This window comes from Streptomyces chlorus, assembly GCF_042655885.1.
GTDB classification, from domain to species: domain Bacteria; phylum Actinomycetota; class Actinomycetes; order Streptomycetales; family Streptomycetaceae; genus Streptomyces; species Streptomyces chlorus.
Map to the genome: position 1 here is coordinate 1 of NZ_JBHSOA010000015.1, position 115,343 is coordinate 115,343.

General features: G+C 72.0%; 86 protein-coding genes and 10 pseudogenes (1 of these 96 running past the window's edge). 34 read left to right on the forward strand and 62 right to left on the reverse strand.

From position 1 onward, the window contains the following. Nucleotides 1-37: 37 nt before the first annotated feature. Nucleotides 38-3,313 carry a LamG-like jellyroll fold domain-containing protein gene (locus ACFPZI_RS09125; protein ID WP_381360656.1) on the reverse strand — a complete coding sequence of 1,092 codons (3,276 nt, stop codon included), beginning with the start codon at nt 3,311-3,313 and terminating at the stop codon, nt 38-40. A 397-nt stretch (nt 3,314-3,710) separates the two neighbouring features. Further along, nucleotides 3,711-3,902 carry an SAM-dependent methyltransferase gene (locus ACFPZI_RS09130; protein WP_381360658.1) on the reverse strand — a complete coding sequence of 64 codons (192 nt, stop codon included), beginning with the start codon at nt 3,900-3,902 and terminating at the stop codon, nt 3,711-3,713. Nucleotides 3,903-3,963: 61 nt separating this feature from the next. On the opposite strand from ACFPZI_RS09130, the pseudogene ACFPZI_RS09135 reads away from it, so the two are divergent. Further along, nucleotides 3,964-4,218 (forward strand): annotated as a pseudogene (locus ACFPZI_RS09135) (ATP-binding protein); the annotation flags it as partial. Between the two features lie 223 nt (nt 4,219-4,441). Then, nucleotides 4,442-4,955: pseudogene (locus tag ACFPZI_RS09140) on the forward strand (TetR/AcrR family transcriptional regulator). Between the two features lie 142 nt (nt 4,956-5,097). Here ACFPZI_RS09140 and ACFPZI_RS09145 read toward each other — a convergent pair. From ACFPZI_RS09145 to ACFPZI_RS09195, 11 genes are all read right to left on the reverse strand, one after another. Next, nucleotides 5,098-6,585 carry an aldehyde dehydrogenase family protein gene (locus ACFPZI_RS09145; protein ID WP_381360661.1) on the reverse strand — a complete coding sequence of 496 codons (1,488 nt, stop codon included), beginning with the start codon at nt 6,583-6,585 and terminating at the stop codon, nt 5,098-5,100. Beyond that, nucleotides 6,582-7,253 carry an HD domain-containing protein gene (locus ACFPZI_RS09150; protein ID WP_381360664.1) on the reverse strand — a complete coding sequence of 224 codons (672 nt, stop codon included), beginning with the start codon at nt 7,251-7,253 and terminating at the stop codon, nt 6,582-6,584. Before ACFPZI_RS09150 ends, ACFPZI_RS09145 begins: the two co-directional genes overlap by 4 nt. 13 nt (nt 7,254-7,266) lie before the next feature. Further along, nucleotides 7,267-8,535 (reverse strand): NAD(P)/FAD-dependent oxidoreductase, encoded by a 1,269-nt coding sequence (locus ACFPZI_RS09155; RefSeq protein WP_381360667.1) that lies wholly within the window; start codon nt 8,533-8,535, stop codon nt 7,267-7,269. A gap of 6 nt (nt 8,536-8,541) precedes the next feature. After that, nucleotides 8,542-8,862, reverse strand: coding sequence for a 2Fe-2S iron-sulfur cluster-binding protein (locus tag ACFPZI_RS09160; protein WP_381360669.1), 321 nt, complete (start codon nt 8,860-8,862; stop codon nt 8,542-8,544). Nucleotides 8,863-8,883: 21 nt separating this feature from the next. Further along, nucleotides 8,884-9,648, reverse strand: a complete 765-nt coding sequence (locus ACFPZI_RS09165) for an SDR family NAD(P)-dependent oxidoreductase (protein WP_381360672.1) — start codon at nt 9,646-9,648, stop codon at nt 8,884-8,886. Between the two features lie 6 nt (nt 9,649-9,654). Then, the gene (locus tag ACFPZI_RS09170; protein WP_381360675.1) at nt 9,655-11,472 is read right to left on the reverse strand and encodes a PEP-utilizing enzyme; all 1,818 of its coding nucleotides are present in this window, start codon (nt 11,470-11,472) and stop codon (nt 9,655-9,657) included. Nucleotides 11,473-11,495: 23 nt separating this feature from the next. Then, nucleotides 11,496-12,566 carry a PEP/pyruvate-binding domain-containing protein gene (locus tag ACFPZI_RS09175; protein WP_381360677.1) on the reverse strand — a complete coding sequence of 357 codons (1,071 nt, stop codon included), beginning with the start codon at nt 12,564-12,566 and terminating at the stop codon, nt 11,496-11,498. A gap of 3 nt (nt 12,567-12,569) precedes the next feature. Next, complete coding sequence (locus tag ACFPZI_RS09180) at nt 12,570-13,829, reverse strand: cytochrome P450 (protein WP_381360680.1); 1,260 nt, start codon at nt 13,827-13,829, stop codon at nt 12,570-12,572. Between the two features lie 399 nt (nt 13,830-14,228). Then, nucleotides 14,229-15,044, reverse strand: a complete 816-nt coding sequence (locus tag ACFPZI_RS09185; protein ID WP_381360683.1) for an IclR family transcriptional regulator — start codon at nt 15,042-15,044, stop codon at nt 14,229-14,231. Between the two features lie 147 nt (nt 15,045-15,191). Next, nucleotides 15,192-15,881, reverse strand: a complete 690-nt coding sequence (locus tag ACFPZI_RS09190; protein WP_381360686.1) for an HD domain-containing protein — start codon at nt 15,879-15,881, stop codon at nt 15,192-15,194. Nucleotides 15,882-15,883: 2 nt separating this feature from the next. Then, a complete protein-coding gene (locus tag ACFPZI_RS09195) occupies nt 15,884-17,080 on the reverse strand; it encodes a 4-hydroxybenzoate 3-monooxygenase (protein ID WP_381360688.1) in 1,197 nt (398 codons plus the stop codon). A gap of 170 nt (nt 17,081-17,250) precedes the next feature. Between ACFPZI_RS09195 and ACFPZI_RS09200 the strand changes: the two genes are divergently transcribed. From ACFPZI_RS09200 to ACFPZI_RS09215, 4 genes are all read left to right on the forward strand, one after another. Further along, the gene (locus ACFPZI_RS09200; protein WP_381360691.1) at nt 17,251-17,628 is read left to right on the forward strand and encodes an ASCH domain-containing protein; all 378 of its coding nucleotides are present in this window, start codon (nt 17,251-17,253) and stop codon (nt 17,626-17,628) included. A 267-nt stretch (nt 17,629-17,895) separates the two neighbouring features. Further along, nucleotides 17,896-18,708: an SDR family NAD(P)-dependent oxidoreductase gene (locus tag ACFPZI_RS09205; RefSeq protein ID WP_381360694.1), complete on the forward strand. Its 813-nt coding sequence runs from the start codon at nt 17,896-17,898 to the stop codon at nt 18,706-18,708. A 43-nt stretch (nt 18,709-18,751) separates the two neighbouring features. Next, a complete protein-coding gene (locus ACFPZI_RS09210) occupies nt 18,752-19,966 on the forward strand; it encodes a serine hydrolase domain-containing protein (protein WP_381360697.1) in 1,215 nt (404 codons plus the stop codon). A 19-nt stretch (nt 19,967-19,985) separates the two neighbouring features. After that, nucleotides 19,986-22,256 carry a cytochrome P450 gene (locus ACFPZI_RS09215; RefSeq protein WP_381360700.1) on the forward strand — a complete coding sequence of 757 codons (2,271 nt, stop codon included), beginning with the start codon at nt 19,986-19,988 and terminating at the stop codon, nt 22,254-22,256. A 118-nt stretch (nt 22,257-22,374) separates the two neighbouring features. On the opposite strand, the gene ACFPZI_RS09220 is transcribed toward ACFPZI_RS09215, so the two are convergent. After that, a complete protein-coding gene (locus ACFPZI_RS09220) occupies nt 22,375-22,959 on the reverse strand; it encodes a TetR/AcrR family transcriptional regulator (protein WP_381360703.1) in 585 nt (194 codons plus the stop codon). Nucleotides 22,960-23,420: 461 nt separating this feature from the next. Here ACFPZI_RS09220 and ACFPZI_RS09225 point away from each other — a divergent pair, with 461 nt between their 5' ends. Next, a complete protein-coding gene (locus tag ACFPZI_RS09225; RefSeq protein ID WP_381360704.1) occupies nt 23,421-24,887 on the forward strand; it encodes a glucose/sorbosone family PQQ-dependent dehydrogenase in 1,467 nt (488 codons plus the stop codon). Nucleotides 24,888-25,049: 162 nt separating this feature from the next. Here the strand turns inward: ACFPZI_RS09225 and ACFPZI_RS09230 are convergent, their stop codons facing one another. Next, nucleotides 25,050-25,661, reverse strand: a complete 612-nt coding sequence (locus ACFPZI_RS09230; RefSeq protein WP_381360707.1) for a dihydrofolate reductase family protein — start codon at nt 25,659-25,661, stop codon at nt 25,050-25,052. Between the two features lie 454 nt (nt 25,662-26,115). On the opposite strand from ACFPZI_RS09230, the gene ACFPZI_RS09235 reads away from it, so the two are divergent. After that, nucleotides 26,116-27,030, forward strand: a complete 915-nt coding sequence (locus ACFPZI_RS09235) for a YceI family protein (protein ID WP_381360709.1) — start codon at nt 26,116-26,118, stop codon at nt 27,028-27,030. 47 nt (nt 27,031-27,077) lie between these two features. On the opposite strand, the gene ACFPZI_RS09240 is transcribed toward ACFPZI_RS09235, so the two are convergent. Further along, entirely contained in the window at nt 27,078-28,346 is a 1,269-nt protein-coding gene (locus tag ACFPZI_RS09240) for an NAD(P)/FAD-dependent oxidoreductase (RefSeq protein WP_381360712.1), read from the reverse strand. 181 nt (nt 28,347-28,527) lie between these two features. Between ACFPZI_RS09240 and ACFPZI_RS09245 the strand changes: the two genes are divergently transcribed. Further along, nucleotides 28,528-30,201 (forward strand): PucR family transcriptional regulator, encoded by a 1,674-nt coding sequence (locus ACFPZI_RS09245; RefSeq protein ID WP_381360714.1) that lies wholly within the window; start codon nt 28,528-28,530, stop codon nt 30,199-30,201. A gap of 103 nt (nt 30,202-30,304) precedes the next feature. Further along, a complete protein-coding gene (locus tag ACFPZI_RS09250; protein WP_381360716.1) occupies nt 30,305-30,802 on the forward strand; it encodes a carboxymuconolactone decarboxylase family protein in 498 nt (165 codons plus the stop codon). A 197-nt stretch (nt 30,803-30,999) separates the two neighbouring features. Here the strand turns inward: ACFPZI_RS09250 and ACFPZI_RS09255 are convergent, their stop codons facing one another. Together ACFPZI_RS09255 and ACFPZI_RS09260 are read right to left on the reverse strand one after the other, a co-directional pair. Beyond that, the gene (locus ACFPZI_RS09255; RefSeq protein ID WP_381360899.1) at nt 31,000-34,374 is read right to left on the reverse strand and encodes a pyruvate carboxylase; all 3,375 of its coding nucleotides are present in this window, start codon (nt 34,372-34,374) and stop codon (nt 31,000-31,002) included. Nucleotides 34,375-34,498: 124 nt separating this feature from the next. Next, the gene (locus ACFPZI_RS09260) at nt 34,499-34,735 is read right to left on the reverse strand and encodes a helix-turn-helix domain-containing protein (RefSeq protein WP_381360719.1); all 237 of its coding nucleotides are present in this window, start codon (nt 34,733-34,735) and stop codon (nt 34,499-34,501) included. A gap of 80 nt (nt 34,736-34,815) precedes the next feature. Here ACFPZI_RS09260 and ACFPZI_RS09265 point away from each other — a divergent pair, with 80 nt between their 5' ends. Next, nucleotides 34,816-36,294 carry a glutamate-cysteine ligase family protein gene (locus tag ACFPZI_RS09265; RefSeq protein ID WP_381360722.1) on the forward strand — a complete coding sequence of 493 codons (1,479 nt, stop codon included), beginning with the start codon at nt 34,816-34,818 and terminating at the stop codon, nt 36,292-36,294. A gap of 351 nt (nt 36,295-36,645) precedes the next feature. Here the strand turns inward: ACFPZI_RS09265 and ACFPZI_RS09270 are convergent, their stop codons facing one another. Then, on the reverse strand, nt 36,646-37,368 hold the full coding sequence (locus ACFPZI_RS09270; protein ID WP_381360901.1) for an FAD binding domain-containing protein: 723 nt from the start codon (nt 37,366-37,368) through the stop codon (nt 36,646-36,648). A gap of 210 nt (nt 37,369-37,578) precedes the next feature. After that, nucleotides 37,579-37,743, reverse strand: a pseudogene (locus ACFPZI_RS09275) (WGR domain-containing protein); the annotation flags it as partial. Between the two features lie 224 nt (nt 37,744-37,967). Between ACFPZI_RS09275 and ACFPZI_RS09280 the strand changes: the two are divergent. Beyond that, a complete protein-coding gene (locus tag ACFPZI_RS09280; protein WP_381360725.1) occupies nt 37,968-50,477 on the forward strand; it encodes an amino acid adenylation domain-containing protein in 12,510 nt (4,169 codons plus the stop codon). Between the two features lie 82 nt (nt 50,478-50,559). Here ACFPZI_RS09280 and ACFPZI_RS09285 read toward each other — a convergent pair whose 3' ends face one another. The 4 genes and pseudogenes from ACFPZI_RS09285 to ACFPZI_RS09300 all read right to left on the reverse strand — a co-directional run bounded on the left by ACFPZI_RS09285 (nt 50,560) and on the right by ACFPZI_RS09300 (nt 53,363). Beyond that, nucleotides 50,560-51,138 carry a tellurite resistance TerB family protein gene (locus tag ACFPZI_RS09285; RefSeq protein ID WP_381360728.1) on the reverse strand — a complete coding sequence of 193 codons (579 nt, stop codon included), beginning with the start codon at nt 51,136-51,138 and terminating at the stop codon, nt 50,560-50,562. 152 nt (nt 51,139-51,290) lie between these two features. After that, nucleotides 51,291-51,413 (reverse strand): annotated as a pseudogene (locus ACFPZI_RS09290) (DinB family protein); the annotation flags it as partial. Between the two features lie 160 nt (nt 51,414-51,573). Continuing rightward, nucleotides 51,574-52,038 (reverse strand): hypothetical protein, encoded by a 465-nt coding sequence (locus tag ACFPZI_RS09295; protein ID WP_381360730.1) that lies wholly within the window; start codon nt 52,036-52,038, stop codon nt 51,574-51,576. Nucleotides 52,039-52,103: 65 nt separating this feature from the next. Continuing rightward, nucleotides 52,104-53,363, reverse strand: a complete 1,260-nt coding sequence (locus ACFPZI_RS09300; RefSeq protein ID WP_381360733.1) for a ricin-type beta-trefoil lectin domain protein — start codon at nt 53,361-53,363, stop codon at nt 52,104-52,106. Between the two features lie 250 nt (nt 53,364-53,613). Here ACFPZI_RS09300 and ACFPZI_RS09305 point away from each other — a divergent pair, with 250 nt between their 5' ends. Next, nucleotides 53,614-54,036 carry a DUF350 domain-containing protein gene (locus ACFPZI_RS09305; protein WP_381360736.1) on the forward strand — a complete coding sequence of 141 codons (423 nt, stop codon included), beginning with the start codon at nt 53,614-53,616 and terminating at the stop codon, nt 54,034-54,036. A gap of 89 nt (nt 54,037-54,125) precedes the next feature. Here the strand turns inward: ACFPZI_RS09305 and ACFPZI_RS09310 are convergent, their stop codons facing one another. Beyond that, the gene (locus ACFPZI_RS09310; protein WP_381360739.1) at nt 54,126-54,365 is read right to left on the reverse strand and encodes a hypothetical protein; all 240 of its coding nucleotides are present in this window, start codon (nt 54,363-54,365) and stop codon (nt 54,126-54,128) included. Here ACFPZI_RS09310 and ACFPZI_RS09315 point away from each other — a divergent pair. After that, nucleotides 54,355-54,618 carry a hypothetical protein gene (locus ACFPZI_RS09315; RefSeq protein WP_381360742.1) on the forward strand — a complete coding sequence of 88 codons (264 nt, stop codon included), beginning with the start codon at nt 54,355-54,357 and terminating at the stop codon, nt 54,616-54,618. The two genes, ACFPZI_RS09310 and ACFPZI_RS09315, sit on opposite strands and share 11 nt — an antisense overlap. 181 nt (nt 54,619-54,799) lie before the next feature. Here the strand turns inward: ACFPZI_RS09315 and ACFPZI_RS09320 are convergent, their stop codons facing one another. Continuing rightward, entirely contained in the window at nt 54,800-55,237 is a 438-nt protein-coding gene (locus tag ACFPZI_RS09320) for a hypothetical protein (protein ID WP_381360745.1), read from the reverse strand. Between the two features lie 294 nt (nt 55,238-55,531). On the opposite strand from ACFPZI_RS09320, the gene ACFPZI_RS09325 reads away from it, so the two are divergent. The 4 genes from ACFPZI_RS09325 (at nt 55,532) to ACFPZI_RS09340 (ending at nt 61,989) form a co-directional block, all read left to right on the forward strand. Next, nucleotides 55,532-58,816, forward strand: coding sequence for a family 78 glycoside hydrolase catalytic domain (locus ACFPZI_RS09325; RefSeq protein WP_381360748.1), 3,285 nt, complete (start codon nt 55,532-55,534; stop codon nt 58,814-58,816). A 164-nt stretch (nt 58,817-58,980) separates the two neighbouring features. Beyond that, nucleotides 58,981-59,430, forward strand: a complete 450-nt coding sequence (locus tag ACFPZI_RS09330; protein WP_381360751.1) for a hypothetical protein — start codon at nt 58,981-58,983, stop codon at nt 59,428-59,430. Nucleotides 59,431-59,600: 170 nt separating this feature from the next. Continuing rightward, on the forward strand, nt 59,601-60,941 hold the full coding sequence (locus tag ACFPZI_RS09335) for a cytochrome P450 (RefSeq protein ID WP_381360754.1): 1,341 nt from the start codon (nt 59,601-59,603) through the stop codon (nt 60,939-60,941). A 205-nt stretch (nt 60,942-61,146) separates the two neighbouring features. Further along, nucleotides 61,147-61,989 carry an alpha/beta fold hydrolase gene (locus tag ACFPZI_RS09340; RefSeq protein WP_381360757.1) on the forward strand — a complete coding sequence of 281 codons (843 nt, stop codon included), beginning with the start codon at nt 61,147-61,149 and terminating at the stop codon, nt 61,987-61,989. Between the two features lie 162 nt (nt 61,990-62,151). Here ACFPZI_RS09340 and ACFPZI_RS09345 read toward each other — a convergent pair whose 3' ends face one another. Continuing rightward, complete coding sequence (locus tag ACFPZI_RS09345; RefSeq protein ID WP_381360759.1) at nt 62,152-63,033, reverse strand: YegS/Rv2252/BmrU family lipid kinase; 882 nt, start codon at nt 63,031-63,033, stop codon at nt 62,152-62,154. 140 nt (nt 63,034-63,173) lie between these two features. After that, nucleotides 63,174-64,805, reverse strand: coding sequence for an FAD-binding oxidoreductase (locus ACFPZI_RS09350; protein ID WP_381360904.1), 1,632 nt, complete (start codon nt 64,803-64,805; stop codon nt 63,174-63,176). Between the two features lie 72 nt (nt 64,806-64,877). On the opposite strand from ACFPZI_RS09350, the gene ACFPZI_RS09355 reads away from it, so the two are divergent. After that, on the forward strand, nt 64,878-65,477 hold the full coding sequence (locus ACFPZI_RS09355; protein ID WP_381360762.1) for a TetR/AcrR family transcriptional regulator: 600 nt from the start codon (nt 64,878-64,880) through the stop codon (nt 65,475-65,477). Next, nucleotides 65,474-67,066, forward strand: a complete 1,593-nt coding sequence (locus ACFPZI_RS09360) for a glycerol-3-phosphate dehydrogenase/oxidase (RefSeq protein WP_381360765.1) — start codon at nt 65,474-65,476, stop codon at nt 67,064-67,066. The genes ACFPZI_RS09355 and ACFPZI_RS09360 overlap by 4 nt, the downstream gene beginning before the upstream one ends. Nucleotides 67,067-67,135: 69 nt before the next feature. Here ACFPZI_RS09360 and ACFPZI_RS09365 read toward each other — a convergent pair whose 3' ends face one another. The 3 genes from ACFPZI_RS09365 to ACFPZI_RS09375 form a co-directional block, all read right to left on the reverse strand. After that, nucleotides 67,136-69,124: a discoidin domain-containing protein gene (locus ACFPZI_RS09365; RefSeq protein WP_381360906.1), complete on the reverse strand. Its 1,989-nt coding sequence runs from the start codon at nt 69,122-69,124 to the stop codon at nt 67,136-67,138. A 505-nt stretch (nt 69,125-69,629) separates the two neighbouring features. Continuing rightward, nucleotides 69,630-69,860 (reverse strand): NPCBM/NEW2 domain-containing protein, encoded by a 231-nt coding sequence (locus ACFPZI_RS09370; RefSeq protein WP_381360768.1) that lies wholly within the window; start codon nt 69,858-69,860, stop codon nt 69,630-69,632. A 233-nt stretch (nt 69,861-70,093) separates the two neighbouring features. After that, nucleotides 70,094-70,444, reverse strand: a complete 351-nt coding sequence (locus ACFPZI_RS09375) for a hypothetical protein (protein WP_381360770.1) — start codon at nt 70,442-70,444, stop codon at nt 70,094-70,096. A gap of 211 nt (nt 70,445-70,655) precedes the next feature. On the opposite strand from ACFPZI_RS09375, the gene ACFPZI_RS09380 reads away from it, so the two are divergent. Then, entirely contained in the window at nt 70,656-70,937 is a 282-nt protein-coding gene (locus tag ACFPZI_RS09380) for a SpoIIE family protein phosphatase (protein ID WP_381360773.1), read from the forward strand. A 224-nt stretch (nt 70,938-71,161) separates the two neighbouring features. Here the strand turns inward: ACFPZI_RS09380 and ACFPZI_RS09385 are convergent, their stop codons facing one another. From ACFPZI_RS09385 to ACFPZI_RS09445, 13 genes and pseudogenes are all read right to left on the reverse strand, one after another. Then, the gene (locus ACFPZI_RS09385; protein ID WP_381360776.1) at nt 71,162-72,097 is read right to left on the reverse strand and encodes a hypothetical protein; all 936 of its coding nucleotides are present in this window, start codon (nt 72,095-72,097) and stop codon (nt 71,162-71,164) included. A 119-nt stretch (nt 72,098-72,216) separates the two neighbouring features. Next, nucleotides 72,217-72,558 carry a hypothetical protein gene (locus ACFPZI_RS09390; protein ID WP_381360908.1) on the reverse strand — a complete coding sequence of 114 codons (342 nt, stop codon included), beginning with the start codon at nt 72,556-72,558 and terminating at the stop codon, nt 72,217-72,219. A 35-nt stretch (nt 72,559-72,593) separates the two neighbouring features. Next, nucleotides 72,594-74,318, reverse strand: a complete 1,725-nt coding sequence (ctaD, locus tag ACFPZI_RS09395) for an aa3-type cytochrome oxidase subunit I (RefSeq protein WP_381360779.1) — start codon at nt 74,316-74,318, stop codon at nt 72,594-72,596. 248 nt (nt 74,319-74,566) lie between these two features. Further along, nucleotides 74,567-77,950, reverse strand: coding sequence for a CARDB domain-containing protein (locus tag ACFPZI_RS09400; RefSeq protein WP_381360782.1), 3,384 nt, complete (start codon nt 77,948-77,950; stop codon nt 74,567-74,569). Nucleotides 77,951-78,331: 381 nt separating this feature from the next. Beyond that, nucleotides 78,332-80,233, reverse strand: a complete 1,902-nt coding sequence (locus tag ACFPZI_RS09405) for a DUF2264 domain-containing protein (RefSeq protein ID WP_381360783.1) — start codon at nt 80,231-80,233, stop codon at nt 78,332-78,334. Next, on the reverse strand, nt 80,230-81,261 hold the full coding sequence (locus ACFPZI_RS09410) for a hydroxyacid dehydrogenase (protein ID WP_381360910.1): 1,032 nt from the start codon (nt 81,259-81,261) through the stop codon (nt 80,230-80,232). The genes ACFPZI_RS09405 and ACFPZI_RS09410 overlap by 4 nt, the downstream gene beginning before the upstream one ends. A 110-nt stretch (nt 81,262-81,371) precedes the next feature. Continuing rightward, nucleotides 81,372-81,868, reverse strand: a pseudogene (gene ssuE / locus ACFPZI_RS09415) (NADPH-dependent FMN reductase). Between the two features lie 83 nt (nt 81,869-81,951). Further along, entirely contained in the window at nt 81,952-82,770 is an 819-nt protein-coding gene (locus tag ACFPZI_RS09420) for a transferase (RefSeq protein ID WP_381360786.1), read from the reverse strand. Continuing rightward, nucleotides 82,767-84,032 (reverse strand): glycosyltransferase family 4 protein, encoded by a 1,266-nt coding sequence (locus ACFPZI_RS09425; protein ID WP_381360789.1) that lies wholly within the window; start codon nt 84,030-84,032, stop codon nt 82,767-82,769. The genes ACFPZI_RS09420 and ACFPZI_RS09425 overlap by 4 nt, the downstream gene beginning before the upstream one ends. 98 nt (nt 84,033-84,130) lie before the next feature. Continuing rightward, nucleotides 84,131-84,562, reverse strand: coding sequence for a hypothetical protein (locus ACFPZI_RS09430; protein ID WP_381360791.1), 432 nt, complete (start codon nt 84,560-84,562; stop codon nt 84,131-84,133). Between the two features lie 64 nt (nt 84,563-84,626). Beyond that, nucleotides 84,627-84,802 (reverse strand): annotated as a pseudogene (locus ACFPZI_RS09435) (alpha/beta hydrolase); the annotation flags it as partial. 101 nt (nt 84,803-84,903) lie between these two features. After that, complete coding sequence (locus tag ACFPZI_RS09440; protein WP_381360793.1) at nt 84,904-85,461, reverse strand: MarR family winged helix-turn-helix transcriptional regulator; 558 nt, start codon at nt 85,459-85,461, stop codon at nt 84,904-84,906. 52 nt (nt 85,462-85,513) lie between these two features. After that, complete coding sequence (locus ACFPZI_RS09445; protein ID WP_381360795.1) at nt 85,514-86,605, reverse strand: PP2C family protein-serine/threonine phosphatase; 1,092 nt, start codon at nt 86,603-86,605, stop codon at nt 85,514-85,516. Between the two features lie 277 nt (nt 86,606-86,882). On the opposite strand from ACFPZI_RS09445, the gene ACFPZI_RS09450 reads away from it, so the two are divergent. After that, nucleotides 86,883-87,404 (forward strand): hypothetical protein, encoded by a 522-nt coding sequence (locus tag ACFPZI_RS09450; protein ID WP_381360798.1) that lies wholly within the window; start codon nt 86,883-86,885, stop codon nt 87,402-87,404. 110 nt (nt 87,405-87,514) lie between these two features. On the opposite strand, the gene pgm is transcribed toward ACFPZI_RS09450, so the two are convergent. The 3 genes and pseudogenes from pgm to ACFPZI_RS09465 all read right to left on the reverse strand — a co-directional run. Further along, a complete protein-coding gene (gene pgm, locus ACFPZI_RS09455) occupies nt 87,515-89,155 on the reverse strand; it encodes a phosphoglucomutase (alpha-D-glucose-1,6-bisphosphate-dependent) (protein WP_381360800.1) in 1,641 nt (546 codons plus the stop codon). Between the two features lie 105 nt (nt 89,156-89,260). Further along, nucleotides 89,261-89,710 carry a hypothetical protein gene (locus ACFPZI_RS09460; protein ID WP_381360803.1) on the reverse strand — a complete coding sequence of 150 codons (450 nt, stop codon included), beginning with the start codon at nt 89,708-89,710 and terminating at the stop codon, nt 89,261-89,263. Further along, nucleotides 89,707-89,997, reverse strand: a pseudogene (locus ACFPZI_RS09465) (hypothetical protein); the annotation flags it as partial. The gene ACFPZI_RS09460 and the pseudogene ACFPZI_RS09465, both read right to left, overlap by 4 nt. Nucleotides 89,998-90,004: 7 nt before the next feature. Here ACFPZI_RS09465 and ACFPZI_RS09470 point away from each other — a divergent pair. The 3 genes and pseudogenes from ACFPZI_RS09470 to ACFPZI_RS09480 all read left to right on the forward strand — a co-directional run. After that, nucleotides 90,005-90,625, forward strand: a pseudogene (locus ACFPZI_RS09470) (DUF6745 domain-containing protein); the annotation flags it as partial. Nucleotides 90,626-90,738: 113 nt separating this feature from the next. Further along, nucleotides 90,739-90,888: a hypothetical protein gene (locus ACFPZI_RS09475; protein ID WP_381360804.1), complete on the forward strand. Its 150-nt coding sequence runs from the start codon at nt 90,739-90,741 to the stop codon at nt 90,886-90,888. A gap of 82 nt (nt 90,889-90,970) precedes the next feature. Beyond that, a complete protein-coding gene (locus ACFPZI_RS09480; RefSeq protein ID WP_381360807.1) occupies nt 90,971-91,408 on the forward strand; it encodes an ATP-binding protein in 438 nt (145 codons plus the stop codon). Nucleotides 91,409-91,530: 122 nt separating this feature from the next. Here ACFPZI_RS09480 and ACFPZI_RS09485 read toward each other — a convergent pair whose 3' ends face one another. From ACFPZI_RS09485 to ACFPZI_RS09500, 4 genes are all read right to left on the reverse strand, one after another. Further along, on the reverse strand, nt 91,531-92,037 hold the full coding sequence (locus tag ACFPZI_RS09485) for an SRPBCC family protein (protein ID WP_381360809.1): 507 nt from the start codon (nt 92,035-92,037) through the stop codon (nt 91,531-91,533). A gap of 77 nt (nt 92,038-92,114) precedes the next feature. Further along, nucleotides 92,115-93,035: an oxygenase MpaB family protein gene (locus ACFPZI_RS09490; protein ID WP_381360812.1), complete on the reverse strand. Its 921-nt coding sequence runs from the start codon at nt 93,033-93,035 to the stop codon at nt 92,115-92,117. 154 nt (nt 93,036-93,189) lie between these two features. Continuing rightward, nucleotides 93,190-93,456, reverse strand: a complete 267-nt coding sequence (locus ACFPZI_RS09495) for a hypothetical protein (protein ID WP_381360815.1) — start codon at nt 93,454-93,456, stop codon at nt 93,190-93,192. A 105-nt stretch (nt 93,457-93,561) separates the two neighbouring features. Beyond that, the gene (locus ACFPZI_RS09500; protein WP_461111852.1) at nt 93,562-94,170 is read right to left on the reverse strand and encodes an AMIN-like domain-containing (lipo)protein; all 609 of its coding nucleotides are present in this window, start codon (nt 94,168-94,170) and stop codon (nt 93,562-93,564) included. Nucleotides 94,171-94,914: 744 nt separating this feature from the next. Here ACFPZI_RS09500 and ACFPZI_RS09505 point away from each other — a divergent pair. Next, on the forward strand, nt 94,915-95,895 hold the full coding sequence (locus ACFPZI_RS09505; protein WP_381360820.1) for a DUF4232 domain-containing protein: 981 nt from the start codon (nt 94,915-94,917) through the stop codon (nt 95,893-95,895). A gap of 197 nt (nt 95,896-96,092) precedes the next feature. Then, a pseudogene (locus ACFPZI_RS09510) lies at nt 96,093-96,923 on the forward strand (MMPL family transporter); the annotation flags it as partial. Between the two features lie 143 nt (nt 96,924-97,066). Here ACFPZI_RS09510 and ACFPZI_RS09515 read toward each other — a convergent pair. The 3 genes from ACFPZI_RS09515 to ACFPZI_RS09525 form a co-directional block, all read right to left on the reverse strand. Continuing rightward, entirely contained in the window at nt 97,067-99,019 is a 1,953-nt protein-coding gene (locus ACFPZI_RS09515; protein WP_381360823.1) for a DUF1996 domain-containing protein, read from the reverse strand. A gap of 291 nt (nt 99,020-99,310) precedes the next feature. After that, nucleotides 99,311-99,844 (reverse strand): lytic polysaccharide monooxygenase, encoded by a 534-nt coding sequence (locus tag ACFPZI_RS09520; RefSeq protein WP_381360826.1) that lies wholly within the window; start codon nt 99,842-99,844, stop codon nt 99,311-99,313. A gap of 95 nt (nt 99,845-99,939) precedes the next feature. Further along, entirely contained in the window at nt 99,940-100,392 is a 453-nt protein-coding gene (locus ACFPZI_RS09525) for a flavodoxin family protein (RefSeq protein ID WP_381360829.1), read from the reverse strand. Nucleotides 100,393-100,524: 132 nt separating this feature from the next. Here ACFPZI_RS09525 and ACFPZI_RS09530 point away from each other — a divergent pair, with 132 nt between their 5' ends. Then, nucleotides 100,525-101,178 carry a class I SAM-dependent methyltransferase gene (locus tag ACFPZI_RS09530; RefSeq protein WP_381360832.1) on the forward strand — a complete coding sequence of 218 codons (654 nt, stop codon included), beginning with the start codon at nt 100,525-100,527 and terminating at the stop codon, nt 101,176-101,178. Nucleotides 101,179-101,212: 34 nt separating this feature from the next. On the opposite strand, the gene ACFPZI_RS09535 is transcribed toward ACFPZI_RS09530, so the two are convergent. From ACFPZI_RS09535 to ACFPZI_RS09550, 4 genes are all read right to left on the reverse strand, one after another. Next, entirely contained in the window at nt 101,213-101,554 is a 342-nt protein-coding gene (locus ACFPZI_RS09535; protein WP_381360835.1) for an ArsR/SmtB family transcription factor, read from the reverse strand. A gap of 144 nt (nt 101,555-101,698) precedes the next feature. After that, on the reverse strand, nt 101,699-101,917 hold the full coding sequence (locus ACFPZI_RS09540; RefSeq protein WP_381360837.1) for a hypothetical protein: 219 nt from the start codon (nt 101,915-101,917) through the stop codon (nt 101,699-101,701). Nucleotides 101,918-102,005: 88 nt separating this feature from the next. Further along, nucleotides 102,006-103,736: a SulP family inorganic anion transporter gene (locus ACFPZI_RS09545; RefSeq protein ID WP_381360840.1), complete on the reverse strand. Its 1,731-nt coding sequence runs from the start codon at nt 103,734-103,736 to the stop codon at nt 102,006-102,008. 248 nt (nt 103,737-103,984) lie between these two features. Continuing rightward, nucleotides 103,985-104,590: an Rv1733c family protein gene (locus tag ACFPZI_RS09550; RefSeq protein ID WP_381360843.1), complete on the reverse strand. Its 606-nt coding sequence runs from the start codon at nt 104,588-104,590 to the stop codon at nt 103,985-103,987. Nucleotides 104,591-104,947: 357 nt separating this feature from the next. On the opposite strand from ACFPZI_RS09550, the gene ACFPZI_RS09555 reads away from it, so the two are divergent. Then, entirely contained in the window at nt 104,948-106,321 is a 1,374-nt protein-coding gene (locus ACFPZI_RS09555) for a trypsin-like serine protease (RefSeq protein ID WP_381360846.1), read from the forward strand. 30 nt (nt 106,322-106,351) lie between these two features. Here ACFPZI_RS09555 and ACFPZI_RS09560 read toward each other — a convergent pair whose 3' ends face one another. Both ACFPZI_RS09560 and ACFPZI_RS09565 read right to left on the reverse strand, forming a co-directional pair. Further along, nucleotides 106,352-106,675, reverse strand: coding sequence for a hypothetical protein (locus ACFPZI_RS09560; RefSeq protein ID WP_381360849.1), 324 nt, complete (start codon nt 106,673-106,675; stop codon nt 106,352-106,354). A 336-nt stretch (nt 106,676-107,011) separates the two neighbouring features. Continuing rightward, nucleotides 107,012-108,670 (reverse strand): catalase, encoded by a 1,659-nt coding sequence (locus ACFPZI_RS09565; RefSeq protein WP_381360851.1) that lies wholly within the window; start codon nt 108,668-108,670, stop codon nt 107,012-107,014. 306 nt (nt 108,671-108,976) lie between these two features. Between ACFPZI_RS09565 and ACFPZI_RS09570 the strand changes: the two are divergent. Further along, nucleotides 108,977-109,416, forward strand: a pseudogene (locus tag ACFPZI_RS09570) (MerR family transcriptional regulator). Nucleotides 109,417-109,621: 205 nt separating this feature from the next. Here the strand turns inward: ACFPZI_RS09570 and ACFPZI_RS09575 are convergent. Next, nucleotides 109,622-111,130: a helix-turn-helix domain-containing protein gene (locus ACFPZI_RS09575; protein ID WP_381360853.1), complete on the reverse strand. Its 1,509-nt coding sequence runs from the start codon at nt 111,128-111,130 to the stop codon at nt 109,622-109,624. 245 nt (nt 111,131-111,375) lie between these two features. Here ACFPZI_RS09575 and ACFPZI_RS09580 point away from each other — a divergent pair, with 245 nt between their 5' ends. The 3 genes from ACFPZI_RS09580 (at nt 111,376) to ACFPZI_RS09590 (ending at nt 113,840) form a co-directional block, all read left to right on the forward strand. Next, on the forward strand, nt 111,376-111,996 hold the full coding sequence (locus tag ACFPZI_RS09580; protein WP_381360856.1) for an L-threonylcarbamoyladenylate synthase: 621 nt from the start codon (nt 111,376-111,378) through the stop codon (nt 111,994-111,996). Between the two features lie 229 nt (nt 111,997-112,225). Next, nucleotides 112,226-112,981, forward strand: a complete 756-nt coding sequence (locus ACFPZI_RS09585; protein WP_381360859.1) for a dienelactone hydrolase family protein — start codon at nt 112,226-112,228, stop codon at nt 112,979-112,981. Between the two features lie 151 nt (nt 112,982-113,132). Continuing rightward, nucleotides 113,133-113,840, forward strand: a complete 708-nt coding sequence (locus ACFPZI_RS09590) for a hypothetical protein (protein WP_381360862.1) — start codon at nt 113,133-113,135, stop codon at nt 113,838-113,840. A 51-nt stretch (nt 113,841-113,891) separates the two neighbouring features. On the opposite strand, the gene ACFPZI_RS09595 is transcribed toward ACFPZI_RS09590, so the two are convergent. Continuing rightward, nucleotides 113,892-114,896 carry a TauD/TfdA dioxygenase family protein gene (locus ACFPZI_RS09595; RefSeq protein WP_381360912.1) on the reverse strand — a complete coding sequence of 335 codons (1,005 nt, stop codon included), beginning with the start codon at nt 114,894-114,896 and terminating at the stop codon, nt 113,892-113,894. 167 nt (nt 114,897-115,063) lie between these two features. Here ACFPZI_RS09595 and ACFPZI_RS09600 point away from each other — a divergent pair, with 167 nt between their 5' ends. Next, on the forward strand, nt 115,064-115,343 hold the 5' end (the start) of the coding sequence (locus tag ACFPZI_RS09600) for an aldo/keto reductase (protein WP_381360864.1). The gene runs 551 nt beyond the window's last position; the window shows 280 of its 831 coding nt (coding positions 1-280); the start codon lies at nt 115,064-115,066; its stop codon lies beyond the right edge, outside the window.

Sequence of the window (115,343 nt, forward strand, 5' to 3'; positions counted from 1 at the left end):
CGGCAGGCACGGTCGCCCGTGCCTGCCGACCGCCCGCCTAGGGCTTCTCCCGGTCGTGCAGGGCGCTCACCTCCTCGGCGGTGAGTGCCCTGTCGTATGCGTGGACCTCGTCCACCGCGCCGTCCCAGAAGTCGGTGTCGCCGCCGTTCCACTGGGCGCGGCCCACGGCAAGCGGTCCGGAGCCGACGTAGGCGGGGCCGGCGGTGGAGGTCGCTGCCGGTTTGCCGTCGACGTAGAGGTCGATCTCGCCCCGCGCGTCGTCACGGACACCGACGAGGTGGTACCAGCGGCCCGTGTCCGGTTTCGTCTCCAGCCGGGCGCGCTTCCCGTCGGGGGTGCTGAAGGCGAAGGCGCCCTGCCCGTACTGCAGGTAGAAGGGGCTGGCCTGGCGCCGCCCGTCCTGACTGATCGCGGTGGCGTAGTTGCCGGGGAGCGAGTCGAGCCTGACCCAGCCGGCGACGGAGTAGCTGCCGGTGGTGTCGAGCACGGGGCCGCCGGTCTCGGCGTGCTGCCCCTGTCCGTCGAACTCGAGCGCGCTGCCGCTGACGCCGGGGGTCCAGCCGGCGCCCTCGGTGAGCGTCAGGGGCTTGCCGTTGGGGCCGTCGTCCTTCGCGGTCGTGCCGGTGCCCTCGTCGAGTGTCCAGTGGCCGCCGCCCTTCAGCTGCTCCCGCTCGCCCGCGGCGGCGCCGGCCGCGATGACCTTGCGGTTGACCTCGTGCACCCGGGCCGGGTCGACCTTGATCTCCCGGCGGTCGTAGGTGTAGAGGCCGTTCAGCTCGTTCTCCAGGTCGGTGATCTGTGTGTACACCGAACCGGAGAGTTCGGCGGCGGCCTGGTCGAGGTAGAACCGCTCGGTGTTCTCCACGTACTTGCGGGTCAGCGCCTCCTTGTCGGCGACCCCGCTGTAGATCACCGTCGGCGTGCCCGGCCACATGTGGCCCGGGGTGCGCAGGGTGAAGCCGCCGTGCTCACCGTCCATGGCCGCCCGGTGGTCGGGGAACGGCGGGTCGTCGTTGTTGTAGTCGTGGTGGTCGATGATGTCGCCCTTGCCCGAGTCGCCCTTGGAGTTGCAGCAGTTGACACCGCTGTGGGCGTTGACGACGCGGGAGGGGTCGGCGGCCTTCACCGACTCGGCGATGCGACCGCTCTCCTCGCGGTTCCACTCGCCCCAGCCTTCGTTGAAGACGATCCAGCCGATGACCGAGGGCGAGTTGTGGTGCTGGCGCATCATCTCGCGGCCCTGGTCGACGAAGGCCTTCTGTCCGGTCCCGTTGGTGATGTTCCCGGAGACGAAGTCCTGCCAGACCAGCAGGCCGAGCTTGTCGGCGTGGTAGAACCAGCGCGCCGGCTCCACCTTGATGTGCTTGCGGACGGCGTTGAAGCCGAGCTTCTTGTGTGCCTCGAGGTCGAAGGCCAGCGCCTTGTCGCTGGGGGCGGTGTAGAGGCCGTCGGGCCAGAAGCCCTGGTCGAGGGTGGCGAGGGAGAAGACGGGCTTTCCGTTGAGCACCAGCTTCTGGTAGCCGCCGACCTCCTCGATCCCGATCTCGCGCATACCGAAGTAGCTGCCGACCCTGTCGGCCGACCTGCCGTCGGTCAGTCTGACGTCGAGGTCGTAGAGGTAGGGGTCGTCGGGGCTCCACAGGTGCTGTTTCGTCACGGGGAGTTGGAGCCGGCGGTTGGCAGGTCCGCTGATCTTGCCGACGACCTTCCCGCGGGCGTCGCGGGCGACGGCCTCCACGCGCGCCTTCGAGGAGGCGCCCTCGGACTCGACGGTCACCGCCAGGCTGCTGGTGTCGATGTCGGGCGTGGTGACGACGTTGTCAATGGCCGTGTCGGCGACGGGCTCCATCCAGACCGTCTGCCAGATCCCGGACGACTGGGTGTAGAAGATGCCGCTGGGACGGGTGTGCTGCTTGCCCGTCGGCTGGTCGGCGCCGCCGGTGTCGGTGACCGCGACCACGACCTCCTGCGCTCCCCTGCCCTTGAGCGCGTCGGTGATGTCGGCGCTGAACGCGGTGTAGCCACCGGTGTGTTCGGCGACTTTCTTGCCGTTGACCCAGACGCGGGCCTGGTAGTCCACGGCGCCGAAGTGGAGCTTCAGTCGCTTGCCCTGGCCGACCTTCCAGTTCTTCGGCACCTCGACGAGCTTGCGGTAGAACATGTGGTCCTCGTGTCGTTCGAGCCCGGACAGCTGGGACTCGACGGGGAACGGCACGGTGATCTTCTCGTCCAGGTTCCTGCCGAAGACCGGTTGCTCGCCCGCCTTCGCACCGCTGAACTGCCAGGTCCCGTTGAGGTTCTTCCACTGGGAGCGCACCTGCTGCGGGCGGGGGTGCTCCGGCAGCGGGTTCTTCCTGTCCAGCTTGTCGCCCCACGGTGTGGTGAGCCGGTGGCCGGAGGCGTTCGTGGCGTAGCGGACGATCCGGGGCACGGTCTTGCCCCCTGCCGTCAGCCCGCCTTCGCCGTCGTAGGTGAACCGGACCTGCTGGTTCTCCTGGATGGGCTTCGCGAGCGTGACGAGGAGGGAGGCGCGGTCGCCGGGGGCGGCCTTCACCGACGTGACCGGCATGGCGGTCGTGTCGGCCTCGATCTTCAGGTGCTCGGCGACCTCGTCGAGGTCGCCGACCCGTTCCTCGAAGCGGGCGCGCAGCCGCTTGCCGTCCTCGGTGACCGACAGGTCCACCGGAAAGACCTCGAAGCCGGCGGGCGGTGTGAACGCCGACTCGGGGACGAGCTGCTTGGGCGTCGTCGGGCTCGACCAGCGCAGGAACATGTTCGACCCGCCGAGGTCCTGGAACATCTCCAGCCGGAAGGTGTGCTTCTCACCGGCGGCCAGCCTGATCGGCTCGCTGGTCTGTTCCCTGTCCCAGTCCGGCTCCCAGTGGTCGATGACCGGCTTGTCGTCGATGAAGAGGCGGAATCCGTTGTCGCCGATGGCGTAGAACGTGTAGTCGCCGGTCGTCGGCGTCTCGATCTGCCCCGTCCAGCGGGCGGTCGTGTGCTCCGTCCTCCCGGTCAGTTCCTCGAAGGTGCTCGTCAGGCCGGAGAAGTTGATCTGCGGCTCCAGGAGGGTGCCGCCGAGCTCGGCGAAGTCCCTGGCTCCCGGCGCGGACATGCTGAAGTACTCGCCCTTCAGGCCGTGCTGCTCGACGGCGGCATCGGCTGCCGCACCGGCGGTACGCGCGGACGTGCTGCTGCTCGCGGGTTCCGCGGCCGCCGCGGCGGGAACCGCGGCGCTCGTGGGCAGGACCAGGGCCGCGGCGGTCAGCAGAGCCCACCATCGGGCTCTCGGGCGGGTGTGTTGTCTTGTCATCGAACCTTTCCTCGCGCAGGGGGCTTGGAGACAGGACGAAACGGACTGCATCAGGTGAACGGCCGGGCCGGTTGAGGGTGTTCACCGGCGGCAGACGCGGGCCCGCCGGTACGGCACGGCACCGGCACTGCGATGGCCAGAGAACCTTTCAACGTTGGAAATTCACTGTGCAGCGGAATGACAACACGTCGCCCGACGACTGTCCAGACCTCGCGCACAGCCGGCCGGCCGTCAGGAACCGGCACCGCCGGGGCGGGCCGACGGTCTTCGCGGGCGCGTGAGGGGGCATACAACAGGGGATGTTCACGGCGGGCTGCCGCTGTCGCACCGGCCCGGACGGGGGCGGGGTGCCGCGGCGGGCCACGGAGGACTGTGGCGTGCCGCGGCGGCGCAGGCCTCAGGGAATGCGGGCGACTCCGACGTACAACGGGATCTGCTCACTTCGGCTGTGCTGCTCCCCGGACTCCGGGTGCCAGCGCTCCGCGAGTTCTATGCCGAGGGCGATCAGCTCGAGTCCCGTGAAGAACCTGCGGCGTTGGTGGTGAGCGAGCTCCTTACCGGGACTCTTGCAGAAAGCCCCGGCGTTCACGCCGGGGATGAATGCATCTCAGGACTGCTCTGACGTGTACCTTTAGGCCAGGGAGCACGTCAACAACGCCGTCCTCCACACGAGCAGCCGGAGAATCGCCTGCACCCTGGGAGCCACACCGGACCTGGTGCTGATCCAGGTCACGGACGACGGCAGCGGCCCGTCCTCGCCCCGGACGCGGCGGGCCGGTTCCCGGGACGAGGCCGGACGCGGGCTGCTGCTGGTCAGGGCCCTGTCGGAGTGCTGGGGGGTGGGGGTCGCCGAGTACGGGGGCGGCCGGACCGTCTGGGCGACGCTGCGCACGACTCGCTCCTGAGCGTGCCACCGGTCCGCCCGCGCCTGCTGTCGGTCGCCGCCCGGCCCGTGCTCCGACATCATGGGCCAAACAGAACTCCGCTGCCGGACCTGCGGTACAGAACCACGTTCTGTACCGCAGGTCCGGCAGCGGAGGGAGCAACACCGGAAGCGGCAGCGGCAGCAACGGAGCGGGGCACGCGGGCCGGCCCAAGCGGACGGACGCCCGGCGCAACGAGAAGACACTGCTCGACGTGGCGGCCACCGTCTTCGTCACCTCGGGCGTGGATGCGCCGGTGCGCGCCGTCGCGGCCGAGGCCGGTGTCGGGGGGCACGATCTACCGCCACTTCCCGACCCGGGCCGATCTCATCATCGCCGTCTACCGGCACCAGGTCGAGGCCTGCGCCGAGGCCGGTCCGGCCCTGCTGGAGAGCAGCGCGACGCCGCACGCAGCGCTGCGGGAATGGATCAGTCTCTTCGTCGACTTCCTGGTCACCAAGCACGGAATCGCCGGTGTGCTGCAGTCCGACAACGCCGGCTTCGAAACCCCGCACGCCCATTTCCTCGACCGGCTCGTGCCCGTGTGCTCCCAGCTGCTCGCCGCCGCGACCGCATCCGGGAAGATCCGCTCCGGCGTGGAGGCATACGCGCTCATGCGCGGCGTAGGGAACCTCTGCATCGGCGCGGACAGCGATCCCCGCTACGACGCACGCCGGCTGGTCGACCTCCTCGTCACCGGGCTGCGGCAGCCGAGCTGACGCCCACGGGTGCCCCTTTTCGCCGTTGCGTTCCCGTGCCGGAAGGCCGCGGCCGTAAAGCGCTGACTGCGGCCTCCCCGTTACCCTTGTTACCGCTTCGCCGACCGGCTGGTGCCCCCTCGCGGGCCGCTGCGGCCGGGTGTCAGTCGGTACGACGGTGGATCGACTTGAAGGCGACGTACTGGGACAGGCCCTCGATCCCGTACTCGACGCCGAGACCCGAGTCGTGCCGGCCGCCGAAGGGCGCGTTGTGGTTGGAGCCGAAGAAGTTCACGCCGACGGATCCGGTGTCCATGCGTTCGGCGACCGCCTGCGCAGCCGCCCGGTCGGCGGAGAACACGACGCCGCCCAGCCCGAACGAGGTGTCGTTCGCTAGGGCGACGGCCTCGTCCACGTCGTCGTACCGCAGGACGCTCAGCACTGGTCCGAAGACCTCCTCGCGGGCGATCCGCATGTCCGGGGTGACGTCGGCGAAGACGGTCGGCTCGATGAACCAGCCCTGGTCCGTTTCCGCGGGACGTCCTCCGGTGGTGGCGCGGGCCCCTTCCGCGTGAGCGGCTTCGAGGTGGCCGCGCACCACGTCGTACTGCGCCTTCGAGGCCATCGGTCCGAACACGGTGCCCTCGTCGAAGGGGTCGCCCTGCGGGGCGGCCGCCACCGTGCGGGTGACCCTGTCGACCACCTCCTCGTAGCGCGCGGACGGGGCCAGGATGCGGGTGGAGATGTAGCAGGTCTGCCCGGTGTTGCGCAGGCAGGTGCGGATCAGTGCCGAGGCCATCTCTCCGAGGTCGGCGTCGGGGAGCACGATCGCCGAGGACTTGCCGCCGAGTTCGAGGGTGACCGGCCGGAGCAGGTCGCCGCACGCGGCCGCGATGCGGCGGCCGACCGGGGTCGATCCGGTGAAGGCCACCTTCGCAGTGAGTGGGTGCCGTACCAGCCGGTCGCCTGTGTCGCCGCCGCCGGTGACCAGGTTGACCACCCCGGGCGGGAGGCCGGCGGCCTCGCACGCCTCGACCACGCACCGGATCGACAGCGAGGTGACGGGCGCGGGTTTCATGACGACGGTGCAGCCGGCGAGCAGGGCGGGGGCCAGCTTGACCACCATGAGGTTGATCGGGAAGTTCCAGGGGGCGATCAGCACGCACGGTCCCACCGGGTCCTTGCGTACGACGGTTTCGGCGCCGCCCGCCGGGAACGGCCGGACGTCCTCGGTCTCCAGCCAGGACGCCAGCCCGGCGACGTGCCGCAGAATGCCGGCGGCATTCGCGGCGGCGCCGCGGGTCTCGCTGATCGGGGAGCCGTTCTCGAACGTGTTGACCGACGCGGTCTCCGCGGCGCGGGCCTCGACCTCGTCGGCGATGCGCAGCAGCAGCGCGGCCCGCTGCGACGGCGTGGTGCGTGACCACGGGCCGGTGCGGAAGGCCCGGTCGGCGGCGGTGAGCGCGGCGTCGACGTCGTCGGCCGAACCGTCCGGTACCGATCCCCAGGTGCGGCCGGTGGCCGGGTCGACCAGCGGGAGCCGCGCGGTGGCGGTCGAGCGGGTCCAGGCGCCGTCGACGTAGTGGTCGTCGACGTGAGTCCACCGGGGCTCGGGCCGTACGGCCGCCGGGCGGGCGTGGAGGGTGCTCATCGGATCACGGCCGTTTTGAGCAGGGCGCGCGAGCGGTTGAGGGTGGCGGTGGCCATGGCGACGGCGGGGGCGGTGAGCAGTTCCGGGATGATCTCCGCCTCGAGGCGGTCGCTGTAGACAGCGGGGTCCATGCGGAACCAGCCGGACGCCAGGGCGATCCCGGCGTGGTCGAAGCGCCACAGCCGGTCGGCGTCCCGGACCAGCGCGTCCTCCAGCGAATACGCCTCCTTGCGGGTGTCGTGCCCGTCGATGATCGCGCAGACCTCGTGCACGAACGCGTCGTCGTAGCCGAGCGGGGGCAGTACCTCGCGGGCGATAACACAGCCCTGCCGCTCGTGCTCGAACCGGATCTCGGCCTTGCGCCAGTCGCCGGAGAAGCCCTCGGCGAGGATGCGCTCCTCGTCGACCCTCCCCCACCCGGTGTCGTGCAGCTGGATCGCCACCCGCACCAGCTGCCGGTCGGCGCCGGGGAAGGCGTCGCACAGGCGTTCGGCGTAGGCCAGCGAGATGGGCAGGTGGATGTCGTTGCCGCGCGTGCGGGTCTCGGGGACGACCGCCTTCCAGATCGGGTCGAGGTCGTCACCGGTGGCCGGGGTCAGGGAGATCGGTGAGGTGTCGACCGTTCCGGGCGCTTGTATGGGGCGCTCGGTGGGCAGCGCGGTGGGCATGGTGTTCCCTTTCTCAGTCGGCCGCGACCAGGGCGGCCGGGTCGACGGTCACTGATGTGAGCTGGACGGACGGGTCCCCGGCGGCGTCGTACGGGATGGACTGGCCCTTGGACAGCGCGCTGCGGACGGCCATGAAGTCCAGCGGGCTGTTGACGCAGTCGGCGGCCAGGATGCGCTCGCCGCGGTAGTAGAGGACCGAGTGCTTGCCCCGCTCGGGGGCGGCGCGGACCAGGGTGCGGTCGTGGCCGGTGGACAGCCCGGCGATCTGGAGTTTGATCGTGCCCTGGTTGGACCAGAACCAGGGAATGCCGGCGTACTCCTCGCGGCGGCCGGTGATCGCGTAGGCGGCCACCTTGGCCTGCTCGATGGCGTTGTTGACGCTCTCGAAGCGGACGCGGTCGCCTTCGGGGGCGCCGGGGACGGGGTTGGGCAGGTTGGCGCAGTCGCCGACGGCGACGGTGACTTTGTCGCAGGCCAGGGCGGACTCGTCGACCCGTATGCCGTTGTCGCACACCAGGCCGATGGATTCGGCGAGTTCGGTGTTGGGGATGACGCCGACGCCGACCAGTACCAGGTCGGCGGAGATCACCCGGCCGTCGGCGAGTTCGACGCCGCCGACCCGGTCGCCGCGCGGGACGATCCGGCGGACCGAGGCCCCGAGGAGGATGTCCAGGCCGGCGGCCCGGTGGTGGTCGAGGAGGTATGCCGAGGTCTCTTCGCCGACGGCCCTCGGGACCAGCCTGGGCGCCGCCTCGATCAGGGTGACCGAGCGGCCCATCCTGGCCAGGGACGCGGCGGCCTCGAGGCCGATGAAGCCGCCGCCGATCACGACCGCCTCGCGCACGCCGGGTACCCGGGCCTTGAGTTCGAGGGCGTCGTCGGCGTTGCGGAGGTAGAGCACACCGGGCAGGCCGACGCCGTCGAGCAGCAGCCGGCGGGCGCGTGCGCCAACGGCCAGGGCAAGCCGGTCGAACGCGAAGTCGGCGCCCGACATGGAGTGGGCGACGCCCGAGCCGTCGTCGTTCTTGTCGATGCGGATGATGCGTTCGTTCTTCACCACGTCGATGCGGTGTTCGGCCCAGTACTCCTGGGTGCGGAACATCAGTTTCTCGTTGGTGATCTCGCCCTGCAGCCATTCCTTCGACAGGGCGGGCCTCTGATAGGGGCGGTGGTTCTCGTCGCCGAGCAGGGTGACCGGTTCCTCGTACCCGAGGGCCCGTAGGGAGGTGGCGAGCGAGACGCCTGCCTGTGAGGAGCCGATGATCAGCAGTCCGTCAGCCATGATCGCTCACACCTGGGTGGTCGGAGTGGTCACGTGCAGGTCGCAGCCCTCGGTGACCTTGAGCTGGCAGGAGAGGCGGGAGGTGTCCCGCCGTTCGTCGGCGGCGCCCCAGAGCATTTCGTCCTCCATCTCCTCCGGCGGCGGGAGCTGGTCGAGTCCTGCCCGGTCGACGTAGACGTGGCAGGTGGCGCAGGACAGGGAGCCGCCGCATTCGGCGACGATTCCGGGTACGCCGTTGCGGACCGCGGTCTCCATGACCGAGTCGCCGACGTTGGCCGCCACCGTGCGGGACGCGCCGGTGTGGTCGGTATAGGTGACCTGGGGCATGACTTTCCTCCTGGATCGAGGTCAGATGAACTGACGGCCGCCGTCGACGACCAGGGTCTGGCCGGTGACGAAGTCGCTGTCGGGGCCGGCGAGGTAGAGCGCGGCGCCGACGATGTCCTCGGGCCGGCTGGCCCGCCGCAGGGAGCCGCGGTCGACGCCGTAGGACTCGGCGTCCTCGAGCAGGCCGCGGCTCGCCTCGGTGAGCGTGAAGCCCGGCGCGATCGCGTTGACGGTGATCGAGCGGCGGCCGAGCTCCTTGGCCATCACGCGGGTGAGCGCGATGACGCCGCCCTTGGAGGCGACGTAGTGCGCCCAGTTCGCCGAGCCGCTGTAGACGGTGGCCGAGGAGAGGTTGACGACCCGGCCGCCTTCGGGCAGGTACGGGCTGACGGCGCGGGTCATCAGCCACGGACCCTTGAGGTTGACCGCCATCACGAGGTCCCATTCCGCGGGGTCGATGTCCTCCAGCGGCGAGCGGGTGACGGTGCCGTACACCGCCGCGTTGTTGACGAGGACGTCGATCCGGCCGCCACCGAAGTCCGCGACCCGCACGGCCAGTTCCTCGGTGGAGTCGGTGTCCGTGACGTCGACATGCCCGTGCCAGGCGTCGGCTCCGGCGTTCTGGACCTGGCGGGCCGTCTCCTTGACGCCGTCGGTGTCGAGGTCGGCGACGGCGACGCGGTAGCCACGGCCGGCGAAGCCGAGGGCGAAGGCCCGGCCCAGGCCGCCCGCGGCACCGGTCACGAGGACGGTGCGGGCGGGCGCCTGAGAGTTGGGGAGCGACATGGTGGCTCAGCTCTCCAGGATCTCGACACGGCCGGCGGTGCCGTCGACGCGGATGCGCTGGCCGGTGCGGATGGTGGTCGAAGCGGAGCCGGTGCCGGTCACGGCGGGCAGGCCGTACTCGCGGCAGACGATGGCGGCGTGGCTCATCATGCCGCCGATGTCGGTGACGGTCGCCTTGATCTTGCCGAAGATCGGGCCCCAGGACGGCGCGGTGATCGTGGCCACGAGGATCTCGCCGTCCTGGACCTCGCCGAGCTGGTCGGCGGAGGTGATCAGGCGGGCCACGCCCTCGACCACGCCCGGCGAGGCGGCCATGCCGGTGATGGCACCGTCGTCGCCCTCCTCCCCGGCCAGCCACTGCTGGACCTGGTCGGTGGTGATGCCGTAGAGCATCATCGTGAAGGGCTCGGTGATCTGGGCGGGCGGGGTGTTGAGCGCCGGCTGCGGGCGGCGGGTGGAGAGCGCGTCGATGATGCCGCGGCGCCGCTCGATCTCGGCCGGCCAGTAGTGCGGGCCGGTCGGCTCGGCGCCGACGGCCCAGCCGGTGACGAGGTCGAAGATCGCGTCGCGGACCTCGTTGCGGTTGAGGTAGAGCATGTCGGCGGGGTCGGCCCAGAAGCCGGCGTCGGTGAACACGTGGGCGAGCTCACGGACCTTGCGCCAGAAGACGCCCATGGTCCAGTGCTCGATGTAGAAGTTGTGGTTCTCGACGTAGGGGTAGGCGGTGGCCGCGAGGCCGCGCTTGGCGTCGAACTGCTCCCGCACGTCGTCCTGCAGCAGGTCGCTGTACTCCCCGACGATCCGCTCCTTCTCGGCGATCAGCTCGGCGACGGGCCGCATGATGTCCTGCCCCTCGTCGAGGCGGCGGATGTAGTCCTTGATGTAGCCGAGCGGGATCTCCTGGTGCTCCAACCAGTACTTGTCGTGGCCGTAGAAGCCGTTGCCGACGGTGAAGTTGAACCACGGGTCCTGCGCGGCCTGGTACACCGCGAGCCACTCCTCGCCGCCGGCGTCGCGGACCGCGCGCAAGGTGCCCTCGACGTCGTCCGGGTCGGCGAACGCCGACTGGAGCCTCATCTCCACCGCCTTGACGGCGAGCTTCTTCAACTCGTCGTCGGGCCGGAACAGTTCCATGTCGACGCCCTGCACCATCTTCGCGATGGCCTGGTCGGGGATGCCCGGGAACACCTCCTTGCAGAAGCCGAAGAAGTCGAGGTAGGCGAGGTATCCGAGGTTGAGGAACTCGAAGTGGTACTGCCAGTTGCGGTAGAGCAGGGCGATCAGGCGGTCGTAGTTCTCCATCAGCACCTGGGAGCCGTCCATGGCCTTGCCGGAGACGATGTCGTCGAACGGCACGACGTCGGGCAGCGCGGTGAACTCGAGCTCCTCCATCTCGTCGATCGTGGCGCGGACCTTGGAGTGCCAGGCCTCCAGCAGACTGTCCCAGTTCTGGAAGTAGTGGCCGGCGCGGCGCTCGAACTCCGGTACGCGGGCGGCGATCTCGCCTTCCGGCACCGGCACCGGGCTCATGTACAGATAACCGAGGTGGATCTTGAACTCGATGCCGTTCGCCGGCGGGATCAGCAGGTGGCGGGTGTTGTACTGGCCGAGGCACTTGACCGCGAACTCGCCGCCGATGGTCTCGAACGGTTTGAACACCGTGGGCCAGTGCTGGCTGTCGCAGAACCAGAACTTCTCGTCGCCGCCGGGGGCGTTGTCGAAGACGAGGTTGTAGGGGTAGAGCTTCTCCCACCCCTGCGCACCGGCGGGCACCTCGATCTCCGAGGGCTTCGGGAAGGACTTCATGGTCTGTTCGATGGTCATGCGGGTTCCTCTGCGGTTCGGGCTCAGCGGCCGGTGAGGGAGAAGGTGAGACCAGTCATGGAGAAGCCGGTCGGGCCCGAGGCCCTGGGGGCGGCCGGAGCGGCCGGAGCGGCGGAGTGCACCGTCTCCGGGCGGGACTGCAGGAGCAGGAGGTTCTCGCCGCCGGGCAGGTCGGCGTCGAATGCCCACTCGACGTCCTGCGGGCAGCCGTAGTGCTTCTCGGCCCGTTTGGCCAGGGTCGCGACGGCGAGCAGTTCGTCGTCGGTCAGGCAGCGGACCGCGCGGCGGTCCGGCTCGACCTCGCGTTCGACGAGTGAGCCGGTCCGCGGGTCGGGGACGAGTTCGGCGTGCTTGTCGCCGATGTGCTCGCCGACCACGGCGAGCATGACCTTGTCGAGCAGGATGTTGTCGGGAGTGACCTGCCCGGAGACCACCATCTCGCCGACTCCCCACGAGGCGTCGATCACGATCTTGGAGCGGTCGCCGTTGGCGGGGTCGAGGGTCATCGCGACGCCCGAGGAGCGGGCGTTGACCATCTTCTGCACCGCGACGGCCATCGACAGGTCCTGTTCGGGGATGTTGTTGCGCAGCCGGTAGATGATCGCCCTGCTGGTGTAGAGCGAGGCCCAGCACCGTCGTACGTGCTCACGCACCGCGGGGTAGCCGGTGAGCCAGAGGTAGGTGTCCTGCTGGCCGGCGAAGCTGGCGTCGGGGAGGTCCTCGGCGGTCGCGGACGAGCGGACCGCGACCGGCACCTCGTCGGGGAACCGCGACATCAGGGTGTCGTAGGCGTCCCGCAGCATGCCGTGCATGTCGTCGGGGACGTCCCGGGCCTCTATGGCGGCCCGGATCCTCGCCGACACCCGGTCGACGCACGCGACGTCGTCGGGGTCGATCTCGGCGAGTGCGGCCTGGATCTCCTCGCGCAGTCCGCTGCCGTCGACGAAGCGGTCGAAGGCGGCCGTGGTCACGGCGAATCCGGGCGGTACGGGCATGCCGGCGGTGGTCATGGAGACCAGTGAGGCGCACTTGCCGCCGAGCAGTTCGAGTGCCGGCGCGTGGCCGCTGTCGAAGAAGACGATGGAGTCGTTCACGGGTCAGTCCTCCCAAGTCACCCTGACCGCGGCGGGCGCGCGGAAGGAGAGGTTGTCACCGAAGTGGATGTCGGAGTCGCCGGCGAGGCGGAGGCCGGGCGCGAGGCGGGCGGTCTCCTCGAGCGTGATCTTCGCCTGGAGCTTGGCCAGCATGTTGCCGAGGCAATAGTGGATGCCGAATCCGAAGGACAGGTGCTCACGGGCGTTGGCCCGGCCGATGTCGAAGGACTCGCCGTCCTCGAAGCGGGACGCGTCGCGGTTGGCCGAACCCATCAGCAGCAGGATGTCGGCGCCCTTCGGGACCGCCACACCGCCGATCTCGGCGTCGCGCAGGGCCTTTCGGCGCCAGCCGACGATGGAGGGGCTGTAGCGCAGCACCTCGTCGACCGCGCCGGGAATACGGCGGGGGTCCTCGACGACCTGCCGCCACTGGTCGGGGTGGGACAGCAGTACCCGCAGGGCGTTGGAGATCAGTGTGGTGGTGGTCTCATGTCCGGCGAAGAGCAGTGAGTAGCAGACCGAGGCGATCTCGTGGTCGCTGATCGGGTCGCCCTCGGCCTGCATCCGGACCATGTCGCCGACCAGGCTGTCCCGCTCGGTCTCGTGGGCCTCGGCGACCAGCCGGCGGCATTCCGCCCAGTACTCGACGAGGTTGCGGGCGTGCGGCACCTGTTCCTCGTCGGAGAGGTCGCCCCACGTCATGGCCGAGCGGGAGTCCGACCAGCGCTTGAAGGTGTCGATCTGCGAGACGTCGGCGCCGATCAGGGTGAGGATGGTGATCGTCGGGACGTCGTAGGCCAGGTCTCGGACCAGGTCGCCGCGGCGCTCGGGGCGGGCCAGCATCGCTTCGAGCAACCGTACGACGTTGGCGCGGATGTCGGGTTCGAGCACCTTGAACCGGCGCGGGGTGAACGCCTTGGCGGCGACCTTGCGGATCCGGGTGTGCTCCGGGGGGACCCGGGCGGAGAGGCCGGAGTAGGCGGTGAAGCCGCCTTCCTCCATGATCTGCTTCGCCTGTGGACCGCGCTCGCGCACCGGCGCCTGGGCGTTCTCGGAGGAGAAGGTCTCCCAGTCCTCGAAGACGGCCTTGATGTCGTCGTACCGGCTCACCACCCAGCAGCCGATCCGCTCGTCGTACCTGACCGGCTCCTCCGCGCGGAGGGCGGCGTACGACGGGAACGGGTCGTCCTGGGCGAAGGGCTCGTAGCCGTGATGGAGCGGACAGCCCTGGGCCGTGCCGGCCGGGGTCTGGGTCGACGTCATCGTCGCGCCTCCTGTTCGTCTCGTCGCCGTACGACGACCGGCCCATCGTGACCCCGGCCACACCAGGAGGTCCACGCGCCACTTCCGTTGAGCGGAAGTGGGTCCGCCGGGAGGAAGCGGGTGGCGCAGGGTCGGGTGGCTTGGCGCCCAGCCGGGCAGCGGATTCGGCGGGCGGGACGGGTCAGGGGCTGGGTGGGACGCACGGGACGGGACACGACGTGAGGCCGGCGTCCAGGACAGGTCAGAAGGCTGGTAAGGGTGTTCCGGACGAGCCGGGAACCGGGTCCGGGAACCGGGTCCGGGGTCCGGGGTCCGGGGTCCGGGGTCCGGGGTCCGGGGTCCGGGGTCCGGGGTCCGGGGTCCGGGGTCCGGGGTCCGGGGTCCGGGGTCCGGGAAAGGTCAGGAGGTGGAGCCGGCGTCCGGGCCGGAGCGCGGATTCCGGCGGCCGGACCGTCGCGGGATGCGGACGAGGCTGGGCTGGGGACGGGCCGCGGCCACCTCGATACGGCGCGCGACGCCCCGCAGGGTCGGCAGGTGGCGGGTCATGGCGGCCGCGTTGCTGGACAGCATGACCAGGCCGATGGCGGCCGGATGGGGTTCGATGCGGACCGGGACGGCGATCGAGCACGAGCCCTCGCGGACCTCCTCCTGGGTGGTCGCGAAGCCCTCGTCGCGGACCTTGCGCAATTCCGCGGCCAGCCGTCCGGGATTGACGTGGGTGTACCGGGTGGCCGCCTGGAGCCGGTGGGCGAGGTACGCCTCGCGTACCCACTCCTCCTCGTGGGCCAGCAGCACCTTGCCGACCGCGGTGGCGTGCAGCGGCAGGCGCCCGCCGACGCGGGAGGCACGCGGGACCCGGGTGGAGCCGTAGATCCGGTCGATGTAGAGCGCCTCGTCGCCGTCCCGGATGGCGAGGTGCGCGGTCTCGTGGGTGAGTGAGAACAGGTCCTGCAGGTAGGGCCGCGCGGTGTCGCGCAGGTGTCGTCCCGCGTTCTGGGCGACCTCCCACAGGCGCAGGCCCACGGTGTAGCGGCCCTGTTCGTCGCGCTCCAGCGCGCCCCACTCGACGAGCTCCCCGACCAGGCGGTGCGCGGTGGGCAGGGGCAGGTCGGCGTGCTCGGCGAGGTCGCTGAGGGACAGCGCGGTGGGTCCGCTCTCGAAGGCGCCGAGGAGGGCGAGCGCCTTCGAGGTCACCGTGCGGCCGTCACCGCGCATGGCACCTCCAGAGATCGTCGGGGTGGCATCGTCGCGCACGGTGGGTGGCCCGTCGAGCGCGGAGCGGCCGCGCCGGGTGCGGACGTCGGCGGGGTGCGCGACGTCGGCGGGGTGCGCGACGTCGGCCGGCGGTGGCGTGGGCAGGACTCAGCCCAGTGCGGTGCGCTGGGGTGCGCTGTCGATCGTCACCACCGCGGCGAGGGCGCGGGCCATGGCGCGGGCGGCGTCGGTGAACAGGTGATCGTGGACCCGGCTGCCGATCAATGTGTGCGCCTGCTCGCGGGTCAGCCCGAACCAGTCCATCACGGTGTCCACGCCGTGCGGGGTGAGCCGCCAGAGTTTGTCGGCGTCCTTGACCAGCGAGTCGTTGAGCGAGAGCGCGGTGCGCCGGGAGTCGTGGCCGTCGACGATCTCGACGATCTCCGCCGCCCGTACGGGATCGTGGCCGAGCCGGTGGAGGATCTCCGCGGCGATCGCGGCGCCCTCCTTCTCGTGGTGGAGGACCAGGTCGGGGCGGCCACCGCCGGGGCGGATCGCGTCGAGCACCTCGTCCTCGGGCACCCTCGACCAGCCGGTGTCGTGGAGGATGATCGCGGGCAGCACGACGTCGCGGTCGGCCTCGAGGTGCAGGTCGCACAGCGCGGCGGCGAGGCCGTAGGAGTAGGCGGTGTGGCCGTCGTTGCCGCGCACGTGGAGGTGGTCGACGGCCAGTTGCCATACGGCGTCGTCCTCGGGCCGGAAGCCCGCGGTGCCGGGTACGCCCGCCCGGTCGGGGAGGAAGCCGGTGACGTCCTCGCCGAGCTGGTTGGCGGTCGGTTCCTGGCGGGGCAGTGCCATGGTCATCGCCCTTCCGACCAGCCGGTGTAGGCCTCCGCGAGGTAGGTCGAGCCCGCGGTCGAGCCGGTCACCGCGGCCAGTTCGCCCTCCTGGCGCCGTACGTCGAACGGGGTGGCCTCCGGCAGGGTGTGCAGCATCGTGGTCATCCAGTACGAGAAGTGCTGGGCCTTCCAGACCCTGCCGAGCGCCCGCTCGCTGTAAGTCTCCAGCGGGGCGGTGTCACCGCTCGCGACCGCTCGCTCGAGTTCCTCGGCCAGGACCCGCACATCGGCGAGCGCCAGGTTGAGGCCCTTGGCGCCGGTCGGCGGCACCGTGTGCGCGGCGTCACCGGCGAGCACCAGCCGCCCGTGGTGCATCGGCTCCTGGACGAAGCTGCGGAACGGAAGCACCGTCCTGGAGGTGATCGGCCCCTCCTTGAGCGTGTGCCCGTTGGCCCCGACGCGCGACTGGAGCTCGTCCCATATCCGGTCGTCGGACCAGGCGGCGGCGTCCTCCGCGGGGTCGCACTGGAAGTACATCCGCTGGACGGTCTCGGTGCGCCGGCTGATCAGCGCGAAGCCGCGCGGCGAGTGGTTGTAGATCAGTTCCGGAGCGCTGGGCGGCGCCTGGGCCAGGATGCCGAACCAGGCGAACGGATACTCGCGGAAGTACTGCGTACGCCGGGCCTGTGGCACCTCGCGGCGGCACAGGCTGCGTGACCCGTCGGCGCCCACCAGGAAGTCGGCGCGTATCTCGTGGGCGGTGCCGTCGGCGTCGGTGAACCGCATGGCCGGGGTGTCGGAGGTGAGGCCGTCGACCGACACGTCGGTGACGCCGAACCGGACGTCGCCGCCGTCGCGTTCGCGGGCGTCGGCGAGGTCGATGAAGACGTCCGTCTGGGGGTAGAGCTGGGTCGAGGCGCCGACCAGAGCCTGGAAGTCGATCCGGTGGGCGCCCCCGCCGAAGGCGAGTTGTATCCCGTCGTGGCGGTGGCCGTCGCGGTGCACCCGGTCACAGACGCCGGTGCCGGCCAGCAGGTCGACCGAGTCCTGCTCGAGGATCCCGGCGCGGTGGGTCTCCTCGATCTCGCGACGGCTGCGCAGATCGACCGCGACGGAGTCGATCCCGGCACGGGCGAGCAGATGGGAGAGCATGAGCCCGGCCGGGCCGGCACCGACGATGCCGATCTGCGTACGGCTGTGGACGCGCGAGGATGACATGGCCGTCATTCTGCGTCCGTCCGGGCCGCCGGGCCAGGGCCCTCTTCCGTCCAGTGGAAACGGATCGGCCGTCGCGGGCCCGGCCCACAATGGCCGGCCGAAGAGCGATCCGTGTTTCACACGGTTGATGGAGCAGGGCGGTAAGGAACATGTGGCCACGGGTCGGCGGTATGCGCGCACTGGAACTCGGCACCCCGGGCGGGCTGCGTGACGAGCTGAACTCTCTCGTCCTGGCCGGACGGAAGACCGCCACGACCGGCCTGCTGGCCGAGTACGTCGAGGAGAGCGAGGGACTGGAGTTCGCCGGTGAGCGGCTGGCCCTGCTGGACGACGAGGGCCGTTCCGTCGCCACGATCGAGATCACTGGTGTGGATCTGACGTCCTTCGCGGAGGTCACGTGGGAGCACGCCGCCGCCGAGGGTGAGGGCGACGCCTCCCTCGAGGACTGGCGGGCCGGCCATCGTCGCTTCTGGGAGCGCGAGGGCACACCGGTGAAGGACGGCACTCCCCTCGTGTGCCTGACCTTCCGGGTGGTGCGGGCCGCCTGACGCTCCCGGCGATCCCTCGCCTTCTCCTCCGACACCGCCGCCCCCGCTCACAGCGGGGGCGGCGGTGTCGGGCTGTGGGGCGGCTTTCGCACCCCTGCGGAGCAGGCCTTCGCTTCGGACCGGGGGGAGATCCGGCATCCGTCCGTCCCGGGAAACCAAACCTAGACAGGTGTCAAATTCTTGGCTAGGTTGGCCGGACTTCACCGCTGGAAGGCAGAACCTGCCATAACGCGGCAGGTCCACACCTCAACGACGAGGGGATCGTCTATGGAACTCGACGGCAGGATCGCGGTCGTGACCGGTGCGGCATCGGGCATGGGCCTGGCCGCCGTGAAGGCCCTGGCGGAAGCCGGTGCCACGGTCTACGGAATGGATCTGAGGCAGGAGAATCTCGACCGCGCCTTCGACGGCCTGGAGCGGGTCCGGGGCCATGCCGCGGACGTGTCCGACTCCGCCGCGGTGAACCGGGTCTTCGACCGGGTCCGGGAGGACCACGGCCGGCTGCACATCCTCGTGAACGCCGCCGGTGTCGCCACGCCGAACAAGGAGAAGCAGGCGTGGGTGGACGGGATCAACCACCGGATGACCGAGTCCTTCAAGACCGGTGAGACCTACCACCCGGAGTTCCTGGGCGGCATCTCCGACGAGGACTTCGACCGGGTCGTCGCGATCAACCTCAACGGCACCTTCTACGCGATCCGTGCCGCCGTACCGCTGCTGAAGGAGAGCGGCAGCGGGTCGATCATCAACTTCGCCTCCGTGGCAGGGCTCATCGGTCTGCCGATGCCCGCCTACTACCCGGCGTCCAAGGCCGCGGTCGTGGGCCTCACCAAGGCGGTCGCGGCCGAGCTCGCCCCGTTCGACATCCGGGTCAACGCCCTGGCCCCGGCCGGCATCAGGACCCCCATGCTCACGGCGTCCGGCGACGACCACGTCCAGGCGCTGCTCGCCCTCCAGCCGCTGAAGCGGCTGGCGGAGCCCGACGAGATCGGCCGCACGGTCCTCTTCCTCGCCTCGGACGCGGCAGGGCACTACACCGGCCAGACGCTGGCGCCCTCCGGTGGCGCCCTGATGCTCTGACCCACCTCGCCGACATCCTCAACACACCGGACGGAGAAGATCAGTGCAGCACACCGAGGCCCCTGACCCCACTGTCGCCCTCACCGAGACGCCCGGCGTCGAACGCCGCTTCCTCGAGGTCCTGGACGACACCATCCGCGCGGACATCGCGGACGGTGCCTACCACGGGGCGAACATCATCGTGGCCCGCCACGGCCGGGTCGCCCTGCGCGGCACCTACGGTCTGGCCGACGTCGACACCGGCCGCCCGACCCGGCGCGACGACGTCTACCGCATCCTGTCCATGTCCAAGGGCTTCACCAACGCCCTGGTCCTCCGGGCGCTCAGCGAGGGCAGGCTGATGCTCTCCACGCGCGTCGTCGACCTCATTCCCGAGTTCTTCGGCACCGAGCCGTTCCGTGCGGCGCGCAAGGACCGGATCAACCTCGCCCATCTGCTCACGCACCGGGCCGGCATGCCCGCCACGCCCAACCCGGGCCTCGGCCCGGAGGGCTTCGCCGTGCTCGCCGATGTCATCGAGGCGCTGGCCGACGTCGACGTCGTGCACGAGCCGGGCACGAACCTGAACTACTCGGCGGCCATCAACCACGCGCTCATGGGCGAGATGGCCCGGCGCGCCTACGGTGCCGACTCGTTCCGGGAGCTCGTGCGGGAGAAGGTCTTCGACCCCATCGGCATGGCGCACACCCGGTTCGGGATGCCCGAGAAGTGGCGTGACCTGGGCGTGCCGCTGAAGGTCATCGTCGCCAACGACTCCTGGCTCAAGCCCGAGGACATCGAGTGCCTCAACGACGTCATCGACCGCGAGGACGCCGAGATGCCGTGGGTCGGCGCGGTGTCCACCATCGACGACGTCTTCGCCTTCACCGAGATGCTGCGCACCAAGGGGCGGACCGCTTCCGGCGAGCAGCTCATCGGGGAGTCGGTGCTGGACTTCGCCGTGACCAACCAGACCGGCGACCAGATCAACGACCTGTACGGGATGGTCGCCGCCGCCCGCAAGTGGGACCTCCCGCCGGGGAACATGGGCCTGGGCATGGCCCTCGCCGGCACGGGAACGCACGCGCGTTTCTTCGGCCCGTTCGTCTCCCCGGGAACCTTCGGTTCCTACGGGGCCGGTTCGTCCCTGCTGTGGGTGGACCCCGTCTCGGGCATGTCCTTCTGTTTCCTCTCCTCCGGGGTGATGGACGAGGGCGACAACGTCGCCCGGTTCCAGAGGCTCTCGTCGATCGCCGCCTCCGCGGCAACCAGCGTCTGACCAGCGAAAGGAGCAGGCCATGACGTCACTGCAGGAAGAGGCCCGCCCCGTGGGCCGCTGCCCCGTCGCCCACGGTTTCGACGCGATGGGCGACGACTACTACCGGGACCCGGCCGGTCACCTGGCCACGGTCCGGGACACCTCGCCGGTGTTCTGGTACCCGCACCTCAACGCGTGGATCGTGACGCGGCGGGACGACTGCCTGACCGTTCTCTCGGACTGGCGGACCTACTCGTCGGCGGCCAACTCGGCCGCGGACGTGCCGGAGAAGCACCACGGGCTCTACCCGCCGGACCTCGTGTCGAAGATGATCGTGGGACAGGACCCGCCCGGCCACACCGAGACGCGTTCTGTGGCCCAGCGGGGCTTCGTCAAGGAGCGGATGGACCGGCTGCAGCCGGAGATCGAGGCCAGGGCGCACCGCATCATCGACCGGTTCGAGGACCGGGGTTCGGCGAATCTGCTCGAGGAGTACTCGCTGGAGCTGACGACCCAGACGATCATGGCGCTGCTGGGACTCGGCTACGAGCACGAGGCGATGCTGCGGCAGTTGCGCGACGACCTGTTCGCCGTGCTGTCGTCCGCGCACGAGCCGCTGCCCGAGCCGGGGCGCAGTGAGGTGTGGGACCGCTTCGTCGAGGCCAACCTGACGCTGCGTGCCATCGTGGACGAACGGCGCGACTCCGACGCCGACGACATCATCTCCGTGATGGCGTCGGCCAGGGCGAAGGACGGCTCGTACGCGCTGCCCACCCCTCAGATCGCCCTGCATGTCTCCGAGTTCGCCGCGGCCGGCACGGACACCACCGCCCAGGCGATGACCAACGCGGTGATCTTCCTGTCCCAGAACCCCCAGGCGTTGCAGGACGCACTCGCCGAACCGGAGCTGTGGCCCCGGGTCTTCGAGGAGACGGTGCGGCGCCGCCCGTCCTCGACGTTCACCTCCCGCCGGGTGACGCGCGACGTGGAACTGTCGGGCGTGAAGATCTCGGCCGGTGACATGGTGTGGGTCGCGCTGGCCTCGGCCAACACCGACCCCCGGCACGTCGACCGGCCCTTCGAGTTCGACATCCACCGCCCCGACCCCGAGGATCACCTGGCCTTCACCGCCGGACGGCACACCTGCCTGGGCAATCCGCTCGCCCGGGTCCAGGGGGCGACGGGGCTGCGGGTGCTCTTCGAACGGCTGCCGTCGCTGCGTCCCGACGACACCGACGAGCTGGACTTCCTGCGCATGGCCCTGCTCCCGGTGCGCCGTTCGCTGCACGTGCACTGGGACGTCGCGGACGTCGAGCGGTCGAGGACGCGCACGGTGCGCACGCTCGACCTGGAGGTGACGGAGCGCACCGAGGCGTCCGACGGCGTCGTCGCCCTGGCCCTGAGCCACCCGGACGGCGGGGACCTGCCGCCGTGGAAGGCCGGCGCCCACATCGACGTCCATGTGCCCCGGAGGGACAGTGGGGACGACGGGGAGGACGGGCCGTGGGTGCGCCAGTACTCGCTGGCCTCCGACCCCGAGGACCGCACCACGTACCGCATCGGTGTGCTGCGGGAGGAGGCCGGCCGGGGCGGGTCGGCGGCGGTGCACGAGGCGCTGACCGCCGGGTCCCGGGTCACCGTGTCCTGGCCGCGCAACAACTTCCGGCTCCTGCCCTCGCCCCGCTACCTCTTCGTCGCCGGGGGCATCGGCATCACCCCGGTCCTGCCCATGATCAGGGAGGCCCAGCGTGCCGGGGCCGAGTGGGACCTCGTCTACGGCGGGCGCACCCGCACGTCGATGGCCTTCTGCGACGAGCTGGCCGCCCACGGCGACCGGGTCACGCTGGTCCCGCAGGACCGGGACGGCCTGATCGACCTGGCCGGTCTGCTCGGTGAGGTGCGTGACGACACGCTCGTCTACGCGTGCGGGCCCGAGCCCCTGCTGCGCGCCGTCGAGGAAAACACCGCCCATTGGCCGAAGAACTCCCTGCGCATGGAGCGGTTCGCTCCCAAGCCCGTGGAACGCACCGTTCCCGACACACCGTTCCAGGTGGAGTTCGCCGAGTCGGGGACGGTCGTCGAGGTCGGCGCGGACGAGACGATCCTGGAGGCCGCGGAGAAGGCCGGGCTGCCGGTGGTGTCCTCGTGCAAGACCGGGACGTGCGGCACCTGCGAGACGCGCATCGTCTCCGGCCGCGCCGACCACCGGGACTCGATCCTCACCGCGTCGGAGCAGGAGACCAACGAGACCATGCTGATCTGCGTGTCCCGGGCCGAGGCCGGGTGCCCGCGGCTGGTGCTCGGCGGCTGACGCCGGCGCCGCCGCCCGCTCCTCCCACCACTCGGCGGGGAACCCGTGCCCCGGGTTCCCCGCCGAGTGGCGTCGGCCGCCCCGGCCCACTCCGGTCGCCCCGGCCCGGTCGGTCGTCTCAGTCGTCGAACAGCTGGGCCCATTGCCGGGCCAGCGAGGTGAGGATCAGTTCCTCCCGCTCCTTGTGGCCGCGGATGTACAGGAAGTAGAAGTTGCGCTCCAGGCTCATCATGAGCGTGGCCATGTGCACTTCGCGTTCCGTCCGCTCGTCCTCCGTCGCACCGTCGAGGTGGAGCGCGGCGTGGGCCGACGAGACGCGCCGGATCAGGCCCAGCCACTCCTCGAGCACGTCCTGGTCGATGGCCATGGCCTGGCTGACGGCCTCGAACTCCGTGGCGTAGCGCAGCCACATCCCGCGGGCGGTCCCCAGCCACTCCCGCAGGGCCCCGGGGGTGTGCTCCGGCATCCCGTCCAGCACTTCGTAGAGCTCGGCGACCTCGGCCTCGATCTCGGTCATGCGGGCCCTGATGATCTGGGACTTGCTGTTGAAGTACAGGTACAGGTTGGCCCGGCTGCTGCCGGCCGCGGCCGCGATCTGGGCCATGGACGTGTTCTCGTAGCCCCGTTCCTTGAAGAGACGCAGAGCCTCGTCGACGAAACGCTGACGCGTGGCGATGCTCTTGGCCGTGCGGTTGGCTGCCATGCGGAGTACCTGGCTCACAGGGAGAAGCTGACGGATCGACGACACCCGGGGGTGGCCGGGAACAGCGCCCGGTTCGTCCCGTCGGGAGGCGGGGCGGTGCGGCACTGCCGGTGAAGTGTAGCCATTCGGGTGAACCGCGAGGTGGGGGGCACTCCACGGTGCTACGCCGGTCGGGTGCAGTGGGCACCTGATCGCGGCGGCCCCGACCGGTCGCACCGTACAGAGGACCAGGGAACGGCGTGCCGCCCGTCGGCAGACGAGGATGCCCCAACTCATTCCCCGTCAGGGGTATTTGAAACTGCCCAGTCCGCCGCCGCCCGGGGCGGCGTCCGGGCTGGTCCGCGTCCCGGCCACAGCCTCCCCTTCACCCGAACGGCACAACGAAACAGTACTCGGAGCGCTGAAACGTAAGCGGAGAGCAATGCTTCGAATGCGGGGGGCAATTCACCGGAAGGAACCACATGGACCACATACTGCGCGGGCCGGTGACGACTGCGCTCGTCCTGGCCCTCGGCGTATCGCTGTCCGGCGCCGCTGTCACGGGCGGAGATCCCTCCGCCAACGGGAACACGGACGCCCCGCCCTCGTCGGGCACGTTCACCAAGCGGGTCGTGGCCACCGGGCTGAACGACCCCTACGAGATCGTGCGGGCTCCCGACGACTCTCTGTGGGCCACCGAGAAGAGCGGCAAGAAGGTCACCAGGGTCGACCCGAAGTCCGGCGCCAAGACCACACTCCTCAGCCTGCCGAAGGCCGTCCACAGCGAGGGCGGGCAGGACGGCGTGCTCGGCCTCGCCCTGGAGGAGCACGAGTCCGGCGCGCTGTACGCGTACGTCGCCTACAGCTACGACATCGACCCGACCCCGGCCGTCCAGGCCCGCACGAAGATCGAGCGCTACACCTACGACGCCGGCAAACAGCGGCTGCACAGCCCGAAGGCCGTCATCGCCGGCATGCCGTCCGGCAACGACCACCAGTCGGCGCGGCTGCGCCTGGGCCCGGACGGCAAGCTGTACTACACCATCGGCGACCAGGGCGTGAACCAGTTCGGCAACACCTGCAGGCCCAGCTACGCCATGCGGCTGCCCACCGCCCACGAGGTCGAGGGCCTGGACTGGATCGCCTACCAGGGCAAGACCCTGCGGCTGAACACCGACGGCTCCATCCCCTCGGACAACCCGGTCCTCGACGGCGTGCGCAGCCACGTCTACACCTACGGGCACCGCAACGCCCAGGGCCTGGCCTTCGGCCCCGACGGCACGCTCTACTCGAACGAGCAGGGCCCGAAGACCGACGACGAGATCAACATCCTGCAGAAGGGCGGCAACTACGGCTGGCCGAACGTCGCGGGCTACCGCGACGACAAGGCCTACGTCTACGCCAACTGGTCCGCCTCCTGGCCGACCCCCTGCGACGAGCTGACCTTCAGCAACTTCAAGATCCCCGAAACGGTCCCGGTGCTGCAGGAGACCGACTTCACCGAGCCCTTCGTGCGGCCGATCCACACCTTCGGCACCGTGAACTCGGACTTCAACTTCCAGAACCCCAAGTGCGCCCAGGGCGAGATGTGGTCGGTGTGCTGGCCCACCATCGCGCCCTCCAGCTTCGAGCACTACGGGACATCCAGGAAGTCCGCCGGGTCCATCGGAGAGGGCCTCCCCGGCTGGGACGACTCCCTGGTGATGACCACTCTCAAGGACGGCACCGTCTACCGCGTCGACCTCACGCCGGACGGCCGGGACGTCAGCAAGGTCACCAAGCTCATCACGGAGGAGAACCGCTTCCGTGACACGGAGTTCAGCGCCGACGGCAGGTCCCTCTTCGTCGCGACCGACTCCGCGGGCCCCGTCCGTGACATCCGGGGCGCCCCGTCGACCGAACCCCTGGCGAACCCGGGCGCGATCATCGAATACCGCTGGGAGCGCTGACCCGCCGCGCTCCGATCCCGCTCCAGCACGCCGAGGAGCACACGCAGTCGTCCTCGCCCCGCCCGGCCGGTGCCTCGCACAGGTCCGGCATCCCGGGGCGAGGGCCTCTGCCGTACCCGTACGGGCCGGGCCAGTCGCGCCAGGACTGCCGGCTCTCACCCCTTACGCCTCGGCGCCGTACGTCCCGTACCCGGGTTGTCCCGTCGTTTCGTAGGTGTGGACCGCCAGGCCGCGCGGTGTCGTCTCGTGACGGACCAGCCGGAGCCCGGTCGGGGTGACGCCGGCCGGGAAGAGGCGGCGGCCGGTTCCTACGAGCACGGGGGCGATCACCAGGCGCAGTTCGTCGATCAGGCCGGCGGCCAGCAGGGACTGGGACAGCCTGGCGCTGCCGTGGAGCTGCAACTCATGGCCGGGCCGCCGCTTCAGGTCGGCGATCTGGGCGGGGATGTCGCCGGAGAGGATCATGCTCGGGTTCCATTCGGCCTCGGTCAGGGTGTGGGAGGCCACGTACTTCGGCAGGCCGTTCATGAGGGGGCCGAAGGGCGGTTCGGTCATCTTCGGCCAGTCCCGCGCGAAGTTCACGTACGTACGGCGACCCAGCAGCAGGGCGTCCGCCTGGCCGAGCCAGGTGGCGGCCAGCTGTTCGAAGGCCTCGTCCAGGTACGGTACGAACCAGCCGCCCCGGGTGAATCCGTCGCTGGTGTCCTCGTCCGGGGACCCCGGGCCCTGGTAGACGCCGTCCAGCGTCAGGAACTGCGTCAGCGTCAGCTTCATCGCGCGCCACTCCTCTCCTCGACGGGGACGGCGCCCTGTCCGTGCCGTCCCTCACCGTCCCTCTCCTTCTTGGACGGTGAGGCGCGCGAGAACTCATCGGTCCGGGAGCCTCCGGCGACGTGTGCGCGGTTCGTGTGTAACGTGCACCGAAATCGCGAGTGATGCATGAACATCGCGATACGCCCCCTGTCATTTGCCGGAGCGGTGCTGCAAAGCAACGCCCCTACAAATCAGTACATCGCTCTTCATAACATCGCACTTCTGAGGGTCCATCCGGCGCCGCCCGACGCCCGCGCCGACGTCGGGAGCAGCCGCTCTCCCCTCCCAACGGCTTTAGGATCAATGACAGGCCGCCCCCCTCGTGCCGATGTCCTGTTCCCCGGGCTCTTGGCAGCCGCGAACGCGGTGTGCCGTACGGGCCAGGCGGAAACATGCGTGAAGAAAGGTGAACACCATGGTCCTCGGACTGCTGCGACGCCTGCGCCCGCACGGTGCCTCCGGCGCCGCGTCGGGCCTCTTGGTCCCCCTGCCGGCCGGGGCGGGGGCGTTCGGCTGCGAGGCCGTCGATGCCCTGGGGCAGCCGCTGGGAGCGGCCGAGGTCACGGTGACCGCGCTGGACAGCCACCGCGTCGCGGCCCGCGGCACCACCGACCCGTACGGCTACTTCATGGCGACCCTGCCCCCGGACAGGTACAGCGTGATGCTGACAGCGGAGGGCCTGTCGCCCGTCCGCGAGACCGTCGACATACCCGCCGGGATGGCTCTCGCTCCCCTCCGCATCGTGCTGGAACCCGGGCGTCAGCTGGAGCTGCCGCCCCCCGGCACCTGGTTGTTCGACCCTCCGCACACCGCGATCCGGTTCATCGCCAAGCACGTGGGCATGGCTCATGTCCACGGCCGCTTCACCCGGTTCAAGGGCGGCATCCGGGTCGCGGAGAACATGGGCGACTCCCAGGTCTCGGTGCGCATCGACGCCTCCAGCATCACCACGGGCAACCAGACCCGCGACAACCACCTGCGGTCCGGCGACTTCCTCGATGTCGAGAACTACCCGTACATCGACTTCGCGAGCACTCGGTTCTCCTACCGCGGCGGCTCCAAGTGGACCGTGCACGGCACCCTCACGATGCACGGCACCAGTCGCTCGGTGGGCCTGGACACCGAGTATCTCGGCACCGTGAACGGCGGCTACGAGCAGGAGCTGCGCTGCGCCGCCCTCGCGAAGGCCGAACTGCATCGCGAGGACTTCACCCTCAACTGGCGTTCCATGCTCGCCCGCGGCATCGCCGTCGTCGGGCCCACGGTCCAGCTGGCGCTCGACGTACAGGCCATGTACCGGACCCACGACACACCGACCCCGCCCAACTAGCGGACGGACCGGCGGGGCAGGCATCCCACCCCGCCGTCAGCGGCCGGTCAGCGCAGCGGGTCGAACGGCGCGAGCTGCGCGGGACGTTCGCCGGTGACGACCGTCTCGGCGAGCAGCAGTCCGGTGGCCGGGCCGAGGGTGATGCCCCACATGCCGTGGCCGCCCGCGGCGAAGACCCGGGGCGAGCGGGTGCGGCCGATCAGGGGAAGTCCGTCGGTCGTGCACGGGCGCGAGCCGACCCACTCGTCCTTACGGGCGTCCAGATCGGCCCCGCGCAGCAGCGGGCGGGCCGCCTCGGCGATGGCGTTGATCCGGCGGGCGTCCAAGGGCGCTTCCGGCTTGCGGAACTCCATCATTCCGGCGACGCGCAGCCGGTCGCCGAGCGGAGTGCAGGCGACGCGCTGTCCGGGGAAGTAGACCGGTCCGGACGGCACGTGCTCGACCGGGACGCTGAAGCTGTATCCCCGGCCGGCCTGCACGAGGGAGCGGACGCCGAACTTCCTGGCGTGCCGGCCGAGCCAGGCTCCGGTGGCCAGGACCACCGCGTCGAAGCGCCGGCTCTGGCCGTCACCGGTCAGGACGGTGACACCGCTGGCCGCGTCCCGTACATCGGTGACCTCCGTGCTCTCCCGGATCTCCCCGCCCCGGGCACGGACCGCGTCGGCCAGGGAGTGCACGAAGTGTCCCGGGTCGATGTAGCGCTGACCGTGCAGCCGGATCGCCGCGCCGATCTCGTCCGAGAGGGACGGCTCGATCCCCCGGGCCTCATCTCCGTCGAGGACGTCGAACTCCATGCTCTGGCCCGCGGCGTGGATCTGTTCGAGTTCCTCCAGCAGAACCCGGCGCTCCCCGGCCGTGCGGTAGGCCGCGAGGAAGGACTTGGCGTCGAGGGTGCGTGCTTCGACGCCTCCCTCGGCCAGCAGGTCGAAGGAGGCCAGCGACAGGCCGTTGATGGGGACGAGCGCGCGCATCGCGCGCAGCCACCGTGCCGCGGTGCTGTTCCGGGCGAATCCTGCCAGGAACCTGAGCAGGGCGGGGTTCGCGCTGGGTGGGACGTAGACCGGGGAGGACGGACTGAGCACCGCCCGCAGGCCGTAGCCGAGGACCGCGGGCTCGGGCAGCGGTGTCGCCAGTCCGGGGGTGAGCCACCCGGCGTTGCCCCAGGACGACCCGGCGGCCACTCCCGCACGGTCGTACACGGTGACGTCGATTCCCCGCTCCTGCAGGAACCAGGCAGTGGACAGTCCGACCATGCCGGCGCCGACGACGGCGACGGAGCGGGGGCCGGAGTGTGCGGGCGAGGAAGGGCGGGACATGCGAAACCTCTTCTCCAAGGCGGTGATGTCTTCGATGGTGGGCCCGGTCCGCCCGGTTGTCTTTGTGCTGTGCGGCCAATGACAACCGGATCGATGGTGCGCCGCGCACTGTGCACCGGAGTCACAATGGGGGCATGACCCTGCGCATGAGCTGTTCCTCTCCCCCTGCGGAGTGCCCGTGATGATCACGGTCACCGATCTCGTGGACTCCCTGGGCGCCGGGTTCCTCCGCACGGTCGTGGCGGCCGGGAACGCCGAGGTGCACGACGTCGCCCTGGCCGAGCCCGGCGACGCCGGGGGGCAGCCGGGGGAACTCGTCCTGGGGGTGGGCGTGACCGACCGGGCGGAGGCCCTTGCTCTGCTGGAGCGGGCCGCACGGGCGGCGGCCGGGGGCGTCGTCCTCAAGAGCCCCTTCGCCGGCGATCCCCAGGTGGCCCGCGCCACCCGCGAACTGGCGGGCCCCGCCCTGGTCGAACTGCAGCCGCACACCTCATGGGCGCATGTCGTCTGGCTGCTGCGAGGTGTCATCGACCGGGCCGCCGCGCCCGACACCAGTCGCCTCGGTACGCCCGGACCGCACGTCGACCTGTTCGCGCTGGCCGACGCGGCGGCCGAGATCATCGACGCGCCCGTGACGGTGGAGGACGCTCAGTCCCGGGTGCTCGCGTACTCCGCGCGCCAGGACACCACTGATCCGGCGAGGGTCTCCACCATCGTGGGACGGCGCGTCCCGCCGGAGACCCTCACCCATTTCCGGGCCGGCGGCGTCTTCCGCAGGCTCGCCCGTTCCAGCGACCCCATCTGGACCCCGGCGGGCCCCGACGGCACGCTGCCCCGGCTGATCATCCCGGTGCGGGCCGGCGGCGAGTGGCTCGGCTCGATCTGGGCGGTGGTCGGCCCTCCGGTCCCGGAGGAGCGCATCCGGGAGCTCCGCGACGTGGCCTCGGTCCTCGCCCTGCATCTGCTGCGGCTGCGCGCCGAGGCGGGTATCGCACGGCGGGTGTCGACCGGCCGACTGCGGGTGACCCTGCGCGAGGGAGCCGCGCCAGGTCCGGGCGCGCTTCCCGGACCCGGCGCGGCTCCCTCACTGCCGGCGGGTCCCTGGCGGGTAGTGGCCTTCGGGTCGCCCTACGAGGCCGGCGACGTACGCAGGCAGCTGGATCTATGGGAGTCCGTCGTGCGCCGCTTCGGCTGGCACGAGCCCTTGCTGACCGACCTCGACGGGCTGCTGTTCGGCCTGGTCACCGAGCGGCCGCGCGGCAGACGGCCGGTCACGGCCGGCGGTATGGCCGACGCCGGTGCGGGCACCCTCGGCTGGCTGCGCCATGTGCTCGGTGAGGTCCACGCGCGCGATGCGGGCCTGTACGCCGTCGCGGGGTGCCCTGCCCACTCCCCCGACCGGTTGCCCCGTTCCACCGCGGAGGCCGGGGAGCTCCACCGGCTGGTCGCCGCGGGCCTGCTCCCGCTCCACGGCACGACGGGGCTCCTCCTGATGGAGGACGCCTGGGACGCCGTGGTCGTGGAGCGTGCCACGGCGGCCATCGGGATCGACACGGGCCTGCTCGGCGGCCCGCTCGCCGTGCTGCGCGCGCACGACGAGGAGCACGGCACGCCCTACCGCGCGACGCTCGCGGCCTGGCTGGACCACTTCGGTGACCCGCAGAGCGCCGCGCGGCGGCTGCGGATCCACCCCAACACGCTGCGGTACCGGCTGCGCAAGCTCGACGAGGTGGCTCCGGTGGATCTGTCCTCTCCCCGCGTGCGGCTCGCTCTGCGGCTGCAGCTCACGGCGATGGGCACGTCGTCGACCCAGGGCGAGACGCCCGGTCCTCCCTCGCCGCCGCCCCGTCCGTGACCGCTCGCGGCCTTGTCCGGCCGACCGTTGAAAGTGCATTCATCAAAAATGAGTCGTTGATGATAAGACAGGAGGTCAGAGATCGCGCGTTGAGGGAGTTCACGTGACCGAGTCGGCAGCGGAGACCACCGGCAGGCGGGTCTTCGTCGACCAGCAGAGCCCGGACGCCTATCGCGCACTGTCGGCCACGGCCGAGGCGGTGCGCAAGGTCGCGGCCGACGCCGGGCTGGACCGCATCCTCGTCGAGCTGATCAACATCCGGGTCTCCCAGCTCAACGCGTGCGCGTTCTGCCTGAGTCTGCACACCACGAGGGCGCTGCGCGCCGGTGAGACCACGCAGCGTCTGGGTGTGCTGCCCGCCTGGCGCGACACCGGACTGTTCGATCCTCGCGAGCGTGCCGCGCTGGCGCTGGCCGAGGCGACCACACTTCCCACGGACGCGGACGCGCAGACCACCGCCTACGGCATCGCCCGCTCCGTACTGTCGGAGGAGGAGATATCCGCCGTGATCTGGGTGGCGATCACCATGAACGCCTTCAACCGGGTCTCGGTCCTGAGCAAACACCCGGTGCGCAGCCGCGCCGCGGCCCCGGCCAGCTGAACGCCCCCGCGGGCCTGCCGCCCCGGCCCCACCGTCCGCCGTGGATCCGCTGATTCCGCGGTCGTGGTCTGCCGTGCTGCCCGCCACCCCGCACAAGGCTCCGATGCGGCGGACGTTCCTGCTCCTGCCGCCGCCGGACGAGTTCCTCGGGTGAGCACCGGCGGCGGGGCCGGGCGGCGGGGCGGGCAGTGGCCGGCTCAGGCGAGTTCCACGAGGAGGTCGCCGCCCTCCACCTGCTGAATGCGGTTGATGGCCAGCCGGCTCACCGTGCCGGACTTCGGGGCGGTGATCGCGGCCTCCATCTTCATCGCCTCGATGGTGGCCACCGTGGCACCGGCCGCCACCTCCTCGCCCTCGGCGACCGCGAGGGTCACCACTCCGGCGAACGGCGCCGCGACATGGCCGGGGTCGCTGCGGTCGGCCTTCTCGGTGACCGGAACGTCGGAAGCGGCGGCCCGGTCGCGGACCTGGATCGGCCGCATCTGACCGTTCAGGGTGGACATCACGGTGCGCATGCCGCGCTCGTCGGCGTCGCCCACGGCCTGGAGTTCGATGAGCAGCCGCACCCCGGGGTCGAGGTCGACGGTGTACTCCGTGCCGGGGCGCAGTCCGTAGAAGAAGTCCTTGCTGTCCAGGACGCTGGTGTCGCCGAAGGTCTGCCGGTGCGTCTCGAACTCGCGGGCCGGACCGGCGAACAGCAGGCGGTTGAGCGTGGCCCGGCGGTCCTTCGCCAGCCCGGCACGGTCGTCCGCGGTCAGTTCCTGCACGGGCTTGGCCTCGGCGCGGCCACGCAGTGCCTTGGTCCGGAACGGCTCGGGCCAGCCGCCGGGCGGGGTGCCGAGTTCGCCGCGCAGGAAGCCGATGACGGAGTCGGGGATGTCGAACCGGTCCGGGTCCTGCTCGAAGTCCCGCGGGGACACCCCGGCGCCCACCAGGTGCAGGGCCAGGTCGCCGACCACCTTCGACGAGGGGGTCACCTTGACGAGGCGGCCGAGGATCCGGTCGGCGGCGGCGTACATCGCCTCTATGTCCTCGAAGCGGTCGCCCAGGCCGAGGGCGATGGCCTGGGTGCGCAGGTTGGAGAGCTGCCCGCCGGGGATCTCGTGGTGGTAGACGCGGCCGGTGGGTGAGGCCAGGCCCGCTTCGAAGGGGGCGTAGACCTTGCGGACGCTCTCCCAGTACGGCTCCAGGTCGCCGACGGCCTGGAGGTCGAGGCCGGTGGGCCGGTCCGAGTGGTCGGTCGCCGCGACGATCGCCGACAGGCTGGGCTGCGAGGTGGTGCCCGCCATGGACGCCACCGCTCCGTCGACGGCGTCCGCTCCGGCCTGGATGGCGGCGAGGTAGGTGGCGAGCTGCCCGCCGGAGGTGTCGTGGGTGTGCAGGTGGACCGGCAGGTCGAACTCCCGGCGCAGGGCGGACACCAGGGTCGCCGCCGCGGGCGCCCTCAGCAGGCCCGCCATGTCCTTGACGGCCAGGACGTGCGCGCCCGCGGCCACGATCTGCTCGGCCAGGCGCAGGTAGTAGTCCAGGGTGTAGAGCCGCTCGGACGGATCGGACAGGTCGGAGGTGTAGCACAGGGCGACCTCCGCGACGGCCGTCCCGGTCTCCCGTACGGCGTCGATGGCGGGCCGCATCTGAGCGACGTCGTTCAGCGCGTCGAAGATGCGGAAGACGTCGATGCCGGTGGCCGCCGCCTCCTGGACGAAGGCGTCGGTCACCTCGGTCGGGTACGGCGTGTAGCCCACGGTGTTGCGGCCGCGCAGCAGCATCTGCAGGCAGATGTTCGGTACGGCTTCGCGCAGGGCGGCCAGGCGTTCCCAGGGGTCCTCGGCGAGGAAGCGCAGGGCGACGTCGTAGGTGGCGCCGCCCCAGCACTCCAGGGAGAGCAGCTCGGGCAGGGTGCGCGCCACCACGGGGGCGACGGCGAGCAGGTCCTTGGTGCGGACCCGGGTGGCGAGCAGCGACTGGTGGGCGTCGCGGAAGGTGGTGTCGGTGACGCCGACGGTGGGCGAGGCGCGCAGCCGGCTCGCGAATCCCTCGGGGCCGAGTTCCGCGAGCAGTTGCCGGGAGCCGGGCGCCGGCTCGGCCGCGGTCGGCCGGGGCAGCTTGGTCGTCGGGTCGATCAGTTCGGGCCGCTCGCCGTGCGGCTTGTTGACCGTGACGTCGGCGAGGTAGGTCAGCAGCTTCGTGCCGCGGTCGGCGGAGTGGCGCGCGGTGAGCAGGTGCGGGCGCTGCTCGATGAACGACGTGGTGACCCGTCCGGCCTGGAACTCCGGGTCGTCGAGCACGGCCTGGAGGAAGGGGATGTTGGTGGAGACGCCGCGGATGCGGAACTCGGCCACGGCGCGCCGGGCCCGGCCCACGGCGGTGGCGAAGTCCCGGCCGCGGCAGGTCAGTTTCACCAGCATGGAGTCGAAGTGGGCGCTGATCTCCGTGCCGGCGTGGGTGGTGCCGCCGTCCAGACGGATGCCGGAGCCGCCGGGCGAGCGGTAGGCGCTGATCTGCCCGGTGTCGGGGCGGAAGCCGTTGGCCGGGTCCTCGGTGGTGATGCGGCACTGCAGCGCGGCGCCGCGCAGGGTGATGTTCTCCTGGGCGAGTCCGAGGTCGGCGAGTGTCTCACCGGCGGCGATGCGCAACTGAGCCTGCACGAGGTCGACGTCGGTGACCTCCTCGGTCACCGTGTGCTCGACCTGGATGCGGGGGTTCATCTCGATGAAGACGTGGTTCCCGTCGCGGTCGACGAGGAATTCCACGGTGCCGGCGTTGCGGTAGCCGATCTGGCGGGCGAAGCGCACGGCGTCGGCGCAGATCCGGTCCCGCAGCTCCGGGTCGAGGTTCGGCGCGGGCGCGAGTTCGATCACCTTCTGGTGGCGGCGCTGCACCGAGCAGTCGCGCTCGAACAGGTGGATGACGTTGCCCTCGCCGTCGGCGAGGATCTGCACCTCGATGTGACGGGGATCGATGACGGCCCGCTCCAGGAAGACCGTGGGGTCGCCGAACGCGGACGCGGCCTCCCGCGAGGCCGCCTCGATGGACTCCCGCAGCTGGGCGGGGTCCTCGACCCGGCGCATCCCGCGCCCGCCACCGCCGGCGACCGCCTTGACGAACACGGGGAAGCCGATGCCGTCGGCGGCGCGGACGAGTTCCTCCACGTCGGTGGAGGGCTCCGAGGAGCCCAGCACCGGCACGTCCGCCGCGCGGGCCGCGGCGACGGCGCGCGCCTTGTTCCCGGTCAGCTCCAGGATCCGGGCGCTCGGTCCGACGAAGGTGAGGCCCGCCTCTTCACACGCCAGGGCCAGCTCGGGGTTCTCGGACAGGAATCCGTAGCCCGGGTAGACGGCGTCGGCGCCCGCCCGGCGTGCCGCGCCGACGATCTCCTCGACCGAGAGGTAGGCTCGCACCGGATGCCCGACCTGGCCGATCTGGTACGCCTCGTCCGCCTTGAGTCGGTGGAGCGAGTTGCGGTCCTCGTGAGGGAAGACCGCGACCGTTCGGGCGCCCAGCTCGTAGCCCGCACGGAACGCCCTGATCGCGATCTCACCACGGTTGGCTACCAGCACCTTGCGGAACATGTTGATCCCTTCAGCCTGCCCGGTGACGAAGACCATCGTGTCGGTGGCAGGCCCGGTGCGCCATGTGAGCCGGGCCACTCGTCCCGTGCCGGGCGGGGTCTCCGCTTCGGCGCCGTGGGGCACGTCAGCGCGCGGGGGTGACGTTCCGACGGCCGGGGCGGCCGAGCCAGTAGCCGAAGTCCCGGCGGGTGCGGATCAGTGCGGGGTGTTCCTTGTCCACTTTGTGTCTCAGGCGGGAGACGAGCTTCTCGATGGCCGAGTTGGCGCGGTACTCGCCCCACACGTGCCGGGACCTCCGGGGCTCGCTGCCGTACCCCGTACCCCGCACGGGTACGGGGTACGGGGCGTCGCGGTGGGTCATGTCCCGCGTGGTCGGAGTCGGCCGGTGGTGCGACGCTGGGAGGGAGAGGTGTCCGGGGACCGAAGCCGGGAGGAAATCCGATGGGACGGGATGTCCCGGCGTTGGTGTTCACCCGTGAGGACCGCCGCCGGTACCGGATCAAGATGCAGGAGTGCCTCGACACGTTCGCGCAGCTGCTGCGGGAGGCACGGTTCGAGTCCGAGCGGCCCCAGGTGGGGCTGGAGATCGAGCTGAACCTGGTCGACGACCGGGCGGAGCCGGTGATGCGCAACAGCGACGCGCTCGAAGTGATCGCGGACCCCGCCTGGTCCACGGAGCTGGGCCGGTTCAACCTCGAGATCAACGTTCCGCCGCGGCGGCTGACGGCGGGCGGCCCCGACTCCTGGGAGTCCGAGATCCGTGCCGCGCTGAACCACGCCGAGGAGCGCGCGAAGTCGGTCGGTACGCATCTGATCATGACCGGGATCCTGCCGACGCTGCGGCAGGAGGACGTGGGCGAGTCGGCGCTGTCGGAGAACCCGCGCTACCGGCTGCTCAACGACCAGATCTTCGCGGCCCGGGGCGAGGACCTGCACATCGAGGTGGACGGCGTCGACCGGTTGCGCACCTACGCGGACACGATCACTCCCGAGGCCGCCTGCACCAGCACCCAGTTCCACCTGCAGGTGTACCCGGAGCAGTTCGCCGACTACTGGAACGCGGCGCAGTCGATCGCCGGGGTCCAGATCGCCCTGGCGGCCAACTCGCCGTTCCTGTTCGGCAAGGAACTGTGGCACGAGACCCGCGTCCCGCTGTTCGAGCAGGCCACCGACACCCGCCCGCAGGAGATCAAGGTGCAGGGGGTACGGCCCCGGGTGTGGTTCGGGGAGCGGTGGATCAACAGCGTCTTCGACCTCTTCGAGGAGAACCTGCGGTACTTCCCGGCGTTGCTCCCGCTGTGCGACGAGCAGGATCCCGCCGAGACGCTGGACCGGGGCGACATCCCCGAGCTGGGCGAGCTGACCCTGCACAACGGCACCATCTACCGCTGGAACCGCCCGGTCTACGCCATCGCGCACGACAAGCCGCATGTGCGGGTGGAGAACCGGGTGCTGCCGGCCGGCCCCACCGTCGCCGACACCCTGGCCAACGGCGCCTTCTACTACGGACTCACCCGCGCCCTGGCGGAGGAGGACCGGCCCGTATGGTCCCGGATGTCCTTCTCCGCCGCCGAGGAGAACCTGCACACGGCGGCACGGCACGGCATCGAGGCCCGGCTGTACTGGCCCGGGATGGGCGAGGTGCCGGTGGCCGAGCTGGTGCTGCGGCGGCTGCTGCCGTTGGCGCACCGCGGGCTGGAGCTCTCCGGAATGGACGAGGCCTGGCGGGAGCCGCTGCTCGGCATCATCGAGCAGCGGTGCGTCACCGGGCGCAACGGGGCGGTGTGGCAGAAGGAGATGTTCCATCACATCGACGCCACCGCCCGCTGCGGCCGCCATGAGGCCCTGCGCCGGATGACGCAGCAGTACATCGACTACATGCACCTCAACGCCCCGGTGCACACCTGGCCTGTCGACTGACAGTGATGATGTTCGTGGTGGCGCTGCTGGTGGGTCTGACCCTCCGACTGGCTGACGTCTCGACTGTCCTGTTTGCGATTTGTCGGCCCGCCGGGCGTCACCACGCACGCGGCCGGACGGGCGCGCCGTTCTTCGGCGACATGGCCGCCGCCCGGCGCTCGCCCTCCTCCTGGAGATCGGCGAGATCTACCTGCACGGCCCGCAGTCGCTGCGCCGGGCCGGAGTCCGGGGCCCCACGACCTGGCACACCCACGCGGCGGACTGAGCAGCAGGACCGGTGAACGGCGCCGGAGGCCGGGGCCGTCACCCGGCGGCACGCAGGGGCGTCGGCACGAACAGGCGTCGGTGCGGTCAGTCGTCGTCGGCCCGGCCAAGGACCCCCGACACCTCCCGGCGCATCACGTCGCGGAGCTCCGGGGGGAGCGACCCAAGGTCCGTGGTGTCCAGGGCCCGCAGCGTCTCGTCCGTACCGGCCGTGCAGTGCGTGCTCCCGCCGATCACCTCGTAGCCGTCACGGACCGCGACGCGGACCCTGCGTCGTCCGTCCTCCTCGGCATGCACGGCGGTGGCGACGACGAGGGGCGGCGGTCCGCCCGCTTCGGCGGGCACCTTGTGGTATCCGCTGGTTATCGGGGCGCGCCAGTGCAGGCTGAGCAGCAGATGGCGCTTGGCCACCACCTCGGCCAGATCGGTCTCGAAGACTCCGTCCCGGTCCAGCACCGTGGCGCGTGTGTCCAGGACGAGCGCCGCCGGCAGCAGACATCGCAGGGTGCTGCCCACGATGTTGCCGCCGACCGTGGCCGTCCGGCGCACCGCTCCGGTGCCCACGGTGGAGGCCGCACCGCGCAGGACCTCCGGCACCCGGTCGTCGATGCGGTGCAGCAGGACGGCCGCGCCCAGCGCCTCGCGCTCGAGCATGTTGGCCTCCGGCAGGCTGCGCAGGGACATCGCCTGCTCGGGGAAGCCGTCCCGCTGCCAGAGCGCCCACACGAGAGTGGCTCCGCCGATGGGCACCGCTCCTTCGGCCATGCAGTTCTGTGCTTCGGTCAGGGATGTGGGCAGACGCAAAAGCACGGCGATCGACCTGCTTTCCTGGGCTTCGGCCGACGGAACCGGCCACTCCGCTGCATGATCAGGGACACTGCATTCTCCGCACGGGCGTGGGGGCGCGTACAGGGCTCGTACGAACCCCGGGTGCGCCTGTCGTACGCCCCGAGGCCGGACGCCGGTCCCCCGGGGACCCTCCCCACGTCCCCTCGCCCGCGAGCGGCCGTGGGGACGTCGGAGCAGTCGCCGGATGTCACCGCGGACCCGGTAGAAGCCGCCGGCCGCCGGGTGCAGCGCGTCCACGGCATAGCGGGCTCCGGGCTCTCGTATCGCGCGCGGGAACTGCACGTTCCACGACGAGTCGCACCCATCGGACACCACGTGCACGCGCAGGCGGCCGGCCGTTCCGGCAGGTCCCACTGATCGAACCGTAGGCGGCACCACTGACAATGGACCCACCGGTGATCCATACGTGGAAGCAACCTGTCCCGGCTCCTGCGAGTCCCACATATCGCTTGCCTCCGCCGCCCCGACGCCCCTCTCGTCCCGCTGCTCACCTCCCCGCCTCATCCCCTCATCGCCCCCGTGCGTCCACAGCTTCAGACTCACCACGAACGAACGGACCCATGAACACCGCGACCCTGCTGGACGTCCTGCTGGACGCCGCCCACCAGTCCCCCGACCAACTGATCGTCCATGTCCGGGGCGACGGCGGCGAGACGGCCGTCACCTTCCGGGAGCTCGTGGCCGAGTCACTGCGCGTCGCGGGCGGTCTTTGTGCCGCGGGCGTCGCGCCGGGCACCTGCGTTCCGGTGCTCGCGGAGCACAGTGCGGACTTCCAGCCCATGTTCTGGGGCGCACTCGCGGCCGGTCTGGTGCCGGTGCCGCTCGCGCCCGACGTGCGGCGGGTCCGGCCGGTGTGGGAGCACCTCGGCCGTCCCCCGGTCGTGGTGGACACGGCCTGTGCGCCGGTGGCCGGCGAACTCCCGGTCGGGGCCCGGGTCCTGCGGCTGGACGCGCTGCGCGAGGGCCCGCCGCTGGATTCCCCCGCCGCACCGGATCCGGACGGACTGGCCTTCCTGCAGTTCTCGTCCGGCAGCACGGGGGCGCCCAAGGGCGTGGAGCTGACCCACGCGGCCGTGCTGGCGAACCTGCGGCAGCTGACCGAGGCCTCCGCCCTCACGGAGCACGACGTGGTGGTCAGCTGGATGCCGTACTTCCACGACATGGGGCTCATCGGCACGCATCTGGCGCCGCTGGCCGCGCGGGCCAAGCAGGTGAAGATCGGCCCCCTGTCGTTCGCGAAGAATCCCCGCCTGTGGTTCGACGTGGCCGCCGCGCATCGGGGCACCGTCCTCTCGGCCGCCAACTTCGCGCTGGCGCTGACCCTCCGCCGGGTTCCCGAGGAGGTGTTCGCCGCGCTGGACCTGAGCTCGGTCCGGTTGATCACGGTGGGGGCCGAACCGATATCGGCGACGGTCTGGCGGGACTTCGCCGCCAGGACCCGGGCCTCGGGGCTGGATCCGCGGGCGGCGACACCCGTGTACGGGCTGGCCGAGGCGACGCTGGCCGTGGCGTTCCCGCCGCTGGGCGAGGTGGCCGTGCCGGTGGCCGTGGAACGTGCCGCCCTCGGCCAGGGCCGCGTGGTGGAGTGGGAGCCCGGTGGTGACGCGGCGGAGTTGGTGGAGCTGATGGACGTCGGGGTGCCGGTGCCCGGCTGCTCGGTGCAGATCACCGACGAAGCGGGCCGGCCGCTGGGCGACCGGCGGGTGGGGCACATCGAGGTGAGCGGTCCGCAGATCGCACGCGGCTACCACGGCCTGCCGGAGGTGACAGCGCAATCCTTCACCGACGGGTGGCTGCGCACCGGCGACCTGGGCTTCCTCCGGGACGGCCGGCTGTGTGTCAGTGGCCGGTTCAAGGACGTCCTGTTCGTCAACGGCCGTACGTTCCACGCCCCGGACCTGGAGGAGGTGGCGTCCGGCACATCGGGGGTGCCGGCCGGGACGACGGTGGTGGTCGGGTCGACCGATCCGGTGACCGGTGGGGAGCGGGTGGTGGTGTTCGTCGCCTGGGCGCGACCGCCGCGTACCGCGTCCGAGGTGCTGGACCGGGTCGCGCGGCGGGTCCGCGCGGCGCTGGGCCACGACGACGTGCGGGTGTTCGCGCTGCCGCCGTCCGCGTTCCCCCGGACGACGAGCGGCAAGGTGCAGCGGCAGCGGATGCGGTCCCGGTTCGAGGCGGACGGGTACCGGCCGTCGGCTCGCTCGGGTGCCGTGGCGGGCTCGGGTGCGGTGACTCGCTCGAGTGCCGTGGCGGACTCGGGTGCCGTGACCGACTCCGGTGCGGTGGCGGGTGATCCGGTGGAACGGCCTCAGCGGCCGTCGTCGTCCGGGAGCCGGGGTGTGGTGCCCCGTTCGCGTGGGGACGTGCGTCGTGTGGTGCGTGAGGTGTGGGCCACGGTCCTGGGGCTGTCCGAGGCGTCGTTCGGGGACCGGGACCGGTTCGCCGAACTGGGCGGCACCTCGCTGCGGGCCATGGAGGCGCTCGCCGCGCTGGAACGTTCCCTCGGTGTCTCGCTGGGTCCGGCGGTGATGCGCAACGACACGGTCGCCACGCTCACCGACCATCTCATGGACGTCGTCGAGGCGGACGGCGCACGGGCGGGCGGCACTTCGACGGACGGCGCAGAAACGGACGGCGCAGAAACGGGCGGGCAGAAGGCCGCGTCCACTGCGGGCGGGACGTCCGCGACCGCCGTGGTGGGGCTGGCCTGCCGGTTCCCGGGGGCCGACACGCCGGAGGAGTTCTGGGACCTGCTCACCGCCGGCCGCGACACCGTGTCCGCGGTGCCCCCGAGCCGCTGGGACACGGACCGCCGGCACACGGGTGGTTCCAGAGGGTTCGAGGCGACCGGACGATGGGGGGCGTTCCTGGACGACCCCGCCGCCTTCGACGCCGGCCACTTCGGCATCGGCGACGAGGAGGCGCGCGCGCTGGACCCGCAGGCGCGCGTCTTCCTCGAGCTCGCCCACGAGGCGTTGGAACGCGCCGGGTACGCCGGACCCCGTCGCCGGGCCCTGCGGACCGGGGTCTTCGCCGTCGTCGGTGACAGCGGCTACCGGCAGCTCCTGGCGGACGCGGACACCGCCGGCACGCCGCCGACCGCTACGGCCCTGACCGGCAATCTCCCCAACCTGGTCGCCGCACGGCTGGCACACTGCCTCGACCTGGACGGCCCGGCGCTCGCTGTGGACACCGCGTGTTCCTCGGGCCTGGTGGCGCTGCATCTGGCCCGGCGCAGTCTCGCGGACGGCGAGTGCGACGTGGCGGTCGTGGGCGGGGTCAACCTGCATCTCACCGCGTCGGCGCACCAGGCCCTGGAGGCGGCCAAGGCCCTGTCGCCGACCGGGCGCAGCCGTGCCTTCAGCACGTCGGCCGACGGATTCGTGCCCGGCGAGGGCGGCGCGGTCCTCGTTCTGCGGCGGCTCGACGAGGCCCAGCGGGACGACGACGAGGTCCTGGCCGTCGTACGCGGCACCGCCGTCAACAACGACGGTACGTCGCTGAGCCTGATGGCACCCAACCCGCTGCGCCAGCGCGAGGTGATCGGCCGTGCCTACGAGCAGTGCGGGGTCGACCCGGCGTCGGTCTCGTACGTCGAGGCCCACGGTACGGGTACGGCCGTCGGCGATCCGATCGAACTGCGGTCCCTCGCCCATGCCTTCCCGGCCCGCCCGGACGGCCGTCCCCGGCTGCTCGGCTCGGTGAAGACCAACATCGGACATCTGCTGAACGCGGCGGCACTTCCCTCGCTCGTGAAGGTGGTCCTGGCCCTCGGGCACGGGCGCCTCCCGGCCTCGCTGCATCACACACCGGTCTCGCCCGCCGTCGAGCGGTCGGGGTTCGTCCTGGTGACGGAGGTGACGGCCTGGGAGTCGTCCGGGCCGCGCAGGGCGGGAATCAACGCCTTCGGCTTCGGCGGCACCAACGCGCACGCCGTCCTGGAGCAGGCACCACCGCGAACGGCGGATGCGCCGCGCGGGGACGGCCGGGCGGGGGACCGGAACGGTCGCGGCCCGAGCCTGCTCACCCTGTCGGCGGGCAGCGCGGCCGGGCTCGACGCGTGGACGGCGCGTCTCTCGGACCGTCTGGGCGACCACCCGGAGTTCGAGGAGGGTGACGTCTGTCTGGCGGCGGGCGCCGCACGCGACGAACGGCCGCACCGTCTCGCCGTCGTGGCCGTCGGCGACCTGCGCGAACGGCTCGCCTCGGTACGCGCCGCCGACGGCTCGCCCGTGCCGGGTGCGGTCGCCGGGACGGTGACGCACCGGCCCCGGACCGTCTACGTGTTCCCCGGTCAGGGCGGTCTGCGGCCGGGGCAGGGGCGGGAGTTGTACGCCACGGCACCCGTGTACCGCGCGACGCTGGACGAGGCGTCGGGGCTGGTGGGGGCCGTGCACGGGCGGGAGTTGACGGCCTGGTGCGTGGACGGCGACGTCGACGGCGACGCGCTCGCCGCGACCGAGGTGGCGCAGCCGCTGCTGGTGGCACACGGTGTCGCGCTCGCCCGGCAGTTGACTGCCTGGGGGGTGCGGCCCGACGCACTGATCGGGCACAGCGTCGGCGAACTGGCGGCTGCCTGCGTCGGCGGCATGCTGTCGCTGTCCGACGCGGTGCTGTTCGCGGCGGAACGGGGGCGGCTCATGGGCGGGTCGACCGCACCGGGTGCCATGGCGGCGGTACGGGGCGCCGAGGAAGACGAGGTGGAGTCGCTGGTGGCCGCGTCTCCGGGCGACCTCGCGGTGGCGGCGTACAACGGCCCCGGTCGGCTGGTGCTGTCCGGTTCCCCGGCCGCGGTCCGGCGGGCGTCGGAGCGGCTCACCGCGCATGGCGCGACGGTCCGTCCGCTGCGGGTGCCGCGCGCCTTCCACTCGCCCCTGATGGAGCCGGTCGCGCACGCCTTGAGCGTCGCGGCGCGCAGGCTGACGGTGTCGGTTCCCGAACTCGCGGTGATGAGTACGCTCACCGCCGAGTGGCAGCCCCGGATGGATCCGGACCACCTGCGGGAACACGCCTTGCGGCCGGTGCTGTTCGGCCGGGCCGTGGAGCGTCTGCTGGACGAGGACTACGACACGTTCGTGGAACTCGGGGCGGGTGAGAACCTCGCGGGTCCGATCCGTGCGGTGGCCGCCGGGCGCCGGGCCGACGGCGCAGCGCCCGGCGCCCTTGTGGTGCCCGCCCCCGCAGCACCGTTCGACGGCAAAGAAGCGCCGGGCGGGGCCCGGGAGTTGATGGAGACGGTGGCGCGGCTGTGGGTGCGCGGGGTGCCCCTCGACCGTACGGCGCTCGACGCGGGCAGCCGCAGGGTGCCGCTGCCGCCGTACCCGTACCAGCGGCGCAGGTACTGGCCCGAGCCCGATGCGCGCGGACTGCTGCACCGCGTCGAGTGGCGGCCCGCCCCCCTGTCCGGCGACGGCCTCCCCCTTGCCGGCCTTCCCGGTACCGGCCTTCCCGGCCCGGTGCTGGTGACCGGAGCGGACGCCTCGGCGGTACGCCGGATGGCGGACGGGTTCGCGGCCCTCGGCGTACGGGCGGTCACGGCCGACCGCGGTGACGTCCGTCCACAGGCCGTGCTCCTCCTCGGCCGTCAGGTCCGGCGGGACGCGCCGGACCCCGTGAACCCGGCGGGCGGCCTCGACGCGGAGCTGCGGCAGGCGGTCGCCGCGTTCCAGGACGCCCTCGCGTTGCTGGACCGGACCGGGGCCCGCCGCCTGCTGGTCGTGACCGAGGACGCGCACGTCACCGGGCACGGCGTGGAGCAGCCGGTGCCGGCGCAGGCGGTCCTGGGTGGTCTGGCTCTGGCCGTACCGGAGGAGTCGGCCGGCGCGGTCGCGAACTGGGTGGACCTCTCGTCCCACGGCCTTCCCAAAAATTCCGACGACGAAGGGTGGCTGCGTTCCCTGGCCGCCGAGTTGACGGTGCCGCAGGCGACGGGAGCGATCGCCTGGCGGGCCGGACAGCGCCTCGTGCGTTCCGTCGTGCCAAAAGCAGGGGAAGGGCCGGGCGCGGTGGGAGAACCGGGCGGGCCGGACCACCCGGAGCGGCTGCCAGCCGACGGTACGTTTCTGCTCACGGGCGGCGCCGGAGGCGTCGGGTCCGCACTGGCCCGGGACCTGGCGGGCCGGGGCCGGCCGGTCCTGGTGCTGGCGGGACGTTCGCCGCACCCGCCCGCGGGCCTGTTGAAGGAGCTCGCCGGTCTCGGTGCCGAGGCACGCTACGTCGTGGCCGACCTCACGGTACCCGGCGACGTGGAGCGGCTCGTGGGCGAACTGCCGCCGCTGGATGCCGTGTTCCACGCGGCCGGTGTCGTACGGCCCGGCAGCCTGCGCGGGACGGACATGCCGGAGACCGTGGAGGCGCTGAGGGTGAAGACTCTCGGCACGGTGCTGCTGGCCGGGGCACTGCACCGGCATGGGCAGCGTCCGGGGGTGTGCGTCGCGTTCTCCTCGGTGTCGTCGGTGCTGCACGGCCTGGCGGGTGCGCTGGGCGCCTACGCCGCGGCGAACGCCTTCCTCGACTCCTTCGCCGGAGCCGAGTGCCTGGCGGGCCGGCCCTGGCTGTCGGTGAACCTGGGTCCGTTCGCCGAGACGGGCCTCGCGGTCGCCGCGGGCGCCGGGGCACTCGACGGCGTCGGGGTCCTCGCCGCCGGTGCGGGCGGCGGGGGCCGGCCCCTGGCGACCGCGCCCGCGCTGGCCGCGCTGCGAGCGGCGTGCGCCACCGGCGCGACGCAGCTGGTCGTCGCCGATCTGGCGCCCGGGGCACAGCCGGCCGCCGCCCCGCCGCGTCCGGTGCGGCCCACCGGCGTGGAGGATGCCGCCGGACCGGCCGGCACCGACCGGCACCGGCCCTCGGTGTCGTCCGGCACCGCTGTCGTCCTGCGGGAACTGCTGGCCCAGTCGCTCGGTATCCCGGCCTCGGGCGTCGACGACGACACACCGTTCCTGCGGCTCGGGCTGGACTCACTGGGCGCCGTCGACCTCGTCAAGCGACTGGAGCGGAAGCTCGGGCGGCAGCTGCCCACCACACTCTTCTTCGAACACCGGACGGTGCGTGAACTCTCCGCCCACCTGGACCTGGAGGGTCGCACCGGTGTGCTGTCCCGGACGGCCGCGACGGACCAGGGGGCGGGTGCGGGGAGCGGGCTCGGAGACGGGCCGGGTCATGGGCCCGGGGCCGGAAGCGACGACGGACGGGCGTTCGCCCTGACCCCCGTACAACTGGCGCTGTACACCAGCAGCCGGCTGCATCCGGACCTCCCGGCGCGGGGTCATCTGCGGCTGTCCGTGCGGGGTCCGCTCGACACCGGGCTGCTGGGCCGGGCGCTGGCGGCGCTGGCCGAACGGCATGGCATGCTCCGGCTGCGGGTGGACGCCCCGGACGGGCTGCCCGCGCAGCGTGTGGTGCCTCCGGTGCCGCTGCGGGACTGGTTCGAGGTGCGCGACTGCGCCGCCGACGAGGTGGCCGATGCCGAGACGGCCGTGTGCAACCGGCCGTTCGACCTGGCGGCGCTGCCGCCCGTCCGGGCCGTGCTGCTCCGCCAGGATCCAGGGCTCGCCCATCTGGTGCTGGTGGCGCACCACGCGGCGGCGGACGGCTACAGCTTGAACGTTCTCGCCGAGGAGCTGTGCCACACGTACACCGATCTGTACCACGGACGGCGTCCGCGGCAGGCACTTCCCGCACCGGACTTCGCACGGTATGCGTCGAGCCTGCCGCCCTCCGGATCCGCCGAGCGGCACGCCGACCGTCAGTACTGGGCCGAGCGGCTCGCCACGCGCGGCGAACCCCTCCGGCTGCCCTACGACAACGGCCCCGACGCCTCGGCCTCCGACCTGTCCGGCCCGATCGTGCAGTACTACGGCGAGCTCGGCGCGGATCTCACCACCGGCCTGGAACAACTGGCCGCCGCGCGGGGTGTCTCCCTGTTCCACCTGCTGCTCGCCACGTATGTGCGCTGTCTGGCACGCTGGTCGGGGCGCCGGGACGTGGCCGTGAACGTGGCCAGGGCGCGTCGCGAGGACCGCTTCGACGGTGTGGAACGGCTGGTCGGTCCACTCGCCGACACCCTTCCCCTGCTCTGTGGGACGGCGGACGACGAGACGGTTGTCGCCCTGGCGGAGCGCTTGCGCGGGATATGGCTGCAGAGCGAGCGACACGCCGGGCTGAGCAGCCTGGACCTGGCCGCGCTGCTGCCCGGCGCGCGTCCCGGTGCCGATACCGCCGCACGTGCCGGTTCCGGTACCGGTTTCGGCGACCGCACGGTGAGTCCGGCGGGCTTCAGCTTCGCCCGCTTCCCGGCGGAGCCGGCCGCCGACTGTCCGGTGGAGGTGCGGGCGACCGCGGCCGGCACCGGGTCGGCCGCGACCCGGCTGAGTCTGCTGTGCTGGGCGGACGGTCCGCAGCTGCGGTTGTCGTGGAACTATCCGGAGCCGCTGTTCCGGCGGGCCACCGTGGCACGTCTGGACCGGGAGTTCCGCGCCGAACTGGCCGCGCTGTGCACATCGCGGTCGTCGCAGCCGTCGCCGGACACCGGCTCTGCCCCTGCGCCCGCCCCCGTGGTGCCGTCTTCGTCCGTGCGGGACGACGGGAGCGTCCCGCTGGTCGCGCGACTGATCGACCGGTTCCGGGCGACACCCGGCGCGATCGCCGTGGATGCTGCGGACGCCGTGGACACCGCGGATGCTTCGCTCACGTACGGGGCGCTCGACCATGCCTCCGCTCGGCTCGCCGCACGCCTGCACGCCCGCGGCGTACGCCCCGGTGATCTGGTCGGACTGCTCACCGAGCCGGGCGCCGACACCGTCGTCGGTGTCGTGGGCATCCTGCGCGCCGGGGCAGGCTGGGTCCCGCTCGACCCGGAGCACCCCACCGCACGGCTGGCCGGCCAACTGGCCCGCACCGGCGCGACCACCGTGGTGTGCCACGCCGCCACCCGGCACACCGTCGACGCTCTGACGGCCGTACGGGCAGTGCCCGTCGTCGACGACAGCCCGTCGGACGCGGACACCGAGGCCGGCGTGACCGCACCTGCGACCGCGGCCGCTCCTGCCTCGTCGTCCGACGCCGAGGCGATCGCGTATGTCATCTTCACCTCCGGTTCCACGGGACGCCCGAAGGCGGTGCCGATCACTCACCGGGCGATGGAGAACTATCTCGGCTGGGCGGTCGCCACCTTCGGCTACGGTCCCGGCGACCGCCTCGCGCAGACCGCGTCGCCCTGCTTCGACGCCTCGGTACGCCAGGTGCTCGCGCCGCTCCTGGTCGGTGGCACCGTCGTGACCGTGCCGCGTGGCCTGTTGCGGGATCCCGAGCTGCTGCTCACTCGGGTCGAGCGCGCGCGGGTCACCGTGTGGAGCTCGGTGCCCACGCTGTGGGAGCAGTTGCTGTCGGCCGCTGAGGAAAAGGCACGGAGAGGGGCGGGGCTGCCTGATCTGACGGCGCTGCGGTGGGTGCATGTCGGCGGGGAGGCACTGCCCGTGGACCATGTGCGCCGCTGGTTCGACCTGTTCGGGAACGGCGCGCGGATCGCCAACCTGTACGGGCCGACCGAGACGACCGTCAACGCCACCTGCCAGATCCTCGACGCCCGTCCCGGCGACGAGGTGCGGCAGGTGCCGATCGGACGCCCCGTGGCCGGTACGGACCTGGAAGTGGTCCGCACCGACGGGACCGCCTGCGAACCGGACGAACCGGGGGAGCTGCTCATCGCCGGCATCGGTCTGACCCCCGGCTACCTGGGTGAACCGGAGCTGACCGCACGGGCGTTCACCGTGCGGGCGGGCCGGCGCTGGTACCGCAGCGGGGACCGGGTCCGCCGGTCGGCCGACGGCACCGTGGAGTTCCTCGGCCGGGTCGACGACCAGGTGAAGATCCGCGGGAACCGGGTGGAGCCGGGAGAGATCGAGGCGGCGCTCCAGGAGTATCCCGGGGTCGCGCGGGCGGTGGTGACGGCACACGAGGGGCAGTTGCTCGCCTTCATCACCCTCCGGTCCCCGGCCGGCCGGCCCGACACCCGGGAGGTCCGCCGCCATCTGGCCGGCGTTCTGCCGTCGTACATGATCCCGGCCCGGATCACGTGCGTCGACGCGCTGCCCCTCACGGGCACCGGCAAGGTCGACCGCCTGGCGCTGGCAGGCCCGTCCTCCCGGTCCGGTCCGGCGGCGCCGGACGACGACGGGGCTTCCCCGCCGGCCACGACGACCGAACGACGCGTGGCAGCGGTCTGGTCGGACCTGCTCCAGGTGGAATCGGTCCGCCGGGAGGACGACTTCTTCGACCTGGGTGGGGACTCGCTGCTCGTCCTGCGCGTGTTCGCCCGGCTCGCGGAGTACTCAGTGCCGCTGCCCCGGCCGACGGTGGTCTACCGTCATCGCACGCTCGCGGCACTGTCCGCGGCCATCGACGCCGCCGCGGCACAACCGGAGCCGCGCTCCGCCACCGCAGCCTCGGCCTCCGTCTCCGCGCCCCCGGCCGTACGGTCCCTTCCGGCCGGTGACGACCGGGCCGGTGACGACCGGACATCCCCGTTCCCCGTCACATCCGGCCAGCGCGGGTTCCTGCTCGCGGAGGCTCTCACACCGGGCGGCGGGACCTGGCTGGCGCGGATTCGGCTGTCCGGACCGCTGGACCCCGACGTCTTCCAGGCGGCGGTCGACCTGCTGGTGGAGCGGCACGGCATGCTCCGCACCGTCTTTCCCGCCGGTGCCCGTCCGCCCGTCCAGCAGGAACTGCCTCCGTCGCTGCGTCTGCCGGTCGTCTTCGAGACGGTCGCGTCCGCCGCGGAGGTGGACGAACGGGCCACGGCCGAGGCAAAACGGCGCCTCGAGACCTGGGCCTGGCCGCTGGTACGCCTTCAGGTGCTCAGCCTCGCTCCACAGGAGCACATCCTGCTGGTGCACGCCCATCACGTCATCGGCGACGGCTACAGCGCGGCGCTGCTCATGCAGGAACTGACCGAGGTGTACGACCGATGGGCAGGCGGCAGCAGCACCGCACCCCTCCTCGCGCCGCTGCGCAGCGACTTCCGTGACCATGTCCGGTGGTCGGCGGAGACCGGCCACGGGACCGGCGTCGCCGGGGCGGCCGCGGCAGAACGCCGGGCCCGGGTGTGCGCGCCGTACCGGCCGCCGGTGCTGCGTCCCACGGCGGTGGTCGGCGACAGCGGCGCGACGGACCGTGCCGGGGCCGCCACCGGCGGTGTCCGGTTCGACTCCTCGGAGTTCACGCTCGGCGCCTCCCCGACAGCGGCATTGCGCGCACTCGCGTCCCACGCGCGAACCACCCTGTACGCGCCCCTGCTGACCGCCTACCACCAGGAACTCACGGCGCTGACCGGCCGGCCCGATCTGATCGTGGGACTGGCGGTGAGCGGCCGGGACAACGCACTGCCCGACGCGCACCGGATCTTCGGCCCGTTCGCCTCGGCCGTCCCTGTCCGGCCCGCCCCCGCCGACCCGACCGGCACCAACGCCACCGACGGGCGGGACTTCGACTGCGCCCTGCGTCGCATGGCAGCCGAAGCCGAGGAGGCACGCGCCCACGAGGACGTGGTCCCACGGCGTGCCGACGGGCTTCCCCCGACCTCTCAGTTCTTCTTCACCTTCCTCGACTTCTCCGCGCTGGCGCCCGCGGACGGCGGCACTCCGCGGTTGTCGTGGGAGGCAGGAGACAGTACGTTCCTGCCGCCGTCGTCCACGACGGACGTGTTCATGGCGGTGCGGCCCGACGGGGACGGGCTGCGGGTGACGGTCCGGGGCGCGAGCCCGGCGTTCGCACCAGGCGCACTCGACCGTTTCACCGGCTCACTGCGCCGACGTCTCGAACGGGCCGCGGTGGGTGACAGCGGCCTGCCGGGCCGGCCGGGAACGGGCCGGCCGGGAACGGACGGTCCCCTGGCACACCGGCCCGCCACCCAACGGTCCGGGACGAGTGGGCCCGGGCCGCGGGACACGATGGACGCGGCCCTGATCGGCTACCTGCCCGCGCCGGAGCATCTGGCGCGCCTGGCGGGTCTGCCCGCGTCGACGCTGCCCCGGGACGAGGTGCGCGCCATGCTGTTCCCCGACGGCGCCCCGCGCCTGGTGGAGACGGTGAGTACGCCGCTGGGCCGGTCCGGCTTCGTCTCCCTCCCGCTGTTCGCCGACGAACTCGCGACGGACACCGGGCTGGTGGAGCACATCGCCCGTGCGGTGTCGCTCGCCGCCGCCCGGGGTGCGCGATGTGTGTCCCTGGCGGGGATGATTCCGTCGCTGACCGGCTACGGCTTCGACGTGCTGCGGTCCGGGCGCCATCCGGCGTCCGTGACGACGGGGCACGCGGCAACGGTCGTGTCCGTGGTGAAAACGGTGCACGCGGCACTGGAGGCCACCGGCCGGGACCTCTCGGATCTCGACGTGGCGTTCGCCGGTCTGGGTTCGATCGGTGCCTCCTCACTGGAGCTGTTGCTGTTCCTGGCCGCCCGGCCTCCCCGGCGGCTGCTCCTGTGCGACGTGCGGGGCAGCGGGTCTCGGCTGACCGCCCTGGGACGGCGGTTGCAGGAGCGGGAACTGGTCGGTGCGGCCGGGTTCGAGGTCGTGGAGTCGGAGCGGGTGCTGCCGGAGGCGGTCCACGGTGCGGACCTTCTGGTGACGGCGGTGAGCGGCGCCGCCGCGGTGCTCGATGTCGGCCGGCTCCGGCCCGGAGCCATCGTGGTCGACGACTCCTTCCCGCACTGCTTCGACACCGAGCGGGCCCTCTCCCGCATGCGGGAGCAAAAGGACGTACTGGTGCTGGGTGGCGGGCTGCTGCACGTCGGCCGCACCGACCGGGAGGTCGCCGGGGACCTGCCGGACACGGCGGCGGCCGGCTATCTCGCCCAGCCCTGGCTCGAGGGCACCCTGGCCTCCTGCCGGTCCGAGTCCCTGCTCCACGCCGCCGGTCACGAACTGCCGCTGGTGCACGGCCTGGTGGACGCCGGGGTGGCCCTGACCTACTGGGACGCGGTGGAACGGGCCGGGGTGTCGGCCGCCCCCCTGCACCTGCTCGGCCACACCGTGGACGCCGCTACGGCGGGCGGGGTGACGACAGGGAACTGACCGCAGGCCGAGGCGGCTCCCACCACCGCTCCCGCTGCTTGCCCTACTCCGGGGCAAGCGGCGGGAGCGGTCCGAGGGGCCCTCAGACCCCGAACTCCGTCGGCGAGATGCCCAGGGCCGCGCAGGCCTCGCGGATGGCGTGCTGCTCGGATGCCTCGAAGGTGCCGTCGGCCCCGGCGACGACCATGCCGGTCTGGACCACCGCGCGTGCCTCGACCGGCTTCTTCGACGCCTTGGCGATGTCCTGCAGCGCCCGCGCCTTGCCCACCTCGAAGTTGGCCACGAGCTGGTCCACGTGCTCGTTGAACCGCTTGCGGAGCTGGTCCGGCGGGAAGTTCTGCAGGACCTCGTTGGAGACGATCAGCTCCTCCACGCGCTGCCGCTCCGCCGGCTCGACGTACCCGTCGGCGGCCGCGACCAGCGCGCACATCGCCATGCTCGCGTCCCGGTAGGCGCCGCTCTTGAGCTCTGCCTTCGCAGATGCCAGCTGCGACTTCAACAGCCCCATCAGCTGGGCCTTGGAGCCGCCTGAGGACGAGCCGCGGGCACGACCGCCGGACTGTCCCGGTCCGGGGTTCCCGTGCTGTCCTCCTCCCGACCTCGCGCCCTGGGACTGCTGGAGCGCCTTGGCCTGGTCCTTGACCCGGTCCCACATCGCCACTGGTGCCACCTCGGCTTCTGTTGCTGTCTTTCCGGTACCGGTCGTCAGTCCCGGATGGTGCGGTCCGCCTGGTCAACGGACGTCGTCGCGGCCATGTTCCCCGATGGTAAAAGAAAGGCAAAAAACTATCGTCATGCTGTCATGATGCCGAGTCACACGGGTCGCGCGCGGGGGAGGTCGCGGATCAGGGCGATCCCGGCCCCGTGGTGCAGCACTTCCTGGTCGACCCACCACACGATGTCGATGAACGGCTCTTCCGCGTCACTGCCGTGGGGGTTCCGGGCCCGACGACGCGGCCGCAGCGGCCCGATCGCCGCCCGATCGCCCGCCCGTCAGCCTGGCACACCGGCTCCGTGCCCGCGCCCGCTTTTCCTCGCGGGCACGGACGCACCGGGCACGTCCCGCGGGCCGGGCCTGCCCCGGCCCGGCCCGGCATCAGGCTCCGGCGCTGTCCGGGGTCCCCGGTGCCACCGGGGCATCGCCGGAGGGACCGGCCGCGGCGGCGGCGCGCCGTTCGTACCGGAGCGCCGCACCGGTCGCGACCGCACCGAGCCCCTCCCACACCGCGACGCCGATGAAGGCCTCGGGCGCCCGCCCGCTGATCACGGCAACCGTGAACACCGTGCACGTCAGCAGCCTGAACGGCACGGTCCACCGGAAGAAGGCCCGCCAGTCGGCGAGCGCCGCCAGGACGTAGTACACGCCCATGTTGAGCGCCGCCATCGAGGACGCCGTCACGAAGGCCGGCGTGAGGTCGCCGCTCCCCCGCACGTCCGGGGCCGCGAGACCGAGCAGGGACAACTGCGCGGCCGGCGCGATCAGACCCACCGCCCCCAGAGCGGCGGCGAGTGCTCCGAAGACGGCCATGGTCCAGCCCGAGGCCGAGCGGGGAGTACGCATCCGGCGAGCGTAGCCGTCGGCGGGACCGCAACCGGGGTCGCGGTCCCGCCGGAGCCGGTCGGAAATCAGCCCACGGTCCACTTCTGGTTCGCGGCGCCCGTGCAGGTCCAGATCTGGAGCCGGGTGGCATTGGCCGCGTTGTTGCCGGTCACGTCGAGGCACTTGTCGGCCTGGGGGTTGACGATGTCGCGTGCCCCGGTGACCGTCCACTTCTGGTTGGGTCCGCCGGTGCAGTCCCACAGTTGGACGGGCGTACCGTCCGCGGTGCCGTTGCCGGTGGCGTCCAGGCACTTGCCGAGCGCGCGGAGCGTGCCGTCGGAGCCCACGGTCCATTGCTGGGCGGAGCTGTTGTTGCAGTCGTAGAGCTGTACGGGGGTCCCGTTGGCGGGGTTCGCCCCGGCGACGTCGACGCACTTTCCGGCCAGGCCCCTGATAACGGCGCCCGGCGCCGAGTTCCCGGTGGTCACCGAGACGTGGTCCACGACGAGTTGCTGCGGGAGGACGGTGGAGCCGTCGGGGTCGCCGGGCCAGTAGCCGCCCACCGCCAGGTTCAGGATGAGGAAGAACGACTTGTTGAACACCCAGGACCGCCCGCCGAGGTCGGCGGGGGTGCGTGTCTGGTAGACGTTGCCGTCCACGGACCAGGTGATCGAGTCGGGCGCCCAGTCGACGGCGAAGGTGTGGAAGCCGTCCGCGAAGGCCTGACCTCCGGGCAGGGTGTAGCCGGCGCCGATGCCACCCGAACCGGAGTAGCCGGGACCGTGGATGGTGCCGTGGACGGTGGAGGGCTCGAAGCCGACGTTCTCCATGATGTCGATCTCGCCCGAGCCCGGCCAGTTGACCGGTGTGCCCAGCATCCAGAAGGCGGGCCACATGCCCTGCCCGCGCGGGACCTTCATCCGTGCCTCGATGTGCCCGTATTGCGCGGTGAACTTCCCCGCGGTGTTCAGACGGGCCGAGGTGTACTGGCATGTGCCGTACCAGCACTGGTAGTTGGCCGGGTTCTCCTTGCGGGCCGTGATCACCAGGTGGCCCTGGCCGTCCAGGGCGGCGTTCTTGTTGCCGGACGTGTAGTACTGCCGTTCATGGTTGTTGACGTTGTCGCCGGTCTCGATCTGCCACTTCGAGGAGTCGGCCGCCGTCCCGGCGGGCCCGTCGAAGGTGTCCGAGAACGTCACGGCGGCGGCCGCGGCACCGTCTGCCGACGCGGAGGCGGTGCTGGTGTCCGTCGGCTCCGCCCGGGCGGTCCCGACGGCGGCGGAGGCGACCAGAGCCACGGACAGAGCTGCGGTCAGCCATCTGCGCAGCGTGCGTGGAGAGGACATGACTCTCCCTTCCGTACGGCGGCCCGTATCTCCGGGCGCGCCGACCGAGGTTGTGGGGGGTAGATGGGGGGTAGATGCGTCGCCCCTTGATTCAAGTCATGAGATAAGAAGGCGTCAATACCCTGGTACGGACCAGCGGTTCACAGCCGTTCACCCGTCACCCACCGGAGCCTCGAACGGGTGCGCTACATTTTGCTCGCCTTTGACCGCGATCACTCACGATCCTTCACGCTATGGAGCCGGCAATCCCATGAGCGACATCGTCAACGGACTCGGCCGGGCCACCGCCTACGGCGCACTCGGTCTGGTCCTGCTGGTGCTCGGCATCGTCCTGGTCGACCTGCTGACGCCCGGGAAGCTCGGCCGGCAGATCTGGGAGGAGCGCAACCGCAACGCCGCCCTGGTGCTCAGCTCCGCGCTGCTCGGCATCGGCGGAATCGTGTTCACGTCCATCTGGACGACGTACGAGGACTTCGGCAAGGGGCTGGTGTCGACCGCCGCGTTCGGGCTGCTGGGGCTGGTCATGATGGCCGTGGCGTTCCTGGTGGTGGACCTCATCACGCCGGGCCGTCTGGGCAGCACCCTGGTCGACCCGGAGCCACACCCCGCGGTCTGGGTGACAGCCTCCTGCAACCTCGCCGTGTCCGCGGTCGTTTCGGCGTCCATCGCCTGACACCGGGCACCTGACGGCTTCCCGTCCGAGCCCTGGGCGGGTATCAGCGGCGGGAAGCGTGCCGAGTGCCGACGAGCCTTGACGAGCCGTCAGTCCGACACGATGTGGAGGAGGGCTGTGCCGTTCTCCCCCGGCGCCACCTGGACGATTACGGTGCCGGGCCGGGCGCCGAGTGGACTGTCGTCGTCGATGCCACCGCACGAGGTGCCGAAGCCGCCTGCCCGGAGCACGGTGCGGCAGCCCTGGCCGCGGCCTTCGGCCCCGCCCGCGGACCGGCCGTCGCCGGACTTCACCTCGTACTCGATCCTGTCCGGGCCGATGTCGGACACGGACAAGGTGGTGCTGCCGAGCGGCCCGTCGAACCGGATCGTCACCGGTCCGGACACCGCGATCTCGCAGTCTCCGTCCGCACAGGCGGCCGGGTCACGCCCGTCCGCAGCCGACACCGACGGCTTCGCCGGAGCGGTGCCACCGGCGGACCGGGACGCCGACGCGTGTGCGTCGTGCGAGGTTGTCGTGCCCGCATCCTCCGCGCCGCCGCAGCCGGCCGACGCGACGACAGCGAGCAAGGTGAGCGCCTGACTCACCACTGCCCGTCGCCTGCGCGCCACCCCTTCCCGGCGTGCCGTCCTGGCGCCGCTCATGGTGCCCCCCGTGCATCCCTGCTTCCGCGCACCGTGTGCCCGGCCTTCGAGGATCACCCTTCCCCCGCGCCGCGTCTCCCACTCCCCTCGCAGTACGCCAAGTGCGCCCCGCGGCCGGTTCAGGCGACGCGGGCGGCCCGGACCAGACGGGGGCGCTCCTGCACCGGGCGGATCGGCGCGGCCAGGGCCCGGGAGGGCGGACCGACCCGGGTGGAGGAGGCGCTGACCCGGTACGTCGTCCGGTTCGGGTCCACCACCGGGTCCCCGAGCTCGATCTTCCCCGCCGCGTGCAGCGCGTCGCAGTCGGTGGTGGGCAGGGCCGCGTAGCAGCCGCCCTGGCCCGTGGTCGAGTCGAGCGGCCGCCAGTAGCTGTACCTGCGGCGGCCGTTCGCGTACACCGTGACAAAACTGGGGGTGCGCGGGTCGGAGATGATGCGCAGCACGTCGACGCCGGCGGTGCCGACCGCGGCGCACGACGGCGCGGGGGCTGCCCGGAGCCCGGTGGCCATCCGCCCCGCTCGCGGACGGTCCTGGGTCTGGTTGACGGTGAAGAGCATCGCTGGGGCCTTTCCGGAGCCGGGTCTCGAGACCGTGTACCCAGCGCGGCGCCGGTGTTGATCTCTCTCAATGATCATTCTGCTCCTTGACACTGACATTAACCCGTCATTGGCGACCGGATGACGGAATTTCCTCGCCACACTTGGCCGTTCTTCGTCACTCGTGGCCGTTCTTCGCCTCTCCCCAATCCCTGTCACGCCCCTTGCCGCGCCTCGCGCCGGGTCCATAGGATCACTGAAGAACGGGTGTGAATCGTTTCAATCACCGGGCACGGCGAGCGGAGGACGCACATCATGGCCGAGGGATGGAAGCGCAGGGTCTTTCTGCAGGGGACAGCGGCCGCGGGAGCGGGCGTGACCGCATGGGGCACCGCCCTACCGGCGGCCGCGGCACCGGCGGCTCCCCCACCGGACTCCGGCGGACTGCGCGTCGTGCGCACCACCGTGGAGTACGCCGAGACACTGCTCGGCACGGATACGGAACAGCCCCGCCTCTCCTGGGAGCTGACTGCCCCCGGGCGCGACGCGCACCAGAGCGCCTACCGGATCCAGGTGGTCCGCGACCGGGCCCGCTGGGACGACCGAATGGTCTGGGACTCCGGGAAGGTCACGTCGGACCGCACCGTCGGTGTCTCCTACGACGGCCCCGCGCTCAGTCCTCGCACCCGCTACTTCTGGCGGGTACGGGTGTGGGACGCGAAGGGGCGCGCGGCACGCTGGAGCGAGCCGCGCTGGTGGGAGACAACGTTGTCGCCGGACGGGTGGAAGGCCCGCTGGATCGGGGCCGACGCACCGCCTCAGCCGCCCTCGTTCGAGGGTGCCGCGTGGATCTGGTCGCCGGATGCCACCTCCTCCGACGCGCCCGAGGGCCCTCGGTGGTTCAGGGGCCGACTGGCCCTGCCCGCGGGCACGGAGGTGGAGCGGGCCACGGTGGTCGCCACCGCCGACGACGACTTCACCCTGTACCTCGGCGGTGAGCAGGTCCTGCACGCCCCGCAGCAGACGGACAGCTGGCGCACCGGGAGAACCGCGGACGTGACCGGACTCGTCCGCACGGCGGCGACCACGGCGCCGGGAGCGGGTGCCCAGGCCGGGGGCGTCGCACTGGCCGCGCTCGCCACCAACCGCGGCGGGGCCTTTGTCAACCCGGGCGGCCTGCTGATCCGGCTGCTCGTCGACACGGCGGACGGACAGCACCACGAACTGGCCACCGACGCCCGCTGGCGCACCTCCGAGACCGAGCAACAGGGCTGGCAGCGACCGGACTTCGACGACGGCAGCTGGGCGTCCGCGACCGTCCTCGCGCCCTACGGCCAGGGCCCTTGGGGCACGGGAGTGACCATGGCGACGCCCGAGCTGCCCGCCCCGCTGCTCCGCCGCGCCTTCACGGTCCGCAAGAAGATCTCCCGGGCGAGGCTGTACCTCAGCGGACTCGCCTACTACGAGGCGGAGATCAACGGGCACAAGGTCGGACGCCAGGTCCTCGACCCTGGGTTCACCGACTACGACCGGACCGTCCTGTACGCCGTGCACGACGTGACCACGTTGCTGGAACGCGGCGAGAACGCCCTGGGGGTCGCCCTCGGGCGCGGCTTCTTCGGCATGACGACCCCCAATGTCTGGAACTGGCACCGCCCGCCCTGGCACGGCGAGCCGCGGCTCCTGGCGCAACTGGAGGTGGACCACCCGGACGGCTCCCGCACAACGGTCGTCTCCGGCGACGACTGGCGGCTGGCCGAGGGACCGACCCGCTCCAACTCCCTCTATGCCGGGGAGACCTTCGACGCCCGCCTGGTCCCCGACGGGTGGACCCGGCCAGGCTTCGACGACAGCGGCTGGCGCGCCGCCCGGATCCAGGAGGCACCGGCCGGGCGGCTGCGCGCCCAGCCGCACGACCCCATCGAGATCGTCGACACCGTGCGTCCCACGGCAGTCGGCGAACCGCGTCCCGGGGTGTACGTGGTCGACATGGGCCGCACCATGGCGGGCTGGACCCGCCTGACCGTGCGTGGGGCCGCCGAGGGCGACCTGGTGAGCCTGACGCACGGCGAGAAACTGAAGGAGGACGGCAGTGTGCACGCCGAGACGGGCCATGTCCCCGGCCGGTTCCAGACCGACGAGTACATCTGCGCGGGCGGCGACGAAGAGGTCTGGGAGCCCTCGTTCTCGTACAAGGGCTTCCGCTATGTGCAGATCACCGGATTGCCCGCGCGTCCCTCCGCCGGCCAGGTGCTCGGCCGGCTGGTGCACACGCCCGTCGAGGAGGTGAGTTCCTTCGCCTGCTCCGAGCCGTTCTACGAATGGCTGGACAAGGCCATGCGCCGGACCGTGCTCAACAATCTGCACGGCATCCCGACCGACACGCCCATGTACGAGAAGAACGGCTGGACCGGCGACGCACAGCTCGGGGCGCCCGTCATGGCCTACGCCTTCGGGGTGCACCGGTTCCTGTCCAAGTGGCTCGGCGACCTGGCGGACAGCCAGACCGGGGAGGGGCAGCTGCCGGTGATCGTGCCGAGCGGCGGCTGGGGTTACGGCGATCTGGGGCCCTCCCCCGAGTGGACCACGGTCTACCCGTTCGTGGTGCGCGAGATGTACCGCGTGTACGGCGACGAACGGGCCGCCCGCGCGCACTGGGACGCGCTGGTGCGCTACCTGGACTGGGAGCTGGCCCGGCTGCGGGACGGTCTGGCGGTCACCGCGCTGGGCGACTATCTGCCGCCCGGCTACGGCGGGAATCCCCCCGAGGACACCCGGCTCACCGCGACCGCATACCTGTACCGCGCCCTGCTGCACACCGCGGAACTGGGCGAACTGCTGAGCGAGAGGGGGACCGCGGGCCGCTACCGCGAGGCCGCCGGGAATCTGCGGGACGCCTTGAACGCCGCCTTCCTCGGGCCCGAGGGGTACTACCGCACGGCGAAGGACCCCGGCTACCGGCAGACGTCCAACGCCGTGCCCCTGGCCTTCGGGATGGTGCCGGCCGGGGCCCGCGCCACCGTCGTCGACAGCCTGGTGCGGGACATCGAGGAGCGGGGCAACCATCTGAACACCGGGGCACTGGGCACCAGCGTGCTGTTGCGGGTGCTGTGCGCCCACGGGCGCCCGGACGTGGCCCACGCCGTCGCGACCCGGCGGACGTACCCGAGCTGGGGGTACTGGCACGCGCAGGGCGCCGACACCATGTGGGAGATGTGGCCGGCCGACTCCCGTTCCCGCGACCACTACTTCCAGGGCACGGTCGCCCAGTGGCTCTACGAGAACGTGGCCGGCCTGCGGCCGGGCGACGCGGGCTACGGCACCTTCGTGGTGCGGCCCGACGCGCGTACGGGTGTGGACTGGGCGCGCACCACGATGCGGACGGTGCGCGGGCCGGCCGCGGTGTCGTGGTCCCGGATCGACAGCCGGCTGCGGCTGGCGGTGCGGGTCCCCGTGGGGTCGGCCGCCGAGGTGCACGTACCGGCGGACGGGCGGTCCCAGGTCACGGTACCGACGGGGGCGCGGTATCTCCGTACGGAGCCAGGGTTCGTGATCTTCCGGGTACCGCACGGGAGTTGGGAGTTCACCGGGCGGGCGTAGTGCGGCGAGGACGGCCGCGTCCCGCCGTACAACTCCAAGGCCGTTCCGGGTGTCTTCCTCAGTGAACCTCATGGAACCTCCCGGAACGGGAGGTATTCGCACGGTTCGGCTTTCCATGTCCTTTCGACTCGCACGCGTTCCCACGGGGGAGCAGCATGAACCACATGAGCCCGGTTCGTTCTCGCACCCGTCGTGGCGCCGCCGCGGCGCTCACCGTCCTGATGGCGGCGGCTCTCGGTGCCGCCGGCGCCGGGGCGTCGAACGCGGAGCCCGCCGCGCCGCAGCAGCGGCAGATCGCGTCGTCCGTCCTCGGCGCCGACTACCGGATCACCCTGACCGCGCTCCGCTCGGCCGAGGACAGGTACGCCGCGTCCGTGCGCCTGCAGGTGTACACGCGGTCCGACGGCGTCTGGAAGGAGTCGGACCGTGTGACCGTCGGCGACGTGGACGGCTGGTTCTGGTATCCGCTCACCGGTACGGGCGCCGTCTGTCAGTTCTCGACAGCGAGCACGGAGCCCGCACCCCTCACGGTCAGCCTGCTGGTCACTCCGTCCATCGGCTGCTCCGACCCGGTCCACTACGTGGTGAAGGAGGGCAGGGTGTACGCCGGCTGAGCTCCGGGGACGCCGCTCCCGCCCGCCCGTCACCGGCCTCACCGGGACGGGCGGGCGGGCGGTTCGCACGGGGCACATGGTGCACGACACGCGGTGTGTCCGGTTAGCCACCCCTCGCAGGAGGGAAGTGATCAACGCGCCGGACACCACCGTGAAGGGAGCACCCCCACGTGACGCTCTCCGCCCCTCCCCCCATACCCAGGGCCTCCGGATCACTTCCGGTTCTCGGCCACGCGGTCCACCTCATGCGTGACAACCTGGGATTCATCGCCTCGCTCCGCGCCGCCTACGGCCCACTCGTCGAGATCACCCTGCAGCCCGGGACACGGACGGTCGTCGTCCAGGACCCGGCCCTGATCCGCACCATGCTCATCGAACTCGGCCCGAGCCTCGACAAGGGCAGATTCTTCGAAAAGATGGGCCAGTTGCTGGGCGACTCCGTCGTCACCGCCGCGGGGCAGACCCATGTCCGCAAACGGCGCCAGCTGCAACCGGCGTTCACCCACAACGAGATCGCCGGGTACGTCGACATCATGCGCGAGGAGGCGTCCGGCGCCACCGACGGCTGGCGCCCCGGCCAAGCCCTCGACGTACGCGAGGCGATGGTCAAACTGTCTCTGGACATGCTGGCCAAGACCGTCTTCTCCGGCAGCCTGGACGAGCGGACCTTCCGTCGGCTCCGCCGTGATCTGTCGGTCGTGATGAACGGGGTCGGGTCCCGCGTCATGCTGCCCGACTGGGCCGAACGTCTGCCGCTGCCCGTCAACCGTCGCTTCGACCGGGCACGCGCCGCCGTGCGCGCCACCATCGACACGGCGGTCGGTGAACTGCAGGCCTCAGGACGCGACACCGGGGACATGCTGTCCCTGCTGCTGCGAGCCCAGGACGAGGAGACCGGACAGCCGCTGACGAGCCATCAGATCTCCTCGGAGATCCTGACGCTGGCCGTGGCCGGTACGGAGACGACGGCGTCGGTGCTCTCCTGGGCGCTGTACGAACTCGCCCGCCGTCCCGATGTCGAGGAGCGGGTACTGGGCGAACTCGACGAGGTTCTCGGTGGGAAAGCGGTGACCTTCGAGGATCTGCCCCGGCTGCCCTTCCTCAACCGCGTCATCACCGAGACGCTGCGGCTGCACCACACCGGCTGGCTCGTCACCCGGCGTACGGTCACCGAGACCCGCCTCGGCCGGTGGACCCTGCCTCCCGGCACCGAACTCGCCTACTGCCAGCATGCCCTCCACCGCGATCCCGAGCTGTTCCCCGATCCATCGGCCTTCATCCCGGACCGGTGGCTGGACAGCAGTCCGCCGCCGGGCTTCCTCCCGTTCGGCGCGGGCAAGCACAAGTGCATCGGCGACCGTTTCGCCCTCACCGAACTGGTCACCGCCCTCGCGACGATCCTGCGCAGGATCCGGCTGACCCTGTCCCCCGGTCAGGTCGTCGAGCCGGTGGCCCGTGCCACCGTCCGCCCTCGCAGGCTGGTCATGACCGTGCAGCCCCGCAACGGCTGACCTCGTTCCGGCGCCACCGGACCAGCAGACCGGTGGCGGCCCCGCCCAGGGGGCGTGGCCGGGCAGCCACACCCCCTCGTCGGCACGTGACCGGATGCGGGCTCGCGCAGGTCGCGCGAACCTGGAGGGGTCACCCGGTTGCGCTGCCCCGGCGGGGCCGTGGGGCCGGGTCGTCCGACACCAAGCCGAGGAGGGACGAAAGCCCATGCCTCACATCACCGTGGGACGCGAAAACTCCACCGACGTCGAGCTCTACTACGAGGACCACGGGTCCGGACGGCCCGTGGTCCTCATCCACGGGTTCCCGCTCGACGGCCAGTCCTGGGAGAAGCAGTCCGCCGCGCTGCTCGACGCCGGGTACCGCGTGATCACCTACGACCGGCGCGGGTTCGGACGGTCGGGCCAGCCGACGACGGGCTACGACTACGACACCTTCGCCGCCGATCTGAACACAGTCCTGGAGACCCTCGACGTCTCGGACACCGTACTCGTCGGGTTCTCCATGGGCACCGGCGAAGTCGCCCGCTACGTCAGCCGGTTCGGCTCGGGCCGGATCGCCAAGGTGGTCTTCCTCTCCTCGCTGGAACCCTGTCTGCTGAAGACCGACGACAACCCGACCGGTGCGGCGCCCCGCGAGTTCTTCGAGGGCATCTCGTCGTCGGTGAAGGCGGACCGGTACGCGTTCTACACATCGTTCTTCAAGGACTTCTACAATCTCGACGAGAACCTCGGCAGCCGGATCAGCCCGGAATCCGTTCGCAACAGCTGGTGCACGGCTTCCTCGGGCGGATTCTTCGCCGCGGCGGCCGCGCCGATGACGTGGTTCACCGACTTCCGGGGCGACCTCCCCGCCATCGACGTACCCGCCCTGATCCTGCACGGCACGGCGGACAACATCCTGCCGATCGACTCGACCGGGCGCCCGTTCCACCAGGCACTGCCGAGCGCCGAGTACGTGGAGATCGAGGGCGCCCCGCACGGCCTGCTGTGGACGCATGCCGAGGAGGTCAACGAGGCGCTGCTGTCCTTCCTCGGCAAGTCGGCCTGATGGCCTGCCGCAAGGGGCTGCTGCGGGGGCTGTCGGCCCACGTCGCCCAACGCGTCGCGCCGGGCGCGTCCGGTGGATCAGGCGGGGCCGAACGAAGGATTCCAGTGCCGTACCGCGCCCGCCGTCCGTCGCCGCGTTGACGCGGGGCGCCGCCGGGGCCGGTCAGTGAAGCACGCGGAGCGATCCGGGGAGGACCCTGAGCGTCACCGGGAGAACCGCCTCGACCTCGCCGTCCGCCCCGTAGGGGACGTCCCGGTCGGCGAGGATGCGGATCTCCCTGCCGCGCAGGATCCGCACCTGGGGCCGGTGGACGTGAGCGCCGGTCCTGAGGTCGTTCATCAGGCCGAAGAACAGCCGCCGCGGGGCGTCCGCGATCATCACGATCTCCAGGACGCCGTCGTCGACGCGGGCGTCGGGGGCGATGACGCGGCCCGCTCCGTAGTAACGGGAGTTGGCGGCGACCACGGTGTATCCGGTGTGGGTGTGTTCCTCGCCGTCCACCGTGACCCGGTAGCGCGCCGCCCGCCAGCCGGTGACCGCGCGCAGGCCGCCGGCGTAGTAGGAGGCGGAGCCCCGCAGCAGCCGGGACCGGTTGGCGTGACGGTTGGCGAGCGCGTCCACGCCGGCGTAGACGCTGCCGAGGACGACGGTGCGGTCGTGGACGGCCGACTCGACCTCGATGGTGTCGACCGGCCGCGGTTCGTTGTGCAGCAGTATCCGGGCCAGGGCCGCGGGATCGGCGGGCAGGTCCAGGGCACGGGCGAAGTCGTTGCCGCGGCCCGCCGGTACGAGACCGAGGGTCGCGCCGGTTCCGCTCAGCGCGCCGCCGATGCCTCCGGCGATGCCGTCCCCGCCGACCGCCAGCACCACCCGGCCCCGTCGGCCCGCGTCGCGGGCCAGTTCCCGCGCGTGGGCCAGGCTGCGGCTGTACTCCGTGTGCAGTTCGGCGCCGGCCTCCCGGAGCAGGCGCGCGAGGGCGAGCAGCGCGGCCGCTCCGGTGGATCCGCCCGCGGTGGGATTGACGACGGCGGTGAACTGTCGCATCGGGTGCCTCCGGGCGGGCCGACGGGATGGGGAGGGAACGTGGTCCGGCGGGGCGGTCGGTCGGCCGGAGGGAGGGTGGTCGGAGGGAGAGCGGTCGGTCGGAGGGCGGGCGGGAGGGAGGTCGCCCGGTGGGCCACGCGTCAGTCCGTGGGCAGGAGGACGCCGGGGCTGAGGATTCCGGCCGGGTCCAGGCGCTGCTTCACGGCGCGCAGGGCGTCGGTGCCCAGCGGGCCGATCTCGCGGACGTACCAGTCCCGGTGGTCGGTGCCGACGGCGTGGTGGTGGGTGATCGTGCCGCCGGCGGCGAGGATCGCCTCGTTGGCGGCGTGCTTGGCGCGCGTCCAGTGCGCCACGGGGTCGCCGTCGCCCTGGGCCGAGACCACGGTGAAGTACAGCGAGGCGCCGTTCTCGTAGATGTGGGAGATGTGGCACATCACCAGGGGCGGGGTGCCGGCCTGGGTGAGTGTGCCGGTGAGGGCGTCGCGGACGGCGGTGTACAACTCGGGCACGCGGGACCAGAACGTCGCGGTCTCCAGCGTCTCGGCCAGCGCCCCGGCGTCGAGGAGGGAGTCGCGCAGGTACGGGGCCGAGAAGCGGCCGTGAGCCCAGTTCCGGCCGGGCTCCTCGCCCAGCGGGGTCCCGCCGCACGCGCGCAGGACGGCCGCGGCGCCCTGCCTGCGATACGCGGTGTCCTCCTCCGTGCCCTCGTAGCCGGCGACAGCCGTGCATCCGGCGGGCTGCGCGGTGCCGGAGCCGATCGCCTCGGGCTGGGCGAGGCCGATCAGCGTCTCGGTCTCGTCGGACAGCCGCAGCACGGTGGGGCGCGGCCCGTCCTGGGCGAGGCGGCGCAGCGCGGCGGCCCCCTGCTCGAAGGAGTCGAAGCGCCAGCCCTCGTAGAGGCGGGTCCGGGGAACGGGCCGGATCCGGACGGTCACCGACGTGACGACGCCGAAGGCGCCCTCGGATCCCAGGACGAGCTGGCGCAGGTCGGGTCCGGCCGCCGAGCGCGGGGCGCGGCCGGTGTCGAGGGTGCCTTCGGGGGTGGCGAGGGTGAGGGCGAGCACCATCTCGTCGAAGCGGCCGTAGCCGGCGGACGCCTGGCCGCTGGAGCGGGTGGCGGCGAAGCCGCCGATGGTGGCCCACTCGTAGGACTGGGGGAAGTGTCCGAGGGTGAAGCCGTGTCCGGCGAGCAGTGCCTCGGCCCGCGGGGCGCGCAGGCCGGGCTGCAGGGTGGCGGTGCGGGAGACCGGGTCCAGGGCGAGCAGGCGGTCCATGCGCCGCAGGTCCAGGGCGACGAAGGGGCGGGACCGGCCGGGGGCGAGTCCGCCGACGACGGAGGTGCCGCCGCCGAACGGCACCACGGCCAGGCCGTGTTCGGCGCAGGCGCGCAGGACGGCGAGCACCTGGTCGTGGTCCGCGGGGTACAGGACGGCCTCGGGGATGTCGGTGACGTCGCCGTCCCGGATGCGCAGCAGGTCGGGGGTGGACTTGCCGCGGGTGTGCCGGATCCGGGTCTCCGGGTCGGTGCGCACGTGATCCTCTCCGCCGTTCGCACCACCGCCCGTGTCCTCGTCCGAACCACCCAGGGCGGCGGCCAGCGCGCGCCGCGCCGCAGGCTCCAACCGGGGTTCGGGGACGGTCACTTCGCCGAGGGCGACCGGTGCGGCCGGGCGCGGCTTGACGCCGAGCATGTCGCGCAGGAGCCCGATCACGGTGTCGGGCAGCGGCTTGGCCCTGGCCGGGTCGCCCCAGCCGCTCCACAGCATGTCCATGACTGTCGTCCTCACCGGTCGAGGGGAGCGGTGCCGTCGCCGACGGCCTCACCTGGCGTTACACTGTGACACATGACGCCTATTCGTCACAACCAAGCGGACAACGACGCCGTGCTCGACGCGGTGCGCGACTGTGTCCTGGCCGTCGGGGTCCGCCGCACCACGCTGACCGACGTGGCGCGCCGGGCCGGGGTCTCCCGTATGACGCTGTACCGGCGGTGGCCCGATGTGCGCACGCTGGTCGGGGACCTCATGACACGGGAGTGGATCGGCGTGGCCACCGGGGCCGTTCCCGAGTCCCGGCCGGGGCTGGCCACGCGGCGGCGGATGGTCGACGGGCTGGCGGCGGGGGTGCGCGCGTTCGGTGGGCATCCGCTCTTCCGGAAGATCGTCGACGTGGATCCCGAACTGCTGCTGCCCTACGTGCTGGACCGGCGCGGGGCGAGCCAGGAAGCCATGCTGGAACTGCTGGCCGGCGCCCTGCGCGAGGGGCACGCCGACGGCTCGGTGCGCGCCGGGCATCCCGAACGGCAGGCGCGGTCCGTCCTGTTGATCGTCCAGTCCTTCACCCTGTCCCTGCGGACCATGACCGACGAGGACGATCCGGACCTCACCCACGAGGCCCTCCTCGCGGAACTGCGCGACATCCTGGAGAGGACCCTCGCCCCATGACCTCCCGCACCGGACCGGCCGCCTCCGCCCCCTCCTCGTCGTCCCTGTCCGCCGGCCGCCGCACCCGTGACCTGTCCGCGGCCGTGGGCGGCGACATCATCGACGTCCTCGTCGTCGGGCTCGGTGCCACCGGCGCCGGGGCCGCCCTGGACGCGGCGTCCCGCGGGCTGAGCGTGGTCGCCGTCGACGCCCACGACCTGGCCTTCGGCACCTCCCGTTTCAGCAGCAAGCTGGTCCACGGCGGGCTGCGCTATCTCGCCTCCGGCCGGCTCGACGTCGCCCACGAGAGCGCGGTCGAGCGCGGGGTTCTGATGGAGCGCACCGCCCCCCATCTGGTGCGCGCGCAGCCGTTCGTCCTGCCCCTCACCCCCCTGGTCTCCCCCGGTCGGTCCGCTCTAGCGCGGGCCGGTTTCCGGGCCGGCGACGCCCTGCGGCTGGCGGCCCGTACCGCGCGTGCGACCCTGCCCGCGCCGCGCCGGATCTCGGCGACGGAGACCCGCCATCTGGCTCCCGCCGTACGGGCCGACGGGCTGCGCGGCGGCCTGCTGTCCTGGGACGGCCGGCTCACCGACGACGCCCGGCTGGTGGCCGCCCTCGCCCGCACCGCCGCCGCACACGGGGCACGGATCCTCACCCGGGTGCGGGCCCTGGACCTGACCGCCTCCGGTGCCCGGGTCCGCGACGAACTCACCGGCGAGGAGGGCGGGATACGCGCCCGCGCGGTGATCAACGCGTCCGGCGTCTGGGCGGGCGGCCTCGTCGACGGCGTCCGGATCCGCCCCTCGCGCGGCACCCACCTCGTGCTGCGCCCGGACAGTCTCGGCCCGCTCCCGGCCGGCCTGCACATCCCGGTCCCCGGGGAGACCAACCGCTTCGTCCTCGTCCTGCCCCAGGACGACGGCCGGGTCTACGTCGGGCTCACCGACGAACCCGTGGACGGCCCCGTCCCCGATGTCGCCGAGGCGCCCGAGACGGACATCGGCTTCCTCCTGGACGTCCTGTGCTCGGTCCTGGAGGTCCCGCTGCACCGCGCCGATGTCGTGGGGGCCTTCGCGGGCCTGCGCCCCCTGCTGGACACCTCGACGGACGGGTCCGGTACGGCGCCGAGGACCGCCGACGTCTCGAGGCGGCACGCGGTGCTGACCTCGTCCGAGGGCGTCGTCACCGTCGTCGGCGGCAAGCTCACCACGTACCGGCGCATGGCCGAGGACGCCGTCGACACCGCCGTGCGCGTCCGCCGGCTGCCGGCCGGCCCGTCGCGCACCGCGTCCCTACCCCTCGTGGGCGCCGCGTCGCCGCACGTCCTCGCCGCCCTGCCCGCGCCCCGCCGCCTCGTGCGGCACTACGGGACGGAGGCACCCGCCGTGCACGCCCTCGGCGTGCGCGACGCCCGGCTGGGCGGCCCCGTGCTGCCCGGCCATCCGGCGACCGGGGCCGAACTGCTGTGGGCGGTGCGCCACGAGGGAGCGCTCGACGAGAGCGACCTGCTCGACCGCCGCACCCGGATCGGCCTCGTCCCCGCGGACCGCGCCGCCGCCCTGGACGCGGTCCGGAGACTGCTGAACGACGCCTTGTCCCAGCACAGCTGACACTGCCCGGTGGAACGGTCCGGTTGCGACGACTCGGTGGGACCGGCGCAGTCGCCCCGCGCCGGTCCCTCACCTGCCGTGCACGCCGACCTCGCGCAGGGAATAGCCCCACTGCGTCCCCCGGTCCAGGAACACGACGCGGACGTGGCGGGCCTGCTGCGGGGTGAAGCGGGCCGTGTCGAGGCCGCCGTCGCCGGCCGTGGTGGACCAGACGGTCCGCCAGTCGGTGCCGTCGGCGGACAGCTCGACGCGGTACGACGTCCCGTACGCGCGCTCCCAGTCGAGGGTGACGCGCCCGACCCGGTGCGTGGCACCGAGGTCGATGCGCAGCCACTGGTCGTCGCTCCAGTCGCTGGCCCAGCGGGTGCTCCGGTCGCCGTCCACCGCCCGGCCGGGCGCGTAGCTCGTGAACGGATTCCACTCGGCGGAACTCGCCGTCGCCGAAGCACCCTTGGCGAGATTGGCCGCGGGCCGGTGCCGCTCGGAGGCGCCCCAGGTGCCGAGGTAGGTCTCGGCGCCCCGGAAGAGGTCGTCCACCACGTCCTGGCCGCCGACGCGCCGGATGTCCTCGATCCAGTCGGGGACGAGTCCGTGGTGCGCGGCTCCGTCGGTGTTCAGGTCCCAGGTGCGCTCGCCGGTGGTCTGCCGGTCGATGACGGAGCCGCCGTCCGCGCTGCGGAAGGGGTACGTGACGGGGGCGGGCGCGTCCGCGCCGCGCGGGGCGGGCCAGCCGCCGACGCCGTTCATGTCGGTGCCGTAGCCGTAGCCCGCGCCGTACTTGTCCCGCACCGACTCGGTACGCCTCGCCTCCTCGACAAAGTGTTCCGAGCCGTGCATGTACTGGGCGACGAAGCCGCCGAGACCGTAGACCCGCTCGGTCCAGTCGATGTCCATCCAACTGTGCGAGGAGATGACGCCGGGGTAGGACTCGGCCTCGAGGATGTCGAGCGCCCTGCCCGTGGCCTTGACGCTCATGTGGTCGATCTCGAGCATCATGTTGCGCTTCATCATGCCGCGCACCGCGTACTCGCCGAGGTCGGTGAGCCCCCGCACATTGCACTGGGCGTCCTCGTCGTAGGCGGGGACGTCGACGTCCTTCGGCAGTTCCGCCTCGGCGCCGCGCGCGGCGGCCAGGCCGATGGGGTTGTCGTGCTGGGGTCCGGTGCACTGTTCCGTCCGCCAGAAGGTGCCGGTCGACAGGAACTGCCCGACGTTGATGGCGGTGCCGAGCGCTCCCTCGTCGAAGCGGACTCCGCACAGCGCGTTGTCGAACTTGTGACACAGGAACATGCTGCGTACGCCGAGGTCGTACAGCTCGTCCAGCCCGGCGTCGATGTCGGCCCTGTCGCACTGGGCGATGTCCAGGACCTGCTTGCAGCCGAAGGGTTCGGAGGTCTCGACGCCCAGGACGACCGCGAGCTTGCCCTGTTCGACGACCTGCCGGGCCTGCGCGCTGTCGGTGACGATGCGGAACCATCCCTTGCCCGTGCCGCCGTACATCCGGTCGATGTAGGCCTGCATGTCGTACGTCAGCTTCGCCTGCAGCCGGATCGACGTCATCTCGTCGCAGCCGCGGTCCTTGAAGAAGTACACGGAGCAGATCACGCCGTTGGTGACCAGGTCGTTCACCAGGATCCGCTGCCCGCCGCGCCAGGCCCGTTCGATCCAGGCGTAGTAGTTCTGCTGGTGGGTCAGGGAGTCGTGGGCGGGCCAGTCCACGAAGGTGGGCCAGCCGTCCGGATCGTGCCTGCCGTCACCGCCGTTGGTGATGAAGTCGAAGATCGCGAGTGAGCCGTCGGGGTAGTGCTCGGGGCAGTCCTTGAGCGCGTCGGCGATCCCCTTCTCGGAGAAGGGCTTGCCGCAGATGAGCCGGCCGCCGAAGGCCTCGTTGGACATGAGGTGGTTGTGCGCGTCGACGAATCCGCGGACCTCGCCGCGCGCATCGGTACCCGTGAAGGGTTCGCCGGTGACGCCGATGCCGGAGTCCGGAGCCGGCCGCGCCGCCGGTTCCCACCAGTCGCCGTCAGCCGCCGAACTGGGCGTCGGGCCGAGGGACATGGCGAGCACGAGCAGGAGCAGGGAGACGAGGGCGACATGACGGCGTCCGCCGTACCTGCGTCGAGCGATGGTCACGGCCCACGTCCCTCCGTCGGCAAAGCAGCACGGTCGGCCCTTCGGGCGGTCCGGGCCGGTGACCCGGGTCCGCTCGATTTTTTGTCATGACCGGAGCAAGCTATGGGCCGAGGATGACTACTGGCGCGTAAGGAGTCAAGAGTCCGGAACGACCTGCGGCGCGGCCCCAGGACGGCCCCGGGCCTGTCGTGAAGGCCCCTGGCACGACCGCATGGCCCTCGGTCTCTTCGCAGGCATCCCCGTCAGTGACTACGCGGCCGCGCCGACCGGCAGGAACGGGCTGCCGGGTCCCCTCCGACCGCAAGGCCGTGCACCGCGATCCCGGCGGGAACGAGAGCGGCTTCGGCGGCGCCCCGGTCCGAACGCGCCGTGCCCGTCGCCGAGGGGAGGACACGGCGCGTACCGCCGGTCGCCGATGTGCAACGAACACCTACGTCAACAGCCGGACGCCGGCCCAGTCGGCGTGGTCGGAGTCGAGGCCTTCATCTCCGTCGGTGACACGCAGGGTCAGCCGCTCCACTCCGGTGACGTCGACGTCGATCCGCCGGGCCGGATCGATGCCGGTGAGCACCCCGGTGGTGGCCAGGGTCACCGTGCCGTCCACGGCGTCGACGCGCACCTCGGCGCTCACGCCGTCGCGCGCCGCGCCGGGCTGCCGCACGGTCCAGCTTTCCCCGCCCGGTTCCGCGGCGTGGGCGGGCGCGGTGAGGGCGCCGAGGGCCCGCAGGGCGGCGAGCAGGAAGGTGAGGAGGGTACAGCGGGCGCGAGGGACGGACGCGGTCCGAGCGGGGATCCGAGCGCCAAAACCTCCGAGAGGTCTGACCTCGTCATCAATCGTGGCTCCGTGGGATCCCTTCCCCTCCGGGGGTCATTCAACCGTCGGGCGGGCGCCGCCTACCGCTCCGCCCCGGGCTCGTAGCGCAGCGAGATGGAGCGCAGGACGTCCGCGGAGGACACGTCGGTGCGGCCGGCGTCGTGCACTTCGGCGAGCTGCACGAAGGCGAAGGCAAGGGCGGAGGTGATGTGCACGATGGCGGGCCCCAGCTTCTCGGTGACGATCTCCGCCACCTCGCGGGGGCTCGCGTCGGCCGGCAACTGGATGTGCGGCAGCATCTCTTCGAGGAGCGCGGAGACCGCTCCGCTTCCGGTCACCTCGGCGTCCGGGTTCTCCCGGAGTTGCCGCCGCATCTCGAGGGCCTCGGTGAGGATGCCGACGCCCCGCTGCATGATCTCGCGCTGCTCCATGGGCACAGCCTAGACGGGCTCGGCGGCGGCCGGGATTACCTGCAGACATGCCATGAATTGGCCGATAAAAGGTAGTAGAACCCGCTCCCCTGTTCCATGCCGAGGAGCGCCACACGAGCGCCAACCTGCCGAACCGGCAGAGATCCAGCGATGTTTCTCGCCGCCGCCTCATCACTGGAACAGGTTCTATTATGGATGCTGTCCTGCTGCCGTGCGTGTGGCCACGGCCGACGGCCGGTCCGGCGTGACCCGGTACCGGCTCGACACGGGCAGCCTGTTCGCGATGCTCACGGACGGTGTGGTGGAGGGCCCGTCGATGCAGCTCGACGAAGGGCTGGACCATGTGGTGCGGCTCGCGGGCATCTCGGCGGTCGCCCGGCTGGACGCGGACGCGTCGGCCGCCGCCGTGATCAAGGGGGCGGCACAGGTGGGCCACGACGACGAAGCGGCCGTCCTGGTGATCGCGCACGACGGCCCGGACGCTCAGCCGTAGGCCCGCGGCCCCGCCCGTCCCGCCGCACCCTTCCCGGCGTACCGTCCCTCGTCCTGCGCCTCGCGGGTGTGGCTGCGGCCGGGCGGCCCGACCTGGCCGGCCGTGACGGCGGCGCGGGAACGGTCGTGGAGCCGTGCGGACGGGGTCGGGATCGCGTCCTGACCGTCGGTCCGAGCACTCGCCCATCCCCGCCGCGAAGCCCGGCACCGGACCCGGGTGTCCGTTCACCTGCTCAGTGACCCGGCGTCCCCCATGACGATCACCGGGTGTTGCTCGGGGTCGAGGGCCAGCAGGAGTTGCCTCATGTGTCGTTCCTCAAGACTCACGCAGCCTTGGGTGGGCCCGTCGTGGTCCACGTGCAGCCAGATGCCTCCGCCCCGGTCGGCGCCGAGCGGGCGGGTCCGGTCGAGCGGGGAGGTGCCCGGGACACGGTTGTAGTCGATCGCCACGACGTAGTCGAAGGACCCGGCGAGCGGCTCCCCCATGAAGCCCGTGCCGTCGACGGAGAACCCGGGCGACTCGTCGTACGGCAGGAGGGTGCCCGGGTCCGGCAGCAGACCCCCCGCGTCGCTGAGGGTGAACACACCGATGGGCGAGCGGAGGTCGCCCGCCAGGTGGTCGTCGGTCCAGCCGTTGAGGGCGTTGTGGGCGGGCCAGGCCATGCCCGCCTCCCAGCCCGACGCGGTGCGCCGGTACAGCACGGCCTCCGAGCGGGTCGCGTCCCGGCCCCTGCCGGTGACGACGACGGCCTGGCGGGCGTTCCCGGGAATCAGGGCCAGCACGCGGGGACCGAGGCCGCCGAGCGGGGCGGGGATGTCGGGGTGCTCTCCGGCGTCGGTCCGGCCCTGTGTGGTGCTCTCCACGCCGGGCGCTCCGGTGCCCGGCGCTCCGTTTCCTGCCGCTGCGTTCCCCGGTGTTCCGGCGGCCGTGGGTGCGGCGGCCGTGGGGGTGACCGCTGCGGGAGTGGCAGCAGTGGGGGACGACTCCCCCGCCGTGCTGCCGGTGGTCGCTGCGCAGCCGGTGAGGAGCGCCGCCATCAGGAGGGCGAGGGCCGGCATCGGCAGACGGCTGTGGCCCCGGGCGGGGGCGGCGAACCGCCGGTCGCCCGCGGACAGAGCTCGGGGACCCCCGCGGTGCGGGCCTTCGATCGATGAAGCCATGGGGTCAGCCTGACTTCGGCTCAGCCAAAACGCCGTGCTCCCCGCGCGAGTCCGGGCAACGTCCCCCGTCTGCCCGCCGGGGCACCGGCCTCCGGTGGCCCCGGCGGGGCGGCGGGCCGTCATTCCCCGATGAGGAAAGCGAGGACGACGGCGCCCGCACCACTCGCCATGCCCACGACCGCGGCGGCCACGCACCGCACCCGGAGCCGGCGATAGCGGTGGGCGTACATGTCGCGGAGCTCGGCCGCCCGGTCGCAGATCCGGACCAGTGTCACGCGGGAGGCCTCGATGCGGTCGGCGGTGTAGACGCGTTCCACATCCTCGCGCTGTGCGGTCGTCAGCCACGGCAGCTGCTCGGTGAACCGCTCGGCCCGACGCCGGGCGTCCTCGACTTCGGCCGCCCACAGCAGGTACCCCTCGAACTGGTCGAGGCCGCGGGCGCTGTCCTGGCTCGGATTCACATGCTCCTCCACGCTGGGCTGCGGGGTCACTCCTGTCATGCCTGGTCCCCGGGGGGCTGGACCACGGAGCGGTTGGGGCGGTTCTCCTCCCGGTCGTACGCCGCGATCGCCGGGTGGTGCAGGTCGAAGGCCGGGGACTCGGAGCGGACCCGCGGCAGGGTGAGGAAGTTGTGGCGCGGCGGCGGGCAGGAGGTGGCCCACTCCAGCGAACGGCTGTACCCCCAGGGGTCGTCGACCTCGATCTTCCTGCCGTACTTGGCCGTCTTCCAGACGTTGTAGAGGAACGGCAGCATCGACATGCCGAGCAGGAAGGAGGCGATGGTCGAGACCGTGTTCAGCGCGGTGAAGCCGTCGGCCGCGAGGTAGTCCACATACCGGCGGGGCATGCCCTCGGCGCCCAGCCAGTGCTGGATGAGGAAGGTGCCGTGGAAGCCGGTGAACAGGGTCCAGAAGGTGATCTTCCCGAGGCGCTCGTCGAGCATCTTGCCGGTGAACTTCGGCCACCAGAAGTGGAATCCGGCGAACATCGCGAAGACTACGGTGCCGAACACCACGTAGTGGAAGTGCGCCACGACGAAGTACGAGTCGGTGACGTGGAAGTCCAGCGGCGGGGAGGCCAGGATGACGCCGGTCAGGCCACCGAAGAGGAAGGTGACCAGGAATCCGGCGGACCAGAGCATCGGTGTCTCGAAACTCAGTGCCCCCTTCCACATGGTGCCGATCCAGTTGAAGAACTTCACCCCGGTGGGGATCGCGATCAGGAAGGTCATGAACGAGAAGAACGGCAGCAGCACAGCCCCGGTGGCGAACATGTGGTGCGCCCACACCGTCACCGACAGACCCGCGATCGCGATGGTCGCGCCGATCAGACCCAGGTACCCGAAGATCGGCTTGCGGGAGAAGACCGGAATGATCTCGGAGACGATGCCGAAGAACGGCAGCGCGATGATGTACACCTCGGGGTGGCCGAAGAACCAGAACAGGTGCTGCCAGAGCAGCGCCCCGCCGTTGGCCGCGTCGAAGATGTGGGCCCCGAACTTGCGGTCCACCTCCAGGGCCAGCAGCGCGGCGGCCAGTACCGGGAAGGCGAGCAGGACGAGCACACCGGTCAGCAGCACGTTCCAGGTGAAGATCGGCATACGGAACATCGTCATGCCCGGGGCGCGCAGGCAGATGATCGTGGTGATGAAGTTGACCGAGCCTAGAATGGTGCCGAACCCCTGGAAGGCCAGGCCCATGATCCACAGATCACCGCCGAGTCCGGGCGTGCGGACCGAGTCCGTCAGCGGGCTGTAGCCGGTCCAGCCGAAGCTGGCCGGGCCGTCCGGGGTGAGGAAACCACTGAGCGCGATCAGTGAGCCGAACAGGAACAGCCAGTAGGCGAACATGTTCAGCCGCGGGAAGGCGACGTCGGGCGCGCCGATCTGGAGCGGCATGATCCAGTTCGCGAAACCGACGAACAGCGGGGTCGCGAACATCAGCAGCATGATCGTGCCGTGCATGGTGAACGCCTGGTTGTACTGCTCGTTCGACACGATCTGCAGGCCCGGCCGGGCCAGCTCGGCGCGGATGACCAGCGCGAGGATGCCGCCGAGGATGAAGAAAACGAACGATGTCGTGAGGTACAACGTGCCGATGGTCTTGTGATCGGTCGTGGTCAGCCATGAGACGACGACTTTGCCGGGACGCCTGCGCCGGACCGGCAGCTCATCCTCGTAGGAGTCCGACTCGACCGAGTCCGACGCACTGTGAACCGCCACTGTTCCGCTCTCTTTCTGTGGGCCGGTATCTCTACCCTCGGGAAGGATGTCGCACATGCGCCCGCTCGTGTGAGACCCGGCCTCGGCCCGGCGTGTCACGGAACGCGTTCATGCACTTGCGCATTGTGACGCACAGGGTGGGGATGTCGCGCCTGGCGGCAAGGCCGTCCGGACGCATCGGGGCCCGTACCCGGGTGGGGTACGGGCCCGTCGCCCGGCGCGGTGCGCAGGGTGGTGGTGCGGTGGGGCTACCGGTTGATCACGAACTGCGAGCCGGGTTCGATCAGCACGTCGCCCTCGGCCGAACCGGTGATGGTGACGTCCGTCAGAGTGGCACTGCCCCGGGCGCCGCCCATGGCGAGGATGCCGGACCCGTTGTTGGACCTGTCGATCGTGACGTTGCTGATCCGGACGTCCGGCATGGCACCGCCGCCCGTCTTGAACTGGATGCCGTCGTACGTCGAGTCATGGATGTCGGTGTCGCGGATCACCACCCCCGGGATGTCCGGCCCCTGCGCGAACAAGGTGATGGCACCGAACTCCTGGTCCTCGTTCCAGAAGGCTCCGCCGGTACGGTGCAGCGCGTTGTTGGCGATGAGGGTCCGTCCGGAGAAGGGCAGCGGGTCGTGGTCGGTCGCCAGCATGATGCCCGGGTAGTTCATCGTGTCGTGGATCAGGTTGTTCTCGATGGTGTTGCCGTAGCCGCCGTAGACCGCGATGCCGTTGGCACGCCAGGGCAGCTGGACCGTGTTGTTGCGGAAGTGGTTGTCGTGGCCGATGTCGACGGACGGGTCCTTGACGTACTTGCTCGCCCAGACGGCCAGCGCGTCGTCGCCGGTGTTGCGCAGCGAGGAGTTCTCCACGAGTGAGTTGCGGGTTCCGTTGGCGAAGTTGACCCCGTCCGCGTAGGTGTTGCGGATTCTCATCCCGGTGAACTCCAGCCCGTCGGCGGGGCCCCACAGCTCGGGGATGTTGCTGTAGTCGCGGCCCACCCAGGCGCCCACGTTGGCGTGCTCGATCCACACGTTGCTGATCTTCGTGTTCTTGCCGAATCGGCCGTTCAGGCCGACACCTCCCTCGGCTCCGCCGTCGCCGCCGCGGATGGTGCCCGAGCCGAAGATGGCGATGTCCGAGATCCGGGTGCTGTCGTCGATGTCGAAGCCGAAGTTACCCTCGTGCGGGTGGTTGATGCCGCCCGACTGGTGCGGCGGGGTGAGGGCGTGGAACTGGGAGTGCCACATGCCGGCGCCTCGGACGGTGACGTCGCGGATGCCGACCTGGTTGTGCTGGCCGCGGTCGAGCGGGTCGTCGGTGAGGATCTTCTGCTCCTGCCGCCACTGGCCCGGCGGGATCCACACACAGTCGATCTGTCCGTTCTGGTCGGCGGTCACGGCCCGCTGAAGGGCGTCCGTGTCGTCGATCCCGTCGCCCGGGATCGCGCCGTACTCGGTGATGGAGACACAGCCCGCGGGCCGGTCGGTGGGCGGTGCGACCTGCTCCAGGTCGATCAGGTCGACGATGTAGAACGCGGCGGTGTCGTCGTTGTCGCGCTGGAGCCGGAAGGTGGTGCCCTTCGGGAAGCTCCGGCCGAGCAGGGCATGGGACTCGTCGAACAGTCTGCGGGCGTCGGCCTGCGGGGTGTTGGTGAGCCCTTCGGGCTGGTCGGTGTTGCCGTACAGCCAGCTGTGCTTGGAGCTGAGGCCGATCTTCCGCACGAACTCGCCGTCCGCGTACAGGCTCAGGGTGGCCTCGGTGCCGCCGCCGCCCGGGGCGTCCGGGATCGAGTTGCGTACGACGATCGAGTTGGTCGGTCCCGAGGAGGTGAACTGCACGTACTGGCCGGTGGAGTTGAGGCGGACGGACGTGCGGCCGGAGGACTCGGTGGCGAAGTTGGTGTGGCCGAACGTCCGCTTGGGGTCGGCTGTCAGGAGCGTTCCCTGGTAGGTGCCGTCCTCCGCCTCGTACTCGGTGTACGGCACGGCGGCGCCGCGGCCGACGACGAGGGAGCGGGTGAGGATGTTGTTGTTCTCGTTGGTCTCGGCGACTCTGTTGGTGGCATCCGCGGTCGCGGTGAGAATGTTCGGCCCGCCGGTGGCGGTCCAGGTGCCGTCGACGGTGACCGGAACGCTCGCGCCTGCGGCGACCGCCCCGGTCGTGCCGTCGAGGGTACGGTCGCCCACCTCCAGCCGGGTGACGGAGCCGGCGGGCGCGGCCGAGGTGCCCCGGTTGTGCACGGTGACCGTGAAGGAGACGGCGGCGCCGACGGCGGGGCTCGCCGGGTCGGTCGCGATCGCGCGGACCTCCAGGTCGGGTCCGGGGCTCTGGGCCACGGTCAGCTTGTCCGTCGCGGTGCGGCTGTTGTTGGTGTCGTCCTGTTCGGAAACGGTGTCCGTGGGGTCGACCACGGCGGACACGGTGTAGGTGCCCCGGGCCCGCTTGCCCACGTTCACGGAGACGGTCGCGGAGGCGCCGGCGGCGAGCGCGCCGACCGGGGCACTGCCGGCGACGGTGCCCTCGATGCCGACGTCCAGCGTGGTGGCGGGGGACGCGGCGGTGCCGGCGTTGCGTACGGTGGCGCGGACCGTGACGGCGTCGGACTCGGTGGGGGACGCGGGGGTCCAGGTGAGGTCGGTGACGACGAGATCGGGGTTGGGGGCGGCGGTGCCCATGACCTCCAGCTCGGCGATCTGGGCGCCGTATCCGCCGGAGTTGTGGGTGAATCGCAGCTGCAGGTCGGCATGGCGTCCGGTGACCGGGATGGTGACCGTGTTGCCGTTCGAGGCGGGATTGAACGTGTAGTCGGCGCGGGCCTTGATCGTGGTGAAGCCGCTCGCCGTCTGTTCGCGTCCGAGGACCTCGATGTTCTGCGTCCGGGTCTCCCAGGCCGCGTCGGGGTTGAGCTTCACGACGACGCCGGACAGATCGGCGTTCGCGCCCAACTGGACCGTGAGCGTGGCGGGATGGCCCGACGACTCCCAATAGGTGTTTCTCTGACCGTCGTTGGCATTCCTGGCCACGAACTGGTGCACCGTGGAGGAGGCCTGGACGGGCTTGTTCAGTGCCAGGTTGGTTCCGTCGGCCGGTGGCTGTTCGGGGTCGGTGCCGGCGTCGCTGTCGTAGACCTCGATCTCGGACAGCTGGGCGGCGTTCCAGCCGGTGTTGGCGGTCACCCGCACGCGGATGTGGCGCAGGTCCCGGGCGGCGAAGTCCACGGTGACCGTGTTGCCGTCGTCGGGGTCGAAGCCGCGGGCGGCGGAGGCGGACAGGGTGGTGAAGGAGGTGCCGTCGGTGCTGCCCTCCACGGTGAGGGTCTGGGTACGGGCCTCCCAGCCGGTGGGCAGTTTCAGGACCACCCGGTCGGCCTCGACGGTGCCGCCGAGGTCGACGCGTACCGGCTGCGGGAAGGACCCCGCAGGGCCCTCCCAGTAGGTCTGCTGGCTGCCGTCGGTCACGTTGGTGGCGGGGTGGCCGGGGTGGGAGCCACCGGCTGTGACGCTTTTGCCGAGTGCCAGGTTGGGCCCGCGGACGGCCGGCTGCGCGGCGATGGCCGGTGCGGGGTGGAGACCGACGGCGACCAGGCCGGCCAGGAGCAGGCCGGTGATCGTCCGGGGGCCGAATCGCTTCCGTCTCATGAAGTCCTCGTTCCACGGCGGGTGCTGGGGCGTGGTCGGGCGCGTGCGGGACGTACGGAGGAGCAGGACGTGCGGAGAAGCAGGACGTGCGGAGAAGCAGGACGGAGCCGGCCGGGTGCGGACGGGTGGCGGGGCAGGTGGGCATCCGTGCAGGCAGGGGGCACCTGCCACGGAATGCCGACCAGTCGTACGTCTTTTGCGGCCGTCAGTTCATTTCTTGCGGCTCCTGGAGTGAGAGTTTCGGTCTCCTGCCTCACTTGTCAATGGCATGGACACAACGAACCTCGACGGACCGGGGGCCGGACACGGCAGGGGCGCCGCCCTCCCGGACGACGCCCCTGCCCTGCACCGGTTCGACACGGGCCCGGAGCCCGCCCGGAGTCACTGATCCGTGTGGCCGACCTCCACCGGGTCGAACGCGATCCGGGTGCGGCCTCCGCCGCCGGCCCACACGACCTCGACCGTGCTCCCCCCGTCCACCCGGACCTCCTGGACCGCGTCCGTCAGAGGCCGCGGATCGGGTTCGGCGGTCAGACTGGCCAGGCTGACGTGCACGGACGTGCCGTGGGAGCGGCCACTGAGCCGGGGTACCCGGGCCCAGCGGGTGAAGGCCGTGCCCTGAGGGGCGCGGATCGGGTCCGCGGCGGGAGCGTCCCAGCCGTGCAGGCCGTGCAGGGAGGAGATCAGCGGCTCGTCGGGGCCGGTGGCCCAGCCGGTGTGCGTGACGAGGGAGTCCGCCGGTGCCCCCACCACCCGGTGCACCCGCAGTTCGTGACGGCCGTGGGCCACCGTGACGCTCTCCACCCGCAGGCCCGGCACCATCGGCGGGCCGCCGGCGAACACCGGCCGGTGCCAGGAGGCCGCCCAGCCCCACCCGTCGCCGTGTCCGGCACCCAGCGGGTGGACGCGGCGGCGGACGCTGGGCCGGCCGCCGACCACCACGGACAGGTGGTTGTCGGCGATGTTCCCGGTCGCGGTCGGGCCGGTGCGGGTCGAGTAGGCCTGGCGCCCGTAGTACGGGTCGTCCTCGGCGGCCGACTCCGCCTGGTAGGGGCTCACATGGTGGCTGCCGTGGTTGTGCAGACGGACGACTCCGTCGGCCCGGGTCGCCTGGACGAGCAGTCCGGGCGCGGGCAGGGCGAACACCCTGTCGGCCTCCTCCACCGGTGCCGGCTCCTCACGGTCCGTCCAGAAGGCGTGGCCGACGGGAGCGAGCAGGGTGACGAAGGCCTTCGACGCCCAGTACGGGGACGCCGGGCCCGAGTAGGTCTGCAGTACGGCGTCGTGCGGGCCGTGCCAGCCGAGGCTCAGCAGTCCGTCGTCGGTCAGCGCGCCCCGGTCGAGGAAGTAACGCAGGCTGCCGTCGGTGATGCGGCGCGAGACTCCCGGTGCCAGCGGGCTGTATCCGGTCACCGCGCCCAGCGCGACGGCCGACGCGGCGGCGAAACGGTAAGTGAGCGACCGTCCGTAGTGCATCGGTGCCCCGTCCGCGCCGAACATGAGGGCGAAGCCCTCCAGATGGGAACGCAGCCGGGAACCGTAGTGGGCCAGGGCGTCCGCGTCGCCGGAGAGATGGGCGTCGAGGACCGGGTAGAGGTGCAGGGCCCAGCCGTTGTAATGGTCGAAGGCCCGCATGTCCCCGTCGGTGTACCAGCCGTCGCCCTGGTACCAGCTCTCCAGGAGTTCCACCGCGCGCTGCCGGACCGCGGCCGTCTCGCTGTCGCCGCGGCCGACGGACTCCAGGAACCCGGCGACCGTGTACGGGAAGAGGTACCAGTTGTTCGGCGCGGGGGTGTGCCGCAGCGCGCCCCGCAGCCATTCCTCGGCTCGGTCCTGCACGCCGGGGTCGAGGTTCTTCCACAGCCAGGGGGCGGTCAGGCGCAGGCCGAGGGCGATCGACGCCGACTCGACCATGGGCTGGCCCTGCACCGTGAAGTCCAGGATCAGCGGCCAGGACTCGGTGTCGTCGCGGCCCGGGGTACGGGTGCCGGCGGCGAGTCCGCTCGCGTAGCGCTCGAGCCGGCCGTGGGGATCGTCCCCGTCCGCGCCGGCCACCCGGAAGGCGGCGGCCAGGAACGTCCTCGCGTACCCCTCGAGGCCGTCGGAGCGCACGCCCGAGCGGGAGGGACGCCCCGGCAGGTCCAGCAGGGCGTGGCCGGGGGTGCTCCAGCGCCAGGCCGCGGTGAGTAGCCCGTCCGCGGCGGCCTCCCAGTGGGCGCGGGTGTAGCCGGTGTGCGGGCTCAGGTCGCGGTTCTCCGGGGGCAGTTCGAAGGGGATGCTCATGCGAGGAAGGCCAGCCTTTCGCGTCGCACGGGGTGGCGGAAGCCGTCGCCGGCGGCCCAGCTCGCGATCTCGGCGAGCGCGAGATCGGCCAGGCGGCGCAGCTCGTTGCCCTGGGAGCCGGCGAGGTGGGGGGTGAGCAGGACGTTCTCGCACCTCCACAACGGGTGGTCGGACGGCAGGACTTCGGGTTCGGTGACGTCGAGCACGGCACGGATGCGGCCGGCCAGCACCGCGTCGGTGAGCGCGTCCTGGTCGACGACGGCGCCGCGGGCCGTGTTGACGAGTACGGCGTCGGGCCGCATGGAGTCGATCAGTTCGCGGCCGACCAGGCCACGGGTCTCGGGCAGCAGCGGGGTGTGCACGCTGACCGTGTCGGAGAGCCGGAACAGCTCCGCCAACTCCACTCGGCGCACACCGAGTTCGGTCGCGCCTCCCTCGTCGACGTACGGGTCGTGGAGCAGGACGTCGACATCGTGCGGGCGCAGCAGGTCGATGACGCGGCGGCCGATGAGGGAGGCCGACAGGATGCCCACGGTGCGGCGGTGGTTGCCGGTGGAGCGGTCGGGGCGCAGCCGGTCGGGCCGGGCGCGGGCGGTGCGGTAGTCGCGTGCGCTTTCCAGGACCCGCTTTCCGGTGAGAAGGATCATGGCGAGGGTGTACTCGGCGACCGGCACGGCGTTGGCCGCGGCGGCGGAGGAGACCTCGATGCCGCGCTCCCAGCAGGCGTCGGTGACGTGGCCGCGTACGCTGCCCGCGGCGTGCACGACGGCGCGCAGGCGGGGCGCGGCCCGCAGGACCTCGGCGTCCAGGGGCGGGCAGCCCCAGCCGGTGACCAGCAGGTCGACGTCGGCGAGCACGGCGCGCGCCTGGGGGGTGGTGAAGTCGTCCAGCACCGGGAGGGGTGCCGGATCGCACAGCGCGGCGAGGGCCGCGTGCGACTCGGCGTCGAGGACGGCCGAGGCGACGTCGGGGTGCATGGCCAGTGCGGCGCGGGGTCGGAGGGCGGGGCCGGGCGGGTGCTCGGTCATGGTGGGGGCGGAACTCCTTCCATGAGCGGGTCGCTTCACGGCGCCGGCGGTCGGACCGCTGCGCCGGAAGCGCTGGAGCAGGGCGAAGGCGAGGATGAGGGGCACGACCGTCAGGAGCAACCCCATGATGCCCACGGGGCAGTACTCGGGCGCGACGGACACCGGACTGTTCCCTGTGCAGAGGCCGGGACCGATGGGGTACAGGCCCCGGTCGGACAGTGCGCGGCCCCCATGGAACTGAGTACCGGGCGCAGGGCGTAGTCGATGGCGAGGACGTGGGCGGTGGAGCCGCCGGTGGCGAGCGGCAGCACGCTCTTGCCCGCGAGGGCGTACTGCGGGAGCAGGTCGAGCAGCGACTTGAGCAGGCCCGAGTACGCGGCCTTGTGGACGGGCGTGCCGATCACCACGGCGTCCGCCCGCTCGAACAGGGCGGCCGCCCCGGTGATCGCCGGGTGCCGGAAGTCGGCGCCGAGCAGCGCCTCGGCGGGCAGCGTCCGCACGTCCAGCGGCGTCACCTCGTGGCCCTGCCGCCGGGGCCTGTCGTCCAGGTGGCGCAGAAGCCGTGCGGTGCGGGAGGTGGTGGAGGGCTGCCGGAGACGGACAGGATGGTGGCCTTGGCGAACCTTTCGGGAGCGGGGCCCGCACCGGCGTGTGCGGCTCGTCACGCGGCCGGGACGGGCGGCGGTCGGTTCAGCGCACGGCGGTCACCTCGACGGCGAGATCGTTGTCGACGGTGTAGTACGGGCGCACGGCGGCTTCGCCGACGGTGAGCGCCGGGTACACGCACACCGTCTTGCGGTCGGCCATGTCGTCGAGGAGCCGGCCGACCCGGACCGGCGGGACACCGGCGGCGGGCCGGAGGAAGGCGTCCCAGACCTGGCCACCGGGCGCCCCGCCGGTCAGCTCCCCGAAGGGCGCGGTGAAGGAGAAGGCGCTGCCCTCGGTCCGCAGCGGAAAGGAGCGCGTGGTGCCCTTGTCGCCGCGCAGCCGGAGCAACGCGGTGGCGTCGTCGGACAGTTCGGCGCCGTGCAGGCGTGCGTGGACCGTCATCGCACCGTCCGCGAGGTCGAGGCGGCCGGCCTCGGCGTGGACGGGGCGCAGCCAGGCCCGGACCGCCAGGAACCCGTCCTTCGTGGCGTAGGGGACCCGGACGGCCACCGGGGACGGCCGCTCCCGCAGGCTTCCGTCGACGAGGGCGCGCAGGTCCCGCAGCCCTGGGCGCAGCCGTTCCCGTACGGCGTCCGGTTCCCTCATCAGATACGCGTCCCAGCGGCCCTCGGCGAGGGCCGACAGCGGTTCGAGCACCGCGCGGAGGTCGCCGTCGCCGCCATGGGGTTCGAGGTCGAGGAGGTGCGTCGGCTGTTCCGGCGTGTTCTTCTTCGGTCTCGGCACCAGGGCCAGCCGAGGGCGCCCGGCCGGGCGGAGCGCGACGCGGAAGGTGGTCCGGCCGTCGGCGTCGACCGTGCAGTGGGCGCGCGGTTCGCCCGTGTCCTGTGCGGCGGTGCTCATCGGCGTCCCTTCCGTAGGGTGCGCAGCGCCTCGGAGGCGGCGGCGAGGGCGAGGTCGGCGGCGGCGTGGCCCTGGCCGGACAGGGTCCGGTGGGCTCGGCCGCCGTCCGGTGCGGGGCGCCGACCGGTGCTTCTGGCCGCCACGGCCTCCCCGGCGAGGCGTTCCGCCTGTGCCACGACGGGTCCGGGGGCGTACCGGCGGGCGTTGTCGAGGGCGGCCCTGCCCATGCGGCGGCGCCGTTCGTCGTCGCGGACGAGGTCCAGCAGGGCCTCGCCGAGGGCGTCGGCGTCACCGACGGGCACGAGCCGGCCGTCGACGCCGTCCTTGATGATCTCGCCGGGTCCGTAGGGACAGTCGGTGCTCACGACGGGCAGTCCGCAGCGCATCGCCTCGACGATGGTCATGCCGAACGGCTCGAAGTTGGACGCGGCCACGCCGATGGAGCCCTTGACCCACTCGGCCTCCATCGGCGTGGCCGCGCCCATGAGGAAGACGTTGTTCCACAGGCCGAGCGACTCGATCAGGCGGCGCAGCCCGGCCTGTTCCTCGCCTTTGCCGTAAATGCGCAGCTGCCAGTCCGGGTGGGCGGCCGCGACCCGGGCGAACGCCTCGATGATCAGGTCGTAGCGCTTGACCGGGACCAGCCGGCCGGCCGCGACGACCACCTTGGCAGTGCCGTCCGCGGTGGGCAGCACGGGGTCGGGGACGCTGTTCGGGAGGGCCTCCACGCGCACACCGGGCAGCCTCATCCTGCGCCGGTAGGAGTCGGCGTCCGCCTCCGTGACGGTGGTGAGCACGTCGAGGCGGCGGTAGGCGCGGCGCAGCGTGGTACGCAGCCGGGGCGGGTGGTTGTTCAGGGTGAGGTGCTCCTGGCCGACGCGTACGACGTGCTCGGGGGCCTGGAGCGCGAGGTGCACGTTGAGTCCCGGCCGGGTCCCGATGACCACGTCGGCGTCGATGGACTCCAGGCATTCGGCGATCCGCTGATCCGTCAACTCGCTGTACTGGTGGTAGCGGTACTCGGCCGACGGGAACACCTTGGCCGGTCTTCGGTGCCGGGGATCGTCCTTCTCTCTCCTGAGATCCACCAGGGGCCGCAGCCGCACGTCGGGGTGCGGGGTGAGGTGGGGGTGCTCCCGGTGCCGCAGCACGGAGACGATCTCCACGTCGTGCCGTTCGGCCAGCGCGGCGGCGAGGTTGAACGTGGTGGTGATCGTGCCTCCGATGCCATAGGCGTTGTGGATCAGGAAAGAGATCTTCATGGCGGACTAGAGCGCTTAAAGCGTTCAGAAGTTGTCTGCTGTTATCGCTTTGTTGGCTCGAGTTACGCCTTCTGGCCGAAAATTCCGTCTGGTCACCGCTACTGGGGCCGGCCGGCCGACGGTGCCGTCGTGCCCGGCGGCTTGATCTGCATGCCGGGGCGGCGGCGGTGCACGGTCAGGTAGGTCAGTCCCTGCTCGCCGGCGGCGAGAGCGCGTGTGGAGCCGTGCGGAAGCCAGGTCAGGGCGCCCGCACGCAGGGGCCGCGTTCCGTCGGGCGCGGTCAGCGAGCCCTCGCCGGCCAGGACGAGGAGGAGTACGTCGAGGTCGGGCTCACGGTGGGTGTCGACCTGCCGGCCGGGTGGAATGCGTACGACGTTGGCGTCGAGTTGCCGGCCGGACTCCGCGAGCCGCCACAGGGCGCCGGCCGGCGCGTCCTCGAGCGCCGCCAGCGCGGCCGTGTCGCACAGCGTCCGGGGCAGCGGGATCTCGCCCCCGCGCCCGGTGGTGGCGTCGCCGCCGTCTGCCGTCATCGGGTGTCACCGTCCTGTGCGTCCTGTGCGCGGGAGCCTCTCAAATAGGAATTTAGCATGCATATTTGAAACCCGGCCGCGCCAGGGCGGGCAGTTGGTGGCGCCAGGAGTACCAGAGCTCGGGGAATCCTGCACGAGCAGGACCAGCGGGCCGGTGCCCTGCTCCACCAGACAGGTGCGGCCCGCGGGCGGGGGGACCAGCCGGTGGGTGACGTCGTGCTGGGGCTGCCGCGGTGACATACCTGCTCCCGTGACTCGCGGCCCGTCCCGCGCCGGGACCGCGCTTTGAGCAGGGAGGCAGGAGCGGGTGAGGACGGAGCGTTGTTGCCGCTTCGGCCGGGTCACTCCCACGGGGCGCCTCCGCCCTCGACAGGCAGGCTGAGCGGGCCGGGCACCGGGTCGGCCGTGAGCCGCGGGCCCTCCGGCGCGGCCGGAGCCGGTGGCTCGCCGCCTGCCTCGTTGAACGCGGTGAGTGCTTCGACGAGCGCCACGCGTTCCTCGGGGGCGAGCCGTTCGACGATGGCGGCGATCTCGGCGCGGCGCCGCGCGGTGACGTCCTCGACGATCCGCCGGCCCTCGTCGGTCAGCCTCAGCATTGTCTCTCGGCGGTTGGCCGGATTGGTATGCCGTGCGGCGAGTCCGGCCGCGATCAGCCGGTCCACCATGCGCATCGCGGTGGACGGGGCGACGTGGAGCAGCTCGGCGAGGGCGACCAGCTTGGTGTCACCGCGGGTGGACAGGACCGCCAGCATCCGGAACTGCGGCAGGGTCACCCGGTCCCCGACCGCGCCCAGGGACCGCGCGGAGACCGCCACGAGCAGCCGTGAGGCGGTCAGGACCGCACGGGTGACGGCGTCGACGTCGTCACCCGTCCCGGCGGGAACCTCACGCTCCGGCATGGGTCCTTTGTACCTCGCCCTCGTCCGGCCCGTACGCCGCCAAAGCCGCGGCTCAGCCGCCGGACGGGGGCGGGTTCCCGTCGCCGTGCCGGTGGTGGCGCAGCAGGAGCATCGCGGCATCGTCGCCGGGCGGCCCGCCGACATGCCGGACCAGGTCCTCGCGCAGGGCGTCGAGGGCGCGGTGCGTGTCGGGCTCGTTCAGCAGATGCGTGCGCTCGCCCAGGGGATAGAAGCGGCCGTCCTCGTCACGCGCCTCGGTGACTCCGTCGGTGTACAGCAGCAGTTGCTCGCCGGGCTCGAACCTCACCCCGAAGGGATCCGGTCCTTCGGTGCCGTGCGCGGTCAGGCCCAGCGGCAGGGCGTACGACGGCGGCTCCGGGAAGTCGACGCTGCCGTCGCACCGTACGAGCACGGGGGGCGGGTGCCCGTAGTTCAGAAGGGTGAGGTCCCGGCCCACGTCGATCTCGGCGAGGACGGCGGTGACGAACCGCTCGCCCTCCAGTTCCCGGGCCACGCTGCGTTCCACCCGCTCGCCGACCCCGGCCAGGTCCCGCTCGTCGTAGGCGGCCTCCCGGAAGGCACCGAGCACCACGGCGGCCGTCTCCACCGCGGCCAGCCCTTTGCCCTGGACATCGCCGACGATCACCCGGACCCCGTGCGGCGAGGCCACCACCTCGTACAGGTCGCCGCCGATACGGGCCTCGGCGACGACGGACGTGTAGGAGACCGCCACCTGGAACGCCCCCGCGTTCAGCGGCACCGGCCTCAGCAGCACGCGCTGCGCGACCTCCGCGATCGACCGCATGCTCGCCAGTTCCGCCTCACGGCGGGAGCGCATGACCGCGGCCGCGATGCCGACGCCGGTGACCCCTGCCACGGACGCCATGGCGCCGTACCCGCGGCGCTCCGCGAACAGCCCGTTGTACAGACCCAGTCCCACGCACAGCAGCAGGGCCAGTACGCCGATCACCGCGGTACGGCGCCAGCCGCCGACGAGTCCGGCGAAGGCGGGGCCGACCGCGACCAGGGGCAGCAGGCCCACCCCCGGTCCGACCACGACGTCCACGATCGCGATCACCACCATCACCACGACCGGCATCCAGGACAACGGGGTCTGGCTCATTGGCGGTTTCTCGTCGGTCATGACCTGCTCCAGCGGTGTCGAGGCACTCGAGAGCCGTCCGATTCCTCCGTAGACGCCCCTCCCCCGCCGTTAGACTACGCAATGGTCGTGGGCACGTTCCGGCCCCCCGCCTCGGACCTTTGTGCAATCGAGTCCCACCGGTCCGGACGACGGCATCCGGGGCCCCGGGCCCCTGGCCTGACGATTTCGTGCTGTGGGATGATCCTGCCCGGGGTCCTGGTGCGAGTGAGCTGAGGTGTGTTCGACGGGCTCCCTCACCGGAGAGGAACGAACGGACGTGACCGCGCAGCGACCTGACGGCGAGACGCCGGAGGACAGGGACAGGACGCCGTCGGTGCCGGACGAGGTCTGGCAGCGGTTCCTCACGGACAACGAACGCGCCATTCGCGCCACCGCCCCCGTCGAACCCTCCGCCCTGCAGCGGACGTCGGGGTGGCAGCCGCAGCCGGTCGTCATGGACGCCCGCGGCCGCACGGAGGAGCAGGGGGCCGACGCCACGGGCGCCGTCGGTGACCTGTGGCACCCCGACGACCCGTGGGAGGGCCCGTCGTGGCGGGACCTGGACGGGCGGGCCAGGGCGCGCCGGGTCTGCCGGGTCATCGGCACGGCCGCCGCGATCGCGCTGGTCCTGGGCGCCTGGTCCCAGCTGTCCACCGGCGCGGGCACCCCGAGCCAGGGGCCCGGCGACACGGTGCTGCAGCAGTCGGAGGACATCCCCGCGGAGCTGCCCACGGCGACGTCCGTTCCCTCCGGCCTCGCCTCCCCGTCCCCGACCACGTCGGCGGTACAGGCGGGCTGACACACTGCCGGCCCCGCCCGCCGAGCGGCGATACGCGGCCCGGCTGCGACACTCGGCCGGCGGCGCACCCGCGCCGGGCGACGAGCGGCAGCCGGGCGGTACGGAGCCGGTCAGCCGCCCAGCGCCGACAGCACCACCGTCCTGGCCTCCTCCTGCACCCGGCGGAGGTGGCCGGGGCCCTGGAAGGACTCGGCGTAGATCTTGTACACGTCCTCGGTGCCCGAAGGGCGGGCCGCGAACCAGGCATTGGCCGTGGTCACCTTGATCCCGCCGATGGACGCGCCGTTGCCGGGGGCCTCGGTGAGGACCGCGGTGACCGCCTCCCCGGCGAGGGTGTCGGCGGTGACCTGCGCGGGAGAGAGCTTCGCCAGGCGGGCCTTCTCCTCCCGGGTCGCCGGAGCGTCGATCCGCTCGTAGGCGGGCTCGCCGAAGCGGGCGGTGAGCGCGGCGTAGTGCTCGGAGGGCGTCTTCCCGGTGACCGCGGTGATCTCGGAGGCGAGCAGCGCGAGGAGGATGCCGTCCTTGTCGGTGGTCCACACCGAACCGTCGCGGCGCAGGAAGGAGGCTCCGGCGGACTCCTCACCGCCGAAGCCGAGGGTGCCGCCCGCCAGTCCGTCGACGAACCACTTGAAGCCGACCGGCACCTCGACCAGTTCGCGCTTCAGATCGGCGGCGACCCGGTCGATCATCGCGGAGGACACCAGTGTCTTGCCGACACCGGCCCCGGCGGGCCACCGCTCGCGGTGCGCGTAGAGGTACTGGATGGCCGTGGCGAGGTAGTGGTTCGGGTTCATCAGGCCGGCGTCCGGGGTGACGATGCCGTGCCGGTCGGCGTCCGCGTCGTTGCCGGTGGCGATGTCGAAGCGGTCCCGCTGCGCGATGAGGGAGGCCATGGCGTGCGGCGACGAGCAGTCCATACGGATTTTGCCGTCCCAGTCCAGGGTCATGAACCGCCAGGTGGGATCGGTGAGAGGGTTGACCACCGTGAGGTCGATGCCGTGCTGTTCGGCGATCCGGCCCCAGTAGGCGACGGACGCCCCGCCCAGCGGGTCGGCCCCGATGCGGACGCCTGCCGTACGGATCGCCTCCAGGTCCAGCACGCTCGGCAGGTCGGCGACGTAGGCGCCGAGGAAGTCGTGGCGGCCGGTGCCGGGGGCGGTGAGGGCGCGGGCGTAGGGGATGCGCCGGACGTCCTCGAGGCCGCCTTGGATGATGGCGTTGGCCCGGTCCTGGATCCAGCCGGTCGCCTTCGAGCCCGCGGGGCCGCCGCTGGGCGGGTTGTACTTGAAGCCGCCGTCGGCGGGCGGGTTGTGGGACGGGGTGACGACGACGCCGTCCGCGAGGCCGGTGGTGCGGCCCCGGTTGTGGGTGAGGATCGCGTGCGAGACCGCGGGGGTCGGCGTGTAGCCGTCGGCGCTGTCGATGAGCACCGTGACTCCGTTGGCCGCGAACACCTCCAGGGCGGTGACCCGCGCGGGCTCGGACAGCGCGTGGGTGTCGGCGCCCAGGAAGAGCGGGCCGTCGGTGCCCTGGCCGGCGCGGTACTCGCAGATGGCCTGGCTGGTCGCGGCGATGTGGTCCTCGTTGAACGCGCCCGCCAGGGACGATCCCCGGTGCCCCGACGTTCCGAACGCGACACGTTGTCCCGCGTCCTGGGGGTCCGGGTGCACCGCGTAGTACGCCGTGACCAGCCGAGCGACGTCGACGAGATCCTCGGGGCGGGCCGGGCCGCCCGCTCGCTCGTGCTGCATGTGCCCACTCCTTGGCAGGGGTTGATTCTGCGCTTGTGGACACATCCTTCCTCTTCGGGGCCGCACCGCGCGAGTGGAACCGCCCGGCTCCGCACCGCCCCTGGGTCAGATGCGTCCGCCGGTCATCCGCGTGAAAGGACCGTGGCTGTGGCGTTCCGCGCGGCGCCCCACCGCGTAGGACGCGGCGCTCAGCACGGTCAGGCCCGCGCCGACACCGGCGGCGACGAGCTTGCGGTTCGTGAGGACCGTCCAGGCGGTCACGGCGGTGGCGGCGACCTGACCCGAGGTGGCGACGACCTGACCCGAGGTGGCGACGACCGCCCGGCGGCCCGCCTCGACGCCCTTGGCCGCGCTCTGCACGGCACCGTTCGCCGCTCCGGCCGCGCGCTCGGCGCCCGACCTGGCCGCTGACGCCGCGTCACCCGCCTTGGTGGCGGCACCGCCCGCCGCCCGCTCGGCGGGAGCGGTCGCCTTCTCCGTGGCGTTCCGGGCCTTGGACGCGGCGGTCCGGGTGGAGGTGGTCTTCTGATTCGCGCTCTTGTTCTGTTCACTCATGGACACCGACTTGCCGCTGAGCCCTTCGGCAAACCCGCCCGGTCGCGGAAGTCCCGCCCCGCGGGCGACGCCGGGATGCGTTCCAGGACACCGCCCGCGAACACGTCGTACAGCGGCAGCGTCTCCAGGTGGACATAGCCGATGTGGCAGTCGCAGCTGGTGAGGGGGCAGGCTCGCGGCTCCAGGGCCGCCCGGTAGCTGCCGTCGTAGAGGTTGCCCAGCTCGCTGGGGACGAAGTGGCAGCGGCGGACCGTGCCCTGGCCGTCGACGGAGATCACGGACTCCCGTACCGGGATACGGCCGGTCCTCCTGGACGCGTTGCTCGGGCAGCACGACGCGCCGTGGCTGGCCGCGCTGGAGGCCGACGGGCCGTCCCCGCTCGACGGGCCGGCCCAGGTGTGCCGCAGCGCCAGCTGATGGTGGCCCTTCGAGAAGGGGACGGTGGTGTGCGAGCGCCCGGCCTCCCTGCACCGTGACGAGGCGGGCCGGCTGGACCACGGGGACGGCCCGGCCCTGGAGTTCCCCGACGGGTTCGCCCTGTGTGCCTGGCGCGGCATGCCGGTGGAGCGTGCCTTCCTGGAGGAACTGCGCACCCTCACGCCGGAGCGGCTCCGCGCCGAGGAGAACGCCGAGATGCGCCGGGTGATGCTGGAGTACTACGGCTACGACCGCTACCTGGCCGATTCCGGGGCGCAGCCCGTGCACCGGAACGAGACGGGCATCCTCTGGCGGGTCGAACTCGACGGCGACGAGGCGGTGGTGATGGTGGAGGTCGTCAACTCCACACCGGAGCCCGACGGTACCCACCGCACGTACTGGCTGCGGGTGCCGCCGACGACGCGGACCGCCCGGGAGGGAGTGGCGTGGACGTTCGGGCTCGAGCCCGGGATGTACGAGCCGCTGCAGCAGACGTGAGGCCGGCCCGCCGTCCGCAGGGCTGAGTTCACCTCCAAGGGGTAGGTGAAAGAAGGAACCGACAAGAGACCATCGGGCCACCGGGAACGCGGTCCCGTGGAAAGGAGCCCCTCATGGCCGGAATCGTGGAGCGCATCAAGCGGTTCGCCAGGAGCCCTCAGGGACGGCGCGCGACCGAGCAGGCGCGACGTGCCGCGGCCGACCCCCGGCGCCGGGCACAGGGCCGGCGACTGCTGGGCAAGCTCCGCGGCGGCCACCGCTGACCGTCTCCGTCGCCCGTCGGCGCGGTCCGGGGTCCGTGAAGTCCCGGGCCGCGCGGTGGTGACCGGACCAGGAAGGACCCTCATGGATGAACCGTCGGTTCGCGCTGTGGGCTGGGCGCGTTCCCTGCCGATGGGCGGTGAGGTGAAGGCTGCCCGGGACTGGGCCCGGGAGCACCTCGACGCCCTGGGATGGACCACCACGGCGCCCGAGACTGCGGACGCCGTGCTGCTGACCGTGTCGGAGCTGGTCACCAACGCCCACATACACGCCCGCAGCAACGCCCAGTTGACCCTGTCCCGCGACGACAACTGTCTGCACATCTCCGTCCACGACACGTCGGCCGAGCTGCCGGCCCGCCGCAGTCCGGGGACCGAGGGCACCGGCGGGCGCGGCATGCTCCTCGTGGATGCCCTGGCCGACGAGTGGGAGAGCCGTCCCTGTCCCCACGGCAAGTCGGTCACCGCCTGCTTCCGCGGGCCGCGGACCGAGGAGGCGCCGGGGGCGGAAGCGAAGCACTGACCGGACCGCTGCCGGCGGGGCGGCCTTCGCTCTGAGCGGTGGCGGCCCGGTGACGCGGGCCCCGCGCGTCGGCCCGGTCGGCCGAGGCTCAAGGCCTAGAGACGTCAAGGCGCGTCCCGGAGTCAGGCGCGGGTGCCGTTTTGGCCGGGCTCCGGCGTGACGACCTGGCCGAGGGTGCGGCGGCGTTCCCACTCGGCGGCCTCGGTCTCGCAGAGCCCCGCCAGCCTGGCGAGCATGGCACGGTGGCGGACCTGGATCAGCGCCTCCACGGCCAGATTGTGCAGTCGGCCGCCGACGCCCCGCAGGGGGTGTTCATCCACGATCACCAGGCACTCCTCCCCCCAGGGCCGCAGCTCGATGGCGATCCGCGCCGTGCCCAACGCGCCTGCCCAGGCCTCGAGTTCCAGGACCTCGCCCCACTCACAGCGTCGGACGACCGTCTCGTTGGACAAGCGAACGGGCCCCAGCCGCGCCTCGTACCGGATCGCCGCTCCGAGCCGGGGCCACTGCCCCCGAACCGACTTCGACGACGAGGTCCCCACCACCCAGTCCGCATAGCGGCTGCCGTCCGCGAGGACGTCCCAGACCGTCTGCGGGCTCGTCCTGATCAGATGATGCCGAACCGCCACTACGACCTCCCGGGTCCAAAGCTGTACGGGCGCACCAGCCGGCACCGAGTGCCCGTCCGCGGATGCGTCGACACATGTCAGCCGTCGGTGCCCCGCCCGGGTACCGGCGGACGCGCGCGCTGCCCGCGCCGTGCGGGCTCGCCGGGCGCCAGGGCCCAGCGGATGCCGGCGGTGACAGCGGTGCCGAGCGGGTGGACGAACACGCCCTCGGCGGGCGGCACCCGGGGCAGCCGCAGCGCACGCGAGGCCCAGAGGGGCAGCAGCGACACCGCGCCGGCCGCGAGGGCGCCGTACGGCAGCCGGGCGAGAACCGGCACGGGCGGGTGGAGCAGCAGGAAGCGCGTCACGCTGCGCGCCTCGGGCGTGGAGCGCAGCTCGCCCCGGTAGGCGGCGAGCCGGTCGGTGAGCTCGGCGCGGTTCGTCGGCGGGTCGGGCACGCCGAGCGCGGTGGCGATGCGCGCCATGTCCTCGACGTACGCGTCGCAGCCGGCGGCATCCAGCGGTCGGACGCCGAAGCGCTGGTGGGCGCGGAGGAAGCAGTCGACCTCCGCGATGTGCACCCAGCACAGCAGATGGGGGTCGGCGGCACGGTACTCCTGACCGTCGGAGGTGGTGCCGTGCACCGTCGCGTGCACGGCCCGTACCCGGTCGACCGCCCGCTGGGCGCTGTCGGCCGGGCCGTAGGTGGTCATGGAGAGGAAGGCGCTGGTCCGCTGGAGGCGCCCCCACGGATCGCCGCGGAACCCCGAGTGCCCCGCGACGGCGGCCATGGCCAGCGGATGGAGCGACTGGAGCAGCAGCGCCGACAGCCCGCCGATGAACATCGAGGCGTCCCCGTGCACCTGCCGGACGGGGCGCTCGGGACCGAACCAGCGCGGGCCGGGCGCGCCGTGGATACGGGCACGGTTGTCGGGGCCGTCCGGTCCCGCCACCCGGGAGAAGATCGCGTCGCCGATCCGGTCGCGCAGCACCCGGCCGTTGTCCGAAAGGAGTCCCATGGCTCGCACCGCCTCCTTGCGCCCGCGACGACCGGCCGGCGCATGACCGGCCGGCGCCCCACCACTGTGCCTGCTCCTACGCCTGCCCGCTCCCCGTCCAGTACCCGCGATCCGCCAGGTCACGGCGCCCGTCTCACTCCCTCCCGGGCACGCCTCACGGAACATCCTCCCTCCAGTCGAACACCCTCCCGTCCCCGGCTCGGGGCACATACACGGCACGGCCGCCCGCGCCGTAGCGGCCTATCTCGGTGGGCAGCCCGACACCGCCTCGCAGTTCCGTCCCGGAACGGTCGGTGATGTCCAGCAGCAGACCGTCCAGCGGCCCGCCGGCCAGTTCCGCGTACGACCGCCCGTCGCGCGGTCCCGGATCGTCGTGGTCCGCCCCGTAGACCCGGCCGCGCATGAACTCCAGCTCGTCCATACCGGCAGAATGGCATCCCCCACTGACAATCGCCGCCCCGTACCGGAGCGGAGTCGGGGCTTTTGGGCCTGCCCCGCGTCCGCTCCGGCCGGGCGGTGCGGGAAGTCAGCGGGCGTCCGTCCAGCTGTGGGCGACGTCGATGACGAGGTGGTCCTGGAGCTGCAGCACCCGGAACGGCAGCCGGGCGCGCACGCCGAGCCCGATCTGGGTGTCGCCCTCGAAGCCGGCGGCGAACCGGGTGTCCCTGAAGGTGCGGTACCCGGCCGGGTTCACACCCGGCAGCGGCTGTCCGGCGCGGGCGGGATAGGTGGGCTCGCCGGTCTCGGGGGCGTAGGACGGTGCGGCCACCCGTACTTCGAGGACGGCGCCGCCGGCGACGGGGATGTGCGTGCCGGAGCCGTCCTGGTGCAGTCGGTCGACGTACCGGACCGTGTACCCGACCGCTCCGGCGCTGCCGCCGCCCGCGCCCGGCAGATCGACGACCATCCGGTCGTAGCAGTCGTGGCGGCCGGTCCTGACGTTGCGGACCGGTGTGGTCGTGGCGGTGTCGGCCGTGTCGCTCTTGGCCAGGCTGCCCCAGCCGGTGGGGCAGGCCGTGGACGGGGGCGTCGCCGCCGGAGCGGCGGACGGGGCGGCGACGGCCGGGGCCACCGCCGTACTCAGCGCGGCACCTACGAACGCCAGGGTCACGTAGATGGTTCTGGTTTGCATGATTTCCTGCCCCAAGGGTTGCATCCTGCTGATATCGGGTGAGACGACCGGGTTCACCCAAAGGTTGCGCTCTTGTGGGCAGATCCCGTTTCACGGCCGGGCACGTCCACAGCATGTCCGGTTCATGCCCGGGGCGCCTCCCGGGACGGGCCCGGGGCCGTTCCCCGCCGCGCCGGGGCACCGGCATGGCACATCCTGGTGGGGAGCGAACGAGGTCCTGTGCGTCCGCACCGGAAGGACGCGAGAGGGAAGAGGCAGCCGCCGTACCCGCCGGAGAGCGGGCGGAAGACCGGCGCGGCAAGGGGCGGAGCCGAAGACTCGGGGCGGATCGAGGATGTACTCACGCAGCCCGTGGTGTCACCACTGAGGGCGGTCGCCGCACCCCGCGCCGGGGCGCTGTACCACGTCGTACAAATGGCCGGTGTGCTCACCGAGGCCGTCATCGTCAGGGACGTGTGCCGGGCGGTCTCCGAACAGCCGCTGCCCGCCGTTCGGGGCCTGGGATCGAGGCGGTTCGCCGCACGCTCGCGCACAGCGGCACGGCCTCGGTGGAGGAGCTCGCCGACCAGCTGGTCGGAACGGCCCACAGGGCCGAGGACCGGCCCGACGACGTGGCGCTGCTACTCACGGCTTACCACCGGGCGACGGGGGCCTGACCTCCGCCGCGCCGTGGAATCCTGGCTGCCGGTGACCGGAATCATGGCCTCCGTCACAGCCGTCCGCGCTTCGTAATGATCGACTCTGCGGATGCACAGCATCCGCACGCTTACCGCCGTAACCGCCGGTGCCACCGGTACCCTCGCCGGCGTTCTTTTACTCACCGCCTGTGGCTCCGAGAGAGCGACACCGGGGGGTGCGGGCCCGACGGACGACGTAGCGGCCTCCGGTTCCTCCTGCGCCGCGCCCCCGCCCGGTGACCCGTCCGGCCTGGAGCGTGACGGGGTCCGGATCACCGGTTTCACCCCCGGCGCCGACGGCTGCGCCCGCTTCGAGATCACCCATGAGGGCACCGAGCCCCACACCTACACAGTCACGTTCACCGTCCTCTCCGCCTCGGGAACCGCGCTGGACAGCGTCGTGCGGACCGTCGGATCCGTGGCGCCCGGCCGAACCGTCGAGGGCCCGGATCCACTGGAGGGGACGAGGTCGGGCATGCAGGAGGCGAGCGGCCTCAGCATCTCGCAGGTGCGCAGCGTCCCGGCCGACGAGGCCCCCTCCAGCGCGGGCCCGTGCCCGGCCTCCGGAGTGCGGGTGTACGCCGACGAGGGCAGCGCCGCCATGGGCCTCAGGGCGCTGTCCGTACACCTGGAGAACTGCGGCAGCGGTCCCTACGAACTGCACGGCTATCCCGAGGTCCAGCCCCTCGACGAGGAGCACGAGCCCACCGACGGCGTGCAGGTCCTGCACGGTGGCGACGCCATCGCGAGCGGCACCGGGGCAGAGGGAGAGCCGCAGCCGCTCGTGCTGGCCCCTGGCGAGAGCGCTCGGGCCGGGCTGGTGTGGCGCAACACGGTGCGGCACGGCACGGCCGTCCACGCCCCCTACGCACGGGTGCGGGCGAAGCCCGGCGCGGACTGGGTGACGGTCGTCCCCGAGCTCGACCTGGGCACGACGGGCAGGCTCGGGGTCGGTCCGTGGAAGAAGAACGCGGAGGAGGACCGGACACCTCCCTCCGGTCTGCCGCCCACCGCGCTCCCCACCTTCTCCGGCCTGCCCGCCCATCCCTGAGTCCGTTCCCCCGACCCCGCTCCCCGCTCCCCGCTCCCCGCTCCCCGCTCCGAGATGCCGGGGTGATCCGGCCCGCATGTAATGGAGGCGAGGCCGGGAGCGGCTCGGTCTCGGTGGATGACCGGGGCCGAGGAGATCACGTCCATGCCTTCGAAGCGCGGCGGGGACGAAGGGGTGGGCGGGCCAAGGGCGGGGCGCTGCGGCGGCTGGACGAGTGGTGCGCCCGGCACTTCGTGATCGTCTTCCTGGCCTGGCTGGTGGCCCTGGTGGCCCTCCAGGTGACGAGCCGCTCCGTCGGCGGCACGTACTCGGACAACTTCACACTGCCGGACTCCCAGTCCCAGCAGGGCGTCGAGGTCCTCCAGCGGCACGATCCGCAGGCCGGCGGGTACAGCAGCCAGATCGTGCTGCACGACGGGCGGCAGCAGCTCACGGCGTTCGGCTCGCAGATGTCCCCCGCGGTGGCCGATCTGGAGAAGCTGCCGCACGTGCTGTCGGCACAGAACCCGCTGTCCGCCGCCGGGTCGTCCTCGTCGTCCACGGGTTCCGGCTCCTCGCAGCCGGATGTCGGCCCCCTGTCCTCCGACGGGAGGACGGGCTACATCACGGTCCGCTTCGACGTCCAGCCCTCCACCCTCGGCGACGGCTACCTCGACGGAGTGGACGACGCCGTGCAGCCGCTGCGGGCGGCCGGGGCGCAGGTCGAGTACGGCGGTCCGCTCGGCGAGCCGGCCAGGCCGGCGCCCGACGACCGGGTCAGCGAGCTGATCGGCTTCGCCGTGGCGATCGTCGTCCTGCTGATCGGGGTCGGCAGTGTGATCGCCGCGGTCATTCCCCTGCTGACGGCGCTGATCGCGGTCGTCGGCGGTCTCGCCGTGCTCGGCCTGCCGACGGCGGCGTTCACCTTCGCGACGGCCTCGCCGACGCTGGCCACGATGATCGGCCTCGGCGTCGGCATCGACTACGCGCTCTTCCTGATCACCCGGTACCGGCAGGACCTCATGGACGGCCGGGTAGCGCGTAGGGCCGGGTGGCGCGGACGTCCCGGGTGCCGGGCATGCGACGGCGGCAGGTCCCGGGGGACCTGCCGCCGTCGTACCGCGCCCGCACCTCACCCGGCGGGACGTTTCGGTTCAGCTGTGCCGTGCCGGATCAGCCGAGCCGCGGGGAATCAGGCGCGTCGCACGCGGCGCAGGAGCACGACGCCCGCGACGAGCAGGACGGCGCCCAGCGCCGCCGGCCAGAGCTGGGCTCCGGTGTCCGCCAGACCGCCGTTCACTGCCTGCGGCTCGGTGGAGTCCGCGGCAGCTGCCTGCTGTCCGCCGTCGTTGGTCGCCGTGCCGACGCCCGGCGTCGCCTGGCCGGCTCCGTCGTCGTTCCGACCCGCGCCTGCCACGTTGTCCCCCTTGGCCGAGGCCCGGACCTCGGGCTGCTCGTCGCCGGGCGGTGTGGTGGCGTCGTCATCCGCGGGCTCCTCGGTGGCCGGGGCGTCGGCCGGGGGCTCCGAGGGGTTCTCCTGCTGGTCGTCACCGTCGTCGCCGGGCTTGCCACCGTTGTCACCCGGCTGCTCGGCACCGTTGCCGTTGCCGCCCTTGTCCTTGCCGCCCTTGTCCTTGCCGCCCTTGTCGTTGCCGCCGTTGCCGTTGCCGCCCTCGTCGGGGGCCTCGGGCGCCTCGGTGGGCTCCTCCTCCGGGTCCTCACCCGGCTGCTCGCCGCCGCCGGCGCCGGAACCGCAGATGCGGCCGCTGTTGATGCAGTCGACCATCTCCTGCATCAGGTCCTCTTCGAAGACGTTGATGAAGTCGCCGTGGTCGGTGCCCGGCTTGTGCAGCTGCTCCGGGAAGGAGTCCACGGCGAACAGCGGGGTCGTCGCGCCGCCGTCGTTCAGGCTGGGCGCGTCGACGTCGTAGACGATGCGCTGGACCAGCTGCGGCACGGGCGTGAAGCCGGACGGGCAGTTGCCCTGGGCGTCCACGAACGCCATGTGCGTACGGTGGTTGGCGCTGTCGATGTTGCGGCCGTCCCAGCAGCTCTGGAAGTCGAAGGTACGGACCACATCACTGCCCTGCGGGCACAGCGGGTACTTGTCCGCCAGCTGCCGGTCCTCGAAGCCGGTGCAGCTCCAGGACGCGTTGGCGTTGGCGGGGCCGTTCACGAAGGACTTGGCGTCACCGGTGATGATGCGCAGCAGCTTCGGCATGGCCGTGACCTCGCCCTGCGGGTTGCCCACGAAGGTCAGCGTGACCTCCTTGGGAGTCACGATCTCACCGGCGTTGCCCTCGATGCCGCCACCGGGGGAATTGGCGTCCTGCTCCTCGGTGCCGTTCTGCAGCCGCAGCACGGGCCAGTAGTACGACGACCTGTCGCTCTGGTCCTCGCAGGTGGTGTCGGCCGCCGCCAGCTCCTCGTCGCTGGAGAAGGCGTTGGTGGCCTGGTTGCCGATGTAGTCGTGGAAGTGGTGCGCGCCGTTGGCGACACCCGGGGCGGCGATCACGTTGTCCGAGTTGAACAGGCCGTTCTCGTTGACGCCGCAGCTGCTGACGAAGGTGCCCTTCGAGGCGTCGCCCGACTCGGCGGGCTTGGCCGCGTTGGGCTGGATGCTCTTGATGTCCACGAAGTCCGCGGCGACGGGCCCGTTGCCCGCCTGGCCACCGTTTCCTCCGCCCTGTTCGCCCTCTGCTCCTTCTTCTCCCTGTCCGCCCTCCTGGCCGTTCCCGTCCTGGCCGTCGCCGGGCTGGGCGGACGCGTTACCGGAGTCGACCACGGAGCAGTCGGCGAGTTCACCGAGGCCCTCGGGACGGTCGCCCTCCTGCTCCATGGCGCCCGAGATGCGGTCGAGGGTCGCGGAGCGCTCCTCCTCGAGCGGGCCCACGACCTTCTCGTCGGCGACGCCGGGGTCCTGCTGAATGGCCGGGGCGGACTCCGCCAGGCGCTGGTAGGCCTGGGCGATCTGTTCGTCCAGCGCCGCGAGTTCCTTGTCGACGGCCGGCCGCGCCTTCTCGGGGACCGTGGTCAGGTTGGTCCCCACGTCGGGGCAGTCGATGGTGGCGCCACCGAGAACCCGTGCCTGACCGGCTCCGTCGGCGTCGTCCTCCGTCGCGGAAGCGTAGACATTGGCCGCCATCAACCCCCCTCCGCCCAGGATCAGCGCGACCGCTGCGAAGGTCGCGCGCTGTGGCCCTCGGGGGCGTCTGCGTGTGTTGCGTGCCAAGGCAGTACTCCTACGCTTCTGTCACGGGGGGTGGGCATGAAATTCCCACGCCTCATACGTAGGTGCTCCGCGGTGCGTTCAAGTGCCTCACGGTTTCTTCGAAGAATCTCAGGAACCCTCAGGCACACCCGAGCCCCTGGGTCCCGCCCGACTTGGCCTGCACGGCGGGGACTTCGGGGGCCGGGCAGTGCAAGGAACGGCTGGTCAGCCGAAGTTCACGTCACTGCACGGGAAGTACGTCTGGTCCATGTGCGAGGCCTGCCAGATCGTGCAGACGACATGGTGGCCGCTGTAGCCGGACGTGCTCACCGGGATCGAGTAGTTCCGGCTCGGGCCGTACGAGCCGGTGGTGGCCACCGGTTCGAGGTCGTCCAAGGTCAGCGGCTGAGTGGTGGGGTCGAAGCCCTGCCGGGTGACGTGGACGAGGAAGTAGTCCGCGCCATGGCTCGCCTGGTCGTACAACCGGACGGTGAAACCGCTGTCCACGTCGGCGGTCTGCCAGGCGCCCACCATCTCGATGGAGTTGTAGCCGACCGCGCGCCCCTGCCCGTCGTCCAAGGCGAAGGCCAGTCCGGGCTCCAGGTGCACGTAGGGGGAGGCGAAGATTGCCGGGAGGATGCTCGGGTCGCGGTACAGGGGGCGGCCGTCCTGCCCGCTGTACGCGGTGCGGATACAGATGTCGTCGAGGGCCGGCCGGTCCTCACGCCGGTACGGGCGAATCGAGGGAGGCAAGATCATGCCCGGCATCCCGTATTGGATGGGAGTGCTCCCACGACCCTGCCGTCATCCCGGCCACTCCGCGCCCGGGATGACGGGCCGGCGCGGCCCGGACGTCAGTCCAGCAGGCCGGCGGCGAGGGTGGCGCCCAGTTCCCAGCACCGCTCGATGGCGGCCTTGTCGGGTTCGCCCGTGACCGTCACGGCGTCGGCGGCGCGCCGCCAGCCGAGGCCCTTGGTAACGGATTCGATCCCCCGCACCGCCCCGGTGACGTCGCTGCCGCCGTGCACGTAGTAGCCGAAGGGCCGGCCCCTGGTGGTGTCCAGGCACGGGTAGTAGACCTGGTCGAAGAAGTGCTTGAGCGCCCCTGACATGTAGCCGAGGTTCGCCGGGGTGCCCAGGAGGTAGCCGTCGGCTTCCAGGACGTCGCCGGCGGTGGCGGACAGGGCCGCCCGCCGTACCACGCGGACATCCTCGATCTCCGGGGCCGTGGCACCGGAGAGGACCGCTTCGAACATCGCCTGGCAGTTGGGCGAGGGCGTGTGATGAATGATCAGCAGAGTCGGCACACCCCGACCCTGCCGTGCCGGCCGGCACCCCCGCAAGCCGGTCCGACGCGCCGGAAGGAGCGGCGAACGGTTGTGGGGGCCCGCCGGGAATGGCACGATGCGCGGCATCGGTACACGGAGACGGGGTGCGTCTTGGTCGACGAGAATCGCAGGTCACCGGCGGCAGCGGTGTTCGACGCGCTGGGCAGCGACTACGAGAAGGCGTTCGCTTCCTCCGAGGCCCACCGGGCCTCCCTGGCGTGGCTGCGGAAACGGCTGCCGCCCGGCAGCCGGGTCCTGGACGTGGGCAGCGGTACGGGCCGGCCCACCGCCGCCACGCTCGCCGCGGCCGGTCACCGGGTGCTGGGAGTCGATGTGTCTCCGGTGATGGTGGAGATCGCGTCCCGGCAGGTGCCCGACGCCGAGTTCCGGTGCGGTGACATCCGCGAACTGCCGCTCGAGGAAGGCTCGTTCGACGCCATCTGCCTGTACTTCGCGCTGCTCCAGATGTCCCGTGCCGAGCAGTCCGACCTGCTGCGGCGGCTGACCCGGCTCCTGCGGCCGGACGGTCTGCTCGCGCTGGCCACCGTGCCCCTGGACGTGGAGGGCTTCCATGGTGTCTTCATGGGGCAGGACGTGCGGATCACCAGCTTCGACGCCCAGGGCGTGACCGGGATGGTGCGCGATGCGGGGCTGACGGTGCTGTCGGAGAACAGCGTGATGTTCACCCCGACCCACCCCGACGCCCGGCCGGAACCCCAGCTCTTCCTGCACTGCCGGCGCGAGGGGACGGCCCAGGCCACCTGACGCGGGACGGGTGCTGCGCGGAACGCGACCCTCGCTACGGGAGCGGGCTCGTCTCGTCCCTGAGGCCGGCGAGCAGTTCGGCCTGGCCGGCGAGGACACCGGACAGGATGGTGCGTGCCACGCGGAGCAGTTCCGCCACGTGGGGGCTGGTCAGCGAGTAGTGGACGGTCGAGCCCTCCTTGCGGCTGACCACGAGGTTCGCCCGTCGCAACACCGCCAGCTGCTGGGAGAGATGTGCCGGTTCGATGCCCACCTGGGGCAGCATCTCCGCGACCGCGTACTCGCGCTCGCTGAGGAGTTCCAGGACCCGGATACGGGCGGGATGCCCCAGGGTCTTGAAGAACTCGGCCTTCAGCTGGTGCAGCGGCGTGGTCATCGTGCCGTTCCCCTTCCCGGCGCCGGTCCGGCCCAGGGCCCCGGTCCATCGCCTCTCCTGTACGTCGTCGGCACCCGACCTCGACGTTTGCCGACATTAGCAACTTCGTACATTCCTGTGGTCCGGTGGTCGTGCCCTCGGGGATCACAGGGTGGTCCGGGCGCTCTTGCCGCGGCCATCGCCGCGGACCACCGCCGTGCCACCCGGGCCGCGGGCCGGTCCGACGACGGTGGTCGGGCGCCCGATGAGCGGCTCCGGACCGACCGCGGGGCGGTGTTCGCCGCTCCCCTGCTCGGCCCGGACCTGCTCGGCGGGTTCGAGCGCGAGAGGGACTGCGGACGGCTCGGTGGGGAGGGTGAACACGTGACGGTGGGGCAGCCCGCCGGTCTCGTCGGTGCTCCCCGCACGACGGGCTTCACCTGTACCGCGGAGGGGTGGGGCCGCGTACGGGTCACGGTGCCTCCCGGACGGGCAGGGGTGCCGGCCGCGGGGCCCGGGCCGCAGGCAGGACGCCGGTGAGTCGCAGGTACTCGCGGGCCGCACCGATCGCCTCGGGAGTCGTGGCGTACTCCCGGCCGTCGTGCCGCAGCAGGTCGAGGGCCCCGACGGAGTCGAGGACCTGACGATGGCCGGGACGGATGCCGGAGACCATGACGGCGATGCCGCGCCGCCTCAGCTTCGCCACCGCGTCCTTGAGCACGAGAGCGCCGGTGGCGTCGACGACGCTCACGTGCGACAGGCGCAGGATGACGACCCGCACATCGGCGAGTTCGGTCAGTTCCAGCAGGAAGCGGTGGGCGGCGGCGAAGAACAGCGGGCCGTCGATGCGGTAGGCGACGATGTGTTCGGCCAGCAGCTTGTGCTCCTCCTCGGTGTGGTCGCCCCGGTCGAGCGCCAGCGGTGCGAGCCGCGCCTGCCGGGCGACGGCGCGCAGCGCGAGGAGAGCCGCGACGGCCAGGCCGATGATCACGGCGAGGACGAGATCGAGGACGAGGGTGGCGACGGCCGTCAGGACGAGGATCAGCGCGTCGGAGCGGGTGGCACGGGTCATTGCGCGCAGCGAGCCGACCTCGACCATCCGGACCGCGGTGGCCAGCAGGACGCCCGCCAGAGCGGCGAGCGGGATCTTGGACACCAGCGGGGCTGCCGCGAAGACGATCGCGGCGAGGACCGCGGCGTGGGCGAGTGAGGCCAGCCGTGAGGTGGCTCCGGTGCGGACGTTGACCGCGGTGCGGGCGATCGCGCCGGTCGCGGGGACGCCACCGAACAGCGGCGCGGCCAGGTTCGCCACGCCCTGTCCGAACAGTTCGCGATCCGCGTCGTGCCGTTGTCCGACGGTCATGCCGTCGGCGACGGAGGCGGACAGCAGCGACTCCAGTGCGGCCAGCGCCGCCACGGCCACGGCGGGCGCGACCAGTTCGGAGAGGGCGCCGGTGTCGACGAAGGCGAACGAGGGGGCGGGCAGGCCGGAGGGCAGTTCGCCGATGGGCCGCACCCCGTCCAGTCCGCCGATCTGTACCACGAGTGTGGCCGCGATCACGGCGAGGATGGAGAAGGGCACGGTGGGCTTCCAGCGTGCTCCGAGCAGCATCACGGCGGCCACCGAGAGCGCCAGTGCGACGGCGGTCCAGTCGGGGGTGCGGGCGAACTCCTCGAACGCCCGCCAGGCCACCACCAGGACCCGTTCCCCCTCGGATGCGGGTACGCCGAGGGCGTTCGGGATCTGCTGCAGTCCGATCACGCACGCGATACCGAGTGTGAAGCCCTCCACCACGGGCGCGGGCACGTACCGCATGCTGCCGCCGGCCCGTAGCAGCGCCAGCGCCACCAGGATCGCGCCTGCCATCAGCCCGACGGTGAGCACGCCCGACGGGCCGTGGTCGGCGACGATGGGCACCAGTACCACCGTCATCGCGCCGGTCGGTCCGGAGACTTGGAGGTTGGAGCCGCCGAACACGGCAGCCAGCGCGCCGGCGATCACAGCGGTGGCCAGCCCGGCCTCCGCGCCGAGTCCGGAGGAGACTCCGAAGCCGAGCGCGAGGGGCAGGGCGACGACGGCGACGGTCAGACCGGCGAGCAGGTCCCGGCGCGGGTTGCGGCGCATCTGGCCGAGGTCGTCCCGGTCGGGCAGCAGTGACGTGATGCGGGACCGGGCTCCGGCGAGCAACAGCGGTATTGACACAACCCCTCGACTTCCCGGCGGCCACGACGCCCCGTCGCGCAGTGGCGGCGCGAGCCCCGGTGGCCCGCGACAGCGGACATGCGCTCAATCATGTACGCAATTGCTAAATTTTGCAATTGCGCAAATCATGCGGGTAGTGCGCGGCAGGGAAAGCAGCACCCGGCCGCCTCGCACGGTCCGGCCGGCAGCTGGCCGGCAACCGCCCGGCAGCCGGTCGTCAGCCCGTCGGTAGCCGGTCCGTCAGCCGGTCAGCCGCTCATCCGCCTTCGCCACGACGGTTCGACCTGCCGCCACTCGGCCTCCCACTCCTCCGAGCGCCGTTGCCGTATCCGGAACCGGACGAGCCATCCGCCGAGCACGACCATTCCCCCGGTGGCGGCGGCGACCGTGAGGCCGGCCATGACCGTCTGGAACCGTGCGTCCGCCCCACCGGGCGGCTCGGAGACGAGGCGCCCCGCGCCATCCGTCCACACGATGACCACACTGCCCGCCTTGTCCCCGGGATCGGCCTCGGCCCGGCCCGTGCGACTGGTGCCGTCGGGGGCCCTCCACCGCGCCTTCACCCATGCGCGGCCGTCCCCGCTGCCGTCCTCGGTCACCGGCGAGGGCAGCGCATCGGCCGCGTCCTCGACCAGTACGGCGGGGGCGGTACGGGACGCGGCGCGGCGCTCCGCGAGGGACCGGTCCACCGTCCCCGCGACCACCAGGCCGGTGACCGCCCCGGCGAACAGAGTGAGGACGAGGGTGGCGAGCAGCAGCCAGGCCTCGATCACATCACTGCGACGACGCAGCGGGTTGCTCCGCCAGCGCCACAACCACACCCTGCGGGGCCGCGCACTACACGTCCTCCCCATGGGATGTCACCTCCTCGCGCGCCACCTCTCCAGGGTCCGTCACCCGGCCGCCCGACGCATGGGCCGAACGGTCCCGTCCGGAGTTCGGAACGGCTCGGAGCACGGTGGCTGCCGGGTCGCCCCGTGACGCCGGGCCGTCAGGCCGCGGGCGACGGGCGTGCCACGCGCAAGCAGTACGCGCACGCAGAACGTACGCGGAGCACGCCATCGTCACCGGTCTCGTACGCAGTACTGCACTTGGCGCCCGTTCGTGTCACCAAAGCGCGAAAGCGGGTCACCGATGACATCGCACCGGGCGCCACGGGCAAGACCTGAGGCTCTGCGGCAGCTTCACCCCACGACGAAGGAGATCACCGCATGGTCCACAGACATGGCCGGCCCGCACGACGGGTGGCCCTGGCCGCGCTCGGCGCGCTCGCCCTCGCAGCCCTCCCCTCCACCGTGTCGGCCGAGCCGGACCCGACGGCGGGAACCCCGTCCGGCGCAGCCCGGACCCTCGGCGCCGACCGCCCGTCGGCGGCGATGCTCGAAGCACTCCGGCGTGACCTGGGCCTGACCTCGCCGCAGGCGTCCGCGCGGCTGGCCAACGAGGCGGAAGCGGGTACCCGCGCGGGTGTCCTGCGCAATGCCCTGGGCGACCGGTTCGCCGGCGCCTGGGTGCGCGGGGCGGCCTCCGAGGAACTCAGCGTCGCGACCACCGACTCCCAGGATGTGGCGGCCATCGAGGCCCAGGGCGCCAAGGCCGTCGTCGTCACCCGCGCGCTGGCCGGCCTCCGGGGCACCAAGGAGGAGCTGGACGCGGCGGCCGCCACCCGCGACACCGCCGGTACCCCGCTGTGGTACGTGGACGTACCGGCGAACCGGCTCGTGGTGCAGGCGCGGACGATGTCGGCCGGTGCCGCCTTCGTCAAGGCCGCCGGGGTCGACGACCAGGATGTGACCATCCTCGTGTCCACGGTCCGGCCGCGGCTGCTGCAGGACATCACCGGCGGCGACGCCTATTACATCAATGACACCGCCCGCTGTTCGGTCGGCTTCTCCGTGACCAAGGACGCGCGGCAGGGCTTCGCCACCGCCGGTCACTGCGGCAACCGGGGTGACACGACCACCGGTTTTGATCAGACCGCACAGGGCACCTTCCAGGACTCCGTCTTCCCCGGCAGGGACATGGCGTGGGTGGGCACCAACGACACGTGGACGGCCACGCCGGACGTCAAGGCGCAGGACGGCCAGGAGGTGCAGGTCACCGGCTCGGTGGAGGCGCTCGTCGGGGCGTCGGTGTGCCGGTCCGGCTCGACCACCGGATGGCACTGCGGGACCATCCAGCAGCACGACGCCAGCGTCAGCTACGCCGAGGGCACGGTCGACGGAGTGACCCGGACCACGGTCTGCGCCGAGCCCGGCGACTCCGGCGGACCCTACGTCGCGGGCTCCCAGGCGCAGGGCGTCACCTCCGGCGGCTCCGGTGACTGCACGCGCGGCGGGACCACGTTCTACCAGCCGGTCAACCCGATCCTCGCCGACTTCGGCCTGACCCTGACCACCGAACTCGCGCAGACCGCGACACCGGACCCGCAGGACGGCGCCGAGGACGGGTGGGCCGTCGGCCGCGTCTACCCGGCCGGGGCCACGGTGACCCGCGACGGGGTTCGCTACCAGTGCCTGCAGACGCACCAGGCCCAGAGCACGTGGGCGCCCGCCGGCACGCCGGCCCTGTGGCAGCGCCTCTGACGCCCTGCTCCGCGTCGCCCGCCGGCGGCCTCACCAGAACCGGGTGGTGAGGGCGGGCCGGTTCACCGCCTGGGCGGCGTCGCGCAGGCTCAGGGCGACGCTGATGGTGGCGCGCAGCGCCGACGGCCGTACCGTCTGGGCCGTTTCGGTGGCCAGGACGAGCAGACAGGCGGCGGCCTGTTCCACCACGGCGACGGGGAAGGTGTAGTCGCTGTCGGCCGCCGCGCGGAACGCCTTCAACGGGATTCCGGCCCCGTCGACGGTCCGCTTGGCGGCCTGCTCCAGGTGCTGTGCGGCCTGGTCGCACACGGAGGCGGGCAGGGTGAGGGTGCTGGAGAACGATGCACTGGTCATAACCCGAGTCGTCCCCCGGCACCAGCCTGTTCGATCGGTGGGCGGGGCGTTTTCACCGTCCCGCGTGACGAGTTGGGGGCGAATGTCGGGGCGCGGAGGGGGCGCACCAGGGACGGTCGCCCTGTCTGTCCGGTGGATCGTGCCGGGGGCACGGGGGCCGGCACGCACTCCCCCAAGCTCTTCGAGCAGGGCCCCCAGCGGCGTTGGCGTCACTCGCCGACGGCCCACGGGAGGTCACGTCCTCGGTGACGGCAGGCGGGAACACGCCGGCATGCACCAGCACATTCCGTCACTGGTGCACGCCGTACCGCCTGATCCGGGTGATCCGGGTGATGCTCAGCGGTTCACCACGTGCCGTTCGTCGGGGACGCAGTGGGTCATGGTGAGTCCCCGCACGTCGCGCGGCGGGTTGTCGCCCAGGTTGGCGAGCCGCTTGCGGTCGTCGTCGGTGAGGTCCTGGTCCGCGAGGGGCTTCAGACGGGCGACGTCCTTGGGAGCGATGCCGAGACCGTCGCCGACCCTGCGGCCGAGGTCGTTCTCGACGAGCAGGAAGTGCCACACCATGCGCTCCTGCACCGCCCGGTGGCACTGGGAGATGAGGTCGACGAAGTTCTTCACCAGGTCGTCGCGCTCCCAGTCCTCGAGGAGCAGATAGCGCTGTCCCGCCTGCTGGTAGTCGTTGGCTCGGGGGATGCGCTTGCGGGTGAGCCGGCCCCGGATCTCCGGTCCCTGCTCGTCGTGCGAGGGCTCCAGGGCCTCGCGCAGGCCGCCGGTGATCGACGGTTCGTAGTTGACCCCGGGGTTCTCCCCTGCTGCGCCCACGTGGTAGGTCATCTGGCCGTCACACTGGTTGGTGTGTACGTCGGCGGCCTTGGCCTGGTTGACGGGGAGCTGGAGGTAGTTCGGGCCTACGCGATGGCGCTGGGTGTCGCTGTAGGAGAAGGTCCGGCCGACGAGCATCTTGTCGTCGGAGAAGTCCAGGCCGTCGACGAGGACACCGGTGCCGAAGGAGATCTGATCGTTGTGGGCGAAGTAGTTCTCCGGCATCCGGTCGAGCACCATCCGGCCGACCGGCTTCGGCGGGAAGTCCTGCTCCGGCCAGGTCTTGGTGTCGTCGAGCGGGTCGAAGTCGAGTTCCGGGTGGTCGTGGTCGTCCATCATCTGGACGAGCAGTTCCCATTCGGGGTGTTCGCCGCGCCCCACCGCCTCGTAGAGGTCCTTGGTGGCGTGGCCGAGGGAGTCGGCCTGGACGTTCGCGGCGTCCTCCTCGGTCATGGAGCGGACGCCCAGTTTCGGCATCCAGTGGTACTTGACCAGTTTGGTCTCACCCTCGGCGTTGACCCACTTGTACGTGTTCACGCCGAAGCCCTGCATGTGCCGGTAGTCGGCGGGGATCCCCCGCGGACTGAACAGGTTGACGAGCATGTGCATGCACTCGGGCGTCTGCGACATGAAGTCGAAGATGCGCCGCGGCTGCTGCTCGAAGGTGACCGGGTCGGGCTTGAGGGAGTGGATCACGTCGGGGAACTTGATCGCGTCCCGGATGAAGAAGACACCGAGGTTGTTGCCGACGAGGTCCCAGTTGCCTTCCTCGGTATAGAACTTCACGGCGAAGCCGCGGGGGTCGCGGGCGGCTTCGGAGGAGTCGCGTCCACCGATGACAGTGGAGAAGCGGACGGCCAGGTCCGTGCGCTTGCCGCGCTCCTGGAACAGCTTGGCCCGGGTGTAGCGGCTGATCGGCTCGTCGCCCCAGGTCCCGTACGCCTCGAAGTGGCCGAACGCGGTCACCCCTCGGGCGTGCACGACCCGCTCGGGGATGCGCTCCCGGTCGAAGTGGCTGATCTTCTCCAGGAACTGGTAGTTCTCCAGCGTGGCGGGCCCCCGGGCACCGACCGTGCGCTGGTTCTGGTTGTCGTGGACCGGATGACCCTGCCGGTTGGTGAGTACCTTGCGGTCGTCGCCCGGAGCAGGACCCCGGCTCGAAACGTCCGTCATGTCTGTGGACTCCTTCGGCTGCTCATGACTGGTGGCGGGCCGGGGCACGGTGGCGCGCGGCCGCGGGCCGGTCGCTTTCGACGGCGCGGGGGCTCCGGTGTCCCGGCAACCCCGTGTCCCTGTCCCGGTGTCCCCGGTGTCCCCGGTGTCCCCGGTGTCCCGGTGTCCCGGTGTCCCGGTGTCCCGGGAACCGCGTGGTCACTCACGCGTCGGTGGCCCGCTCACTGAATGTCCGCCGCCCGACGGCCGGGCCCGCGCTCCTCGCGCACGTCCCGCCGGGGGCTTGCGTACGAGGGCCATGCTGCCGTGCATCACGGAGACCGGCGACTCGGAGCGGCGGCGGCCCGCTGCGCCCGCCGTACGGGCGTGAGCGAGCGCTCCCTGCGCTCCTACGAGCAGGAGGGCCTGCTGTCGGCGCAGCGGACGCCCGGCGGGCACCGGGAGTACACCTCGGCGGCGGTGGGCCGGGGCGGCGGATCCAGGAGCTGTACGCGGCGGGGCTGTGCAGCTCGAAGATCGCCGAGCTGCTGCCCTGCATGCGGGACAGCGGCGGAGGGCCGTCCGAAACGGCGGACGCTCTCCTGGTGAGCGAGCTGACGGCGGAGCGGGACCGTATCGATCGCATGATCGAGGACCTGCGACGCTCCCGCACGCTCCTGGCCCCTGTCATCGCGGCGGCGGCGCGGACCGCTCCGCCGCGGACCGCTTCATCGCGGACGGCGGAGCCGATCCGGCAGACACCGTAGGCGTACGCGGCGCGCGGGAGCGCGACCGGTCCCCCGTTCCGGTCGTGCTCCCGCGGCACGACGAACCTATGTGAATGGCGACGTGGTTGTGTATAGCACCGGTGCCCGCTGCGACGGCCACGGGACTCAGCCGTGCACAACTGAGTCCGTTACGACCCGTTTCACCCCGCGCGAGCCGGCCGGGACAGGGGCAGCGGACCGTCGTTCACCCTGGTGGGGACGTGGGCACCGGGCCCGCGAACACCGGTGTCTCCAGGTCCCCCAGGGCCAAATGGGCGAGCACGACCTCGTACAGGTCGGTGCCGGCGGCCAGCAGTTGGCGCTCCAGGACCGGCTCGGCGCTGCGTACGTGCTCACGCACGGTCTGCGCGTGGACGCCCAGGAGCTGCGCGGCCCGCTCGGCGTTGCCGCCGGCGGCGATCCAGGTGCGCAGCGTGCGGCGCAGGGGGCGGGCGTCCTGGTCCAGGCGTTCCAGCAGTTCCCCCGCCCAGGCGCGCACGGCGGGCCCGGACACCAGGTGGGCGAGTCCGGGGACGGACGCCTCGAAGGCGCTGCCCGCCTGGCCGTCCTGGAGGTTGAACTGGGTGTGCAGCGCCAGGTGCACGACGGCACGGGCGGTGAGGTCGTCGAAGTCGGCGCCCAGCATGTTCTCGACGCGTTCCATGCGGGCACGCACCGTGTTGCGGCTCACGCCGAGGATCTTGGCCGTGTTGACGGCGGTGAACTCCAGGCCGAGACGGGTGGTGGCGAGGAGCTCGGCACGGGTGTGGTGCGGCACGGCGTCCAGGGGGCGCAGCAGCCGGGCGGTCCGGCCACGCAACGCCGCCGGGTCCATCAGCCGCTCGGGATGGGTGCGTTCGGCGTACACCGCCGTCTTGTCCGGGCGGAAGCGCGCCACGGCGAGGGCGCTGACGGCCTGCCCGTACGCGGTGGCGGTCCGGGCGAGGCTCTGCCGGACGCTGCCGCCGAGGAAGGTGTCCGGATACCGTTCGACCAGGGACTTCAGATCGCCGGCGGTCGCCTCGCGAGGGCTGACGACGATCACGTGCCCGTCCATCGCCGGGCACCGCACGACCAGCGCCTCCTCCTCCGTGCTCTCCAGGGCCTCCTCGGCGAGGCGGTCACGGCGGGCGGGCTCGGACTCGACGACGTAGACGCACGCGGTGTCGGCCTCGAGCAGACCCGGCCAGAGCCCCGCGGCCACCCGGCGGGCCGCGACGGTGTCCTCGACCATGAGCAGTTGGAGGATCGCCAGTCGCAGGTCGGCGCTGGCCCGACGCAGCCGCTGCCCGGCCACGGTGGTCTCACCGGCGGTCAGCAGCAGCTCGATCACCTGGGCGGTGTGCGTGACGACGTCGGCGCTGTGCCGGTCGAAGGGCGTGTCCCGGGAGACTGCCAGCGCCCAGGTCCGGGAGGGATGCCCGACCTGCACCAGGCGCAGGTACCGCTCGCCGTCCTCCCAGGCGGCGGAGGCGATCCGACCGGAAGTGACATCGGCGACGAGGTTCTCGTCCAGCACCGGCCCGGTTCCGGCGACGAGCGTGCCGGTGTCGTCCCGGAGCGCCACCGACCCGTGCACGGTGCCGGCGAGCCAGTCGACGACCCTGCGGACATCGCGGCCCGCCGGCCGCAGGTGCTCCAGCAGTTCCTGCGCCCACCCGGGCTGTTCACCGGCCGCCGCCGGCCGCGGGATTCCGTCCTTACGGGCTGCCACCTCGGCCTTCCCCTCGTGTGCCGGGCCTCTTCGGCCCGGCACCGGACGTTACCCCACGGATGCGGCCGGCTCATGCAGGGCGGACGGGGTGAAGGGGAAGCTCTGCACGATCTCGGCACACCGCTGACACACCCCCGGCACATGGACGGCCCACGGCCGGGGCACGGGCGGGTACGGGACCGGGGCACGGGCGGCCCCGGCCGGGCGTGCGCGGCCCTGCCGTGCGGGCGGCATAAGCTCGGTGAATGGCGAAGTACTTCGACGTGCACCCCGACAATCCCCAGCCGCGCACCATCTCCCAGGTCGCCGCGAGCATCCGCGACGACGCCCTGATCGCGTACCCCACGGACTCCTGTTACGCGCTCGGCTGCCGGCTCGGCAGCCGGGAGGGCATCGACCGGATCCGTACCATCCGCAAGCTGGACGACCGGCACCACTTCACTCTGGTGTGCCGGGACTTCGCTCAGCTCGGCCAGTTCGTACGGATCGACAACGACGTGTTCCGCGCGGTCAAGGCGTCCACGCCGGGCAGCTACACCTTCATCCTGCCCGCGACGAAGGAGGTGCCGCGCATGCTCCAGCATCCGAAGAAGAAAACCGTCGGCGTGCGCATCCCCGACCACGTCGTCACCCAGGCGCTGCTCGCGGAGCTGGGCGAGCCCCTGTTGTCCAGCACCCTGCTGCTGCCCGGCGAGGACGAGCCGATGACCCAGGGCTGGGAGATCAAGGACAGGCTCGACCACGAGGTGGACGCGGTGCTCGACTCCGGGGACTGCGGCACCGAGCCGACCACGGTGATCGACTTCTCGGGCGGCGAGGCCGAAATCGTACGGCGGGGTGCGGGCGACACCTCGCGGTTCGAGTAACGGCGACGCGGTGAACTGCCCCGATACGGGCCGCCGGGATCCGCGGAAGCGGTGACGAACGTGCCGGGGCGGGCGCGGGATGTCCCAAAGGAGTGCCCCTTGCGCCGTGTTGAACCGGCTAAGGCCGAAGTGCCGGGCCCGGGGCATGTCACGATGGGGCATGATCCGTCCCCGCTCGCCGCGGGGACGGGTCCCCGTCCGACATCCCGCAGAGAGGCGCCCGCCGGCCATGACCGCCGTACAGGGAAGCACCGTTGACATCACCACCGAGGACGGCACCGCCGACGCGTATCTGACGCATCCCGCCGATGGGAGTCCCCGGCCGGCGGTCCTGTTCTACATGGACGCCTTCGGGCTGCGGCCGCGGCTGCGGGCGATGGCCGACCGGCTGGCGGAGGCCGGGTACACGGTCCTGGTGCCGAACGTGTTCTACCGCCATGGGCGCAGTCCGGTGGTCGAACTGCCCGAGTTCATCGACCCGGTGGCGCGGCCGGAGATCTTCCGGCGTATCGGGCCGATCCTGCAGGAGCTGACCCCGGAACTCGCCATGCGCGATGCCGGCGCCTATCTGCGGTGGCTGGCCGGCCATCCCGCGGCGGCCGACGGCCCGGTGGCGGTGACCGGCTACTGCATGGGCGCGGTGCTCTCCCTCCACACGGCGGGCACCTACCCGGACCGGGTGGCGGCCGCCGCCGGATTCCACGGGGCCCGGCTGGCGCCGGACGCGCCGGACAGCCCGCATCTGCTGGCCGACAGGATCACCGCGGAGCTGTACTTCGGTCACGCCGACCAGGATCCGTCGATGCCCGAGGAGCAGATCGAGCGGTTGGAGCAGGCGTTGACCGCGGCCGGGGTCCGGCACCGCTGCGAGGTGTACACCGGGGCCCGCCACGGTTACACGCAGGCGGACACCGCCGCCTATGACAAGGAGGCGGACGAGCGTCACTGGGCCGCGCTGCTGGACCTGCTGAACCGCACCTTCTGACGAACCTGCCGAGCCTCGCCCACCGAGAGCCCTGTTGAGAAGCGCCGACCGAGCGACGCCGTCAACGCCTGACCGGGCAAATCCAGTTCAGGCATGCCGCTGCCCATACCCGCGCTCCGACCGTCCTCGGCAGCGTTGTTGCGGTGCTCCGATGTCAGACTCTTCACGCGACACGGCCGAGGGCGCCGGCTGGGGCACCGGGCAACAGGGCGAGCAACGGCGGCTGTTGCCGCCCGAGGCCAAGAAGATCTCCTGGTTCGACCCGCGCATGCTGTGGGCCGCCCGCAACGGGGTTCTGGCCTCCTGGCTCGGGGATCCGACGGGCCGCACCCGCAGCCGGTGGGTGGCCCAGCGTGCGGCGGCCGGCGCACCCGCCGACAAGGTGATCCGGCACGACGGTCCGGACCGGTTCTCCTTCCTCGTCATCGGCGACACCGGCGAGGGCGGCGAGCCCCAGTACGCCGTCGTACCGGGGCTGTTGAAGGAGGGCCGGGACACCTCCTTCACCGTGCCGGCCACCGAGGCGACGGCCGTGATCGCCGAACGCCTCGGCATCGGTCCCACCCGCGTGCCGAGCACGCCGGCCCGGGTCACCCGGCGCGTGCGGCTGGTCGCCGGGCTGCCCGGGACCGGCCGCCGGCCCGACCGGGGCAAGCGGTTCAGGCTGCCCGTGCGCAAGGTCCACACGCAGTTGTTCTCGCCCGGTTCGGCCACCTGCACGCCGCCGTTCTTCAAGTGCTTCCTGCGGCTGGACGTGGGCCCGGACGCGATCCGGCTGCGCTGCCACGCCGCCACCGGCAACCTCGCGCAGGAGGTCGCCCCGCCGGTCGAGGACGAGGTGACCATCCCGCTGACGTGACCGGCCCCCGGCGCGAGGTTGCCGAGCGTGGCCGGTCGGGCGGGCGGGCGGTCACCAGCGTCCGGGGGCGGTCCCGATGATCGGCTCCGAGGGGCGGCCGTCGGTGCCGACCGGTACCTCACCGGCGAGCATCACCCGGTGCATGATCCGCGGGTGGTCGAGGTGGCCGGTGTCGCCCGGGGCGAGGTGGATGGTGGCACGGTTGTCCCAGAACGCCACGCTCCCCGGCTCCCACCGGAAACGCACCGTGTACTCGGGCCGGGTCGCCTGCTCCAGCAGCATCTCCAGGATCGCCCGGCTCTCCGGCCGGGACAGCCCGGTGATCTGCTCGACGTAGTAGCCGTTGACGAACAGCACCCGCTCCCCCGTCTCCGGATGGACCCGCACCAGGGGATGCTCGGAGGCTGTCTGGTGGTCCAGCAGATGCCGCACATAGGCGTCGTCGCCGGACCGGGGCCGGTAGCCGACCCCCAGCCGGTGCTCGGCGCGCAGCCGGTCGGCGAACTCCCGTACCGGGGCGGACAGCCCGGCGTAGGCGGCGGCCAGGTTCGACCAGGTGGTGTCGCCGCCGTAGGGCGGGACGGTCTGGGCGCGCAGGATCGTCGCGGCGGGCGGGTCGATCCGGGCGCCGTGGTCGCAGTGCCAGCCGCGCAGCAGGGTGTGACGGCGGCGCCGCAGCCATTCGTCGTGCTCCATCCCGAACCGTCCGCCGAGCTCCAGCCGGTCGGCGGTCGTCTCGATCTCCGGGAAGCCGGGCGGCGACGCCTTGCCCCGCCGGGGCAGGACGACCGGCTCGCCGAACCGCCGGGCCAGTGCCACATGCCCGGCGTGGTCCAGTCGCTGCCCGCGGAAGAACACCACCTTCCAGCGCAGCACCGCCGCCCGGATGGCGGCGATCACGGCGTCGCGGGGCTCGTCGGCGAGGTCGACACCCGTGATCTCGGCGCCGATGTGCCCGGCGACCGGACGCACCTCTACGCCCGTACCCGTGCCGGGACCCGTCCCCTCGCGCGGCTCCCCGCCCGTGTGCTGCCCGACGCTCTTCGTGCTGTCCATGTCGCTCCCGCCCGTCGTCATGTGTGCCCCCTCCATCGGTCCGTCCCCGGCCGGCGCCGGTTCGGATGCGTCCGTGTCGTCCGTCCGGCCCGCCTGTCAGGTTGATCATTGGCCGCCCGGTCGGTGAGGCTGGAGAGAGACGACACTGTCAACGGGAAGGTCCCCTCGTGATCAGCATCCCGAACCACACGCTCAATGACGGCACGACGATCCCCGCCCTCGGTCTCGGCACCTGGCCGATGGACGACGCGCAGGCCGAGCAGTCCGTGGCCGCGGCCCTGGAGACGGGGTACCGCCTCGTCGACACGGCGACGAACTACCGCAACGAGACCGGTGTGGGCCGTGCCGTGGCCCGTGCCGGCGTCCCACGCGAGGAGGTCGTCGTGACGACGAAACTCCCCGGCCGCCATCACGGCTACGAAAAGACCCTCGCCTCCTTCGAGGAGT

Excerpts from the sequence above, each read along its gene's own strand:
- ACFPZI_RS09125 (WP_381360656.1), bottom strand. The coding sequence starts at position 3,313 with ATGACAAGACAACACACCCGCCCGAGAGCCCGATGGTGGGCTCTGCTG.
- ACFPZI_RS09145 (WP_381360661.1), bottom strand. The coding sequence starts at position 6,585 with ATGAGCACCCTCCACGCCCGCCCGGCGGCCGTACGGCCCGAGCCCCGG.
- ACFPZI_RS09150 (WP_381360664.1), bottom strand. The coding sequence starts at position 7,253 with ATGCCCACCGCGCTGCCCACCGAGCGCCCCATACAAGCGCCCGGAACG.
- ACFPZI_RS09155 (WP_381360667.1), bottom strand. The coding sequence starts at position 8,535 with ATGGCTGACGGACTGCTGATCATCGGCTCCTCACAGGCAGGCGTCTCG.
- ACFPZI_RS09160 (WP_381360669.1), bottom strand. The coding sequence starts at position 8,862 with ATGCCCCAGGTCACCTATACCGACCACACCGGCGCGTCCCGCACGGTG.
- ACFPZI_RS09165 (WP_381360672.1), bottom strand. The coding sequence starts at position 9,648 with ATGTCGCTCCCCAACTCTCAGGCGCCCGCCCGCACCGTCCTCGTGACC.
- ACFPZI_RS09170 (WP_381360675.1), bottom strand. The coding sequence starts at position 11,472 with ATGACCATCGAACAGACCATGAAGTCCTTCCCGAAGCCCTCGGAGATC.
- ACFPZI_RS09180 (WP_381360680.1), bottom strand. The coding sequence starts at position 13,829 with ATGACGTCGACCCAGACCCCGGCCGGCACGGCCCAGGGCTGTCCGCTC.
- ACFPZI_RS09185 (WP_381360683.1), bottom strand. The coding sequence starts at position 15,044 with ATGCGCGGTGACGGCCGCACGGTGACCTCGAAGGCGCTCGCCCTCCTC.
- ACFPZI_RS09190 (WP_381360686.1), bottom strand. The coding sequence starts at position 15,881 with ATGGCACTGCCCCGCCAGGAACCGACCGCCAACCAGCTCGGCGAGGAC.
- ACFPZI_RS09195 (WP_381360688.1), bottom strand. The coding sequence starts at position 17,080 with ATGTCATCCTCGCGCGTCCACAGCCGTACGCAGATCGGCATCGTCGGT.
- ACFPZI_RS09200 (WP_381360691.1), top strand. The coding sequence starts at position 17,251 with ATGCGCGCACTGGAACTCGGCACCCCGGGCGGGCTGCGTGACGAGCTG.
- ACFPZI_RS09205 (WP_381360694.1), top strand. The coding sequence starts at position 17,896 with ATGGAACTCGACGGCAGGATCGCGGTCGTGACCGGTGCGGCATCGGGC.
- ACFPZI_RS09215 (WP_381360700.1), top strand. The coding sequence starts at position 19,986 with ATGACGTCACTGCAGGAAGAGGCCCGCCCCGTGGGCCGCTGCCCCGTC.
- ACFPZI_RS09220 (WP_381360703.1), bottom strand. The coding sequence starts at position 22,959 with ATGGCAGCCAACCGCACGGCCAAGAGCATCGCCACGCGTCAGCGTTTC.
- ACFPZI_RS09225 (WP_381360704.1), top strand. The coding sequence starts at position 23,421 with ATGGACCACATACTGCGCGGGCCGGTGACGACTGCGCTCGTCCTGGCC.
- ACFPZI_RS09230 (WP_381360707.1), bottom strand. The coding sequence starts at position 25,661 with ATGAAGCTGACGCTGACGCAGTTCCTGACGCTGGACGGCGTCTACCAG.
- ACFPZI_RS09235 (WP_381360709.1), top strand. The coding sequence starts at position 26,116 with ATGGTCCTCGGACTGCTGCGACGCCTGCGCCCGCACGGTGCCTCCGGC.
- ACFPZI_RS09240 (WP_381360712.1), bottom strand. The coding sequence starts at position 28,346 with ATGTCCCGCCCTTCCTCGCCCGCACACTCCGGCCCCCGCTCCGTCGCC.
- ACFPZI_RS09245 (WP_381360714.1), top strand. The coding sequence starts at position 28,528 with ATGATCACGGTCACCGATCTCGTGGACTCCCTGGGCGCCGGGTTCCTC.
- ACFPZI_RS09255 (WP_381360899.1), bottom strand. The coding sequence starts at position 34,374 with ATGTTCCGCAAGGTGCTGGTAGCCAACCGTGGTGAGATCGCGATCAGG.
- ACFPZI_RS09260 (WP_381360719.1), bottom strand. The coding sequence starts at position 34,735 with ATGACCCACCGCGACGCCCCGTACCCCGTACCCGTGCGGGGTACGGGG.
- ACFPZI_RS09265 (WP_381360722.1), top strand. The coding sequence starts at position 34,816 with ATGGGACGGGATGTCCCGGCGTTGGTGTTCACCCGTGAGGACCGCCGC.
- ACFPZI_RS09280 (WP_381360725.1), top strand. The coding sequence starts at position 37,968 with ATGAACACCGCGACCCTGCTGGACGTCCTGCTGGACGCCGCCCACCAG.
- ACFPZI_RS09295 (WP_381360730.1), bottom strand. The coding sequence starts at position 52,038 with ATGCGTACTCCCCGCTCGGCCTCGGGCTGGACCATGGCCGTCTTCGGA.
- ACFPZI_RS09300 (WP_381360733.1), bottom strand. The coding sequence starts at position 53,363 with ATGTCCTCTCCACGCACGCTGCGCAGATGGCTGACCGCAGCTCTGTCC.
- ACFPZI_RS09305 (WP_381360736.1), top strand. The coding sequence starts at position 53,614 with ATGAGCGACATCGTCAACGGACTCGGCCGGGCCACCGCCTACGGCGCA.
- ACFPZI_RS09315 (WP_381360742.1), top strand. The coding sequence starts at position 54,355 with ATGTCGGACACGGACAAGGTGGTGCTGCCGAGCGGCCCGTCGAACCGG.
- ACFPZI_RS09320 (WP_381360745.1), bottom strand. The coding sequence starts at position 55,237 with ATGCTCTTCACCGTCAACCAGACCCAGGACCGTCCGCGAGCGGGGCGG.
- ACFPZI_RS09325 (WP_381360748.1), top strand. The coding sequence starts at position 55,532 with ATGGCCGAGGGATGGAAGCGCAGGGTCTTTCTGCAGGGGACAGCGGCC.
- ACFPZI_RS09330 (WP_381360751.1), top strand. The coding sequence starts at position 58,981 with ATGAGCCCGGTTCGTTCTCGCACCCGTCGTGGCGCCGCCGCGGCGCTC.
- ACFPZI_RS09340 (WP_381360757.1), top strand. The coding sequence starts at position 61,147 with ATGCCTCACATCACCGTGGGACGCGAAAACTCCACCGACGTCGAGCTC.
- ACFPZI_RS09345 (WP_381360759.1), bottom strand. The coding sequence starts at position 63,033 with ATGCGACAGTTCACCGCCGTCGTCAATCCCACCGCGGGCGGATCCACC.
- ACFPZI_RS09350 (WP_381360904.1), bottom strand. The coding sequence starts at position 64,805 with ATGGACATGCTGTGGAGCGGCTGGGGCGACCCGGCCAGGGCCAAGCCG.
- ACFPZI_RS09355 (WP_381360762.1), top strand. The coding sequence starts at position 64,878 with ATGACGCCTATTCGTCACAACCAAGCGGACAACGACGCCGTGCTCGAC.
- ACFPZI_RS09360 (WP_381360765.1), top strand. The coding sequence starts at position 65,474 with ATGACCTCCCGCACCGGACCGGCCGCCTCCGCCCCCTCCTCGTCGTCC.
- ACFPZI_RS09365 (WP_381360906.1), bottom strand. The coding sequence starts at position 69,124 with ATGTCCCTCGGCCCGACGCCCAGTTCGGCGGCTGACGGCGACTGGTGG.
- ACFPZI_RS09375 (WP_381360770.1), bottom strand. The coding sequence starts at position 70,444 with ATGGAGCAGCGCGAGATCATGCAGCGGGGCGTCGGCATCCTCACCGAG.
- ACFPZI_RS09385 (WP_381360776.1), bottom strand. The coding sequence starts at position 72,097 with ATGGCTTCATCGATCGAAGGCCCGCACCGCGGGGGTCCCCGAGCTCTG.
- ACFPZI_RS09400 (WP_381360782.1), bottom strand. The coding sequence starts at position 77,950 with ATGAGACGGAAGCGATTCGGCCCCCGGACGATCACCGGCCTGCTCCTG.
- ACFPZI_RS09405 (WP_381360783.1), bottom strand. The coding sequence starts at position 80,233 with ATGAGCATCCCCTTCGAACTGCCCCCGGAGAACCGCGACCTGAGCCCG.
- ACFPZI_RS09410 (WP_381360910.1), bottom strand. The coding sequence starts at position 81,261 with ATGACCGAGCACCCGCCCGGCCCCGCCCTCCGACCCCGCGCCGCACTG.
- ACFPZI_RS09420 (WP_381360786.1), bottom strand. The coding sequence starts at position 82,770 with ATGAGCACCGCCGCACAGGACACGGGCGAACCGCGCGCCCACTGCACG.
- ACFPZI_RS09425 (WP_381360789.1), bottom strand. The coding sequence starts at position 84,032 with ATGAAGATCTCTTTCCTGATCCACAACGCCTATGGCATCGGAGGCACG.
- ACFPZI_RS09430 (WP_381360791.1), bottom strand. The coding sequence starts at position 84,562 with ATGACGGCAGACGGCGGCGACGCCACCACCGGGCGCGGGGGCGAGATC.
- ACFPZI_RS09440 (WP_381360793.1), bottom strand. The coding sequence starts at position 85,461 with ATGCCGGAGCGTGAGGTTCCCGCCGGGACGGGTGACGACGTCGACGCC.
- ACFPZI_RS09445 (WP_381360795.1), bottom strand. The coding sequence starts at position 86,605 with ATGACCGACGAGAAACCGCCAATGAGCCAGACCCCGTTGTCCTGGATG.
- pgm (WP_381360800.1), bottom strand. The coding sequence starts at position 89,155 with ATGCAGCACGAGCGAGCGGGCGGCCCGGCCCGCCCCGAGGATCTCGTC.
- ACFPZI_RS09460 (WP_381360803.1), bottom strand. The coding sequence starts at position 89,710 with ATGAGTGAACAGAACAAGAGCGCGAATCAGAAGACCACCTCCACCCGG.
- ACFPZI_RS09475 (WP_381360804.1), top strand. The coding sequence starts at position 90,739 with ATGGCCGGAATCGTGGAGCGCATCAAGCGGTTCGCCAGGAGCCCTCAG.
- ACFPZI_RS09480 (WP_381360807.1), top strand. The coding sequence starts at position 90,971 with ATGGATGAACCGTCGGTTCGCGCTGTGGGCTGGGCGCGTTCCCTGCCG.
- ACFPZI_RS09490 (WP_381360812.1), bottom strand. The coding sequence starts at position 93,035 with ATGGGACTCCTTTCGGACAACGGCCGGGTGCTGCGCGACCGGATCGGC.
- ACFPZI_RS09495 (WP_381360815.1), bottom strand. The coding sequence starts at position 93,456 with ATGGACGAGCTGGAGTTCATGCGCGGCCGGGTCTACGGGGCGGACCAC.
- ACFPZI_RS09505 (WP_381360820.1), top strand. The coding sequence starts at position 94,915 with ATGCACAGCATCCGCACGCTTACCGCCGTAACCGCCGGTGCCACCGGT.
- ACFPZI_RS09515 (WP_381360823.1), bottom strand. The coding sequence starts at position 99,019 with ATGGCGGCCAATGTCTACGCTTCCGCGACGGAGGACGACGCCGACGGA.
- ACFPZI_RS09520 (WP_381360826.1), bottom strand. The coding sequence starts at position 99,844 with ATGATCTTGCCTCCCTCGATTCGCCCGTACCGGCGTGAGGACCGGCCG.
- ACFPZI_RS09535 (WP_381360835.1), bottom strand. The coding sequence starts at position 101,554 with ATGACCACGCCGCTGCACCAGCTGAAGGCCGAGTTCTTCAAGACCCTG.
- ACFPZI_RS09550 (WP_381360843.1), bottom strand. The coding sequence starts at position 104,590 with ATGGGGAGGACGTGTAGTGCGCGGCCCCGCAGGGTGTGGTTGTGGCGC.
- ACFPZI_RS09555 (WP_381360846.1), top strand. The coding sequence starts at position 104,948 with ATGGTCCACAGACATGGCCGGCCCGCACGACGGGTGGCCCTGGCCGCG.
- ACFPZI_RS09560 (WP_381360849.1), bottom strand. The coding sequence starts at position 106,675 with ATGACCAGTGCATCGTTCTCCAGCACCCTCACCCTGCCCGCCTCCGTG.
- ACFPZI_RS09565 (WP_381360851.1), bottom strand. The coding sequence starts at position 108,670 with ATGACGGACGTTTCGAGCCGGGGTCCTGCTCCGGGCGACGACCGCAAG.
- ACFPZI_RS09580 (WP_381360856.1), top strand. The coding sequence starts at position 111,376 with ATGGCGAAGTACTTCGACGTGCACCCCGACAATCCCCAGCCGCGCACC.
- ACFPZI_RS09585 (WP_381360859.1), top strand. The coding sequence starts at position 112,226 with ATGACCGCCGTACAGGGAAGCACCGTTGACATCACCACCGAGGACGGC.
- ACFPZI_RS09590 (WP_381360862.1), top strand. The coding sequence starts at position 113,133 with ATGTCAGACTCTTCACGCGACACGGCCGAGGGCGCCGGCTGGGGCACC.
- ACFPZI_RS09595 (WP_381360912.1), bottom strand. The coding sequence starts at position 114,896 with ATGGACAGCACGAAGAGCGTCGGGCAGCACACGGGCGGGGAGCCGCGC.